General features: G+C 63.3%; 111 protein-coding genes and 3 tRNA genes (1 of these 114 only partly in view). 57 read left to right on the top strand and 57 right to left on the bottom strand.

What is annotated here, in order from left to right:
- A protein-coding gene (locus tag EN869_RS13150) for an RNB domain-containing ribonuclease (protein ID WP_127226102.1) crosses the window boundary here: on the top strand, positions 1-1,244 show its 3' portion. Its footprint begins 142 nt before the window's first position; 1,244 of the gene's 1,386 nt are visible here — the last part of the coding sequence; the start codon falls outside the window, past its left edge; it ends in the stop codon at positions 1,242-1,244.
- On the opposite strand, the gene murI is transcribed toward EN869_RS13150, so the two are convergent.
- The 3 genes from murI to EN869_RS13135 all read right to left on the bottom strand — a co-directional run bounded on the left by murI (position 1,241) and on the right by EN869_RS13135 (position 3,762).
- Positions 1,241-2,041, bottom strand: coding sequence for a glutamate racemase (gene murI / locus EN869_RS13145; RefSeq protein WP_127226101.1), 801 nt, complete (start codon positions 2,039-2,041; stop codon positions 1,241-1,243). The genes EN869_RS13150 and murI overlap by 4 nt on opposite strands.
- 179 nt (positions 2,042-2,220) lie before the next feature.
- Positions 2,221-2,775, bottom strand: a complete 555-nt coding sequence (locus EN869_RS13140; RefSeq protein WP_135884166.1) for a hypothetical protein — start codon at positions 2,773-2,775, stop codon at positions 2,221-2,223.
- Between the two features lie 138 nt (positions 2,776-2,913).
- Positions 2,914-3,762: an RNA methyltransferase gene (locus tag EN869_RS13135; RefSeq protein ID WP_127226099.1), complete on the bottom strand. Its 849-nt coding sequence runs from the start codon at positions 3,760-3,762 to the stop codon at positions 2,914-2,916.
- 209 nt (positions 3,763-3,971) lie between these two features.
- Here EN869_RS13135 and EN869_RS13130 point away from each other — a divergent pair, with 209 nt between their 5' ends.
- The 3 genes from EN869_RS13130 (at position 3,972) to EN869_RS13120 (ending at position 6,659) form a co-directional block, all read left to right on the top strand.
- A complete protein-coding gene (locus tag EN869_RS13130) occupies positions 3,972-5,183 on the top strand; it encodes an NADP-dependent isocitrate dehydrogenase (protein ID WP_127226098.1) in 1,212 nt (403 codons plus the stop codon).
- Positions 5,184-5,247: 64 nt separating this feature from the next.
- A complete protein-coding gene (locus tag EN869_RS13125) occupies positions 5,248-5,874 on the top strand; it encodes a glutathione S-transferase family protein (RefSeq protein WP_127226097.1) in 627 nt (208 codons plus the stop codon).
- Complete coding sequence (locus EN869_RS13120; protein WP_127226096.1) at positions 5,874-6,659, top strand: hypothetical protein; 786 nt, start codon at positions 5,874-5,876, stop codon at positions 6,657-6,659. The genes EN869_RS13125 and EN869_RS13120 overlap by 1 nt, the downstream gene beginning before the upstream one ends.
- Positions 6,660-6,826: 167 nt before the next feature.
- Here EN869_RS13120 and alaS read toward each other — a convergent pair whose 3' ends face one another.
- Together alaS and recA are read right to left on the bottom strand one after the other, a co-directional pair.
- On the bottom strand, positions 6,827-9,496 hold the full coding sequence (gene alaS, locus EN869_RS13110; RefSeq protein ID WP_127226095.1) for an alanine--tRNA ligase: 2,670 nt from the start codon (positions 9,494-9,496) through the stop codon (positions 6,827-6,829).
- Positions 9,497-9,935: 439 nt separating this feature from the next.
- On the bottom strand, positions 9,936-11,033 hold the full coding sequence (gene recA, locus EN869_RS13105) for a recombinase RecA (RefSeq protein WP_127226094.1): 1,098 nt from the start codon (positions 11,031-11,033) through the stop codon (positions 9,936-9,938).
- A 282-nt stretch (positions 11,034-11,315) separates the two neighbouring features.
- Between recA and EN869_RS13100 the strand changes: the two genes are divergently transcribed.
- Both EN869_RS13100 and EN869_RS13095 read left to right on the top strand, forming a co-directional pair.
- The gene (locus EN869_RS13100) at positions 11,316-12,254 is read left to right on the top strand and encodes a carbohydrate kinase family protein (RefSeq protein ID WP_127226093.1); all 939 of its coding nucleotides are present in this window, start codon (positions 11,316-11,318) and stop codon (positions 12,252-12,254) included.
- A 39-nt stretch (positions 12,255-12,293) separates the two neighbouring features.
- Positions 12,294-13,211 (top strand): pseudouridine-5'-phosphate glycosidase, encoded by a 918-nt coding sequence (locus EN869_RS13095; protein ID WP_127226092.1) that lies wholly within the window; start codon positions 12,294-12,296, stop codon positions 13,209-13,211.
- Between the two features lie 222 nt (positions 13,212-13,433).
- Here EN869_RS13095 and EN869_RS13090 read toward each other — a convergent pair whose 3' ends face one another.
- Complete coding sequence (locus EN869_RS13090) at positions 13,434-13,757, bottom strand: TfoX/Sxy family protein (RefSeq protein WP_127226091.1); 324 nt, start codon at positions 13,755-13,757, stop codon at positions 13,434-13,436.
- Positions 13,758-13,846: 89 nt separating this feature from the next.
- On the opposite strand from EN869_RS13090, the gene EN869_RS13085 reads away from it, so the two are divergent.
- Together EN869_RS13085 and EN869_RS13080 are read left to right on the top strand one after the other, a co-directional pair.
- Positions 13,847-14,344, top strand: a complete 498-nt coding sequence (locus EN869_RS13085; protein WP_127226090.1) for a GFA family protein — start codon at positions 13,847-13,849, stop codon at positions 14,342-14,344.
- Positions 14,345-14,420: 76 nt separating this feature from the next.
- Positions 14,421-14,879, top strand: coding sequence for a RidA family protein (locus tag EN869_RS13080; RefSeq protein WP_127226089.1), 459 nt, complete (start codon positions 14,421-14,423; stop codon positions 14,877-14,879).
- A gap of 20 nt (positions 14,880-14,899) precedes the next feature.
- Here EN869_RS13080 and sufA read toward each other — a convergent pair whose 3' ends face one another.
- The 7 genes from sufA to EN869_RS13045 form a co-directional block, all read right to left on the bottom strand.
- Entirely contained in the window at positions 14,900-15,280 is a 381-nt protein-coding gene (gene sufA, locus EN869_RS13075) for a Fe-S cluster assembly scaffold SufA (protein WP_127226088.1), read from the bottom strand.
- Between the two features lie 94 nt (positions 15,281-15,374).
- Positions 15,375-15,767, bottom strand: a complete 393-nt coding sequence (locus EN869_RS13070; protein WP_127226087.1) for an SUF system Fe-S cluster assembly protein — start codon at positions 15,765-15,767, stop codon at positions 15,375-15,377.
- 5 nt (positions 15,768-15,772) lie between these two features.
- The gene (locus EN869_RS13065; RefSeq protein ID WP_127226086.1) at positions 15,773-17,014 is read right to left on the bottom strand and encodes a cysteine desulfurase; all 1,242 of its coding nucleotides are present in this window, start codon (positions 17,012-17,014) and stop codon (positions 15,773-15,775) included.
- A 166-nt stretch (positions 17,015-17,180) separates the two neighbouring features.
- Positions 17,181-18,452, bottom strand: a complete 1,272-nt coding sequence (sufD, locus tag EN869_RS13060; protein WP_127226085.1) for a Fe-S cluster assembly protein SufD — start codon at positions 18,450-18,452, stop codon at positions 17,181-17,183.
- 25 nt (positions 18,453-18,477) lie between these two features.
- Entirely contained in the window at positions 18,478-19,233 is a 756-nt protein-coding gene (gene sufC / locus EN869_RS13055; RefSeq protein WP_127226084.1) for a Fe-S cluster assembly ATPase SufC, read from the bottom strand.
- A gap of 27 nt (positions 19,234-19,260) precedes the next feature.
- Positions 19,261-20,781 (bottom strand): Fe-S cluster assembly protein SufB, encoded by a 1,521-nt coding sequence (sufB, locus tag EN869_RS13050; RefSeq protein ID WP_127226083.1) that lies wholly within the window; start codon positions 20,779-20,781, stop codon positions 19,261-19,263.
- A 190-nt stretch (positions 20,782-20,971) separates the two neighbouring features.
- Positions 20,972-22,132 (bottom strand): cysteine desulfurase family protein, encoded by a 1,161-nt coding sequence (locus tag EN869_RS13045; RefSeq protein ID WP_127226082.1) that lies wholly within the window; start codon positions 22,130-22,132, stop codon positions 20,972-20,974.
- 264 nt (positions 22,133-22,396) lie between these two features.
- On the opposite strand from EN869_RS13045, the gene EN869_RS13040 reads away from it, so the two are divergent.
- Positions 22,397-23,071 carry an alpha/beta hydrolase gene (locus tag EN869_RS13040; RefSeq protein WP_095818525.1) on the top strand — a complete coding sequence of 225 codons (675 nt, stop codon included), beginning with the start codon at positions 22,397-22,399 and terminating at the stop codon, positions 23,069-23,071.
- 27 nt (positions 23,072-23,098) lie between these two features.
- Here the strand turns inward: EN869_RS13040 and EN869_RS13035 are convergent, their stop codons facing one another.
- Together EN869_RS13035 and EN869_RS13030 are read right to left on the bottom strand one after the other, a co-directional pair.
- Positions 23,099-23,968, bottom strand: a complete 870-nt coding sequence (locus EN869_RS13035; RefSeq protein ID WP_189341234.1) for a phosphatase PAP2 family protein — start codon at positions 23,966-23,968, stop codon at positions 23,099-23,101.
- A gap of 48 nt (positions 23,969-24,016) precedes the next feature.
- On the bottom strand, positions 24,017-25,660 hold the full coding sequence (locus EN869_RS13030; protein WP_127226081.1) for a glycosyltransferase family 39 protein: 1,644 nt from the start codon (positions 25,658-25,660) through the stop codon (positions 24,017-24,019).
- Between the two features lie 290 nt (positions 25,661-25,950).
- Between EN869_RS13030 and tyrS the strand changes: the two genes are divergently transcribed.
- Positions 25,951-27,204 (top strand): tyrosine--tRNA ligase, encoded by a 1,254-nt coding sequence (gene tyrS / locus EN869_RS13025; RefSeq protein ID WP_127226080.1) that lies wholly within the window; start codon positions 25,951-25,953, stop codon positions 27,202-27,204.
- Positions 27,205-27,236: 32 nt separating this feature from the next.
- Here the strand turns inward: tyrS and EN869_RS13020 are convergent, their stop codons facing one another.
- Positions 27,237-30,638 carry a DUF3971 domain-containing protein gene (locus EN869_RS13020; protein WP_127226079.1) on the bottom strand — a complete coding sequence of 1,134 codons (3,402 nt, stop codon included), beginning with the start codon at positions 30,636-30,638 and terminating at the stop codon, positions 27,237-27,239.
- Positions 30,639-30,733: 95 nt separating this feature from the next.
- Between EN869_RS13020 and EN869_RS13015 the strand changes: the two genes are divergently transcribed.
- Together EN869_RS13015 and EN869_RS13010 are read left to right on the top strand one after the other, a co-directional pair.
- Positions 30,734-31,201 (top strand): peroxiredoxin, encoded by a 468-nt coding sequence (locus EN869_RS13015; protein ID WP_127226078.1) that lies wholly within the window; start codon positions 30,734-30,736, stop codon positions 31,199-31,201.
- A gap of 131 nt (positions 31,202-31,332) precedes the next feature.
- Positions 31,333-32,613 (top strand): M23 family metallopeptidase, encoded by a 1,281-nt coding sequence (locus EN869_RS13010; RefSeq protein WP_127226077.1) that lies wholly within the window; start codon positions 31,333-31,335, stop codon positions 32,611-32,613.
- A gap of 128 nt (positions 32,614-32,741) precedes the next feature.
- Here the strand turns inward: EN869_RS13010 and EN869_RS13005 are convergent, their stop codons facing one another.
- The gene (locus tag EN869_RS13005; protein WP_127226076.1) at positions 32,742-33,920 is read right to left on the bottom strand and encodes a M24 family metallopeptidase; all 1,179 of its coding nucleotides are present in this window, start codon (positions 33,918-33,920) and stop codon (positions 32,742-32,744) included.
- Positions 33,921-34,170: 250 nt separating this feature from the next.
- On the opposite strand from EN869_RS13005, the gene EN869_RS13000 reads away from it, so the two are divergent.
- The 12 genes from EN869_RS13000 to EN869_RS12945 all read left to right on the top strand — a co-directional run bounded on the left by EN869_RS13000 (position 34,171) and on the right by EN869_RS12945 (position 45,252).
- Positions 34,171-35,607, top strand: a complete 1,437-nt coding sequence (locus EN869_RS13000) for an FAD-binding oxidoreductase (RefSeq protein ID WP_127226075.1) — start codon at positions 34,171-34,173, stop codon at positions 35,605-35,607.
- Positions 35,604-36,338 (top strand): FadR/GntR family transcriptional regulator, encoded by a 735-nt coding sequence (locus EN869_RS12995; RefSeq protein ID WP_127226074.1) that lies wholly within the window; start codon positions 35,604-35,606, stop codon positions 36,336-36,338. The genes EN869_RS13000 and EN869_RS12995 overlap by 4 nt, the downstream gene beginning before the upstream one ends.
- A gap of 2 nt (positions 36,339-36,340) precedes the next feature.
- The gene (locus tag EN869_RS12990) at positions 36,341-36,775 is read left to right on the top strand and encodes a VOC family protein (RefSeq protein ID WP_189341235.1); all 435 of its coding nucleotides are present in this window, start codon (positions 36,341-36,343) and stop codon (positions 36,773-36,775) included.
- 66 nt (positions 36,776-36,841) lie between these two features.
- Complete coding sequence (locus EN869_RS12985; protein ID WP_189341236.1) at positions 36,842-37,894, top strand: ABC transporter substrate-binding protein; 1,053 nt, start codon at positions 36,842-36,844, stop codon at positions 37,892-37,894.
- On the top strand, positions 37,894-38,667 hold the full coding sequence (locus EN869_RS12980) for an ABC transporter ATP-binding protein (RefSeq protein WP_127226072.1): 774 nt from the start codon (positions 37,894-37,896) through the stop codon (positions 38,665-38,667). Before EN869_RS12985 ends, EN869_RS12980 begins: the two co-directional genes overlap by 1 nt.
- Positions 38,664-39,419: an ABC transporter permease gene (locus tag EN869_RS12975; protein ID WP_127226071.1), complete on the top strand. Its 756-nt coding sequence runs from the start codon at positions 38,664-38,666 to the stop codon at positions 39,417-39,419. The genes EN869_RS12980 and EN869_RS12975 overlap by 4 nt, the downstream gene beginning before the upstream one ends.
- Positions 39,420-39,657: 238 nt before the next feature.
- Positions 39,658-40,824, top strand: coding sequence for an ROK family transcriptional regulator (locus EN869_RS12970; protein ID WP_127226070.1), 1,167 nt, complete (start codon positions 39,658-39,660; stop codon positions 40,822-40,824).
- The gene (locus EN869_RS12965) at positions 40,821-41,594 is read left to right on the top strand and encodes an ATP-binding cassette domain-containing protein (protein WP_127226069.1); all 774 of its coding nucleotides are present in this window, start codon (positions 40,821-40,823) and stop codon (positions 41,592-41,594) included. The genes EN869_RS12970 and EN869_RS12965 overlap by 4 nt, the downstream gene beginning before the upstream one ends.
- Positions 41,595-41,623: 29 nt before the next feature.
- Positions 41,624-42,664, top strand: coding sequence for a sugar ABC transporter substrate-binding protein (locus tag EN869_RS12960; RefSeq protein WP_127226068.1), 1,041 nt, complete (start codon positions 41,624-41,626; stop codon positions 42,662-42,664).
- 110 nt (positions 42,665-42,774) lie between these two features.
- The gene (locus EN869_RS12955) at positions 42,775-43,770 is read left to right on the top strand and encodes an ABC transporter permease (protein WP_127226067.1); all 996 of its coding nucleotides are present in this window, start codon (positions 42,775-42,777) and stop codon (positions 43,768-43,770) included.
- A gap of 12 nt (positions 43,771-43,782) precedes the next feature.
- Positions 43,783-44,553 (top strand): SDR family oxidoreductase, encoded by a 771-nt coding sequence (locus EN869_RS12950; protein WP_127226066.1) that lies wholly within the window; start codon positions 43,783-43,785, stop codon positions 44,551-44,553.
- A gap of 126 nt (positions 44,554-44,679) precedes the next feature.
- Positions 44,680-45,252, top strand: coding sequence for a hypothetical protein (locus tag EN869_RS12945; protein ID WP_348630816.1), 573 nt, complete (start codon positions 44,680-44,682; stop codon positions 45,250-45,252).
- Between the two features lie 75 nt (positions 45,253-45,327).
- Here EN869_RS12945 and EN869_RS12940 read toward each other — a convergent pair.
- Positions 45,328-45,403: transfer RNA gene (locus tag EN869_RS12940), tRNA-Val, on the bottom strand.
- A 217-nt stretch (positions 45,404-45,620) separates the two neighbouring features.
- Between EN869_RS12940 and EN869_RS12935 the strand changes: the two genes are divergently transcribed.
- Positions 45,621-45,697 (top strand) — tRNA-Asp (locus tag EN869_RS12935).
- A 209-nt stretch (positions 45,698-45,906) separates the two neighbouring features.
- Complete coding sequence (locus tag EN869_RS12930; protein ID WP_127226065.1) at positions 45,907-46,587, top strand: outer membrane protein; 681 nt, start codon at positions 45,907-45,909, stop codon at positions 46,585-46,587.
- A 150-nt stretch (positions 46,588-46,737) separates the two neighbouring features.
- Here EN869_RS12930 and EN869_RS35480 read toward each other — a convergent pair whose 3' ends face one another.
- Positions 46,738-46,869, bottom strand: a complete 132-nt coding sequence (locus EN869_RS35480; RefSeq protein ID WP_281015802.1) for a hypothetical protein — start codon at positions 46,867-46,869, stop codon at positions 46,738-46,740.
- 544 nt (positions 46,870-47,413) lie between these two features.
- Between EN869_RS35480 and EN869_RS12925 the strand changes: the two genes are divergently transcribed.
- Positions 47,414-47,617, top strand: coding sequence for a hypothetical protein (locus EN869_RS12925; protein ID WP_127226064.1), 204 nt, complete (start codon positions 47,414-47,416; stop codon positions 47,615-47,617).
- A 228-nt stretch (positions 47,618-47,845) separates the two neighbouring features.
- Here EN869_RS12925 and rbsK read toward each other — a convergent pair whose 3' ends face one another.
- The 3 genes from rbsK to ugpC form a co-directional block, all read right to left on the bottom strand.
- Positions 47,846-48,775: a ribokinase gene (gene rbsK / locus EN869_RS12920; RefSeq protein ID WP_127226063.1), complete on the bottom strand. Its 930-nt coding sequence runs from the start codon at positions 48,773-48,775 to the stop codon at positions 47,846-47,848.
- A gap of 4 nt (positions 48,776-48,779) precedes the next feature.
- Positions 48,780-49,232 (bottom strand): RbsD/FucU family protein, encoded by a 453-nt coding sequence (locus tag EN869_RS12915; RefSeq protein WP_127226062.1) that lies wholly within the window; start codon positions 49,230-49,232, stop codon positions 48,780-48,782.
- Positions 49,233-49,316: 84 nt separating this feature from the next.
- Positions 49,317-50,375, bottom strand: a complete 1,059-nt coding sequence (ugpC, locus tag EN869_RS12910) for a sn-glycerol-3-phosphate ABC transporter ATP-binding protein UgpC (protein WP_127226061.1) — start codon at positions 50,373-50,375, stop codon at positions 49,317-49,319.
- 280 nt (positions 50,376-50,655) lie between these two features.
- Between ugpC and EN869_RS12905 the strand changes: the two genes are divergently transcribed.
- The 3 genes from EN869_RS12905 (at position 50,656) to EN869_RS12895 (ending at position 54,473) form a co-directional block, all read left to right on the top strand.
- Positions 50,656-52,332: a sugar ABC transporter substrate-binding protein gene (locus EN869_RS12905; RefSeq protein ID WP_127226060.1), complete on the top strand. Its 1,677-nt coding sequence runs from the start codon at positions 50,656-50,658 to the stop codon at positions 52,330-52,332.
- 93 nt (positions 52,333-52,425) lie between these two features.
- Complete coding sequence (locus tag EN869_RS12900; protein WP_127226059.1) at positions 52,426-53,547, top strand: sugar ABC transporter permease; 1,122 nt, start codon at positions 52,426-52,428, stop codon at positions 53,545-53,547.
- 8 nt (positions 53,548-53,555) lie between these two features.
- Complete coding sequence (locus EN869_RS12895; RefSeq protein ID WP_127226058.1) at positions 53,556-54,473, top strand: carbohydrate ABC transporter permease; 918 nt, start codon at positions 53,556-53,558, stop codon at positions 54,471-54,473.
- A 165-nt stretch (positions 54,474-54,638) separates the two neighbouring features.
- Here the strand turns inward: EN869_RS12895 and EN869_RS12890 are convergent, their stop codons facing one another.
- Positions 54,639-55,382, bottom strand: a complete 744-nt coding sequence (locus EN869_RS12890; protein ID WP_127226057.1) for a creatininase family protein — start codon at positions 55,380-55,382, stop codon at positions 54,639-54,641.
- A 3-nt stretch (positions 55,383-55,385) separates the two neighbouring features.
- Complete coding sequence (gene hxlB / locus EN869_RS12885; protein ID WP_127226056.1) at positions 55,386-55,952, bottom strand: 6-phospho-3-hexuloisomerase; 567 nt, start codon at positions 55,950-55,952, stop codon at positions 55,386-55,388.
- Between the two features lie 185 nt (positions 55,953-56,137).
- On the opposite strand from hxlB, the gene EN869_RS12880 reads away from it, so the two are divergent.
- On the top strand, positions 56,138-57,160 hold the full coding sequence (locus EN869_RS12880) for an aldo/keto reductase (RefSeq protein ID WP_127226055.1): 1,023 nt from the start codon (positions 56,138-56,140) through the stop codon (positions 57,158-57,160).
- Positions 57,161-57,233: 73 nt separating this feature from the next.
- On the opposite strand, the gene hupB is transcribed toward EN869_RS12880, so the two are convergent.
- The 4 genes from hupB to clpP all read right to left on the bottom strand — a co-directional run bounded on the left by hupB (position 57,234) and on the right by clpP (position 62,590).
- Positions 57,234-57,506, bottom strand: coding sequence for a DNA-binding protein HupB (gene hupB / locus EN869_RS12875; protein ID WP_027166452.1), 273 nt, complete (start codon positions 57,504-57,506; stop codon positions 57,234-57,236).
- A 197-nt stretch (positions 57,507-57,703) separates the two neighbouring features.
- Positions 57,704-60,115 carry an endopeptidase La gene (gene lon, locus EN869_RS12870; protein WP_127226054.1) on the bottom strand — a complete coding sequence of 804 codons (2,412 nt, stop codon included), beginning with the start codon at positions 60,113-60,115 and terminating at the stop codon, positions 57,704-57,706.
- Positions 60,116-60,389: 274 nt separating this feature from the next.
- Positions 60,390-61,664, bottom strand: coding sequence for an ATP-dependent Clp protease ATP-binding subunit ClpX (clpX, locus tag EN869_RS12865; protein ID WP_127226053.1), 1,275 nt, complete (start codon positions 61,662-61,664; stop codon positions 60,390-60,392).
- A gap of 290 nt (positions 61,665-61,954) precedes the next feature.
- Entirely contained in the window at positions 61,955-62,590 is a 636-nt protein-coding gene (gene clpP / locus EN869_RS12860) for an ATP-dependent Clp endopeptidase proteolytic subunit ClpP (protein ID WP_127226052.1), read from the bottom strand.
- Positions 62,591-62,934: 344 nt separating this feature from the next.
- Here clpP and EN869_RS35655 point away from each other — a divergent pair, with 344 nt between their 5' ends.
- Positions 62,935-63,243, top strand: coding sequence for a hypothetical protein (locus tag EN869_RS35655; protein ID WP_348632219.1), 309 nt, complete (start codon positions 62,935-62,937; stop codon positions 63,241-63,243).
- 354 nt (positions 63,244-63,597) lie between these two features.
- Here the strand turns inward: EN869_RS35655 and EN869_RS12850 are convergent, their stop codons facing one another.
- From EN869_RS12850 to EN869_RS12840, 3 genes are all read right to left on the bottom strand, one after another.
- Positions 63,598-63,801, bottom strand: a complete 204-nt coding sequence (locus EN869_RS12850) for a DUF3126 family protein (protein WP_027166457.1) — start codon at positions 63,799-63,801, stop codon at positions 63,598-63,600.
- Positions 63,802-63,951: 150 nt separating this feature from the next.
- On the bottom strand, positions 63,952-64,800 hold the full coding sequence (cysE, locus tag EN869_RS12845; RefSeq protein ID WP_127226051.1) for a serine O-acetyltransferase: 849 nt from the start codon (positions 64,798-64,800) through the stop codon (positions 63,952-63,954).
- A 202-nt stretch (positions 64,801-65,002) separates the two neighbouring features.
- Complete coding sequence (locus EN869_RS12840) at positions 65,003-65,638, bottom strand: VOC family protein (RefSeq protein WP_167498551.1); 636 nt, start codon at positions 65,636-65,638, stop codon at positions 65,003-65,005.
- Positions 65,639-65,787: 149 nt separating this feature from the next.
- On the opposite strand from EN869_RS12840, the gene EN869_RS12835 reads away from it, so the two are divergent.
- Entirely contained in the window at positions 65,788-66,393 is a 606-nt protein-coding gene (locus EN869_RS12835; RefSeq protein ID WP_127226050.1) for a hypothetical protein, read from the top strand.
- On the opposite strand, the gene EN869_RS35650 is transcribed toward EN869_RS12835, so the two are convergent.
- Positions 66,390-66,521: a hypothetical protein gene (locus EN869_RS35650; protein ID WP_348630817.1), complete on the bottom strand. Its 132-nt coding sequence runs from the start codon at positions 66,519-66,521 to the stop codon at positions 66,390-66,392. The genes EN869_RS12835 and EN869_RS35650 overlap by 4 nt on opposite strands.
- A gap of 86 nt (positions 66,522-66,607) precedes the next feature.
- On the opposite strand from EN869_RS35650, the gene EN869_RS34380 reads away from it, so the two are divergent.
- Positions 66,608-66,826, top strand: coding sequence for a hypothetical protein (locus EN869_RS34380; RefSeq protein ID WP_167498550.1), 219 nt, complete (start codon positions 66,608-66,610; stop codon positions 66,824-66,826).
- 89 nt (positions 66,827-66,915) lie between these two features.
- Here the strand turns inward: EN869_RS34380 and EN869_RS12825 are convergent, their stop codons facing one another.
- The 3 genes from EN869_RS12825 to EN869_RS12815 all read right to left on the bottom strand — a co-directional run bounded on the left by EN869_RS12825 (position 66,916) and on the right by EN869_RS12815 (position 68,895).
- Positions 66,916-67,683 (bottom strand): alpha/beta hydrolase, encoded by a 768-nt coding sequence (locus tag EN869_RS12825; protein ID WP_127226049.1) that lies wholly within the window; start codon positions 67,681-67,683, stop codon positions 66,916-66,918.
- Positions 67,684-67,698: 15 nt separating this feature from the next.
- On the bottom strand, positions 67,699-68,187 hold the full coding sequence (locus EN869_RS12820) for a DUF192 domain-containing protein (protein ID WP_127226048.1): 489 nt from the start codon (positions 68,185-68,187) through the stop codon (positions 67,699-67,701).
- 114 nt (positions 68,188-68,301) lie between these two features.
- Positions 68,302-68,895 carry a cold-shock protein gene (locus EN869_RS12815; protein ID WP_127226047.1) on the bottom strand — a complete coding sequence of 198 codons (594 nt, stop codon included), beginning with the start codon at positions 68,893-68,895 and terminating at the stop codon, positions 68,302-68,304.
- Between the two features lie 259 nt (positions 68,896-69,154).
- Between EN869_RS12815 and gloA the strand changes: the two genes are divergently transcribed.
- Positions 69,155-69,595, top strand: a complete 441-nt coding sequence (gloA, locus tag EN869_RS12810) for a lactoylglutathione lyase (protein ID WP_127226046.1) — start codon at positions 69,155-69,157, stop codon at positions 69,593-69,595.
- Between the two features lie 122 nt (positions 69,596-69,717).
- Positions 69,718-70,005 (top strand): DUF2218 domain-containing protein, encoded by a 288-nt coding sequence (locus tag EN869_RS12805; protein WP_127226045.1) that lies wholly within the window; start codon positions 69,718-69,720, stop codon positions 70,003-70,005.
- Between the two features lie 11 nt (positions 70,006-70,016).
- Here the strand turns inward: EN869_RS12805 and EN869_RS12800 are convergent, their stop codons facing one another.
- Entirely contained in the window at positions 70,017-70,574 is a 558-nt protein-coding gene (locus EN869_RS12800; RefSeq protein WP_127226044.1) for a DUF1697 domain-containing protein, read from the bottom strand.
- The gene (gene ilvA / locus EN869_RS12795) at positions 70,571-71,827 is read right to left on the bottom strand and encodes a threonine ammonia-lyase IlvA (RefSeq protein ID WP_127226542.1); all 1,257 of its coding nucleotides are present in this window, start codon (positions 71,825-71,827) and stop codon (positions 70,571-70,573) included. Before ilvA ends, EN869_RS12800 begins: the two co-directional genes overlap by 4 nt.
- A gap of 279 nt (positions 71,828-72,106) precedes the next feature.
- On the opposite strand from ilvA, the gene EN869_RS12790 reads away from it, so the two are divergent.
- Positions 72,107-73,141, top strand: a complete 1,035-nt coding sequence (locus EN869_RS12790) for an alpha/beta hydrolase (RefSeq protein ID WP_245489430.1) — start codon at positions 72,107-72,109, stop codon at positions 73,139-73,141.
- 96 nt (positions 73,142-73,237) lie between these two features.
- A complete protein-coding gene (locus tag EN869_RS12785) occupies positions 73,238-74,407 on the top strand; it encodes an alpha/beta hydrolase (protein ID WP_127226042.1) in 1,170 nt (389 codons plus the stop codon).
- 19 nt (positions 74,408-74,426) lie between these two features.
- Here the strand turns inward: EN869_RS12785 and ade are convergent, their stop codons facing one another.
- Positions 74,427-76,244, bottom strand: coding sequence for an adenine deaminase (ade, locus tag EN869_RS12780; RefSeq protein WP_127226041.1), 1,818 nt, complete (start codon positions 76,242-76,244; stop codon positions 74,427-74,429).
- A gap of 147 nt (positions 76,245-76,391) precedes the next feature.
- On the opposite strand from ade, the gene EN869_RS12775 reads away from it, so the two are divergent.
- From EN869_RS12775 to EN869_RS12765, 3 genes are all read left to right on the top strand, one after another.
- Entirely contained in the window at positions 76,392-77,243 is an 852-nt protein-coding gene (locus EN869_RS12775; protein ID WP_127226040.1) for an alpha/beta hydrolase, read from the top strand.
- Positions 77,244-77,301: 58 nt separating this feature from the next.
- Positions 77,302-77,514 carry a hypothetical protein gene (locus EN869_RS12770; protein ID WP_127226039.1) on the top strand — a complete coding sequence of 71 codons (213 nt, stop codon included), beginning with the start codon at positions 77,302-77,304 and terminating at the stop codon, positions 77,512-77,514.
- A gap of 92 nt (positions 77,515-77,606) precedes the next feature.
- Entirely contained in the window at positions 77,607-78,263 is a 657-nt protein-coding gene (locus tag EN869_RS12765; protein WP_127394970.1) for an outer membrane protein, read from the top strand.
- Between the two features lie 255 nt (positions 78,264-78,518).
- Here EN869_RS12765 and EN869_RS12760 read toward each other — a convergent pair whose 3' ends face one another.
- Entirely contained in the window at positions 78,519-78,746 is a 228-nt protein-coding gene (locus EN869_RS12760; protein WP_127226038.1) for a hypothetical protein, read from the bottom strand.
- 445 nt (positions 78,747-79,191) lie between these two features.
- Entirely contained in the window at positions 79,192-79,413 is a 222-nt protein-coding gene (locus EN869_RS12755) for a hypothetical protein (protein ID WP_127226037.1), read from the bottom strand.
- Between the two features lie 26 nt (positions 79,414-79,439).
- Between EN869_RS12755 and EN869_RS34375 the strand changes: the two genes are divergently transcribed.
- Positions 79,440-79,595, top strand: coding sequence for a hypothetical protein (locus tag EN869_RS34375; RefSeq protein WP_167507030.1), 156 nt, complete (start codon positions 79,440-79,442; stop codon positions 79,593-79,595).
- Between the two features lie 1,093 nt (positions 79,596-80,688).
- Positions 80,689-80,774: transfer RNA gene (locus tag EN869_RS12750), tRNA-Leu, on the top strand.
- Positions 80,775-80,868: 94 nt separating this feature from the next.
- Here EN869_RS12750 and EN869_RS12745 read toward each other — a convergent pair.
- Positions 80,869-81,447 carry an NUDIX domain-containing protein gene (locus tag EN869_RS12745; protein WP_127226036.1) on the bottom strand — a complete coding sequence of 193 codons (579 nt, stop codon included), beginning with the start codon at positions 81,445-81,447 and terminating at the stop codon, positions 80,869-80,871.
- A 153-nt stretch (positions 81,448-81,600) separates the two neighbouring features.
- On the opposite strand from EN869_RS12745, the gene EN869_RS12740 reads away from it, so the two are divergent.
- The 3 genes from EN869_RS12740 (at position 81,601) to EN869_RS12730 (ending at position 83,508) form a co-directional block, all read left to right on the top strand.
- Positions 81,601-82,704 (top strand): NADH:flavin oxidoreductase/NADH oxidase, encoded by a 1,104-nt coding sequence (locus tag EN869_RS12740; RefSeq protein ID WP_127226035.1) that lies wholly within the window; start codon positions 81,601-81,603, stop codon positions 82,702-82,704.
- Between the two features lie 163 nt (positions 82,705-82,867).
- Positions 82,868-83,146: a DUF982 domain-containing protein gene (locus tag EN869_RS12735; protein ID WP_127226034.1), complete on the top strand. Its 279-nt coding sequence runs from the start codon at positions 82,868-82,870 to the stop codon at positions 83,144-83,146.
- Positions 83,147-83,268: 122 nt separating this feature from the next.
- Positions 83,269-83,508, top strand: coding sequence for a DUF2188 domain-containing protein (locus tag EN869_RS12730; protein ID WP_127226033.1), 240 nt, complete (start codon positions 83,269-83,271; stop codon positions 83,506-83,508).
- A 317-nt stretch (positions 83,509-83,825) separates the two neighbouring features.
- Here EN869_RS12730 and EN869_RS12725 read toward each other — a convergent pair whose 3' ends face one another.
- Together EN869_RS12725 and EN869_RS12720 are read right to left on the bottom strand one after the other, a co-directional pair.
- The gene (locus EN869_RS12725) at positions 83,826-84,104 is read right to left on the bottom strand and encodes a hypothetical protein (RefSeq protein ID WP_127226032.1); all 279 of its coding nucleotides are present in this window, start codon (positions 84,102-84,104) and stop codon (positions 83,826-83,828) included.
- 185 nt (positions 84,105-84,289) lie between these two features.
- Positions 84,290-85,258, bottom strand: a complete 969-nt coding sequence (locus EN869_RS12720) for an alpha/beta fold hydrolase (protein ID WP_127226031.1) — start codon at positions 85,256-85,258, stop codon at positions 84,290-84,292.
- Between the two features lie 131 nt (positions 85,259-85,389).
- Here EN869_RS12720 and EN869_RS12715 point away from each other — a divergent pair, with 131 nt between their 5' ends.
- The 4 genes from EN869_RS12715 to EN869_RS12700 all read left to right on the top strand — a co-directional run bounded on the left by EN869_RS12715 (position 85,390) and on the right by EN869_RS12700 (position 88,381).
- Positions 85,390-86,130 (top strand): competence/damage-inducible protein A, encoded by a 741-nt coding sequence (locus EN869_RS12715; RefSeq protein WP_127226030.1) that lies wholly within the window; start codon positions 85,390-85,392, stop codon positions 86,128-86,130.
- Positions 86,131-86,214: 84 nt separating this feature from the next.
- Entirely contained in the window at positions 86,215-87,048 is an 834-nt protein-coding gene (locus EN869_RS12710; RefSeq protein ID WP_127226029.1) for a universal stress protein, read from the top strand.
- A gap of 148 nt (positions 87,049-87,196) precedes the next feature.
- Positions 87,197-87,697, top strand: coding sequence for a xanthine phosphoribosyltransferase (gpt, locus tag EN869_RS12705; RefSeq protein WP_127226028.1), 501 nt, complete (start codon positions 87,197-87,199; stop codon positions 87,695-87,697).
- 195 nt (positions 87,698-87,892) lie between these two features.
- On the top strand, positions 87,893-88,381 hold the full coding sequence (locus EN869_RS12700) for an NUDIX hydrolase (protein ID WP_127226027.1): 489 nt from the start codon (positions 87,893-87,895) through the stop codon (positions 88,379-88,381).
- 44 nt (positions 88,382-88,425) lie between these two features.
- Here EN869_RS12700 and EN869_RS12695 read toward each other — a convergent pair whose 3' ends face one another.
- The 6 genes from EN869_RS12695 to EN869_RS12670 form a co-directional block, all read right to left on the bottom strand.
- Positions 88,426-89,598: a hypothetical protein gene (locus EN869_RS12695; RefSeq protein ID WP_245512350.1), complete on the bottom strand. Its 1,173-nt coding sequence runs from the start codon at positions 89,596-89,598 to the stop codon at positions 88,426-88,428.
- Positions 89,599-89,604: 6 nt separating this feature from the next.
- Positions 89,605-89,865, bottom strand: coding sequence for a hypothetical protein (locus tag EN869_RS12690; RefSeq protein WP_127226026.1), 261 nt, complete (start codon positions 89,863-89,865; stop codon positions 89,605-89,607).
- A 104-nt stretch (positions 89,866-89,969) separates the two neighbouring features.
- Entirely contained in the window at positions 89,970-91,775 is a 1,806-nt protein-coding gene (locus EN869_RS12685) for an ABC transporter ATP-binding protein (RefSeq protein WP_127226025.1), read from the bottom strand.
- 535 nt (positions 91,776-92,310) lie between these two features.
- A complete protein-coding gene (locus EN869_RS12680; RefSeq protein ID WP_127226024.1) occupies positions 92,311-92,667 on the bottom strand; it encodes a GNAT family N-acetyltransferase in 357 nt (118 codons plus the stop codon).
- Between the two features lie 78 nt (positions 92,668-92,745).
- A complete protein-coding gene (locus EN869_RS12675) occupies positions 92,746-94,425 on the bottom strand; it encodes an NAD+ synthase (RefSeq protein ID WP_127226023.1) in 1,680 nt (559 codons plus the stop codon).
- Positions 94,426-94,547: 122 nt separating this feature from the next.
- Positions 94,548-95,261, bottom strand: coding sequence for a DNA-3-methyladenine glycosylase I (locus tag EN869_RS12670; protein WP_127226022.1), 714 nt, complete (start codon positions 95,259-95,261; stop codon positions 94,548-94,550).
- A 91-nt stretch (positions 95,262-95,352) separates the two neighbouring features.
- On the opposite strand from EN869_RS12670, the gene EN869_RS12665 reads away from it, so the two are divergent.
- Both EN869_RS12665 and EN869_RS12660 read left to right on the top strand, forming a co-directional pair.
- Positions 95,353-95,916 (top strand): DUF1003 domain-containing protein, encoded by a 564-nt coding sequence (locus EN869_RS12665; RefSeq protein ID WP_127226021.1) that lies wholly within the window; start codon positions 95,353-95,355, stop codon positions 95,914-95,916.
- Positions 95,913-96,512, top strand: coding sequence for a DedA family protein (locus tag EN869_RS12660; RefSeq protein ID WP_127226020.1), 600 nt, complete (start codon positions 95,913-95,915; stop codon positions 96,510-96,512). Before EN869_RS12665 ends, EN869_RS12660 begins: the two co-directional genes overlap by 4 nt.
- A gap of 22 nt (positions 96,513-96,534) precedes the next feature.
- Here the strand turns inward: EN869_RS12660 and EN869_RS12655 are convergent, their stop codons facing one another.
- Both EN869_RS12655 and EN869_RS12650 read right to left on the bottom strand, forming a co-directional pair.
- Positions 96,535-96,894 carry a diacylglycerol kinase gene (locus EN869_RS12655; RefSeq protein ID WP_127226019.1) on the bottom strand — a complete coding sequence of 120 codons (360 nt, stop codon included), beginning with the start codon at positions 96,892-96,894 and terminating at the stop codon, positions 96,535-96,537.
- A gap of 78 nt (positions 96,895-96,972) precedes the next feature.
- Positions 96,973-97,392, bottom strand: a complete 420-nt coding sequence (locus EN869_RS12650) for a GFA family protein (protein WP_127226018.1) — start codon at positions 97,390-97,392, stop codon at positions 96,973-96,975.
- Positions 97,393-97,707: 315 nt separating this feature from the next.
- On the opposite strand from EN869_RS12650, the gene EN869_RS12645 reads away from it, so the two are divergent.
- The 3 genes from EN869_RS12645 to EN869_RS12635 all read left to right on the top strand — a co-directional run bounded on the left by EN869_RS12645 (position 97,708) and on the right by EN869_RS12635 (position 99,946).
- On the top strand, positions 97,708-98,778 hold the full coding sequence (locus EN869_RS12645) for a diguanylate cyclase (protein WP_127226017.1): 1,071 nt from the start codon (positions 97,708-97,710) through the stop codon (positions 98,776-98,778).
- Between the two features lie 63 nt (positions 98,779-98,841).
- On the top strand, positions 98,842-99,219 hold the full coding sequence (locus EN869_RS12640) for an antitoxin Xre/MbcA/ParS toxin-binding domain-containing protein (RefSeq protein WP_127226016.1): 378 nt from the start codon (positions 98,842-98,844) through the stop codon (positions 99,217-99,219).
- Positions 99,179-99,946 carry an RES family NAD+ phosphorylase gene (locus EN869_RS12635; protein WP_127226015.1) on the top strand — a complete coding sequence of 256 codons (768 nt, stop codon included), beginning with the start codon at positions 99,179-99,181 and terminating at the stop codon, positions 99,944-99,946. The genes EN869_RS12640 and EN869_RS12635 overlap by 41 nt, the downstream gene beginning before the upstream one ends.
- Before the next feature lie 49 nt (positions 99,947-99,995).
- Here EN869_RS12635 and EN869_RS12630 read toward each other — a convergent pair whose 3' ends face one another.
- Positions 99,996-100,700 carry a hypothetical protein gene (locus EN869_RS12630; RefSeq protein WP_127226014.1) on the bottom strand — a complete coding sequence of 235 codons (705 nt, stop codon included), beginning with the start codon at positions 100,698-100,700 and terminating at the stop codon, positions 99,996-99,998.
- Positions 100,701-101,038: 338 nt separating this feature from the next.
- Between EN869_RS12630 and EN869_RS12625 the strand changes: the two genes are divergently transcribed.
- Positions 101,039-102,472: a glycosyltransferase family 39 protein gene (locus EN869_RS12625; RefSeq protein WP_245489427.1), complete on the top strand. Its 1,434-nt coding sequence runs from the start codon at positions 101,039-101,041 to the stop codon at positions 102,470-102,472.
- Positions 102,473-102,560: 88 nt separating this feature from the next.
- Here the strand turns inward: EN869_RS12625 and EN869_RS12620 are convergent, their stop codons facing one another.
- From EN869_RS12620 to EN869_RS12610, 3 genes are all read right to left on the bottom strand, one after another.
- On the bottom strand, positions 102,561-103,934 hold the full coding sequence (locus EN869_RS12620; RefSeq protein WP_127226012.1) for a 3-deoxy-7-phosphoheptulonate synthase class II: 1,374 nt from the start codon (positions 103,932-103,934) through the stop codon (positions 102,561-102,563).
- A 212-nt stretch (positions 103,935-104,146) separates the two neighbouring features.
- Positions 104,147-107,644 (bottom strand): transcription-repair coupling factor, encoded by a 3,498-nt coding sequence (gene mfd, locus EN869_RS12615; protein WP_127226011.1) that lies wholly within the window; start codon positions 107,642-107,644, stop codon positions 104,147-104,149.
- A gap of 13 nt (positions 107,645-107,657) precedes the next feature.
- Entirely contained in the window at positions 107,658-107,945 is a 288-nt protein-coding gene (locus tag EN869_RS12610; RefSeq protein ID WP_127226010.1) for a succinate dehydrogenase assembly factor 2, read from the bottom strand.
- 92 nt (positions 107,946-108,037) lie between these two features.
- Between EN869_RS12610 and recG the strand changes: the two genes are divergently transcribed.
- Positions 108,038-110,146, top strand: a complete 2,109-nt coding sequence (gene recG / locus EN869_RS12605) for an ATP-dependent DNA helicase RecG (protein WP_127226009.1) — start codon at positions 108,038-108,040, stop codon at positions 110,144-110,146.
- Here recG and EN869_RS12600 read toward each other — a convergent pair.
- Together EN869_RS12600 and EN869_RS12595 are read right to left on the bottom strand one after the other, a co-directional pair.
- Positions 110,098-110,850, bottom strand: coding sequence for a DUF502 domain-containing protein (locus tag EN869_RS12600; protein ID WP_127226008.1), 753 nt, complete (start codon positions 110,848-110,850; stop codon positions 110,098-110,100). The genes recG and EN869_RS12600 overlap by 49 nt on opposite strands.
- 106 nt (positions 110,851-110,956) lie before the next feature.
- A partial coding sequence (locus EN869_RS12595) for an SIS domain-containing protein (RefSeq protein WP_135857432.1) occupies positions 110,957-111,342 on the bottom strand: 386 nt, incomplete at its 5' end.

The following is a 111,342-nucleotide window of genomic DNA, read 5'->3' as shown; positions in this document are numbered from 1 at the left end:
CCGATCGCACGGCGATGCCCTTCGTCACGCTCGATCCGGCGAGTTCGACCGATCTCGACCAGGCGTTCTCGATCGAGACGAGCGGCGGCGATCTTCTCCTGCACTACGCCATTGCCGACGTGACCTGGTTCGTCGATGACGGCGACGCGGTCGATCTCGAAGCCTGGAACCGGGGCCAGACGCTCTACCTGCCGGACGGCAAGGCCGGGCTCTACCCGCCGGTGCTTGCCGAGGCCGCGGCGAGCCTGTTGCCTGCCGGCCCGCGTCCCGCGGTCGTTTTCGCGGTTCGGGTCGCCGGGGACGGAGCGGTGAAATTGGATGGCGCGGAGCGGGCCATCATCCAAAGCCGAGCGAAGCTTGCCTATGACAGCGTGCAGGCCTCGGATGTTCCCGCTGGCTTCGCCGAATTGGCGCGACGCATGGCGGCAAACGAAGAGCGCCGCGGCGCTTCGCGCGTCGATCCGCCAGAGCAGGAGGTGGAAGAGCTCGCCGACGGCACGTTCCGGCTTTCGTTCAGGCCGCTGCTGCAATCCGAGCAGGACAATGCAGCACTTTCACTGGCCGCCAATATGGCGATTGCCGACGCCATGCTGGCGCATAAGACCGGGCTGTTCCGAGTGATGTCCGGGCCGGACGCTTCCAAGGTGCAGAGACTGCGCAACGCGGCTCAGGCGCTCGGCCTGTCCTGGCCGGACTCCACCAGCTTGCGAGATTATCAGCGCACGCTCGATCCGACCGATCCGAAACAGGCGGCGCTGATGCTGGAAATCCGCCGTGCAGGCAATGGCGCGTCCTACCAGCCCTATCAAGAGGGCGTGATCCCCTGGCACGAGGCGATGGCCGCCACCTATGCCCACGCAACCGCGCCGCTCAGGCGGCTGGCCGACCGCTACGTCGTGCGCTGCGCGCTGGCAATCGCCAACGGCCAGCCCGTGCCGCAGGCAGTCAGCGACGCATTCGCCAGATTGCCGAAGGTGATGGGGCGCTCGGACGCCCGCGCTTCGCAGATCAACCACGCGGCTATCGACCTTGCCGAGGCGGTGATGCTCAGGGGACATGAGGGGGAGACGTTCAAGGCCGTCGTCACCGACTTCGTCGATCATGGCGTGCGCGTGCAGCTTGCCGACATGGCTGTCGTCGCCAACGTCAAGGCTTCCGGCCTCAGGCAGGGCGACGCGCTCAAGCTGAAGCTGGTCTCGGCCGATCCGGATCAGCGCAGCATCGTCTTCGAACCCGCGCGTTAGCGCGCGGTAAGACCAAACCCTTGGATCAGCCGCCTCGTTGCGAAATCCACCTTGCCGGAAGTGAAGACGGCAAGATCGGGCTCGCTTTCGCCCGACGTCTCCCCGACAGGCTCGAGCAGCGACATCGCGCGCCGCGCGATCGCCTCGGCGGGATCAATCCAGTCGACCGGCCAGGGGGCGGTCTTGCGCATGCGGTTGACCAGAAACGGATAGTGCGTGCAGGCGAGCACGACGATGTCGGTGCGATTGCCCTCGCGCTCGATGAAGCAGGGCGCGATTTCGGCGCGCACGGCTTCTTCGTCGACGAAACCCTGGCGCATATAGATCTCGGCGAGCCCCGCCAGCCGATCGCTACCGACCAGGCGCACATGGCATTTCTGTGCCCATTTGCTGATCAGGTCGCGCGTATACTGACGCTTCACCGTGCCCGGCGTCGCCAGCACGGAGACGAGGCCGGATCGCGTGCGCTCGGCGGCCGGCTTGATCGCCGGCACCGTGCCGACAAACGGATGTCCAGGGAATTTTTCGCGCAGCACCTCGATCACCAGGGTCGATGCAGTGTTGCAGGCAATCACCGAGATCGCCGGCCGCAGCCGGTCGAGCAGCTTGCCGAACAGCGTGAGGATGTGGTCCTTGAGCGCCGGTTCCTCCCAGGCGCCGTAAGGAAATGCCGCATCGTCGGCGACGTAGACAAAGCGGCGGTCGGGCATCAGCACGCGCGCCTCGCGCAGCACGGTCAGCCCGCCAACGCCGGAATCGAACATCAGGATCGGGCGCTGGCTTGATCGATCGCTCATTGTCATCCGGTCATAGAGCAATTCCAGGAAAAGTGTGAAACGGTTTCCGTCCGGAATTGCGTCAAAACAAAGAGAGGCGGCAGGTCCGTGATTGGACCGCAGGCGCTTCTATCGCGAATGATCGTGGTCTTGAAGAGGCGAATGCGAGCAGCTTTTGCGCAGCTATCTCTTGGACTCGCTCATACGCCGCGCTTGCCGAAGCCGGCCGGGCGCGGCCTGCCGAAAGGCTGCGGCGCCGGCGGGACGCGAGCGGTTGAAGCGGCGGGAACGGCGGCTCGTGACGAAGTGGCCGGCGCCGCGGCGCGTCCGGGGCGTGTCGATGCCGGCAGCGGGCCATCGAACTCGAAGACATCCGTCAGTTCGTCGATGTTGCTGCCCGCGACAGGCTTCGCCCACAGGATCGTGCACCAGAGGCCGAATATTGAAAGCCCAAGCAGGTTCAGCCCGCCGGGAATGCTCTCGGGATCGCCGAATTTGACGACCAGCAGCACGCCCGCCTGCAGAAGCGCGTAGACGGCGGAAAGGGCGATGTAGGCCCACAGGATCCAGCGGCGCCCGTTGGCGTCGCGGGTGCGGCAAGCGGCGAGGTTGCCGCGCACCGCGACAAAGATGAGGGAAGCGATGAGGACCGCGCCCGCCATGCCTTGACGTGACGGACCGGGCGCCGAATTGAGCAGCCCCTCAAAGCCGATCGTGCTGACAATGCAGATAACGATCACCACCGTTTCGGCCACGGTGAGACCAACAGAGTAAAGGAAAAAGCGCAGTCGACCAATATTGGACGTAAACATGTGCCACCCCCACTATTGCAGCAAGGATGACGCACAACCGAATAAAATTCGGTTACTTCAAACGCTCACAGCTTATCGATTTTAACTTTCTTCGTCTTTGACACGACTACGCACGCCGGCCGGCAATCGTCTCGGGTCGTCCCCGGGCGAGCCGTCGCCGCGCGGCATGGCCGGCGAGAACCGGTCGAGCGAGGAGATGATGCCGCGCAGCACCTTGAGCTCGGGCTCGGCAAAACCCGCGCGCGTCAGCACGGCGCGCAGATTGTCGACCATCTTCGGTTTCTTTTCTTCCGGGCGGAAGTAACCGCGCGCTTCCAGCGCGTTTTCCAGATAGGCGAACAGGCTGTGCAGTTGCTCCTTGGTCGCCGGCACCAGCTCCGGCCCGGAGAAATTGGTCTGGGTTTCCTCGGCAAGGCCGGACTTCATCCACTCATAGGACATCAGCAGCACCGCTTGGGCGATGTTGAGCGAGGAAAAGCCGGGGTCGACCGGGAAGGTGACAATCTCGTCGGCGAGCCCGACCTCGTCATTATAGAGGCCGAAGCGTTCGCGGCCGAACAGGATGCCAGTGCGCAGCCCGGCCTCAGTGCGCGCCCTGAGTGCCCTGCCCGCTTCGACCGGCCCGCGCACGGGCTTGAAGCCGTCGCGCTCGCGCGCCGTCGTGGCGAAGACAAAGTTGAGATCGGCGACGGCCGAGGCCAGATCGTCGAAAACCCTGGTGCCGTCGATGACATGATCGGCGCGGCTGGCGGCCGCGCGCGCCTTCTCGCTCGGCCAGCCGTCGCGCGGGTTAACGAGCCTGAGCTCGGACAGGCCGAAATTAGCCATCGCCCGTGCGACCATGCCGATATTCTCGCCGAGCTGCGGCTCGACCAGGATGATCGCCGGTCCGGCGGAGGCGGTGTTGGTGGTATCTTCGATGGCTGGCATGGGCAGTGGGTAACCGGTGTTTGCGGCGTTTCGGCGTCCCCTGCCACATCCGGTCCGGAAAATGAAGCATTCACAACAGCGGTGCTGCGTCCGCCAAGGCGCGTATCGCGGTTTGCGCGCTGAAAAAGCCTTTGATATACGCTCGGCATCCCCGGCCGAAACCATGCGGGCAAGGCCGTTCAGTTCCCCAGCAACGAGGCATTCTTTCCATGGCGAAGATCAAGGTGGCGAACCCGGTCGTCGAACTCGACGGCGACGAGATGACCCGCATCATCTGGCAGTTCATCAAGGACAAGCTGATCCACCCCTATCTCGACCTGAAGCTTGAATATTACGACCTCGGCATCGAGCACCGCGACGCCACCAACGACCAGGTGACGATCGACTCGGCCAACGCCATCAAGAGATGGGGCGTCGGCGTGAAATGCGCGACGATCACCCCCGACGAAGCGCGGGTCGAGGAATTCAAGCTGAAGAAGATGTGGAAGTCGCCCAACGGCACCATCCGCAACATCCTCGGCGGCACCATCTTCCGCGAGCCGATCATCATGAAGAACGTGCCGCGCCTGGTGCCGGGCTGGACCAAGCCGATCGTCGTCGGCCGTCATGCGTTCGGCGACCAGTACCGCGCCACCGACTTCCGCTTCCCGGGCAAGGGCAAGCTGACGATCAAGTTCGTCGGTGAGGACGGCCAGGTGATCGAGCATGAGGTCTATGATGCGCCGGGCGCCGGCGTGGCCATGGCCATGTACAATGTCGACGAGTCGATCCGTGAGTTCGCCCGCGCCTCGCTGAACTACGGCCTGCTGCGCAATTTCCCGGTCTATCTGTCGACCAAGAACACCATCCTCAAAGCCTATGACGGTCGCTTCAAGGACATCTTCCAGGAGGTGTACGAGAAGGAGTTCGAGGCCGAGTTCAAGGCGCGGAAGCTCTGGTACGAACACCGCCTGATCGACGACATGGTCGCTTCCAGCCTGAAATGGTCGGGCGGCTATGTCTGGGCCTGCAAGAACTATGACGGCGACGTGCAGTCGGACACGGTGGCGCAAGGCTTCGGCTCGCTCGGCCTGATGACTTCGGTGCTGATGACGCCAGACGGCAAGACGGTGGAAGCGGAAGCCGCGCACGGCACCGTCACCCGCCACTATCGCCAGCACCAGAAGGGCGAGGAAACCTCGACCAATTCGATCGCTTCGATCTTCGCCTGGACGCGCGGCCTCGCCCACCGCGCCAAGCTCGACGACAATGCCGATTTGAAGCGCTTCGCCGAGACGCTGGAGAAGGTCTGCATCCAGACCGTCGAGGCCGGCTTCATGACCAAGGACCTGTCGCTGCTGATCGGCCCCGACCAGCCCTGGCTCTCGACCACCGGCTTCCTCGACAAGATCGACGAGAATCTGCAGAAGGCCATGGGGTAAAGCCTAATCCCGGTAATGTCGAAGGCTCTGAAAGGAGCCTTCGTCTTTTCTAGGGGTAAGTAAAATGGCCCAGCCAACCCTCTACGGCGCCGACTACAGCGTCTATGTGCGCATCGCGCGGATGGCGTTGCAGGAAAAAGGCGTCGACTACGAGCTCGTGCCGCTCGATATCTTCGCCGCCGAAGGCATACCGGCCTGGTATCTGGAGCTTCACCCGTTCGGCCGCATCCCGGCCTTCGAGCATGACGGTTTCCGCCTGTTCGAGACAGGTGCAATTGCACGCTATGTCGACGAAGCCTTCCCCGGTCCGGCCCTGCAGCCGGCCGACGCCCGCGGCCGTGCCAGGATGGGCCAGATCACCGGCATGCTCGACGCCTATGGCTATCGCGCCATGGTCTGGGACGTGGCTGTAGAGCGGCTGGAGAAGGCTGAGCCGGATTGGGCGTTGATTGCCGGCGGCCTCAATCAGGCTGAGACGGTGCTCAAGGTGCTGACCTCGCTGAAGGCAAAGGGCCCTTGGCTGCTCGGCGACCAGCTGACGCTGGCGGACCTGCACGCGGCGCCGATCGTCGCCTATTTCGTCAAGGTCGCACAAGGGCGCGATCTTCTGGCACGGTTTACGGATATCCAGGATTGGCATGCGCGGATAGCCGGACGGCCGAGCTTTGCCAAGACCGAAAAGGCGGGCTGATGCGCGCCGTCCATGTCAGCTATGCGACGCCGAACCTCTCGCAAGCCGGCAAGTTGCTGCTGAAGAGCGCGCGCCGCTTCGGCCTCGACAGCCATCTCTATACGCCGCACCACCCGGTGCTGGTCGACCTCGCGCAAAGATATCCGTCGATCATGGCGCAGCCCCGCGGCGCCGGCTACTGGCTGTGGAAGCCTTTCATCACCCTGGACATGATGAACCGCGTGCCGGACGGCACGCCGGTCCTCTACAGCGATGCGGCGCTAACTTTCATCGCCGACCCCGCGCCGATGATCGCGCTTTCCAGGCAGCATCCGGTGTGCCTGTTCAGGATGAGCGGGCCGCTTCTGCAGAGCATCTGGACCAAGCGCGACTGCTTTGTCGAAATGGATGCCGACCGGGAAGAATTCTGGTCGCTGCCGCAGCTATGGGCGGGCATGCAGCTTTACCGCGCAGGGCCAGAGGCGAGGGCTTTCCTGACGCTCCTGGCGACGGCCATGGCGAGCGAGGTTCGCCTGACCGATATGCCGAACATTCATGGACATCCCAACCTGCCCGGCTTTGTCGAGCATCGGCACGATCAATCGGTGCTGACGATCCTTGCCCGACAGCGGGGCGCCGCCATTTTTCGCAACCCTTCGCAGAAGTGGCACGATCCATCGGCGCCGACGAGCGAGACGCCTTTCGGCCAAACCGTCTTTCTGCACCGCAGGCGAAACCACCCCTACTTCAGCTGGCTTTACCGGCGCCTGCGCCAGAAATACACGGGCGGCCAAGGCTTCCTTTGATCACTCGCGAACAGCCCGCGGAGGCACGACCGGCTGAAGGTTTCGTTCAGTCGGGAAGGTAGATTTTCGCCTTCATGAAGGTCTTTGCCCGCCCGGTGATGCGCACACGCTCTCCGCCAAGCTCGCATAGCAGAATGGCATGCCTGACGGGGCCAATCTATTCAGCTTCAGGCTGCCTCCAGCGCCGCCTTCACCGCAGCGATCGCGTCGTTGGCCTTGGAAGCGTCCGGGCCGCCGGCCTGCGCCATGTCGGGCCGGCCGCCGCCGCCCTGCCCGCCAAGCGCGGCGGAGGCGACGCGGACCAGATCCACGGCGCTGAAGCGGCCGGTCAGATCGTCGGTGACGCCGACGACCACGCTTGCCTTGTTGTCCTCGCCGGCGCCGACAAAGACCACCACGCCGGAGCCAAGCGTCTTCTTACCGGCATCGGCGAGCGGCTTCAGGTCCTTCGGCGCCACGCCGCTGACCGCCTTGCCGAGGAAGCCGACGCCGGCAACGGTCTCGTTCGCGGCCGGGGCATCGGCCACGGCCGAGCCGCCGCCCAGCGCCAGTTTCTTACGCGCCTCGGTCAGCTCCTTTTCGAGCTTCTTGCGCTCCTCGAGCAGCGTCTCGACGCGAGCCGGGACATCCGCCGGCGCAATTTTCAGGGTCGCCGCGGCCGCCTTCAGGCGCTTGTCCTGTTCGTCGAGATGCTTGCGCGCCGCTTCGCCGGTCAACGCCTCGATGCGCCGCACGCCGGCCGCCACCGCGCTGTCCGACAGGATGCGCACCAGGCCGATATCGCCTGTCGATTTCACATGCGTGCCGCCGCAGAGCTCGACCGAATAAGGACGGTTAGCCTTGGCGCCATGCAGGCCGGTGCCCATCGACACGACACGAACCTCATCGCCGTACTTTTCGCCGAACAGCGCCATCGCGCCCTCGGCGATCGCATCGTCGACCGACATCAGCCGCGTCGTCACCGGGCTGTTCTGCACGACGATCTCATTCGCCATGCGCTCGACCTCTTCAAGGTCTTCCGCGGAGATCGGCTTGTTGTGCGAAATGTCGAAGCGCAGACGGTCTGGGGCGACCAGCGAGCCCTTCTGCGCGACATGGGTGCCCAGCACCTCGCGCAGCGCCTCGTGGATGAGATGCGTCGCGGAGTGGTTGGCGCGCAGCTTCGAGCGGCGCGCGTGGTCGACCTTGAGCTCGACAGCCGCGCCAGTCTTCACCGTGCCGCTCGCGACCTTGCCGAGATGCACGAAGAGGCCGTCCGCCTTCTTCTGCGTGTCGGAAATCTCGATCGAGAAGCCGTCGCCGGAAATCACGCCGGTGTCGCCCATCTGGCCGCCGGACTCGCCATAGAACGGCGTCTGGTTGACGACCACGGCGACCGCGTCGCCCTGAGAGGCGGTGTCGATCGTCTTGCCGTCCTTGACCAGCGCCTGGACGATGCCTTCCGCAGCTTCAGTCTCGTAGCCGAGGAATTCGGTTGCGCCGGTCTCTTCGCGCACCGAAAACCACACCGTCTCGGTCGCGGCTTCGCCCGAGCCCGCCCAATGCGCGCGCGCCTCGGCCTTCTGCCTCTCCATCGCGTTGGTGAAGCCGGCGATATCGACCGAGATGCTGCGCTGGCGCAGCGCATCCTGCGTCAGGTCGAGCGGGAAGCCATAGGTATCGTAGAGCTTGAACGCCGTCTCGCCGTCCAGCATGTCGCCGGCATGCAGGGTCGCCGTCGCGTCCGAAAGCAGGCCGAGGCCGCGCACCAGCGTCTTACGGAAACGAGTCTCCTCCAGCTTCAGCGTTTCGGTGATCAGCGCCTCGCCGCGCACCAGCTCGGGATAGGCCTGGCCCATCTCGCGCACCAACGCCGGCACCAGCTGCCACATCAAGGGCTCCTTGGCGCCGAGCAACTGCGCGTGGCGCATGGCGCGGCGCATGATGCGGCGCAGCACATAGCCGCGGCCTTCATTGGAGGGCAGCACGCCGTCGGCCACCAGGAAGGAGGACGAGCGCAGATGATCCGCGATGACGCGATACGAAGCCACGTTCTCCTGGCTCGGCCCTTGGCCGAGCGCCGAGGACGCGGCGTCGATCAGATGCTTGAACAGGTCGGTCTCGAAGACGCTGTCGACACCCTGCAGGATCGACGCCATGCGCTCCAGGCCCATGCCGGTGTCGATCGAGGGACGCGGCAGGTCGATGCGCTCTTCCTTCGTCACCTGCTCATACTGCATGAACACCAGGTTCCAGAATTCGAGGAACCGGTCGCCGTTTTCCTCCGGGCTGCCGGGTGGGCCGCCCCAGATATGCTCGCCGCGATCGATGAAGATTTCCGAACACGGGCCGCACGGGCCGGTGTCGCCCATCGCCCAGAAATTGTCCGAGGTAGGAATCCGGATGATGCGGTCGTCGGAGAAGCCGGCGATCTTTTTCCAATAGCCCGCGGCCTCGTCGTCGGTGTGATAGACGGTGACCAGCAACTTGTCCTTGTTCAGGCCGAAACCCTTGGTGATCAGGTTCCAGGCCAGCTCGATCGCGCGCTCCTTGAAATAGTCGCCGAACGAGAAATTGCCGAGCATCTCGAAGAAGGTGAGATGGCGCGCCGTGTAGCCGACATTGTCGAGGTCGTTATGCTTGCCGCCGGCGCGCACGCTTTTCTGCGCTGTCGAGGCCCGCGAATAGGGGCGCTTCTCGAGGCCGGTGAAGACATTCTTGAACTGCACCATGCCGGCGTTTGTGAACATCAGCGTCGGATCGTTGCGCGGCACCAGCGGGCTGGAGGCGACGATCTCGTGACCCTCCTTGCGGAAGTAGTCGAGGAATGTCGACCGGATGTCGTTCACGCCACTCATTGCATACTGCCTTTTTCGCAAGAACCGCCGGCGCTGCCGGCGGCAAATGGGCTTTTGGTGTTTCAGAAGATAGACGGGCCTTTTAGCGATAGCTCTTGAGCCTGTCCAGAAACACGGAAACAGGCATGTTGCCCAAAAGTGCGTGGCGGTTTTGGGAAAACGACATGCCCAAACAAAGACTCAAGGCGCATCGCCCGAAATCATTGCGGCGCGATGCGCTTTGGGCCAATCGGCCCGCGACCGGCAACTGAGCGCAGCCCGCAAAACGCAAAACCGCCGGCACGAAGGCCGGCGGTTCGGGTACGCAGTACTCAAGAACTCGATTACATAAGCATATACCGATAAACCAGGATTGTGGCCGAACTCCGGCTAAGCCGACTAATTTCCTTGCCCCAATCCCAAACAGGAAACCGTGCGATCTTCCTGGAACGAACCGGCCCTACACGGCGCCGGCTTCGTCCTCGAAACCGTCGTCGCCGCCTTCGGAGCCGCCATTCTCGAGGAATTTCTCGGCGATCAGGCCGGCATTCTGGCGCAGCGCCAGCTCGACTTCGCGCGCCGTGTCCGGATTGTCGCGCAGGAACAGTTTCGCATTCTCGCGACCCTGACCGAGGCGTTGCGAATTATAGGAGAACCAGGCGCCCGACTTCTCGATGACGCCGGCCTTGACGCCGAGATCGATCAGTTCGCCGGTCTTCGACACGCCTTCGCCATACATGATGTCGAACTCGACCACCTTGAAGGGCGGGGCCAGCTTGTTCTTGACCACCTTAACGCGGGTCTGGTTGCCGACGACCTCGTCGCGGTCCTTGACCGAGCCGATGCGGCGGATGTCGAGGCGCACCGAGGCGTAGAATTTCAGCGCGTTGCCGCCGGTGGTCGTCTCGGGCGAACCGAACATGACGCCGATCTTCATGCGGATCTGGTTGATGAAGATGACCATGGTGTTGGAACGCGAGATCGAGGCGGTCAGCTTGCGGAGCGCCTGGCTCATCAAACGAGCTTGAAGACCAGGCAGCGCATCGCCCATCTCGCCTTCGATTTCGGCGCGCGGCGTCAGTGCCGCGACCGAATCGACCACCAGCACGTCGATGGCGCCGGAGCGCACCAGCGTGTCGCAGATTTCCAGCGCCTGCTCGCCGGTGTCGGGCTGCGAGATCAAAAGGTTTTCGAGGTCGACGCCGAGCTTGCGGGCATAGACCGGATCGAGCGCGTGCTCGGCATCGACGAAGGCGCAGATACCGCCCTTCTTCTGCGCTTCCGCCACCGTGTGCAGCGCAAGCGTCGTCTTGCCCGAGCTTTCCGGCCCATAGATCTCGATGATGCGGCCCCGCGGCAGGCCGCCGACGCCGAGGGCGATGTCGAGGCCGAGCGAGCCCGTCGGCACGGTTTCGATCTCGACCACCTGCTCATTGGCGCCGAGCCGCATGATCGAGCCCTTGCCGAAAGCGCGCTCGATTTGCGACAGCGCCGCATCCAGAGCCTTTGATTTGTCCACTGCCTTATCCTCTACAAGCCGCAAAGTATTCTGAGCCATGATACATCACCCCTTGGTCGTCAATGAAGGCCGGACAATCCGTGATCCCTGCCGTTTTGTACCTTTTTTGTTCTCATTTGGCAAGGGGCAACAAATATCTGAAAATCAACCAATATCTGGATTTGTTCTACTTTTGTCTCACCAGGGCTAGTGCAAACCAGAACCACTGGTCCAGAAGAGATTTCGATATCCGCCTGTCCCGAATCGCGGCCCCGATTGCGGGGCGATGCCAGGAAACCTAGTGTGCGCAGCCGCACGATCAACGAAAGTCACCGACCCATAATGCCGACATCCCCAAAAATCCTGGCGCTGGGCGGCGCTCATATCGACCGGCGCGGCCAGGTCTCGGGAACCTATGTGCCCGCCGCCTCCAATCCCGGCATGATGCGCGAGGACGTCGGCGGCGTTGTCTTCAACGCGTTGCGCAGCGTGGTGAAGCGCGGCGTGTCGGCCTCGCTGATTTCGGTGCGCGGCGGCGACGCGGCAGCCGACACCGTCGCCACAGCGATCGACAACGCCGGAATAGTTGACCTCTCCGTGGTGTTCCTCGACCGCGTGACGCCAAGCTACACGGCCATGATCGACGCCGACGGCGAATTGATCGTCGGGCTGGCCGATATGGCGCTTTATGACCTCGCCTTTCCCAAGCAGATAAGGCGCGCCAAGGTGCGAGAGGCAATCGCTGCCGCCGACGCGATCCTGTGCGACGCCAACCTGCCGACGGTCGCGCTGGAACGTCTGGTGGCGCTCGCCGGCGGCCGGCCGGTCTTCGCCATCGCCGTCTCGCCGGCCAAGGTGGTTCGTCTGGCGCCGTTGCTCGCCGATCTGTCGCTGCTTTTCATGAACCGCCGCGAAGCCGCCGCGCTGGTTGGCGCCGAGCCGTCCGGGCAAACCCTTGTCCGCCAGCTCAGGCAGGCCGGCCTGAATGCCGGCGTGGTAACCGCCGGCAGCGCTCCGGTGCTGGGCTTCGACGACACCGGCGCCTTTGAAATCGACCCGCCCACGCCACGCCGGATCGCCGATGTCACCGGGGCCGGCGACGCGCTGACCGGCGCGACCGTCGCCGCAATGCTGCGTGGCCTGCCGCTGCGCGTCGCGCTGCGCGAAGGCCTCGCGGCGGCCATGCTCGCCATCGAAAGCGCCGAGGCCGTGCCGTCCTTCACGACCGCCAATTTCACGCAGGCGCTTGCCCTTGTGCGGGAGGCACAGGAGGTGGCATAGGGCCACCAACCATCCAGTTCCTCCTTGCCGGAGACAGCCATGACGCCCGAGACCGCTCGCCCTTTCATCGACATCCATCCGCCCGTGGCTAAGGCGCTTGCCGCCGGCCGGCCCGTGGTGGCGCTGGAATCGACCATCATCACCCACGGGATGCCCTACCCCGACAATGGCGCGATGGCGGCCAAGGTCGAGCAGATCATCATCGATGGCGGCGCGGTGCCGGCGACGATCGCGGTCGTCGACGGCCGCATCAAGATCGGGCTCTCCGACGGCGAACGCGAATCGCTCGCCATGACCGGCGACGCCATGAAGCTGTCGCGCGCCGATATCGGCTTTGCCGTGGCGCAGGCGCGCACCGGCGGCACCACGGTGGCCGCCACCATGATCGCCGCCCATATGGCCGGCATAAAAGTGTTTGCCACCGGCGGCATCGGCGGCGTCCACAAGGGCGCGGAGAAAAGCTTCGACATCTCGGCCGATCTCGACGAGCTGGCGCGCACGCCGGTCATCGTCGTCTCGGCCGGCGCCAAGGCGATCCTCGACATCGAAAAGACGCTGGAAGTGCTGGAAACGCGCGGTGTGCCGGTCATCGGCCATGGCTGCGAGACGATGCCCGCCTTCTGGTCCAGGCAATCGCCCTTCCGCGCGCCGCTGACGCTCAATGCACCTGAGGACATCGCCCATTTCTACCGCACGCGCCAAGCGCTGGGCTTGGGCGGCGGCATCCTGGTCGCCAATCCGGTGCCGCAGAATGACGAGATACCGGCGGCCGAGATGGATGGCTACATCCAGGCCGCGCAGAAAGCGGCGGAGGCGCAGAATGTCACCGGCAAGGCGGTGACGCCGTTCCTTCTGTCGAAGATCCTTGAGCTGACCGGCGGCCGCAGCCTCAAGACCAACATCGCGCTGGTCGAGAACAATGCCCGGCTGGCGGCGGAGATCGCGAAGGCGCTGTAGGGACGGCAGCCCCCGCCAACCGCAACGGCCGAGTTCCTTCACACCCCCCTCTGGCCTGCCGGCCATCTCCCCCGCAAGGGGGGAGATTGGACGTCGCCGCCGCTTTCGCCAATCGCAAGCGTTGAAGGCGAGAGCCGGCGGCAGAGCTACTAATCTCCCCCCTTGCGGTGGAGATGGCCGGCAGGCCAGAGGGGGGTGCTGTCCCTCCAGCATTTCTAAGTGTCACTTCCCCGCCCTTCGTCCCGCCTCATAAGCGCGCCGCGCCCATATCGCCATCTCGTCGGGATCGTCGAAGGCCTCGTCCGGCACGCTCCAATAAGGCATCGCCACTGCCTTGCCGTGGCGCGAGCCCGTATACGTCCACTGCCTGCAGCCCGCTGCCTCGAAGTCCGGCGCACTCTCCTCATCCGCCTTCAGCATCAACTCGCCGCGCACGACGACCGCGACGATGACGCCGTCGCAATAGATGCCCTTGCCGCCGAACAGCTTGCGGATGCTGATCGGCCCCAGGCTTTCGAACAGTTCCTCAAGGCGTTCATTGTCCATGCCGTGATCATCTCATCCGTCATCGGCCTTGTCATCGCCGCAACCAAAAGCATGCTGACAGGTTGAGACCTGGAAACGGAGTTCCCACCATGCCTGTCCTGCTCAAAGGCTCCTGCCGCTGCGGCGCCGTCCACTTCGAGGTGCAAAGCCACACGCCGGTGCCGTTCATGCTCTGCTACTGTTCCATCTGCCGCAAGCAGCAGGGCGGCGGCGGTTTCGCCATCAATCTCGGCGCCGACTACGAGACTTTGAAAATCAGGGGCAAGCGCAGCCTCGGCGTCTACCGCGCCGAGATCGAGGATGACGAGCATCCGCATTGCGAGGTCTCGACCGGCGAGCGCAATTTCTGCCGAAAATGCGGCGCGGCCCTCTGGCTCTACGACCCGACCTGGCCGGAGCTCGTGCATCCCTTCGCCTCGGCGATCGACACTGACCTGCCGACGCCGCCGGAAAAGGTGCATCTGATGCTGAAATACAAGGCGAACTGGGTCGAGCCGGTGATTGGAAAGAAGGACAAAGTCTTCGAGGTCTATCCAGAAGAATCGATCGCCGATTGGCATAAGCGGACTGGGATGTGGGTCGATTAGAGCAATTTCAGGAAAAGTGTGAGCGGTTTTCCGTCCGGAATTGCGTCAAATAATAAGCTTGCTTCAGGAGGCCGAAGTGAACCTCACGACACACAAGAAATTCAAAGGTGACCGCCTGATGCCCTGGGGCAAAGGCACGGTAGTCAGCGACGCAAAAGGTTATGTTTTTCTCTGCGGCAACACCGCCACCGTCGACGATTACGACCCGTCGAAACACCAGGGCGGCGCGATCGGCGATCCGGCCACGCAATGGCGCGCTATCCTTGCCAATATCAAAGCGGATCTGGAGGAGCTTGGCAGCTCGCTCGACCATCTGGTCAAGGTGACGTTCTACGTCAAAGGACCCTTTCCGTCGGGCGGCGTCCTCAGCTCACCCAATTTCCGTCTGGACGTATTAGATGAATTCTTTGCCGAACATTGCCCGAAGCACTGCAGCTACAACAACCCACCACCATCGGAGGTGATCGGCGTCGCCGCCCTGGCGCAACCAGACCTTGTGGTGGAGCTTGTCGTAATCGCCGCACTGCCGGACTAAGGCAGCGTGCCAGGAATTCCTCAGGCCGAAGCCCGCGCCTCGGCCAGCGCCTTGAGGTCGGCGGGCTTCAATTCAACGGATTCGCCGCAGCCGCAGGCCGAGCTCTGGTTCGGATTCTTGAAGGTGAAACCGGTGCGCAGCGTCGTCTGCTCGAAATCCATCTCGGTGCCGAACAGGAAAAGCGCGGCTTCGGGCGCGACATAGACATGCGCGCCGTCACGTTCGATATGGTCGTCCTTGGGGTTCGGCTCGGTCACCAGGTCGACCGTGTACTCCATGCCGGCGCAGCCGCCCTTCTTGATGCCGAGGCGGATGCCATGCGCGTTGTCGCGCGCAGCCACGATCTCGCGCACGCGATCAGCGGCCTTGTCGGTCATCGTGATGACGGCGAAACGTCCCATGTTTTTCCTTCTCCATTCCCTGCAGGTTCAAGGCCTGCCGAATGACTCTCACCTAAAATGGTGAAGTTTTACCACTGGCGCAAGGGTATCGGCCTCAATACCACCCGACCGCCACCTGCGCCTCTTCCGACATGCGGTCCGGCGTCCACGGCGGATCGAACACCATTGAGACCTCGACGCCGGAAACGCCCTCGACGGCGCCGACGGCGTTCTCGACCCATCCAGGCATTTCGCCGGCCACCGGGCAGCCAGGCGCGGTCAAAGTCATGTCGATCTTGACCGAGCGGTCGTCCTCGATGTCGATCTTGTAGACGAGGCCGAGCTCATAGATATCGGCCGGGATTTCCGGATCGTAGACCGTCTTCAGCGCCGAGACGATATCGTCGGTCAGCCGCGCCAGCTCGTCGGCGGGGATCGCCGAAGCCGAGACGATGCCGTTCGCGGCCGTCTCGGGCGCGGTCTCTGCGGTTGTGCTCACATCGTCCATCATCGTCACCCGAAGAACTTTCGCGCCTTTTCCAGCGCCTCGGCCAAAGCGTCGACTTCGGCCCTGGTATTATACATGCCGAACGATGCCCTGCATGTGGAGGTGACGCCGAAGCGTTTCAACAGCGGCTGGGCGCAATGGGTGCCGGCGCGGACAGCAACACCCTGCCGGTCGATCACCATCGACACGTCATGCGCGTGGATACCTTGCAATTCGAACGAGATGATGGCGCCCTTGCCGGGCGCGTCGCCGAAGATGCGCAGCGAATTGATGGCGCGCAGCCGCTCATGCGCGTAAGTCTTGAGATCCGCCTCATGCGCCGCGATGCGTTCGCGGCCGATTTTTTCCATATAGTCGAGCGCGGCACCTAGCCCGATTGCCTGCACGATCGGCGGCGTGCCGGCCTCGAAGCGGTGCGGCGGCTCGTTGTAGGTCACGATGTCTTCCGTCACCTCCTCGATCATCTCGCCGCCGCCCATGAAGGGCCGCATCTCTTCCAGCCTGTCCTTCTTGCCGTAGAGCACGCCGATGCCCGACGGGCCGTAGACCTTGTGGCCGGTGAAGACGAAGAAATCGCAATCGAGGTCCTGCACGTCGATCGGCATGTGCACCGCGCTCTGGCTGCCGTCGACCAGGACAGGAATTCCACGCGCATGCGCGATGCGCACGATCTCCTTGATCGGCGTCACCGTGCCCAGCGCGTTGGACATCTGCGTGATGGCGACGAGTTTTGTGCGGTCGGTCAGCCGCTTCTCGAATTCCTCGATGTGAAACACGCCGAGATCGTCGACCGGCACCCAGACAAGCTTGGCGCCCTGCCGCTCGCGGATAAAATGCCACGGCACGATGTTGGAATGGTGCTCCATGATCGAGAGCACGATCTCGTCGCCCTCGCCGATCCGCGGCATGCCCCAGCCATAGGCGACCGTGTTGATCGCCGAGGTGGTGTTGGAGGTGAAGACGATATTGTCGGTGCTCGGCGCATTGAGGAAGCGGCGCACCGACTCCCGCGCCTTCTCATAGGCGTCGGTCGCGGCGTTCGACAGGAAATGCAGGCCGCGATGCACGTTGGCGTATTCCTGGGAATAGGCATGCTGGATCGTGTCGAGCACCACCTGCGGCTTCTGCGCCGAAGCGCCGTTGTCGAGATAGATCAGCGGCTTGCCGTAAACCTGGCGCGACAGGATCGGGAAGTCGCGGCGGATCGCCTCGACGTCGTAGGGAGTGGTTTCGATCTTCTGGTCCACAGCAATCAACCTTCCAAAGTGGCTCCCCCTCACCCGACCTCCGCTTCGCTCCGGCCACCCTCTCCCCGGTGGGGAGAGGAGGTCACCAACGTCGCACCTGCCTCTTCTCCCCTCGGGGAGAAGGTGGCCGCGAAGCGGCCGGATGAGGGGCCTGCGCCCTACGCCGCTACCCGTGCGTCGAAAACCAGCCGTCGAGCCGCACTTCCAGCGCCTCAACCAGCGCTTCGTCGTCCAGTTCTTCGATCACCTCAGCGACGAACGCCTTCACCAGGAGACCCCGAGCACTCTTCTCGTCGATGCCGCGCGCCATCAGGTAGAACAGGTGGTTGTGGTCGATCTCGGTGACCGTCGCGCCATGGCCGCAGACGACGTCGTCGGCGAAGATCTCCAGCTCCGGCTTGGTCGAGAACTCGCCATCGTCCGACAGCAATAGCGTGTTGCAGGCCATCTTCGCGTTGGTCTTCTGCGCATATTGATGCACGTTGATGCGGCCCTGGAAGACGCCGCGCGCCTTGCCGGTCACCACGTTGCGCATCACTTCCGTCGAGGTCGTATGCGGCACGGCGTGGTCGAGCACCATGGTGGTGTCGGTGTGCGTGTCGCCGGCCAGAAGGTTAATGCCGCGCAATTTGAAGTCGGCGCCCTCGCCCGTCGTCCTGACGACGACCTCCTGCCGAACCAGCTTGCCGCCTGCATTCATCACGAACAGCGTCAGCTTGGCGTCCTTGCCGATATGCGCCTTGAACTGGGCGAGATGCGTTGCCGTGTCCGGCTGCTCCTGCACGATCAGCCAGGTCACCTCCGCGCCGTCACCGACCACGAGTTGGCTGACCGAGCTGACAAGTGCCTCGTCGCCCTCGCCCGTCTGGCGCTCGACTACAATCGCTTTGGCGCCGCCACCGACCCGCGTCAGCAGCCGCACATGCGACTGGCCGCCGGCCTGCAGGTTCTGCAATTCGATCGGCTTTTCCAGCTCGGTGCCGTCGGCAATGTCGACAAAATAACCGTCGGCGACGAAGGCCGTATTCAGCGCGCCGATCGCATCGTCGTCGCCATAGCGGTCGAGCCCCGGCGCGATGCTGCCGTCGGTCAGCTTCTCCGAAAGGCGTTGCACGGTGACGCCTTCGATCTCCGGCAGCTTGGCGTTCGAGACGCCGTTCAGCACCGGTAGCACGGCCGAGCCTTCAAGAACCGGCGCAAGCGCCTTCCCGACCGCGCCGGCCTCGAAAGCCGGCACCTTGGTCAGCAGCCGGCGCAGGTCCGTATAGTGCCAGGATTCGATGCGGCGCGTCGGCAGGCCGTGCTTGATCGCCTCGATCGCGTCGTCGCGCTTGGTCATCACCGCGCCGTCGCCGGGCAGCAGCGAGAGCCGCTCGCCGAAGGCATCGATCAGCGCCGTCTCGGCCAAGGTCCGCTGGGGCTGTGCGTGCATGTTCATGACTTTCGCCTCGACTGCTCCCATCTCACGCGGCTTCGCCGATCACGCCGGCATAGCCATTGGCCTCGAGATCGAGCGCCAGCGACTTGTCGCCAGACTTGATAACCTGGCCCTTGTAGAGCACGTGCACCGTATCAGGCACGATGTGCTCGAGCAGGCGCTGGTAGTGGGTGATGACGACGATGGCGCGGTCCGGCGAACGCAGCGCGTTGACGCCGTCGGAGACGATCTTCAGCGCATCGATGTCGAGGCCGGAATCGGTCTCGTCGAGCACGCAGAGCTTCGGCTCCAAGAGCTTCATCTGCAGGATCTCGGCGCGCTTCTTCTCGCCGCCGGAGAAGCCGACATTGAGCGGGCGCTTCAGCATGTTGATGTCCATGTTGAGCGTGGCTGCGGCTTCCTTCACGCGCTTCAGGAACTCCGGCACTTTCAGCGGTTCCTCGCCGCGCGCCTTGCGCTGCTCGTTCATCGCCACTTTCAGGAATTCCATCGTCGCCACGCCCGGTATCTCCATCGGATACTGGAAGGCGAGGAAGATGCCAGCGGTGGCGCGCTCGGCCGGGTCCATTTCGAGGATTGACTGGCCGTTATAGAGGATGTCGCCCTCGGTCACCTCATAGTCCTCGCGGCCAGCCAGGATATAGGACAGCGTCGACTTGCCCGAGCCGTTCGGCCCCATGATAGCGGCGACCTCGCCGGCTTTCACCGTCAGGTTCAGGCCGCGGATGATCTCGGTGCCGTCATCGACGATGCGGGCGTGAAGGTTTCTGATTTCAAGCATATTTTCTTTCCTGAATATCTTGTCCGGTCAGCCGACCGAGCCCTCGAGGCTGATGCCGATCAGCTTCTGCGCCTCGACGGCGAACTCCATCGGCAGCTGCTGGATGACGTCCTTGACGAAGCCGTTGACGATCAGCGCGATCGCCTCTTCCTCGGGGATGCCGCGCTGCATGACGTAGAACTTCTGGTCCTCGGAGATCTTGGACGTCGTCGCCTCGTGCTCGAATTTCGCCGTCGCGTTCTTGGCTTCCATGTAGGGCACGGTGTGCGCGCCGCACTGGTCGCCGATCAGTAGTGAATCGCAATTGGTGAAGTTGCGCGCGTTGGCCGCCTTGCGGTGCGCCGAGACCTGGCCGCGATAGGTGTTCTGTGAGAACCCGGCGGCGATGCCCTTGGAGATGATGCGGCTCGACGTGTTCTTGCCGAGATGGATCATCTTGGTGCCGCTATCGACCTGCTGGTAGCCGTTCGAGACCGCGATCGAATAGAACTCGCCGCTGGAATCGTCGCCGCGCAGGATGCAGCTCGGATATTTCCAGGTGATCGCCGAGCCGGTCTCGACCTGCGTCCACGAAATCTTCGAGCGGTCGCCGCGGCAATCGCCGCGCTTGGTGACGAAATTGTAGATGCCGCCCTTGCCCTCGGCGTCGCCGGGGTACCAGTTCTGCACCGTCGAATATTTGATCTCGGCGTCGTCGAGCGCGATCAGCTCGACCACCGCGGCATGCAGCTGGTTCTCGTCGCGCTGCGGCGCCGTGCAGCCTTCGAGATAGGAGACGTAAGCCCCCTCCTCGGCGATGATCAGCGTGCGTTCGAACTGGCCGGTGTTCTTCTCGTTGATGCGGAAATAGGTCGACAGCTCCATCGGGCAGCGCACGCCCTTCGGCACGAAGACGAACGAGCCGTCGGTGAACACGGCCGAATTCATTGTCGCGTAGAAATTGTCCGAGGTCGGCACGACCGAGCCCAGATACTTCTTCACCAGCTCCGGATGCTCGCGGATCGCCTCTGAGATCGAGCAGAAGATGACGCCCGCCTTAGCGAGCTCTTCCTTGAAGGTGGTGACCACCGAAACGGAATCGAACACGGCGTCGACCGCGACGCGGCCGGACTTGTAGACGTTGTCGCCTATCTCTGCTTCCTCGTCCGCCGTCACGGTCTTCTGCACGCCGGCCAGGATCTCCTGCTCCTTGAGCGGAATGCCGAGCTTTTCGTAGACCTTGAGCAGTTCAGGGTCGACTTCGCTCAGCGACTTCGGCCCCGGCGTGCTCTTTGGCGCGGCGTAGTAGTGGATGTCCTGGAAGTTGATCTTCGGATAGTGGACGCGCGCCCAGGTCGGCTCTTCCAGCGTCACCCAGCGCCGATAGGCCTCCAGACGCCATTCCAGCATCCAGTCAGGCTCATCCTTCTTGGACGAGATGAAGCGAATAATGTCTTCGCTCAGGCCCTTGGGGGCCTTGTCCATCTCGATCTCTGTCTGGAATCCGTATTTATACTGGTCGACGTCGATCTTTCGAACCCGATCGATCGTCTCCTGCACAGCAGGCATAAGCGTTCTCCATCCACGCCGGGGTCAAGGCCCGACAGTTTTCAAACTATGGCACCGCTGTGATCACATCCCGGCAGGGATGCGCAGCGGAGTAAGTTCCATATAGTGCGTGTCCACCGGAAATTCACCCGGCCAGGACAAAACGCACGGCTCTACCAGGCCACGAGGCCTGAATTCGTCTTTGCCACCGTCAGGCGGCTTGTTCCTTACCCGCGCGGCGGGCGACGATGCCGGCCAGCGCCGCCCGGAAGGCCGCGATGTCCTCGGCGCCGGTCGCAGGGCCGATCGAGACCCGCAAGGCGCCCAGGCTGTCGCCATGGCCCATCGCCTTCAGCACATGGCTTGGCCCGACTTTTCCCGACGAGCAGGCCGAGCCCGCCGACAGCGCGACGCCGGCAAGATCGAAAGCGATCTGCGCCGTCTCGGCCTTGACGCCGGGAATAGCGAAGAATGTCGTGTTGGCAAGCCTCTGAGCGCCATTTCCGAATATTTCCGCGTCCGGCGCCAATTCCGTCACGATCGCCTCGATCTCGTCGCGGCGTCGCGCAATGGCATCGATGTCGTCCAGGCCCGCGAGCGCTGCCCGCGCGGCGGCGCCGAAACCGGGGACCCCGGCGACGTTTTCCGTACCGGCGCGATGACCCTTCTCCTGGCCGCCGCCACTGACCAGCGGCCGCGGCATCATCAGGTCGGACGCGGCGACGATCGCGCCGACGCCCTTGGGGCCGCCGATCTTGTGCGACGACAGGATCAGATAATCGGCATAAGGAGCTGACATATCGAGCGGAATCCGGCCGGCAGCCTGCACGGCGTCGACGACCAGAACCCCGCCGGCGGCCTTGACGATTTCGGCGATACGCTTGACCGGCTGGACAACGCCGGTCTCGTTGTTGGCGGCATGGATCGCCACCAGCGGCAGGCCGGCGCCCTTGTCATGCGCGGCGAGCGCGGTGGCAAGGGCCTCGAGATCGGCAATGCCGTTCCGGTCGACGCCTATCTTCGTTACCTGTGTCGCGGCAAACCGCCCGCCATTCAGGATGCAGGGATGGTCGGCCTCGGAAACATAGAGGTGGCTCATGCGGATCGCGCCGCGCCCCATCTGCCAGTCAGGCGTAAGCAGCGTTGAAGCGGCTTCGGTGGCGCCGGAGGTGAAGACGACGTGCTCCGGCCTGGCGTTGACCAGCCGCGCCACGTCGCGGCGCGCATCCTCGACCAGCCGGCGCGAAGCGCGGCCCTCGGTGTGGACCGACGACGGGTTGGCGGCATCGAGCGCGGCAACCATCGCCGCCCGCGCTTCCGCAATGAGCGGCGCGCTGGCGTTGTAGTCGAGATAGGCGCGGGTTGCGGCCATTTTCGCTCAGTTCGTCCTTCCGCCAACTATCCCGCGAGGATAGCGCGTTATTTCCTTGAAATTGCAAGGCAAGCCGTCCTATTTACCCGGCTTGCGGCGCGGGCGACCGAACCATGCGGTTTCGGCCTCCCAGTTTTGAACAATTCTAAACTAGCTTCTAGGAAGACGCTCGCCCTGCGTCAAGGCCACAGAGGGCATGGCCGTAGGAGAGCTGGGCCAGAAGAGTTCCAGGCAAGCGCCTTCGTATACCACGTGGAGTATTTTATGCCTGAGGTCATTTTCGCCGGTCCGGCTGGTCGCCTGGAGGGACGCTATCAGCCCTCGAAGGAAAAGAGCGCCCCGATCGCCATCGTGCTGCACCCGCACCCGCAATTTGGCGGCACGATGAACAACAAGATCGTCTACGACCTCTTCTATATGTTCCAGAAGCGCGATTTCACCGTGCTGCGCTTCAACTTCCGCGGCATCGGCCGCAGCCAGGGCGAGTTCGACCACGGCACCGGCGAATTGTCGGACGCGGCCGCGGCACTCGACTGGGTGCAGTCGCTGCATCCGGATTCGAAGAGCTGCTGGGTTGCTGGCTATTCCTTCGGCTCGTGGATCGGCATGCAGCTTCTCATGCGCCGGCCCGAGATCGAAGGCTTCATCTCGGTCGCGCCGCAGCCCAACACCTATGATTTCTCGTTCCTGGCGCCCTGCCCGTCATCCGGCCTGATCATCCATGGCGATGCCGACAAGGTGGCGCCGCCCAAGGACGTGCAAGGGCTGGTCGACAAGCTGCACACGCAAAAGGGCATCACCATCACCCAGAAGACGCTGCCCGGCGCCAACCATTTCTTCGCCAATGACGCCGAGTTGCTGATCCATGAATGCGCCGACTATCTCGACCGGCGCCTGGCGGGCGAGCTCGCAGATCCGCGGCCAAAGCGCCTGCGCTAAGCGCGGAAAGCTGCCCGGCCAAGAGCTTTAACGGGTCGGCGTCCCATCGGCGCCGACTTCGCCACCCTCGATCCGGTCGGCCATCGAAGCCCTGCCCCTCGCCGCGCGGGATGGTATCAGCCGGAATGTCCGCTTGCGCACCGGCAGCTTCGCGCTTGTCTGACCGAAGATGAAACCCAGCCTGGCAAACACCAGACCCGAGACCACCGCGAATGCCAGCCCCAGGCCGAAGCCCGCAACCGTGTCGCTTGGATAGTGCGCGCCGACGAAGACGCGGGTCGAGGCAATGCAGGCGGTGACCGCCAGAGCGACATACCAGCACCGCGGGAACATCAGCAGCAGGATGCCGAAAACCGCGCCCATCGTCGTGGCATGGCCGGAGGGAAAGCCGGCGAAGCGCGCATCCATGGCGAATGGATGCAGCGACAGCACACCGAAATCGTTGAAATAAAGCGGCCGGGCGCGGCCGATGCCGTATTTAAGCACATTGACCGCCAGACCGGACAGGCCGACGGCGCAAAGCACCAGGAAGGCGAAACACGTCCAGTTGTAGACGAGCATCCGGCCTTGCCGGGACAGGCCGCGCCAATCCGTCAGATTGGCGGCGACAAGGCAGATCGCCGCCGGAATAAGATACCAGCCGCCCAGACCAAACTGCGTGAAGAAATCGGTGAAGCGCACGAAGCCGGCTGACCACTCGCCGCGCATCTCGCCAGCGGCGGCGTCGAGACGCAGGAAGATCGCCACGGTGAGCAGCGCCCAGGCTATGAGCCAGACGCTCCATAGAATTCGCGGATAGCGCGCCGGGCGCACGGCAAAGCGCCGCTTCACGATCGACATCGTGTCGCGGAAATTGCCGAGCGAGCGGCGGTAGAGGGCAAGGGGCGCGGCGGACATGGCTTTGGCGCAAAGTCTATAAGGGCATTCGATGCCCGAGGCTATTCATCACGGCGCCACCCGGTAAAGCCCGAGCGCGAGCTTGTCTCCTGACGAATAGTTGATGCCATCGATCTCTGTCAGCCGCTTGGCCGACTTGCCTTGGGCAGCCAGCACATCGGTCAACTTCTGCTCGTCCTTGATCGGCGCGAGGCCGAGGGCACAGGACGGATCGGAGAGCAGATGCCGCGCCACGCCTTCCACATCGGTAAGCACGGTTTTGGTGCCGACCAGGAAGACGAGGCTCGGCTCCTCGAACCGCGCCGAGGCAAGCACCGTGGTATCGCAGGGACGGTTGGCCTCGACCGCGGCCTTGACGGCCGGGCTCAGCCAGATTGGCTTCAGCGACGGCGCGATGACGCCGAACAGCAGGCTGAAGGTGATGCCTGCGCCGACCGCAATTGCGGCGATGCGGCCAAGCGGCACCTGCAATTGCCGGGGAAAGGCAAGATAGCCGGTGACCAGCGCGGCGATCGCCGCAGGCACGCTCCACCAGGAGAAGGTCCTGGTGAGATAAAGCGGCGCGCCCACGCAGACGACGGCAAGGCCGACCGACACGACGACGACGCCGAAAGCTGTCGCCCACCACAGCCATGTCTGCCAGCGCTTCAGCGGCGCGTTGGCCTGGTCCGCCGGCAAGGTCAGCAGCCAGCCGATCAGCAGCGCCATGCCCGGATAGGCCGGCATCACGTAATGCGGCAGCTTGGTCGGGATCGCCTCGAAGACCAGCCAGAACGGGATGTACCAGGCCAGGCAGAAGCGCAGGCGCGGATCGTCCCAAAAACGATTGATCGCCTGCAGTCCGGCGCCGACCGCGATCAGCCCGAACGGCCACATGAACAGCGAATAGGTCAGCATATAGAAACCGGGCGGCAGGCCGTGCGATTCCTCGCCCTGCGCCACCTTGTTCAGCATGTCCTTGCCGACCGCCTCCTGGAAGAAGGCGCCGCCGCTCTTCCAGGTGATGAGGATCAGCCACGGCAGGACGATGACGAGCACGATCGCCACGCCACGCACGAGCTTGAGCTTCAAGAGCCAGCGCCAATCGCGGTCGAAGGCAAAGAGCGCCGCGGCCGTCAACAGAGACAAGAGCGGCGCAACCGGTCCCTTGATGAGGATGCCCAACCCTTGCGCGATCCAGAAGATCCACGACAGGTGCCCGGGAACCGGTTCGTTGCGCTTTGCCGCCAGATAGACCTGCGCCAGCGCGCCTTGCGCCAGCACGCAGCAGGCCAGAAGCATGGCGTCGGTCTTGGCGTCGCGCCCCTCGAAGGCAGTGGCGAAGATCGCCGCCATCATCAGGCCGGCGGCGAGCCCGGCATTGGCGCCGAAGAGTTTTGTCCCGGTCCAGCCGATGCCGGCCACGGCGATCGCGATGCCCAGCATCGAGACCAGGCGATAGACCCAGATCGGCGCCGCCCGCCCCTCGCCGCTCAGCGCGACGGCCGCCGACTGCAGCCAGTAGATGCCGATCGGCTTCTTGTAGCGCGTGACGTCCTGCAGGCGGATGTCGACATAGTCGCCCGTCTCGACCATCTGCTTGGTCGACTGGACGAAGCGGGATTCGTCGCGGTCGACCGGCGGCAGGCTGGCCAGCCCGCTGACGGTCATGACGATGCTGAACAGAAAGAGGAGAATGTAGTTCCTGTTCATCGCGGGAGCTCGTCCGATCTAAACTGCGGGATGGCCCCGGGCGGCGCTTGGGCGCCTTGTCTAGAGCATGATGCCGAAAAGTGCGAAGCGGTTTTCGGACGACATGATGCTCCATGTCTTTGATGCGCGGCGCCTCATTACGCCAGCAAGATGGGCGAAGCAAGGATGCGCCGCGTCCCGCGCAATTGGACGCGGACGGGAAACCACTTTTGCTAACGGCGGTTGAATGCTAAACGCGCGCCTTCATATCCAGCTTGGCCTTCGCGCCCGGCGACCTCCAGGAAGAGAAAATGTACGCCTTCAAATCCGATTTCCTGCGCATCATGAACGAGCGCGGTTTCATCCACCAGATTTCGGATGAATCCGCCCTCGACCAGCTTTTCGCCAAGGAAACGGTAAGCGCCTATATCGGCTTCGACGCCACGGCCCGGAGTCTGCATGCCGGATCGCTGATCCAGATCATGATGCTGCACTGGCTGCAGCAGACCGGCCATCGGCCGATCGCGCTGATGGGCGGCGGCACCTCGATGATCGGCGACCCGTCCTTCAAGGACGAAGCCCGTAAGCTGCTCACCCCACAGGACATCGAGGACAATCTCGTCGGCATCCGCCGCAATTTCGCGCCTTACCTGAAGTTCGGCAGCGGCCCCGGCGACGCGGTCATGGTCAACAATGCCGACTGGCTGATGCAGATCAACTACGTCAACTTCCTGCGCGATGTCGGCCGGCATTTCTCCGTCAATCGCATGCTCGCCTTCGACAGCGTGAAGCTGAGGCTCGACCGCGAGCAGTCGCTGTCCTTCCTCGAATTCAACTACATGATCCTGCAGGCCTATGACTTCGTCGAGCTCTATAAGCGCGTCGGCTGCCGGCTGCAGATGGGCGGCTCGGACCAGTGGGGCAACATCGTCAACGGCATCGACCTCGGCCACCGCATGGAGGGCGTGCAGCTCTTCGCCATGACCACGCCGCTGCTCACCACCTCGTCCGGCGCCAAGATGGGCAAGTCCGCCTCGGGCGCGGTCTGGCTCGACGGCGACATGCTCTCGCCTTACGAGTTCTGGCAATACTGGCGCAACACCGAGGACGCCGATGTCGGCCGCTTCCTGAAGCTCTACACGACGCTGCCGCTGGACGAAGTGGCGCGGCTGGAAAAGCTCGGCGGCTCGGAGATCAACGAAGCGAAAAAGATCCTCGCCACCGAGATCACCGCCATGCTGCACGGCCGTGAGGCGGCCGAGACGGCGAGCGAAACCGCGCGCAAGACCTTCGAGGAAGGCGCGCTCGCCGACACGCTGCCCAGCGTCGAAGTCGCCAAATCGGACCTCGAAGCCGGAATCGGCATCCTGGCGCTGTTCGTCACAGCCGGGCTGGCCGGCTCGAACGGCGAAGCGCGCCGCCACATCCAGGGCGGCGCCGTGCGCGTCAACGACCAGCCCCTGACCGACGACCGGCGCGTCGTCACGCTTCAGGACCTCGGTCCGGAAGGCGTCGTGAAGCTCTCGCTCGGCAAGAAAAAGCACGTGCTGGTGCGGCCGGTCTGATCGATCGCGGCCTTCTTGGCCGCCTTTCCAGATTATCTGTACTCGAAGATCGAGCGGAATATTCCGGGCGCCACGACCGATAGCGGATTGATGTTGAGCGTCGGCTTGTTGGCGTTGCCGCGCAGGCGGTAGGTGACGCCGATCAGGCCGCGGTCGCGCCCGTTGCCGAGCAACGGCCCGAACAGCGGCAATTCGCCGAAGATGCGGTTCAGCCCATAGACCGGCATGAAGGTGCCGGTCATGTCCATATTGTTGTTCGGATCGTAGAGCGTGCCCTGGAAGGTCGTGCCGATGCGCGGGCCTCTCAGCAGGCCGTTTGCCAGTTTCAGGTAGCCGGACCCCTTTTCGATTTCGGCGAAGCCGCGCTCGAACTGCACCCTGGACGTGTCGATCTTGCCTTTGACGGCCTCGTTCAGGCTGCGCGTATCGCCGGCCGGCGTCGTCGACACGATCGAGGCCAGCTTGGGCTCGTTGACCACATAGAAATTGCTGGCATCCACCTGTCCCTTCATCGGCCCGTCGGCGGCGCCGGAAAGCGACAGCGTGATCGCGCCGCCCTCCATATGTTCGTAGACGTTGAGGAAACGCAGGATCGCGCCGGCATCGGCCGACTTCACCCTGAGCACGCGGCCGCCTTCGCTGGTCGTGTTGTTGATCGCGATCGCGGCACCCGAGCTGGCCGCGGCGGTGACGTTGAGACCGTTCACGCGCGATCCGGCGGCGCTGTATTCGAGCTTCAGGTTGGAAATCACCTCGTCATGGAACCCGGTCAGCGACCCCACATCGGCGCTCACCGAAATCGCATCGCTGCCGGCGCCCTTGGTTGCAGTGTCGACATCGGAGGTGAACTGCTTGATCAGCGAGCGGGCGTCGAGCGATGCACCGCTGACATCGACGGCGTAGCTTTTGCCGGCGCGCTTGACCGAAATGGCAATGTCGTCGCCTCGGTTCAACGCAACCTTGCTGAAGCGGGCCGCGGACAACCCGCCGTTGACCAGCGTCACGTTGCCGTCGATCGAAAAGCTTTTTCCGTCGAGAGCGAAATCCGACAGCGTGGTGGTGCTGCCGGACTTCGCCATGTTGAAAGCGACCTTGGCAGGAATGCCGGCACCCTTGCTCCAGCCCGCCCAGGGAATGTCGAGCCTGGCGCTGGTCAGGTCGGCCGAAACCTGCTGTGCGCCCTCGCCGCTCTTGTCGATCGCCACCTTGATGGTTCCCGAAAGCAGGCCCGACAGGCCGGGCATGCTGGCGTTACGCGACTTGTCGTCGAGTATCAGCGTGACCTTGCGGCTGCGCGCCGGCCCGTCATCGGCGAGCGGCTCGACCAGATCGAGCTCGGCCGGAATGCCGTTGAGCTTCGCATCGGCCGAAATCACCGCCTGCTTCGGCCCAACCGTGATGGAGCCGTCGGCCTCGGTCACCGTCTGGTCTTCAAACGGCTTGGCGAGAGACAAATCCTTGTAGTCGAGCGACACCAGCCAATCGAGTGTGGAGGTGTCCATGCCTTTTGTCAGCGGGATGTCCGCCCTGACGTGGCCGGTGACAGTGCCGGACAGATCTTCCGGCGCCAGTCCGACATGGCGCATGGCATTGATCGGCTCGTAGGAGGCGAGCTCGGCGATGGCCGCGGCCTCACCCGCGACGTCGATGTCGAGCCCGCCGACCACGATCGGGCGGTTGGCGTTCTTGATCGTCAGTGTCCCGGCACTCGCCGCCACGGTGCGGCCGCTCGGCATATAGACACTGCCCGAGGAGAGCGTGATGTCGACATCGTTGCCGTGAAACGCAACGACGCCGACGGCGTCGCGGACCGGCGGGATGCGTCCGGCGGTATCGAAACGCGAGCCGTTGATCTGGAAACGGCCGAACACTTCGTCGCCGGAAAGCGGCACGCCGTTGCCCAGGCGTCCCGGCGCGACCTGGAACTGCAGGTTGGCGTCGGTCACCGTGCCGCCGAACAGATTGCCCAGCACCCAGAGCCGGGCGTTGCGGGCCGAGAACCATGGCCACAATTGCTTGACATGCGAGACCGGCATGTCGTGGACGTTGAGCGACAGCGACACGCCTGGAGGGCCGTTGTCGGTGAAGGCGACCGTGGCCGCGCCCAGCACCTCGCCCGATCCGCCAGACCGGACGCCGATCTGCTCGGCGACGAGCTTGCGGCTCTTCGGCTGGTAGACGCCCGCGAGACGCGCCACGAACTGAAGCGCCGGTTCCGGCGAGTCCGAAGGCGCCAGCGTCGAGCCGTCGCTGGTAAGGTCATAGCGGTAGGCGGATTCCTCCCCAGCGACTGCCGGCTTTGGGCCGATTGATCCGGCGAAGTCGAAGCTGGAGCGGCCGGTCTTTATCGCCAGCCGGTCGATCGAGATCTTGTTCGAACCGGCCACGAGCGTGGCATCGGCATCGACGTCGGCCGGCATCAGGCCGCGTTCGTCAAGGTCGAGCACCGAACCGGTCAGCGACAGCGAAACCGCCAGGCGGGACGGGTTGTCGCCGGACGCTTCCGAGCCCGAGAGCTTCAACGCGATCGAACCCAGCTTCGCGCCGTCGGCCGCGGGAGCAGCACCGGTCGAACTCCCCTCACCGGGGGCGCCGGCAATCGCGAGATTGGCGTCCAGCGACGCGATCCGCCTTGCCGTCGCATCGCGGGTCGCGGTGGCAGTCAAAGTCGCATGCCGGCCGTCGACATCGGCATCGTAGGAGAACTGCATGCGTCCCATGCCGGTCTGCGCGACACTCGCCGAGGTGACGGTCACGAGCTTGACCGGCCCGGTGTCCGGCAGTTCGAACGCGACATTGCGCAGATCGATTTGGCGTATCGAGTCCTCGCGCACCGCATCGAGTGCGTCATTGACGCCTCCGAACATCGCCGCCGAGATTTTCTCCGGATCGACGAGGCCATCCCCGTTGCGCAGCGCCGCCGTCCAGTCGCCGCCGCCGGAAGGCATGGCGGCCACCACGATATGCGCGTCTGAAAATCTAGCGCTGGTCAGCCGGACGTCGCCAGAAAGCAGCGGCAGCAGGCGCATGCCGAAACGGACGCGGCCGACATCGGCCATCGGCTTGCCGTCGGCCGTTTTCAGGCTGACATCGCTGACCTGAAGGGCGACGAAGCTCGATCCGTCGAGCGTCAGCCGCGCCGCGCCGACTGTGACGTTGACATCGACGCCGGCCAGCTTCTCGATGGCTGTCTCAGCCTCGGCCCGAAGCCGTTCCGTACCGATGCCCGAAGCACCGAGGACATAGACGCCGGCCGCCGCCAGGAGCAGCAGCGCGCAAAGCCCGGCAAATACGCGCCCGAGGAGACGGAAGCGGCGACGCACCGTCGCCCGGCCGAGCGGCGGCGCACCGCACGCGGACGGAAGCCTCGCCAGGTCGGTGATCTCGTCACGCCTGAACCTGATCTTCTCGTGCTGCGGTTCTTCCTGATCCAAGCAATATTCCGTTGTGACGAACTCGTCGTGGACGAATCCTCGCTTCACGTTATATCGATGACTTCCCGCGCGTAACCGCAAACAAGGGCATCGACATGGCTGATCTCGAAGTGGGCGACGCAGCACCCCAATTCGATCTTCCGCGTGACGGCGGCCGCTCTCTCAGCCTGGCCGCGCTCCGGGGCAAGCCCGTTGTACTGTACTTCTATCCGCAGGACGACACCACGAGTTGCACCCATGAGGCGATCGACTTCTCGCAGTTGAAACCGGAGTTCGAGAAGGCCGGCGCCGTGGTGATCGGGCTGTCACCGGATAGCGTAAAGAAACACGACAAATTCAAGGCAAAACACGCTCTCACCGTCGATCTGGTCGCCGACGAGGAGCGAAAAGTCATCGAGGCCTACCATCTGTGGGTCGAGAAGACGATGTACGGACGCAAATATATGGGTGTCGAGCGCGCTACCTTCCTGATCGGCAAGGACGGCCGCATCGCCCGCATCTGGCATCAGGTTCGCGTCAAGGGCCATGCCGAAGAGGTGCTCGAGGCCGTGCGGGCGCTTTGAGGCGGCAGACAACCCATCACCCGCAATGCGCGAATTGGTTACGCGCAAACATTGCGGCCTGCAAAACTTTATTAACCCTAATAATGTGTAATTCCGAGCAGTCGTTGGTGTCGTAACGAAAGCTCGGTCCCGTGAAATCAACCGGTCAGTCAGCGGTTTTCGGCAGGCGCAAGGAGCCCCACACGGTCATTATCGCCCGGGGCAACGAAATAAGGCACTTCACGATCCGACCCTGGCTTGCCGCCTTCATCGGCTCGGCTCTGGCCGCGATCGCCATCGGCTACCTGCTCGCCACCTCCTACCTTGTGCTGCGCGACGATTTGATCGGCGCCACCACGGCCAGGCAGGCGCGCATGCAGCAAGCCTATGAGGACCGGATCTCGGCGCTGCGCGCTCAGGTCGACCGCATCACCAGCCGCCAGCTTCTCGACCAGCAATTGATGGAAACCAAGGTCAGCGAGCTGCTGGCCAGGCAGACCCAGCTCAGCGAGCGCCACGGGCGGCTCGGTCCGATTCTCGAGCGCGCCGAAAACGAAGTCGGCGACGCGCCGGCAACGAGCGCGGCAACGCCCAAGCCCGACGAACACGCAGAGGTCACCGGCAGCCTTTCGCAGGCACCGACCTATTGCGTCGCATCCTTGAGCGCCGGCGACACCAGACCCTTCTCGCTCTGGTCGACAAGGTCCGATCCGCTTGACGGCGAAACGGCAGCCGATCGCGCCGACAAGCTGTTCGTCTCGATCAATGCGTCGCTGAAATCCATCGAGAACCAGCAGCTTTCGCGCATCACCACGCTTGCCGACAGCGCCTACAAGAATGCCGACGCCATCACGCAGGCGCTGGAAGCGGCGGGCTTGCCGGTCGACAGCGAGCTCAACAAGAGCGATGTCGGCGGCCCACTGGTTCCGCTTGATCCCGCGATGGTTTTCGATAGCAAGGTCAAGGAGTTGGACGAAGCGCTCGACGCGCTGGACGAGGTTAAGAAAGAGGCGCGCAAGCTGCCGCTCACCAACCCCGCCCCCGGTCGTACGGTGACGAGCCCGTTCGGTGTGCGCACCGACCCCATCCTTGGCACCGCCGCGCTGCACACCGGAATGGACTTCAGGGCGCCGATCGGCATGCCGGCCAAGGTCACCGCGGCCGGCGTCGTCACCAGGGCCGGCTGGGCCGGCGGCTACGGCCGCATGGTCGAGGTCGACCACGGCAACGGTTTCGCGACACGCTACGGCCATTTGAGCGAAATCGATGTCGCCGTCGGTCAGAAGCTTGCCGCCGGCGACATTATCGGCAAGACAGGCAGCAGCGGCCGCTCCACGGGCCCGCACCTTCACTACGAGGTGCGCCACGATGGCGAGGCGGTCGACCCGCTGCGTTTCCTGACCGTCGGCAAGAAAGTCGCGCAATATCTTTAACCGGCTGATCCGACACCGGCGACACGGAACCTGGCGTGATGTAGCGGATAGACTGATCCAACCTCTTCGTTGCGGATACCGAGCCGGCATCGATGTCGGGAGCGGTATCCAGCGCTCCAGTCGGTCGGTCAGGCTTTGACATGGATGTCCCGCGGGAACTTCGTCAGCGTCTCGTTGCCGGTTTCGGTCACCAGAATGGTCTCGCTGATCTCGATGCCCCAGCCGTCCATCCACATGCCCAGGATGGAATGAAGGACATTGCCGGGTTGCAGCACCGTCTTGTCGCCAGGCCGCAGGCTGATCGTGTGCTCGCCCCAATCCGGCGGATAGGCAACGCCGATCGAATAGCCAATCCGCGATTCCTTCTTCAGCCCGTGGCGCGCGATGACCTTGCGCCAGGCGGCTTCGACCGCTTCGGCGCTCGTGCCCGGACGAACCGTGTCGAGAACCGCATCCATGCCTTCGATCACCGCCTTTGCGGTGTCCGCGACGCGAGCCGGCGTCTTGCCGAGCTGCATGGTCCTGGCAAGCCCGGCGGCATAGCGGCGGCAGACGCCGGCCAGTTCCAGTGCGATCGTTTCGTCCTTCCCGAACCGCCTGTCGCTCCACATGATGTGCGGCGCCGAAGCGTTCTCACCGCCCAGGATCGTTGGCGGCAGCGCTGTGATGTCGCCGGCGAAATCCGGACTGCCTCCGATCTGCGCCGCCTGGATTTCGGCGATCGCGTCGCATTCGCGCACACCCGGCGCGATGACGTCGTAGGCGCGCGCGACCGCCGCTTGCGCCAGCATCGACGCCTTGCGCAGATAGTCAATTTCCGGCGCCGACTTCACCGCGCGGATCCAGTTCACGAGCAGATCGGCATCGTGCCATTTCGCGTTGGGCAGTCCGGCGACGAGCCGCGCATGCGCCTTCGGCGAAAAATAATAGGCTTCGAGCTCGATGCCGACGGAACGGTTACCCCAGCCCTTGGCGACGATCCAGGCCGCGATCCAGTCCATCGGATGCCGGTCGGCGTGCTGGACGTGATCTTCCGGGAAGCCAACCACGTTTTCCGGCTTCATCCACGCCGTCAGCAGCCCGCCTGCCGCATCCATGGCGCGTCCGATCCAGACCGGCTCGGCATCCTCGATGGGAACAAGCACAACCTGCGGCGTGTAGAACGACCAGCCATCATAGCCGGTGATGTAATGCTGATTGGCGACGTCGTTGACGATCAGGAGTTCGATGCCGCGCGTGGCCATCTCGGCGCGGATTTTTCCGAGCCGCTGCCGGTATTCTTCGCGGGCAAAAGGCAGTTCAATCATCTTTTCTCCTTGCCGGATCGATCTGGTCGAGGACGGGCCGCCCTACCTTGCGGCACCATTGCCGTCGTTTGATAGGCCGGCAATCGGCCAGGATGGCGCAGAGGCAGGGCCTACCCATTGAGGCCCGATCTTTCTTGACCGCAACGTCGCCATCCCCTCGATCCGGGCGGCGCAATGTTTCATCACAACAGTTGACTCGAGCTAAGTTGTAGGATGATATGTATCACCCGATATCCAGACATGATTTTCAATGACCGTTCACCGCCTCTCACCGGCAATCCTCAGCGCCCTCGAAGGCGCGGTCGGACAGAACGGCATTGCCATCGAGCCGGCCGGCATGGCGAAATATCTGGGCGACTGGGCGGGCGACTATCAGGGCGATGCCCTTGCTGTGCTGCGGCCCGGCTCGGTCGGCGCGGTCCAGGCCCTGATGCGCCTGTGCAGCGAGCTTGGACTCGGCGTCATTCCGCAGGGCGGGAATACCGGTCTGGTCTCGGGGGCGATCGACGGCGCAGGTGCCGGTCTGGTCGTCCTCAGCCTGGAGCGGCTGAACTCCATCCGGCAAATCGACATTGAGAACTTTGCATTGAAGGCCGATGCCGGCTGCGTGCTGCAGGCGATCAAGGACGCATGCCAGGCGCAAGATTGCCTGTTCCCGCTGGCGCTTGGCGCGCAAGGCAGCTGCCAGATCGGCGGCAATGCGGCGAGCAATGCCGGCGGCGTCAACGTGCTGCGCTATGGCATGGCCCGCGACCTGATCCTCGGGCTGGAAGTCGTGCTTGCGGATGGCGAACTGTGGAACGGCTTCTCCGGCCTGCGCAAGAACAACAGCGGCTACGACCTGAAGCAGCTTTTCATCGGCTCGGAAGGCACGCTGGGCATCATCACGGGTGTCGAGGTGAAGCTCTTTCCAAAGCCGGCTCAGACAGAAACAGCCTATCTCGGCCTCGCTTCCTTCGAAGCTGCCATCCAGTTGTTCAACCGCACGCGCCGGGCCTGCTCCGACCTGATCTCGGCCTTCGAGATCATCGGCGGCGAATGCATCGAGCTTGCCCGGCTGATCGATCCCGGTATGGCCGCACCAGTCTCGGCGCCCGTGCAGGTGCTGATCGAACTGTCCTCCGGGCCGGGCATCGATCTCAATGGCCTGTTGGCCGGCTTCCTCGCCGATGCCATGGAAAAAGGGCTGGTGACCGACGCGGTTCTTGCGGCCAGCAGCGCGCAGGCAAGGAGTTTCTGGGCGATCCGCGAAGGCCTGGTCGAAGGCCAGGCCAAGCGCGGCTACCATGTGCGCACCGACCTGTCGGTAAAGATTTCCGACATCCCTGCCCTGATCGAGCAAGCCCGCCGCTTCGTCGCGAATGACCATCCGGGCTGGATTCCACTCGCCTACGGCCATGCCGGTGACGGCAACATCCATTTCAACGTGCTGCCGCCGCTGGAGCTTGCCATGCATGAAGCCCGCATACAGGGCGCTTCGATAACTGCTGGACTCTACGACATAGCCGTCGGCCTCGGCGGCTCGATCAGCGCCGAGCATGGTATCGGCCGCAGCCGCGTCCGGGAATTCTGGGCCGGGCTCTCGCCGACGCATCGCGGCCTGGTCATGGCACTGAAGAACGCCCTCGACCCCAAGAGCTTGATGAATCCTGGCTGCCTGTTGCCCGTGACGGAGACTTTTCCATGAAGCAAAGACTGGCCGCCATCGGCACCGTCGAGACCTTGCCGCACCGGGTCGCAGCCTTCCTCAGCCGCGAGATCGAATCCGGTGAGCTGAATACCGGCGCCCGCCTGCCCACGGAGCAGGAGCTTTCGGAAAAATTCGGCGTCAGCCGCAATGTGGTGCGCGAAGCGATCGCGCAACTTAGGGCCGACGGCATGATCGAGGCGCGGCAAGGGATCGGCGCCTTCGTGCTGGCTCCGGAGCAGCGGGCCGCGATCCGCATCGACCGCGAGGCGCTGAAAGATACGCACAATATGGAGCGGCTGTTCGAGTTGCGCTGCATCCTCGAAGCTGAATCGGCGTCGCTTGCCGCGGCGCGGCGCGGGCAGGAACATCTCGATTCGATCAAGGCGGCGCTCGACCGCATGGGCGGCGAGGAGCGCTGGGAGGAAGGCAGCATCGACGCCGACCTTTTGTTCCATCGCGAAATCGCGCGCGCCACCGGCAACAGCTACATCCACACCTTCATTTCCTTCGTCTGCGAGCAGATCCGCCAGTCGATCCACTACGCGCGCATGACCAACCCGCTGCACGATCTCGTCGAGATCAATGTCGGCGAGCATGTGCGCATCTATGACGCGCTGGTGGCGGGCGATCCGGAGGCTGCGGAAGCGGCGATGCGCGCGCACATAATCGGCGCCGCCAACCGCGTCGGCGTCAAACTGCCGCTCCAGAAAACCAGCGGAGCGAAATAGCCATGCCGGCAGAAATCACCCGCATCTCCGACGTCTGCCTGCTGGTGGAAAACATCGAAAGGACGGTCGATTTCTACGTCGGAAAACTCGGTTTTCGCCTGCGCCGGCGCGCCGAAGGCTTTGCCGACTTCCATGGTCAGGGCGTGACGCTCGCCGCCTGGGAACTCGATCACATCAACCGTCATACCGGCGTCTCCAACCTGAAGTCGCCGCGCCACGCGCACAAGGTCTGCGTCGCCGTCCAACTCGACACGCCGGCCGACATCGACCGGCTGCATGGCGAATTGAGCGCCAGGGGCGTGCCCTTCTACGGCCCGCCCGAAGACTACGTCTGGAATGCGCGCTGCGCCTATTTCACCGATCCGGACGACACACTTTGGGAGCTTTACGCCTGGCTCGACGGCGGCCCTGGCGACTATCACGACGAACAGCCGTAAACGACGCCGTGCCGGAAGGGGCGGCGCCTGAAGAAGAGACGAGAAAGTCTGCAACAGGAGCGAAAAATGAGTGGGAACAGGGACTTCGAATTGAATCGTCGCGCTTTCGTGAAAGGCGGCATGGTGGCCGTGGCCGCTGTGTCCGCCGGCATGCAGCTATTGCTGACGCCGGGCGCTAGAGCCGCCGGCAAGGTCGTCATCCAGTATGACTGGCTGATGTCCAACGGACAGATCGGCGACATCGCGGCCGTCGCCAACGGCTATTTCAAGGATGCCGGGCTGGAGGTCGAGTTCAGCCCCGGCGGCCCGAACGCCTCGACCGTGCCGCCGGTCGTCTCCGGCTCGGCGCAGCTCGGCCAGTTTTCCGAAACGCCGCAACTCTACGCCGCGCGCGCCAGCGGCGTGCCGGTGAAGATCATTGCCTGCGGGTTCCGTACCGGTCCCTACGCGCTGACCTCCAAGCCGGCCAAGCCGATCCGCGGTGTTGCCGACCTCAAGGGCAAGAAGATCGGCATCCAGCCGACGGCGCGCTTCGTCATCGACGAAATACTGGCCAAGAACGGCATCGACCCGTCGGAGGTCACCATCGTCAATGTCGGCTTCGACAAGGCGCCCCTGGTGCGCGGCGATGTCGACGCCATCGGCGGCTGGATCACCAACACGCAGGCGCTGAGCGTCGTCGGCGACGACCGCATCGACCTGCTGACGCGCGATCTTGGGCTGAGCTCCTATGCGGACGTCTATTTTGCCACCGACAAGGCAATCGATGAGAATGCCGACACGCTGGCAAAATTCATCGGCGCCGTCGGCAAGGGCTGGGGCTGGGTGCATGCCAACCCGCAGGAAGCCGTGAAAAAGATGGTCGCTGCCTATCCCGAAATGGATCTCGGCTGGGAGGAAAAGACCATCAATCTGGTGCTGAAGCTTTCCTTCGACGGCGCGACCGCCAAGGACGGCTGGGGCACGTTCGATCCGGCCTCGATCGAGGACCAACTGACGCTGCTCGACAAGGTCGGCCAGTATCCGAACGGGCGCCCAGCCGCCAAAGATGTCTATACCACCAACATCCTGGAGCTCTCGGCCGCCGACCGGCCCAAGCTCGACGCGCCCGCAGCGTGATGCCAGACGCGATTGAAGCGCGACAGCTGGATGTCGGCTATGGCGGCCGGCAGGCGGCCGTCAAAGTGCTCTCCGGCCTCGACCTGACCGTCGCGGCCGGCTCCCTCCTGTCGATCCTTGGCCCGTCCGGTTGCGGCAAGTCGACCTTGCTCAGGGTGGTTGCCGACCTGCTCGACCCGCTGGGCGGCTCAATCAGCGTGCTTGGCGAAACGCCGCATACGGTGCGCTCGCGCCGCGATGTCGGCTTCGTCTTCCAGGATTCGACCCTCCTGCCCTGGCGCACGGTGCTCGACAATGTGCGCCTGCCGCTCGGCGTCGGTCAGCGCAGCCTGACCCGCAAGATCGAGGACCGCAGCACGGAGTTGCTGGAGCTCATGGGCCTCGGCGGCCTCAGGGAGCGCCTGCCACACCAGCTCTCCGGCGGCCAGCGCCAGCGCGTGGCGATTGCGCGCGCCCTGATCGGCGAACCGAAACTGCTTTTGATGGACGAACCCTTCGGCGCGCTGGACGAGATCACGCGCGACCGATTGAACGACGAGCTTCTGGCGCTCTGGCGACGCACCGGCACGACCATCCTCTTCGTCACGCATTCGATCGCCGAAGCCGCCTATCTCGGTGAGCGCGTCATCGTGCTGGCCGCCAATCCCGGACGCGTCGTCAAGGACCTCGACATGCGGCCCTTCAAGCAGGAAGGCAATCGCTGCAAGCGCGAGGATCCTTCAATTGTCGCCGCCATGGCCGATCTGCGCACGGCGCTGGAGCGCGCGTCGTGAGACAGGCGCCGCTCTCCCCGCAAATGGCGATTGCGCTGCCGGCTCTCGGCGCGGCTTCGATCCTGATTGCCTGGCAATACCTTCTGCCGCTGCTCGGCGTGCCGGCCTATATCGTGCCGACCCCGACGGCGATCTTCGGCGTGTTCCAAAGGAATTTTGCCCTTCTCATCGACAATCTGAGGCCGACCTTGATCGAGGCGCTGGCCGGCTTCGTCATCGGCAATCTGGCCGCCGTGCTGCTCGCCGTGCTCTTCGTGCACAGCCGCATCCTGCAGGCCGCCTATTTTCCGATCGTGCTGTTCTTCAACACCATTCCGATCCTGGCGCTGTCGCCGATCATCATCCTGATCTTCGGTATCGGCATGACGCCGAAGATCGTCATCGCCGCGGTGATCTGCTTCTTCCCGACGCTGGTGAACATGATCCGCGGTCTCGATTCGGCCGGCGACAACGAGCACGAGCTGTTCCGCGTGCTGTCAGCGACGCGCTCGGAGATTTTCTGGGGCCTGCGGCTGCCGCGCGCGCTGCCGATGCTGTTCTCCTCGCTCAGGATTGCCTCGGCTACCGCCATCATCGGCGCCATCGTCGGCGAATGGATCGGCTCGGACAAGGGACTTGGCGCGCTGATCATCCAGGCGACATTCAACTACCAGTCCGACCGCCTCTATGCGGCGATCGTACTGTCGTCGTCGCTGTCGATCGCGTTGTTCTGCATCGTCGTGCTGATCGAGCGGCGGGTGATCCGTTATTAGGAAAAGTGCGCAGCGCACCCAATCGGCATTCTGCAAAAACAAAGGCTTGGAGCGGTTAGCGACTCCATGAGTCGCAGACCGCTTCCATCTTCCCCGCTGATTCCATGTGCTGAAGGCTTGCCGCTGCGAAAAGGCGCTCGCGACCGGCATCTGTTGCAGCGCATCCAAAAATTTTTGAATTCCATTTGACTGAATAAATCTTCTCTGCAAGTCTTCCGCTGATCTGGGAGCGCAAGGCATGGCATTGCGGGGCACCAATCAGGAGTTCGGGCGGCCGTACAACCGGCGCATCGTGCTCGAATCCATCCGCCGCTTCGGCCCCATCGCTCGCGGCGATATTGCCCAGCATGTTGGCCTCACCGTCCAGACCGTGTCGACCATCGTGCGGGAACTGGAGGAGCAGGGTTACATCCTGTCGGTTCGCGAGGAGCCGAAGGGGCGTGGGCTGCCGCCGGCGACGCTGCGCATCAATCCGGAAGGCGGTTATGCCATCGGCATCCACCTCACTCCGCTCGGCATCGACGCGGCGCTGATCAACCTCAGCGGCGATGTGGTCGACAGCACCCATCGCGAGGCGTCCAACGCCGCCCCTGACGACGCTTTCGAGGCGATCGGCACCATGGTTGCCGAAATGACGGCACGCCGCACGGGCGGCCGTGTCATCGGCATCGGCATGGCGCTTCCGGGACCGTTCGGCGTTGAGCCCATGAGCTTCGTCGGCCCCACCACCATGGCCGGGTGGCAGGACGTTCCGCTGCGCGAGCGGCTGACGGCGGCCACCGGCCTGCCGGCCTTCTTCGAAAACGACATGGCCGCCGCCGCGATGGGCGAGCGCCTCTATGGACTCGGCACAAAACATTCCGAATATTATTATCTCTATTTCGGCGTCGGACTTGGCGGCGCCATGCTGCACGACGGCGCCGTACTGCGGGGCGCCTGGGGCAACGCCGGTGAGATCGGCCATATCCCGGTTGTTCCTGGCGGCGAGCCATGCCCGTGCGGCAATCGCGGTTGCCTCGAGCGCTACATCTCGCTGGACGCGCGCAGCCGCTGGAGCGGCGACGATGCCGGCTGGGTGGCCGAAGTCGCACCGGTCTTCCGCAACGCGATCGCCATCATCGAGAACCTCTTCGATCCTGAAACGATCGTGCTCGGCGGGCTGGCCTGGACTGCCCTGCTCGAACGATTGGCGGCATCGGCCGAGCCGCTCCTGAACTCGGTCTCCGCCCGCAAGGATCGCACCACGTCACGCATTCTGGTGGCGCAAGGCGGCCAGCACGCCGTGCTGCGTGGGGCGGCGGCGCTTGCCGTTTCGGGTGTGCTTTCCCCGCGCTTCGGCCAGATCTTCACCGCCAAGCGGCAGCGCGAGGGCGATTTTCTGAAAGGCGGAGACGTCGCTGCATGAGCGAACCCCTGCTGGTCCTCGACAACGTCACCAAGAACTACGGCGCCATACAGGCGTTGCGCGGCATCAGCTTTTCGATCGGGCGCGGCGAGGTCGTGGCGCTGCTCGGCGACAACGGCGCCGGCAAGTCGACGCTGGTCAAGATCATCGCCGGCGGGCTCGAACCGACGTCCGGCCGCATGCTGTTCGAAGGCAAGGAATTCCTCGCCAGATCTCCGGCCGAGGCCAAGGCCGCCGGCATCGAGACCGTCTACCAGGACCTCTCGCTCTGCACCAATGTCGATGTGGTCGCCAACTTCTTCATGGGCCGCGAGATCACACGCAAGGTGCTGGGCGTTCCGGTCCTCGACGAGCGCGCCATGGAGGCGGTGGTCGGCAAGGCGCTGGCCAATGCCGGCACGCGCATTCCCTCGCTACGCACCAAGGTCGAGCATCTCTCGGGCGGCCAGCGGCAGGCGATCGAGCTCAACCGCTTCGTCCACTGGGGCGGCAAGCTGGTGCTGCTCGACGAGCCCTTCGCCGCGCTCGGCGTCGAACAGACCCGCCGCGGCCTCGACATGATCCGCCAGGTGGCAAGCCAGGGCATCGGCGTCGTCATCATCACCCACATCATGCAGCAGGCCTTCCAGGTCGCCGACCGGATCGTGGTGATCCGCCAGGGCGTCGTGGCGGGCGACGTTGCCCGCAACAAGACAAGTCCCGACGCGGTGATCAACATGATCACCGGGGAGACGCTCGCCGGTGCCGGACCGGCGGGCCGAGAACAATGAGGGGTCCGGCGAGAAGAGGAGCGAACGACATGAAGCGACTGCTACTTTCTGTCTTCGGTATCCTGGCACTGGCCATTGCCTCGCTGACGCCGGCATTCGCCCAGTCCAAGGGTACCGTCTACTACCTTGTCCCGACATTACTCGATGAATTCCAGACCGGCTCGGTGAGCGCGCTGGAGCTGTTCCTGAAGCAGGTCGGCTACGAACTGAAAACGCTGAACGCCGACAACAAGACCGACGCCCAGCAATCGCAGATGAATGACGTGATCGCGCTGAAGCCCAAGGCGATCATCCTCGCGGCGGTCGATTTCAACGCCTTGAAGCCATCTGTTGAAGCCGCCCGCGCGGCCGGCATCCCGGTGGTCGAGTTCGACCGCCAGATCACCGCGACGCCTTCCGATTTCACCTCGGTCGCCGGCACGGTCGAGATCGGCCACATCGCGGCCGACCAGGCCGAGGCGCTGTTGAAGGCCAAGAACGGCGCGGTCAAAGGCAAGGTCCTGCAGGTGCTCGGCGATCCGGGCGACCCTTATACGCTCGATATCCAGAAGGGTTTCGAGGAGAAGATGAAGGCGTTTCCGGACGTCAAGATCATCTCGCTGCCGGCCATGCAGTGGGAAGCGAGCAATGCCGGCACCATCGTCGCCGACCAGATGCTGGCCAATCCCGACATCGACCTGATCTTCAGCCATGCCGCCCATCTTTCCGTCGCCGCGGTCGCCTCGCTCGAAGCCGCCGGCAAGAAGCCGGGCGACGTGATGCTGATGAGCTCGAACGGCGCGCCGGTCGGCCTCGACCTGATCCGCAAGGGCTGGCTGAATGTCGAGGTCGAGCAGCCGCTTTACGCGCAAGCCGCCGCCGTCGCCATGTTCATGGACAAGGTCGCCAACAAGCAGGAGATCAAGCCCGGCGACTATGACGTGCTCGGCCTGAAGTCGGTGGTGACCAAGGAAGCCTGGGGCCCGAACATCAAGATCCCGGGCGCCGCGATCACCAAGGCAAACGTCGACAATCCCGCCTTCTGGGGCAACCAGAAGCCGCCGACGGATACGGTGAAGGCCGTCGAATAGGCTTTCCGACGGAGCTCCGGGCCATCGCGGCCCGGAGCCTCCCGGCGCGTCCGCAGTGCCCGCGAATCCTGTCCTAATGCCAATCTGATCGGCCCCAACCGGATCATCCGATGAGCCCACGCACCCGCCATAGTCTCGAGCTCGTGCTCGACAATCTCGTCTGGTTCATGCTGGTCTTCGTGCTGGCGGTGTTTTCGATCTTCATTCCCAATTTCGCCCAGCTCGGCATCTTCGCCAACATCATCGAGGCGTCCAGCGTGCTGGGCGTCATGTCGATCGGCCTGGCGCTGGTCATCATCGCCGGCCACATGGACCTGTCGGTCGAATCGGTCGCCGCGCTCAGCGCCATGGCGGTCGGCATCATGTTCTGCTCGTCCGGCATCGGCCTTGGCCTGCAATTGCATCCCGACTGGCTGATGGTGCCGGTGTCGCTCGCCATCGCGCTTGCCGTTGGCGCCGTCATCGGCGTCATCAACGGCTTCCTCATCGTCAGATTGAAGATGAGCGCCTTCATCATCACGCTCGCCTCCTACATCTGGGTGCGCGGCCTGGTGCTCGTCGTTTCCGGCGGACGCTCGGCGCAGGACCTGGCGCCGGCCATCCGCTGGTTCGGCATCCAGCGACTCACCGGTCTGCCGCTCACCGCATGGATCGCCATCGGCTGCTTCGGGGCCTTCTCGCTGATTCTGGCCAAGACGCCGTTCGGCCGGCATCTGGTGATGATCGGCGGCAACGAGACCGCGACCTTCCGCGCCGGCATCCGCGTCAACCGCAACCTGATCATCGCCTTCGTGCTCGCCGGCGCCATCGCCGGGCTTGCCGGATGGCTGCTTGCCATCCGCACATCCGGCGCCACCGCCAATCTGGGCGTCGGCCTCCTCTTCAACGCGTTTGCCGCCGTCGTCATCGGCGGCGTCAGCCTGAAGGGCGGCGTCGGCACGCTGCCTGGGGTCTATGCCGGCGTGCTGCTTCTGTCGGCCATCAACACCGCCATCAATCTCATGGGCCTGCCGGCCAATTTCACCCAGGTCATCCACGGCCTCTTGGTGCTGGCGGCCGTGCTGCTCGACGCTTTCAAGCAAACCATTCGCCAAAAACTGGCATGAAAGGCGGCTCGCATGACCGGACGCATTGAAGGCAAGGTGGCGGCGATCGTCGGCGCCGCGCGCGGTATCGGCAAGGGCATTGCTGAGCGCTTTGCCGAGGAAGGCGCAAGGCTGGTGCTTGCCGACAGCGAAGCCGAGGCAGGCAAGGCGAGCGCCGACGAGCTTGGCGCCGCCTTCATTCACACTGACATTTCGAAAATGGCTGATGCTGAAGCCGTCGTGGCATTGGCGCTGGAGCGGCACGGCCGCCTCGACATCATCGTCCAGAACGCCGGCATCTATCCTTGGCAGTTGATCGAGAACACCAGCCCAGAGGACTGGGACCGCGTCATGGCGGTCAACCTGCGCGGCAGCTTCAACACCGCGCGTGCCGCGCTGCCGCCAATGAAGGCACAGCAGAGCGGCCGCATGCTCTTCACATCCTCGATCACCGGCCCGCAGGTGAGCAGCCCCGGCCACGGCCACTACTCCGCCAGCAAAGCCGGCATCAACGGCTTCATCCGCGCCGCGGCGCTGGAGTTTTCCGGCTATGGCATCACCGTCAACGGCGTCGAGCCCGGCAACATCCTGACCGAAGGCATGAAGCTGCATCGCGACGCCGCCTTCATCAAGAGCATGGAGGATGCCGTGCCGCTCGGGCGGCTCGGCACGCCGCGCGACGTCGCCAACGCCTTCCTGTTCCTGGCCTCTGACGACGCCGGCTACATCACCGGCACGACGATTGTCGTCGATGGCGGCCAACTCCTGCCGGAAGGCCAGGATTTCCGCCTGACGCCGCCTTGATTCGTTACCTCTTCGGCGACGCCCTTTCCCTCGCGACGAGGTTGGCGACGGCCGCTCTTGCAACGACCGGCTCGTTCATCGCCTATTCAACCGGGCTGCGGTAGGATGCGGTTTGCTTGAAATCGCATGGAGGACAAAATCGTGTCGAGAACCCCAACTGCCTTGATCCGAATGGCGTTTGCAGTCATTTGCCTCATTGGCCTGGCTGCGGCCGCCACAGCCCTTTTCCCCGCCACCGCCTCGGCTCAACAGCTGCGGCGATGCGCGAGTGAGGGCGGCATCTGCCGCTTGCCCTACCCCACGCAAGTGGTCTTTGGCGCCCGCGGTCGAGTGACCTCCCGGTTTTTCGACCGTCGGGCCGTGCCTTGCTCAAATCGCGTTTTCGGTGACCCTGCCCCCGGCCGAGAAAAGGCCTGCTATTACGTTGCGCGCGGTCGCGGCGGTTATGGCGGCGACAACGACTACGGCGACGACAATTACGGCGACAACGATTACGGCTCACGCCCGGACCGCGGCGAATGGGTCGCCTGCGCCAGGGAGGGCGACTTCTGCGATTTCAGCGGCCGTGCGGTGGTCAGATACGGCGCACGCGGCCGGTACACGCAGGACGTCTTCAGGAACGGCGTCGACTGCAGCAACGACTCCTTTGGCGACGATCCCGCTCCGGGCGCCCAAAAACGCTGCTACGTCAGGCAGTAGTAGCCCGCCTCTCGATAAGGTGGCGGCCCTGGCAAGGGCCGCTGCCGCGTTCCGTTTCAGCTTTGTTCGGCAGGCTGGTGGGCGATGACGGGCTCGAACCGCCGACATCTTCGGTGTAAACGAAGCGCTCTACCAACTGAGCTAATCGCCCGCTTGAGCGCGGACCTTTAAGCAGTTAGGGCCGCATTCGCAAGGCCAAATGAACGGACGGCGCGCCCCTGACGGTGCGGTTTTCCCCAGCCTGGGCGCCGCTGTCAAAAAACCTTCTCCTGATTGCTGTTATGCTTCGATGCCGCGCTTGACACCCGCAAACGAACCCCTTATCCAGCGCCCCAACGACGAACACGCCTGACAGTGCTCGTCAGTGCGCGGGTGTAGCTCAGTCGGTTAGAGTGCCGGCCTGTCACGCCGGAGGTCGCGGGTTCGAGCCCCGTCACTCGCGCCATTCCCTTACGGGATCAACCGGAAAATTCGACTTGCGGAGCTTGCTTTGACGCGGGTTTCCGGCTCTTGCGCTGAGCGCCGCGCGCCAGTCGAGCGATGTGTTGCCGAAGTGCAACTTCGCAGGAAAACATGCAACCTAGCGTTTCGACGAGAACCCCTTTGGCAACTCTTCTGCTATCTTCTGGCCAATTTGGATAGCGGGGACTCGCAATGAGATACATTCTGGCAGCGGCGATGCTGGGCGCCACTCTTACCTCCGCCATGGCGGCGGATGTCGTGAACGAACTCCCGGTCGCCTCAACCTATGACTGGAGCGGTGGGTATATTGGCGGACAGATCGGCTATGCCTGGGGACGCGACCACATCCATGATGAACTGCTAACCGGCGGCGGAACGGACTATTCCGATAGCTTCAAGGTTCGCGGCGTGACCGGCGGCCTATTTGCCGGCTATAACATGCAGTGGGGCAACATCGTTGGCGGCGTCGAAGGCGACATTGAGGCCTCCGGGATCGTGGGCCACAACCCCAACTGGCCGTTCGGAACGGACGACAACACCCATGTCGACGCTCAAGGCTCTCTGCGCGGCCGCTTGGGCTACGCCATAGACAATTGGATGCCATACGTGACCGGCGGCTTGGCCCTCGGGGATATTCACACCAAATTCGAAGATGGCCCCGCTACGGACTCAAAGTCTCAAGTTAAGGCTGGCTGGACCCTCGGTGCTGGTGTCGCGTACGCCATCAACAAAAACTGGTTTGCTCAAGTCGACTATCGATACACCGATTTCGGCAAGGTGACGACCGCCACCACCACTACAGACTCTGCGTTTGTTGAGCACGAACACGTCAAGACCAATGAGGTCAGGATCGGCATCGCCTATAAATTCTGACAGCTGCCTGCGGCGGGCCTGACGGACCACATGGCCGGCGACGCTTGAAAAAGCAGCGCCGGCCGAACTACGAGGCGGCAGCTGGGGTGCGTCCCGCTGACGTTGCCAGGGCCGGCAGACGTTCGTGTTCCTGAAACAGAAGCGGCACCGTCAATCCTCTGTCACCACGATCGACCGGCCGGCTGCCTCGTCGCCCCAGCCGCTGGGGTCGGTGCCGGCCGGATCGAAATCCGGAAGCTCTCCGTCGGTGAAGAAATGACCGCGACCAGGATATGTATACACTTGGGCGTCGGCACCGACATCTTACGGGATCACCGGAAAAATTCGACTTGCGGAGCTTGCTTTGACGCGGGTTTCTGGCTGTTGCACTGAGCGCGGCGCGTCAGCGCATCGGAGACTCGACTGCCGGTCGCCCTTCGCTGTCTATCGCCTCAACGATGATTGTTCCCGTCTACATCGCTGCAATCGGCGCCATGATGGGCTGTTACCCTGGCTATTTTGGTAACCGAAAGAGTTTTTCAGCCGTTTGCATGATATAATTTTAGCAATAGCTGATATAAGTGGTGATTAGCTGGCTGGCTCACAACGGCCGGCTAGGCCCGACAGTCACAGCCGCACACCCAAACGGCGACTGTCGGGCCCCCTTAGAGGCAAAGACGGATGCACATTCCGGCAGTATTGCCTTGAGCACCGCGTGCCAGATGCCGCGCTTCTTCTCCCAACCGCGCGGATCACCGGCAAAGCCGGCGCGTTGCGGCGCCTTTGTCCGGGAACCATTCCAATCTTGTCTCGTTCAGCCCACGGGCAAAAATGACGGGAGATCAAGATGGCTGTGAGATGCCGCATTTCGATTGATGACGCCAGGGATGTCGACGAACTTGCCTTCCAGGAATTGCCACGGGTCGGTGAAAGCGTGTCGATTCCGGTGGATGGATCGAGCAAGGACCTTCGCGTCCTGCGCGTGGTGCATATGCCGGGCAGCGAGCAAGGCGCAACCACGATGCTGGAGCTGACCAGCAGGATTTTATAGCGCTATCCAACTGATTCAGGGAATCATTCGCCCAGAACGACGCCGGAAGCGACAATCTGGGCCGTCCGTTCGGTGAGCTTCTGCCGCTTCGTGAGCCTGGGCTTCTTGTAAGGCTTTTTCATCCTATCGTTCCAAATCGGCCTCGCCGACAGGACAATGAACGCGCTCGCCTCCGTTGCGTTCCAGATTGAGGAGCCGCTAACAAAGCCGCGAAAGCGGTGCCAGGCGTCAGGCCTTGGCGAGAAGCGCCTCGACCTCGCCAAGCGTAGGCATTGACGGCGCAGTGCCGGGACGTGTCACCGAAATGCCCGCGACCGCGCAGGCAAAGCGCACGGCCTCCAGCGGCTCGACGCCTTTTGCGAGAGCCGCGGCAAGGCCGCCATTGAACGCATCGCCCGCACCCGTCGTCTCGACCACCTGGCCTGCATTGACCGCGCCGACATGGTCGGAACGGCTCTTGGTGTGGAGCAACGCGCCCTTCTCGCCAAGCGTCACGATGACGGCTCCGACGCCCTTGGCCAGCAGAGCGTCGGCGGCGCGGCGGGCGTCGTCGACCGACGACACCTTGATGCCGGTCAGCCCTTCGGCTTCCGTCTCATTGGGCGTGACATAGTCGCAGAGCGTGTAGATGCGGTCCGGCAGGCTTGCGGCGGGCGCCGGGTTGAGGATGGTCGTCACCCCTGCCCCGCGCGCGATTTGCAGCGCCTTCAATGCCGCGTCGATCGGCTGCTCGAGCTGGGTGACGAAGACGCCGGCGGAGCGGATCAGGCCGGCATGGGCCTCGATGTCGTCGGGCGAGATGAGCATCGCCGCACCCGGGCTGACGATGATGGCGTTGTTGCCGGTCCCTTCCTCGATGAAGATATAGGCAGCACCCGTATAGCTGTCGGGCGTGTCGATGACCGCGCTCTTCACGCCGGCAGCCTTCCAGGTCTGCTTGGCCATGTCGGCGAAGGCATCGACGCCGAGCCTCGTCAGGAAGGTGATGTCGGCGCCGAGCTTGCCGGCCGCGACCGCCTGGTTCGAGCCCTTGCCGCCGGGGCCGAGCTTGAAGGAGTTGCCGAGAATCGTCTCGCCCATGCGCGGCTGGCGATCGGCGCGATAGGCGGTGTCGGCGACGAACACACCCAGGATCACGACAGGCTTGCCGGTGGCCATGGTCCTACTCCGCATCCGGCGGCACGACACCCTTGCGGAAGGCGAAGCAGCCGTAGAAACGGCGCTCGCCTGTCTGGATCACGCAATAGGCCTTCTTCGAGCGCTCGTAAAAGGCATAGCGCTCGATCGAGATCATCGGCCAGGGCTTGCCCTCGGCCGCGTCGATCTCCTTCTGGACCTCCTTTTGCACCGGGGGGATTTCGTTCGGCTTGCCCACGATCTCCATGCGCGCGGCCGCGTCGTTGACGAACGTGTCCAGCGGATAGAGCGACAGCACCGCCTTCACCACGTCCGCCGCCGGCGCATCGATGCGCAGCAGCTTGCCGAGCACGGTCTGCCGCGCCACGGAATCAGACGGGAAGTTGGTGTCGGCGATGATCAGGTCGTCGCCATGACCCATTGCCCGCAGCGCGTGGAGCACATCGGCATTGAGCAGCGGATTGATTCCTTTGAGCATGGTTCCCTCTTGGAAGTCTGTGTGCGGTCTGGAGCAATTCCAGGAAGAGTGTGAGCGGTTTTCCGTCCGGAATCGCGTAAAGCTCTAAAGACGCTTGCCGGTTCCAGCGTCGAAGAGGTGGACCTGGTCGAGACGGGGCCTGAGCTTCAGCGTGTCGCCCGGTTTGAAGTCGTGGCGCTCGCGAAACAGCGCCACCATCTCCCCCTCGCCGAAGCGCACGAACACCAGAGTCTCCGAGCCGGTCGGCTCGACAACGGAGATGTTGGCGGCGACGCCATCAGGATGGATCTCCAGGTGCTCCGGGCGTACGCCGTAGACGACGGCCTGACCGTCCTCGCCGGCACTGTTGGCGGGCATCGGAAACGCCGTGCCGGCAATGTCGACGACCGGCCTTTCGCCCTTCCTCACGGTGCCCTTGAGCAGGTTCATCGAAGGCGAGCCTATGAAACCGGCGACGAAAAGGTTTGCCGGCCGGTCGAACAGTTCCAGCGGCGCGCCGACCTGCTCGATGCGGCCGTCGCGCATCACCACAATCTTGTCGGCCATGGTCATGGCCTCGATCTGGTCATGGGTGACGTAGATGGTGGTCGTCTTCAGCCGCTGGTGCAGCTCCTTGATCTCGGTGCGCATCTGCACGCGCAGCTTGGCGTCGAGGTTGGACAGCGGCTCGTCGAACAGGAACACCTGCGGATTGCGCACGATGGCGCGGCCCATGGCGACGCGCTGGCGCTGGCCGCCGGAAAGCTGGCGCGGATAGCGCTTGAGATAGGGCGCGAGGTCGAGGATGTCGGCGGCGCGCTTGACCCGCTCGGCGACGATGGCCGGGTCGGTGCCGCGCAGCTTCAGCGCGAAAGCCATGTTCTGCTCCACCGTCTTGTGCGGATAGAGCGCGTAGTTCTGGAACACCATCGCGATGTCGCGCTTCGCCGGCGGCAGATTGTTGACGACGCGGTCGCCGATCGAGATCGTGCCGCCGGAGACGGTCTCCAACCCGGCCACCATCCTGAGCAGCGTGGACTTGCCGCACCCCGACGGACCGACCAGCACGACGAACTGGCCGTCGGCAATGTCGACGCTGACCTCATGCAGCACCTTGACCATTCCGAATGCCTTGGCCACACTGCTGATTGCGACTTGAGCCATCGTCTCCCCTTCGTCGTTTTTGGTGAAGCTAGCCATTGCCCACGGCGAGGGCAAGTCGGTATCTTATAGGTAAAAAGTCATTGTTGTTGACAAGGTAATCGATTACGCGAATAGTGACCAGTGCCAATCCGACAGCCGGTCCTTGTCCGGGAATCGGAGCTCCAGGCGACGCAGGGTGGGGTCCCACGTCCACCTATGGTATAGGAGAACCGCAGACGTCTCGGCGTCCGAGAGATTGGCAAAATCAATTCACGACTGAAGTTCTGGGAGGAACCTTGCTATGAGAGTCGATCTTTACGAAAAACTGGTACGCGCCGGGGCGACCCGCCGCGATGTGCTGAAAGGTGCGGCCAGCATGGCCGCGCTCGCCGCGGCGTCAGGCGCCGGACTCGGTGCGCTGACGAAGCCGGCTGCTGCCGCAGATGATCTGCGCGCGAAAATCCTGCAGATCCCGGGCGTCGGCAAAGGCCAGCCGACGGATGCCGATTTCCAGAAAGTCGGCGAACTTTGCCTGGAAGCAACCAAGGCCAACGTCAAGCAAGGCGAGTTCGCCGGTGTCGAGCTCACCTTCATGGGTCTCAACAACCAGAACCTGCACAACGTGCTGTTCCGTGGCTTCCTGAAGCCATGGGAAGCCTATACGGGCGCCAAGATCAACTGGATCGACCTAGCCCAGGCCGACTACAATCCGCGCCTGCAGCAGGCGATAGCCACCAATACAATCGACTTCGATATCGTCGAGATGGGTGCGCCCTTCGAAGGCGACGTCTGCGGCAAGGGGCTGACTTCCGAGATGCCGGACTGGGTCAGGAAGCAGATCGATATGGATGACCTGGTGGCCTATCTGAAGCCTCCGGTCGGCACATGGAACGGCAAGCAGTATCGCGTGACCATCGACGGCGACACGCACAACTTCAACTACCGCACCGACGTGTTCGCCGACTCTGAGTTGGCGTCAGCCTGGAAGGCCGACAGCGGCGACAAGGCGGGCCTGACGGAATGGGGCGTGCCGAAGACATGGCAGCAGGTGCAGGCCGTGACCAAGTTCCTCAAGGGCAAGAAGTTCAAGGGCCAGGACGTCTATGGCTATCTCGACGCGCCCAAGCCCTGGGGCGGTTTCGGCTTCTACTTCCTCGGCAGCCGCGCCTCGGCCTATGCCAAGCATCCAGATGACAAGGCCTGGCTGTTCGACGCCGACACGATGAAGCCGCGCATCAACAATCCCGCCTGGGTGCGCGCCATCCAGGACGTGATCGATGCGCTGCCTTCCGAGCCGAAAGATCAAATCAACGCCGACCCGAACACGACTGCCTTCCAGCAGTTCCTGGCAGGCACCGGCTCGATGATCCCGTGGTGGGGTGACGTCGGCTCGAACGTCAAGACCAATGACTCCTCGGTCGTCGGCGACGTCACCGGCTTCTCGATCCTGCCTGGCTCCGACGACGTCTACAATTCCAAGACCGGCAAGTGGGACAAGCTTGCCAGCGGCCCGAATTATGCGCCGAACTGCGCCTATCTGGGCTGGGGTGTCTATGTCATGGCCCGCGTTGACAGCGATGAGAAGAAGAAGAAAGCCGCGTGGTCGGCGGCGGCTCATCTCGGCGGCAAGGATTTGTCGCTGTGGTGCGCGGCCTATCCATCGGGCTTCCAGCCCTACCGCAACTCCCATTTCAACATTCCGGAATGGGTGGCGGCAGGCTATGACGAGGGATTCATCAGCTCATATCTGAAGTCGGAGGGCGACTCTTACAACCATCCGAACGCCGCGATCGAGCCGCGCATTCCTGGCATCTTCCAGTACTACAGCGCCGCCGAGGACATCCTGGCCAACACTTTCGCCGGCAAGATGAAGGCGCAAGAAGGTGCGGATGCCATCGCTGCCGCCTGGGAGAAACTGACCGACCAGATCGGCCGCGAAAAGCAGATCAAGCTCTACAAAGCCGCGCTCGGCATGTAGGCTGTCTCAAGAGAAGTCGCGGCCCGGCGACAGTCGTCGCCGGGCCGTATGTTGACCGGCTCTGGCCGGTGGGTTGAGCAAGAGGCGACAGGCGTGGCTGACCAGACTTCGACCGCCAATGCGTGGCCGGCAAATTCCACAGCGGCCGATTTGATCCCGCCCGGCCGCAAGCGCCTCGGCTGGGCACTGTTGGCTGCCGCGACGCTCGTGCTGCTGGCGGCGATCGTGATGCAGATCCTCTACAAGACCGAAGTCGACACGGTCGGTTTCGACACCTGGCGCCCGGTCGTCTATGCTTATGTCCTGTGGGGCGTTGCGCTTGGCGCCTGGCAGGTGCTGACGCGCGGCGAGGACGGGCAGCGCGCGCTGTTCCTCCTGCCGGCGCTGCTCTTCACCATCGCCATGGTGATCTTCCCGACGCTGTTCGGTTTCTACATCGCGCTGACCGACTGGAACCTCAGTTCCTTTGCCGGACGCAGGTTCAACGGCCTCGACAATTTCTGGCAGATGCTGGCCGATCCATACTACCGCAACGCGCTGGTCAACATGGTTCTCTATGTGCTTGCGGTGCTGGTCGAATATGTCATCGCCTTCGGCCTGGCGCTGCTGCTCAACGCGCAGATCAAGGCGCGAAAGTTCTTCCGCGTCGTCTTCCTGCTGCCGCTGATGCTGTCCCCGGTCGCGGTGTCCTGGATGGTCGGCAAATCGCTGATGGAATACCGGTTCGGACCGGCGGCAACGCTGGCGCGTCATCTCGGCTGGGACAATCCCGCCTTCTTCTCCGATCCGATCACGGCGCGCATCTCGATCATGATGCTCGACGCCTGGACCTTCATCCCGTTCATGATGATCATGCTGCTTGCCGGCCTGCAGGCGATGTCGCGCGAGGTGCTTGAAGCCGCCCGCGTCGACGGCGCGACAGCGTGGCAGACATTCTGGCAGGTTACCTTTCCGCTGATGCTGCCGGTGTCGGTGACGGCGGTGATCCTGCGCATCATCTTCAAGCTGAAGCTTGCCGACATCATCATCACCTTGACTTCGGGCGGGCCTGGCGGCGCGACGGATTCCGTGTCGAGCTTCATCTATCGCGAATATCGCGACCGCTCGAATGTCGGCTACGGCACCATGCTCGCCATGGCCTATCTCGTCATCATCGTCGTGTTCGTGACCTGGCTGTTGAAATTCGCCAGTCGCTTCGTGCGCAACGTCAACTGAGCGGCATCATGAGCGTCCAAACCACCGACTATACCGTCTCCGAAATCCGCTCGCCGGCGGCTTTCCTCGCCAACCGCGTCTTCATCTATGGCGCGCTGGTGTTCTGGTCCTTCGTCTGCCTGTTCCCGATCTATTGGACGATCACCACCTCGTTCAAATCGGCGGTCGATGTCACGCAAGGCCATCTCATTCCCTTCGTCGACTTTACACCTGACTGGAAGGGCTGGCGCTCGCTCGGCCTGTCGCCGGATTCGATCTCCCAGACGTCGACCGTGCGCGACGAGTTCCTCAAGCGCTTCATGAACTCGGTCATCACCTCGGTCGGCGCATCGGGCCTCGCCATCATCATCGGCAGCCTCGCTGCCTATGGCCTGACCCGCTACCGCTATCACTTCGCCTGGTTCAAGAACGAGGACATCTCCTTCTTCTTCCTGTCGCAGTTGATCCTGCCGCCGGTCGTGCTGGCGTTGCCCTTCCTGGTGCTCTACCGGGAGGTGGCGCTCCTCGACACCCGCATCGGCCTGGTGCTGCTCTACACGCTGATGGTGCTGCCGATCGTCATCTGGATCATGCGCGACCAGTTCAATTCGATCCCGGTCGAGCTGGAGGAAGCGGCCTTGGTCGACGGGCTGTCGATCTGGGGCGCCTTCTTCCGCATCGTCATGCCGATCGCGCTGCCCGGCATGGTCGCCGCCTTCATCCTGGCGATGGTGCTGTGCTGGAACGAGTATTTCTTCGCCGCCCTTCTGACATCGACGGATGCAAAGACCATTCCGGTGATGGTGGCGAGCCAGACCGGCTCGCAAGGCATCAACTGGTGGTCGATGGCAGCCCTTGCCACCGCCGCTATCGCGCCGCTGGCGATCATCGGCATCGCGCTCGAGCGTTACCTGATCATGGGCATGACGGCCGGCTCGGTGAAATAGGATGGCCCTTTCCTTCTCCCCTTGTGGGAGAAGGTGTCGCCGAAGGCGACGGATGAGGGGTGCTCCAGAGAACGCCGACGTCTCACTCCGCTGGAACACCCCTCATCCGTCTCGGCTCTACGCGCCGATCCACCTTCTCCCACAAGGGGAGAAGGAAGAGCCGCGCTATCGCACCAGGATCGATCGCAAATGGCCGAGGATCATGGCGACGCCGATCTTGCCGAGACCCGCCGAGGCTTCCGAAGCACTTTTCGTGTACCAGCCGGTGTTGTCGGCGTAATGCGTCTCGTCAACGGCCTCGGGGCATAGCGCCAGCATCAGCGAGGTCTCGCCGATCCCCGCATGGTCGAACGGGTATTTGCCATTCATCGTCGGCGGCATCAGGGGATGCACCTGCACCCAGTTGAAGACATTTTCGCCCTGCGCATGGCCGGTATAATAGTCCGCCATGGTATTCGAACCCCACCAGCCCTCGCCGCGCTCCTTCTCCAGGAAGCGGAAGATCGCCTGCCGTCCGGCAGTCTTGAAGGCGAGATCGGTCGGCATGCCGGCGGCGAAATTCTCGGTCTGGTGGTGGATGATGGCATGGATGTTGCGGAAGCCGACGCGCAGCAGCCCGTAGAACAATTCCTCCGCGAAAGGCGAAAGCGCAGGGCCGCCGACCTGCACCGAGCCGCTGCCCTCCGGAGCCGCCACCGCGTAGCTTGCCGCGCCGTAATAGAAAGGCGGCAGGATGACGATATCCCTCTCCCTCTCGATCAGCTCCACCGTCTTGATGACGGCCAGCGTGTCCATGCCGACCGCCATGTGCTCGCCATGGTATTCGAGCACGCCAAGCGGCAGCACGACCGGCCAGTTCTCCTCGATCGCCCGGCGGATCTGGTGCGGCAGCATCAGCTCGTAGCGCATCCCCTACTCCATATTGGTATGCCTGGCGCGCATCGCCTCCGGCGTGGCATTGGTCAACGCCTTGAGCTTGAGCACCATGATTTCGAACAAAAGGAACAGCGCGCCTTCGAACAGCGAGCCCATCGGTAGCACCGAGGTTCTTGCCGCGCCCTGATCGCTGGCCATCGTCTGCGCCGGGATGAGCAGGGTGAAGTCGGCGAGCTTTGCCGCGCTGCCTGCCGGTTCGGCCGTCAACAGCAGCACCTTCGCGCCGGCCGCGCGGGCGACCCGCATCAAGGTCAGCACCGTGGTGGTCTCGCCGGGTCCTGAACTCGCCAGGAACACATCACCCTTTCCCAGCGGCGGCGTGGTCATGTCGCCGACGACCGACACCGGCAGGCCGAGATGGTAGAGCCGCATGGCAAAACCCTTCACCTGCAGCGCCTCGCGGCCGCAGCCATAGACGGCGATCTTGCCGGCGCCGGCAAGCATTTCGCAGGCGGCGTCGATCCGGGTTTCATCCGTGCGCGCCAGCACCGCGCCAAGCTCGTCCAGCGCCGTCGCGAACATTCCGGATCCGGCCTTGGTCATGACGGCTCACCCTGTCTGCCGAGGACTGGCTACGCGCTACGAATTCGCGGCTCGCCACAGCGAAAGGCTTGTTTTTGTTCATGCTACCACCGCGAAAATCGCTGTCCAACGAGCCTCGGCACTTTTGCTGGGCCACCAGCGTGATAGTGTCATGTCAGACAAATCACTCCGGGACATCGTCAGACATGAAGACACGGCATTTCGACCGCATCGGCAATGGCGGCATCACCTTCACCGAGCTCGGCTTCGGCAGCGCGCCGCTCGGCAATCTCTACCGCGCCATCTCCGACGAGGACGCCAATGCTACGCTAGAGGCGGCGTGGAAGGCGGGCTGCCGTTACTACGATACGGCCCCGCTCTACGGGCTCGGCCTGTCGGAAACCCGCCTGAATCCATTCTTGCGCGGCAGGAAGCGCGACGACTATGTCCTGTCGAGCAAAGTCGGCCGCATCATGCGCGTCGCCCCGCCGGACCAGCGCACCGGCATCGGCAAGTTCTTCGACACGCCGTCGCGCCGCGAAGTTTACGACTATTCCTATGACGGCGTCATGCGCTCCTTCGAGGCCTCACTGGAGCGCCTCGGCGTCGACCGCATCGACATTCTCTTCGTCCACGACGTCGACATCTTCACCCATGGCAGCAAGGAAGCCTCCGATGCCCGCATCGAGGAGTTCATGTCGTCGGGCTATTACGGGCTGCTTTCGCTGCGCGACCAGGGCGTGATCAAGGCCTTCGGCGGCGGCATCAACGAGTGGCAGGTCGCCCAGACGCTCGCCCAGCGCGGCGACTTCGACCTGTTCCTGCTTGCCGGCCGCTACACGCTGCTCGAACAGGAGGCGCTTGAGAGCTTCCTGCCGCTTTGCCAGAAACGCGGCATCGGCATCGTGCTGGGCGGCCCCTACAATTCCGGCGTGCTTGCGACCGGGCCGAAGCCCGGCGCGTTCTACAATTACAGCGAGGCGCCGAAAGAGATCCTGGATCGCGTGGCGCGCATCGAGGCCGTCTGCAAGCGGCATGGCGTACGCCTGATCGAGGCGGCGCTGCAGTTCCCGCTTCAGCATCCTTCGGTGATGTCGGTGATCCCCGGCGGCCAGCGGCCGGCCGAAGTCGAAAGCAACCGAGCGCTGCTCGACACCAATATACCGCCGGCGCTGTGGGCGGATCTGAAGCAGGAACGCCTGATGCGCGCCGACGCGCCGACGGCCTGAGCTGCCCTGCTGTCAACCGCAAAAAAGAAAAGCCGGGCAAGCCCGGCTTTTCTGCTCTTAAAGAAAAAAGGTCTTAGTTGACCGCGTCCTTGAGGCCCTTGCCGGCCGAGAACTTCGGCACGGTACGCGCCGGAATCTTCACTTCCGCGCCGGTCTGCGGGTTGCGGCCGGTCGAAGCAGCGCGTTTTGACACGGTGAAATTTCCGAAGCCGACAAGCCGGACATCGCCGCCCTTCTTGAGTTCGCCAGTGATCACGGAGAACACCGCATCGACGGCGGACTGAGCATCAGCCTTCGAAATGCTTGCGGAGTCAGCGACAGCGGACACCAGTTCGTTCTTGTTCATAAAAATTCCCTTCCATGAGAAAACCGGAACTTACGACTCATCCGGCAGGAAACGGACTTTAGAAAGAAGCGTTCCGGAACCCAAGCCGAAAACCGCGGAATTCCGGGCTTTTTTGCATTTTTTCGTGACTTTTTTCACATGAAAAAGCCGGGCTCGAAGCCCGGCTCTCTCTTTGTGCACTGCACTGTTAACTTTTGTTAGTGCGCGAGCGACTTTCCGGCATCGTCGCCGCTGTCGACCGGAGCCGGCGCATTGACCGGCTCGACCCACTCGATCGGCTCAGGCATCCTGGTGAGCGCATGTGCAAGCACCTCGCCCACCCGCGAGACCGGGACGATCTCCATGCCGTTCTTCACATTGTCCGGAATCTCCGCCAGATCCTTGACGTTCTCTTCCGGGATCAGGACCTTCTTGATGCCGCCGCGCAGTGCCGCGAGCAGCTTCTCCTTCAGGCCGCCGATCGGCAGGATACGGCCACGCAGCGTGATCTCGCCGGTCATCGCCACATCGGCCCGGACCGGGATGCCCGTCAGCACCGACACGATGGCCGTGGCCATGGCAGCACCTGCGGACGGGCCGTCCTTCGGGGTCGCGCCTTCCGGCAAGTGGACGTGGATGTCACGCTTGTCGAACAGCGGCGGCTCGATGCCGAAATCGAGTGCCCGCGAGCGGACGTAGGACGCCGCCGCCGAGATCGATTCCTTCATCACGTCGCGCAGATTGCCGGTCACCGTCATGCGGCCCTTGCCGGGCATCATGACGCCTTCGACCGTCAGCAGCTCGCCGCCGACTTCCGTCCAGGCAAGACCCGTCACCACGCCGACCTGATCATCGGCCTCGACCTGGCCGAAGCGGAAGCGCGGCACGCCGAGATAATCCGGGAGGTTATCCGCCGTGATCTTCACCGTCTTCTTCTTCGTCCGCAGGATTTCGGTCACCGCCTTGCGGCCGAGCTTCATCAGCTCGCGCTCAAGGCTGCGCACACCGGCTTCCCGCGTATAGGTCTGGATGATGCCGCGGATCGCGTCCTCGCCGACCGAGAATTCGTTCGGCTGAAGCGCATGGTCGCGGATCACCTTGGGCATCAGGTGACGCTTGGCGATCTCGATCTTCTCGTCCTCGGTGTAGCCGGCGATGCGGATGATCTCCATGCGGTCCATCAAGGGCGCAGGGATGTTCAGCGTGTTCGCCGTCGTCACGAACATCACGCTCGACAGGTCGTATTCGACCTCGAGGTAATGGTCCATGAACGTCGAGTTCTGCTCGGGATCGAGCACCTCGAGCAGGGCCGATGACGGATCGCCGCGGAAGTCCTGGCCCATCTTGTCGATCTCGTCGAGCAGGAAGAGCGGGTTGGACTTCTTGGCCTTCTTCATCGACTGGATGACCTTGCCGGGCATCGAGCCGATATAGGTGCGCCGGTGGCCGCGGATCTCGGCCTCGTCGCGCACGCCGCCGAGCGCCATGCGGATGAACTCGCGGCCGGTCGCCTTGGCGATCGACTTGCCGAGCGAGGTCTTGCCGACGCCGGGCGGGCCGACGAGGCACAGGATCGGCCCCTTCAGCTTCTTCTGGCGGCTTTGCACGGCGAGATACTCGACGATGCGCTCCTTGACCTTGTCGAGGCCGAAATGATCGGCGTCGAGCACGTCCTGCGCATAGTTGAGGTCCTGCTTGACCTTGGAGTTCTTGCCCCACGGAATCGACAGCAGCCAGTCGAGATAGTTGCGCACCACCGTCGATTCAGCCGACATCGGCGACATCGAACGCAGCTTCTTCAGTTCGGCCTCCGCCTTCTCGCGGGCCTCCTTGGAGAGCTTGGTCTTCTTGATGCGCGCTTCGATCTCGGCGGCCTCGTCGCGACCGTCCTCGCCCTCGCCGAGCTCCTTCTGGATCGCCTTCATCTGCTCGTTGAGGTAGTACTCGCGCTGCGTCTTCTCCATCTGGCGCTTGACGCGCGAGCGGATGCGCTTCTCCACCTGGAGCACGGAGATCTCGGCTTCCATGAAGCCCATCGCCTTCTCCAGACGCTCCTTGACGGAAAGCGTGGCGAGCATCTCCTGCTTCTCGGGGATCTTGATGGCGAGATGCGACGCAACCGTATCGGCGAGCTTGGAATAGTCGTCGATCTGGCTGGCGGCGCCCACCACTTCGGGCGAGATCTTCTTGTTCAGCTTGACGTAATTCTCGAAGTCGGTGACGACCGAGCGGGCAAGCGCCTCGATCTCGACCTCTTCCTCTTCCGGTTCAGCCAGCGCCGTGGCGCGAGCCTCATGGAAGTCGGCGCGATCGGTGAACGAAACGATCTTGGCGCGCGAGGCGCCCTCGACCAGCACCTTCACGGTGCCGTCGGGAAGCTTCAAGAGCTGCAGCACATTGGCGAGCGTGCCGATGTCGAAAATCGCATCAGGCTCAGGATCGTCGTCCGCTGCATTCATCTGGGTGGCAAGCAGGATCTGCTTTTCCTGACCCATAACCTCTTCCAGCGCCTTGATCGACTTTTCACGGCCCACGAAGAGCGGAACGATCATATGCGGGAACACGACGATATCGCGCAGTGGGAGGACTGCGAAAACGCCGTCGCCGGAAGCCTTGGATATCTTGGCCATTGTCCAACCTTTCATGTCGCGGCCGCTTATTTTAGCCAACCGCGAATCTCATATTAACGACCGAGTGTCGTTCCGCCTACCACCGTTTGTGACGGGAGTTTTACAGCACAGAATTCGGCGCCTCGGCCTTCTGCTGTTAGGTGGATGCAGCCGGGGCAAAGATCAAGGGTTAACACGGGCTCTCGATCCGTTCCATCGCGTAGCCTCACGCCTCTCACAGCAAAACGGCGCCGCGAAGGCGCCGTTCCACGAAAATTGTGGGCCAAACGCCATTTCAGGCGCTGACATTGCCCTTCTTTTCCTTCTGCTCGGAATAGATGTAGAGCGGTCTCGCATTGCCGGACACCACCTCTTCCGAAATCACCACTTCGCGCACGCCTTCCAGCGCGGGAAGCTCGAACATCGTGTCGAGCAGGATCGCTTCCATGATCGAGCGAAGGCCGCGCGCGCCGGTCTTGCGCTCGATCGCGCGCTTGGCGATCGCCGACAACGCGTTCTCATGGAACGTCAGGTCGACATTCTCCATCTCGAACAGCCGCTGATACTGCTTGACCAGCGCGTTCTTCGGCTCGGTCAGGATCTGGATCAGCGCCGGCTCGTCGAGGTCTTCAAGGGTCGCCAGAACCGGCAGACGGCCGACGAATTCCGGGATCAGGCCGAATTTCAGCAGATCTTCGGGCTCGACCTGGCGGAACAGGTCGCCGGTGCGCCGATCCTCGGGCGAGGCAACGGTCGCGCCGAAGCCGATCGAGGTCTTGCGGCCCCGGTCCGAGATGATCTTGTCGAGGCCCGCGAAGGCGCCGCCGCAGATGAACAGGATGTTGGCGGTGTCGACCTGCAGGAATTCCTGCTGCGGATGCTTGCGGCCGCCCTGTGGCGGCACGGAGGCAACCGTGCCTTCCATGATCTTGAGCAGCGCCTGCTGCACGCCCTCGCCCGACACGTCGCGGGTTATCGAGGGATTGTCCGACTTGCGCGAAATCTTATCGATTTCGTCGATATAGACGATGCCGCGCTGGGCGCGCTCGACATTGTAGTCGGCCGACTGCAGCAGCTTGAGGATAATGTTTTCGACGTCCTCGCCGACGTAACCGGCCTCCGTCAGCGTTGTGGCATCGGCCATGGTGAAGGGCACGTCGATGATGCGGGCGAGCGTCTGGGCAAGAAGCGTCTTGCCGCAGCCGGTCGGGCCGATCAAAAGGATGTTCGACTTCGCCAGCTCGACGTCGTTGTTCTTGCCGGCATGCGCAAGGCGCTTGTAGTGGTTGTGGACCGCCACCGACAGCACGCGCTTGGCATAGGGCTGACCGATGACATAGTCGTCGAGGACCTTGAGGATCTCCTGCGGGGTCGGCACGCCCTCGCGCGACTTCACCATCGAGGTCTTGTTCTCCTCGCGGATGATGTCCATGCAGAGCTCGACGCACTCGTCGCAGATGAAGACGGTCGGACCGGCGATCAGCTTGCGGACTTCGTGCTGGCTCTTGCCGCAAAACGAGCAGTAAAGCGTGTTCTTTGAGTCACCGCTATTATTGCCGACCTTGCTCATTTTTCTGTCCTTTCACCAACGCCCGCCGGTGGTCTGGCTCGAGTGACGTCTCACCAATCTATCGCGGGAATCCGCCACCGCCAGTGTCCCGGCTCACACAGCGCATTCCGTACGAAACACGAAATCAGAAAACGCGGCAATGATTCGCTGCAACCCCATGCAAAGCTAAGCCGTCGAAAATCAACATAGCCTTAACGTAGGCAATCCCAACGCCTGAGGGAACAGCCAAATGTGGCCGAAATGCCGCAAGGCGCGCCAAAACCGCGTTATGCTGTCATTTGCTGTCGATGTCAGGCCGAAACAGCGACTGCCTCGGCCGCTTCGCGGCTCGATATGACCTTGTCGATCAGACCAAAGTCCTTGGCCTCGTCCGCAGTCATGAAGTGGTCGCGGTCGAGCGTCCTTTCGATCTCGTCATAGCTCTTGCCGGTGTGCTTGACATAGACCTCGTTCAGGCGGCGCTTCAGCTTGATGATGTCCTGCGCATGACGTTCGATGTCCGAAGCCTGACCCTGGAAGCCGCCGGAGGGCTGGTGGACCATGATCCGGGCGTTCGGCGTGGCAAAACGCATGTCCTTGTGGCCGGCGGTCAGAAGCAGCGAACCCATCGAGGCGGCCTGGCCGATGCAAAGCGTCGACACCGCCGGCTTGATGAACTGCATGGTGTCGTAGATCGCCATGCCCGAGGTCACGACGCCGCCCGGCGAATTGATATAGAGGTTAATTTCCTTTTTGGGGTTCTCCGCCTCGAGGAACAAAAGCTGTGCACAAACCAGCGTCGCCATCCCATCCTCGACCGGGCCGGTGATGAAGATGATGCGTTCCTTCAACAGGCGCGAGAAGATGTCATAGGCGCGCTCGCCGCGATTGGTCTGCTCGACGACCATCGGAACGAGGTTCATGTAAGTTTCAACGGGGTTCTTCATGGACTACCCTTGTTGGAGAGAAATTCCGGCACGGTCATATGTCGGCAGCCGCGCGGAATCGTTCTGGATCGGTTACGATTTAAATAGGATGCCGGCTCACCCTAGCGCAAGGCCGCCTCTCCTAGCCACCTGGTTAAGTCGAGTAAAGCGCTGCGGCCCGTGAAACACGCACGATTTGATCCCGCGAGACGCGCTCGGCCCCTGTCGGCCCATCTCAGCGGTCCGCAAGGTAGCAATTCCTTAACCGCGCCGCTTAACGCAAAGCCTTGGAATCGCTGTCCGCCCGCGGACCTTCCGCTACAGTCCTGCGTTGAGAAGGCGTCCTTTTTCAACGGGGGAATGTCATGATCCGCAAAAGCTCTGCGTCGCTGGCAGCCGTCGCGATGCTTGCCACCGTCTCCGAAACCGCCGCCGGCGGCCGCGCGCTCGAATGCTACGAGCCGAGCCACCGGCCGGCGCTTTACGACACCGTCTATGAGGATGTGATGGTGAGCCCAGGCGGCCAGGTGGTCGACTATGACGCGCCGATTTACGGCACCTACCAGGGCGTGGAGCAGATTGCGCCGCCGCGCGTCACCTATGAGACCGTCCCGGCGGTCACCCGCACGCTCTACCACACAGTCAGGGTCGACGACGGCGGCGGCTATGCCTGAAAATGGCGCGTCATCCATGGCCGCAAGGTGCTGTGCAAGGTATGGCGCAAGGCTCGCTATGCCCGCGTCGCCGAAACCGTCGTGGTCAGCCCGGAACGCGTCCGGCGTGTCGTCCTGCCGGCGGAATATGAAGGCGTCGCCCACGAAGTGCTGGTTCGGCCAGAGCAAGTACGCGTGCGGGAAATCCCGCCTTCATATGGGACAGTGGCACGCCGGGTGGTGGTTCGGGAAGGCTCGACCAGCTGGCGGCGGGTGCAAATCCCGCGGCACTGCCAGGATTAGGCGGCTTTTCGCCCGGAGATCGTGGTCGGCCGGGTGGCGCTGTCGCGCGTCCCGGCCGGATGAATTGCTGGCTTAGGCCAGATCGATGTCGAGAATGGCCATCGAGAAATTATAGTCGCCGTCGTCCTCGTCCTTGAAGACGATGCCGAGGAACTCGTCGCCGACATAGACCTCGGCCGAGTCTTCCTTGCGCGGGCGCGCCTTGACCTGCAGCTTGGGATTCTGGAAAACGCGTTTGAAATAGGCGTCCAGCTTTCTGATTTCGTCAGGCTTCAAAAGTCTTCTCCGAAATGTCGGCCTTGTTCGTTGGAACGCGCTTCTGACACGCCAACAATGGCCATGTAAAGGCAAGCCGGCACAATTGCATAGGACAAGTCGGCAGAGACCGGTCAGCCGGATTTCGGCGATTCCCGACGACAGCTGAGCTCAGATGTCGAAGCTGACCACGTGGTCCATGCTTTGCGACGGCAGGAGCTGGTCCATCTGCCGCGAAGGCTGGTCGCAGCCCGTTTCGCCCACGACGCGCGCGGGCACGCCGGCGACCGTCTTGTTGTGCGGAACGGGCGAGAGCACCACCGAGCCGGCAGCGATCTTCGAGCAGTGACCAACCTCGATATTGCCGAGAATCTTGGCGCCGGCGCCGATCAGCACGCCGCGGCGGATCTTCGGATGGCGGTCGCCATTGGCCTTCCCGGTGCCGCCCAGCGTCACCCCGTGCAGGATCGACACGTCATCCTCGATGACCGCTGTCTCGCCGACGACGAGGCCGGTGGCGTGGTCGATGAAGATGCCCTTGCCGATGCGCGCGGCGGGATTGATGTCGGTCTGGAACACCGAGGACGACCGGCTCTGCAAGTAGAGCGCGAAGTCCCGACGGCCCTGGTTCCACAGCCAGTGCGCCAGGCGGTGCGTCTGAATGGCGTGAAATCCCTTGAAATAGAGCACCGGCATGATGAAACGGTCGCAGGCCGGGTCGCGGTCGTAATAGGCCTGGATGTCGACACGAACCGTCGTGCTCCACTCCGGATCGTCTGCCAGCATGGCCTTGAAGGTCTGGCGGATGAGGTCGGAGCCGATATCCTGGTGATCGAGGCGCTCAGCCAGCCGGTGAATGACCGTTTCCTCCAGGCTCTCCTGGTTGAGGACGGTCGCATAAAGGAACGCCGCGAGCAGCGGATCGCGGTTGACCGCTTCCATCGCCTCATCGCGGATCGATCGCCAGATCGGATCGACCGGCTGCACCATGCTGGGGCGGGCAATCGTAATGCTGTTCATCGACGCTCTCCGGCCTTGCTCATTCTCCGGCGGCACATATAGGCCAGATCATAGCACGGTTGAACTCAATTTTCCTTAGTGCTTTGTCAAATGGACCTGGTTCACGCAAATTCAAGCGACGATGGAAAACGAACCCTTGATCGGGATCGCGCTCGAAATCGCCGCATTTTCGCATTCTCAGCCCGGTAATTGGCGTCAGAGCCTATTCCGGCAGCGTCGTTCCAGCCTGCTCCGCCACCATGTAAGCGGCATACCAGTCGGGCCAGTTTGTGTCGTACTGGCCGCCCGTGCGCTTCTCATGCTCGCCATGCGCCGCTGCCGCCCGCCGCAGCGCTGAGGCAAGGCCGGTCACCGAGGTGAAGACCGTGTCCTTGGAATCGACACGGCCGGGCAGCCGCTGGGTGATCTCCTGCAGCAGCCAGCCATTGCCGTCCGGATCGCTGAAGGTGACGAACGAGGAATAGCTGCGCCCCTCCGGATGCCTGCCCTTGATCGCCGGCTGGCCGGGGCCGTTTCGATGAAACACCTCGCTTGCCTCGACGCCGCGCGCCACCAGTTCCGCCCGAGCCGCTTCGATGTCGGTTACAATCAGATAAAGCACTTTTGCCGAACCGGGCGCGGCCGATGTCAGGCCGGTGCCGAAGTGGATCGAACAAGGCGAACCCGGCGGGGTGAACTGCACGACACGGAACGTGTCGCCGACCACAAAGTCGGCATCGAGCCTCCAGCCCAAGCCAGCATAGAAATTCTTGGACCGATCGACATCCGAGACGGAGATGACGACTGCCTCCAGCTTCATGTCGATCGTGCCTGGTTTCGCTTTCTCGGTGCCGGTCATGCCAAACTCCTCCGGTTTGAGTGACGAGGCAGCTTCCAGCCGTAATGTCGTTTGGTCAACCGTTTGCCGATGCCGGCTGGCCTTTGAGGCGGCCCTGGGCGACATTCCCCCTGCGCCGCGCCACGCGGTGCTCCCTGGGAAGGTCAGCCATGCAAGAATCCTTGATCGACGAAGCGCTGAAAAAAGAGCTTTCCGTACTCTACCAAGCCGGGGATCGGCACTACCACAGCCTCGCCCACATCCAGGCGATGCTGGCGCTGGCAAGCGAATATCGGCACCTCCTCGATGATCCACAGGCCGTTGAAGCCGCGATCTGGTTCCACGATGCCATCTATGACAGCCGAGCCAAGGATAACGAGGCTAAAAGCGCCGAGCTGGCCGAAAAAAAGCTCGCCGGGCGCGCCAGTCCCCATCGCATCGCCCGCATCGCGGCCATGATCAACGCCACCGCCACGCACCAGCTGCCGCCTTTGCGCGACGAGGGTGCGCTCAACGATGCGGCCCTTTTGCTCGACATGGATCTTGCGATCCTCGGCGCCGAACCCGCGGTGTTCGACGCTTATGAGAAGGCGGTCCGGCTGGAATATGGCTGGGTGGAGGAGCCGATGTGGCGCGCCGGCCGCTCGGCCGTGCTGAAGAGTTTCCTCGCCCGCCCGCACATTTTCTACACAACCGAGTTCCGGCTGCGCTTCGAGGCGAAGGCGAGACAGAACATCGAACGATCGCTCGCGGCGCTGGAAAGCGGGACTGCTTAATCCGGAAAGGTCTCCATCCGTCGCGCATAGGCCTTGAAGCCGGCGCGTCCATAGACCGATTGGGCAGCCGGGTGGTCATGGGTATCGGTGTGAAGCCAAAGCCGTTGCGGCCGATGCGACCACGCCATGCGCACGGCCCGGGCGAGCAGGAACGGCCCCAGCCGCTTCCCCTGAAAAGCCGAACCAGGCCGAAATGCACAAGCTCGATTGACGGTTGGCCAACCTCGTTGAACTCGCAGAAGCCAGCGACTTCACCATCGACGCGCAGCACGTGGAGATGCGTCGAGGTGCTGGCAAGCAGCGTTTCGAGTTCGGCCTCGCGCATGCGCAGACGCTGATCCCATTGCACCGGTCCGCCGACCGCGCGGTAGAGATCGAGGTAGTCGGAAAGATCAAGCGTTTCACGCGCCACGCTGGCGCCGGGCAGAGGTGACGCACACGGCGCGCCTTGGGGCGGCGCGAGCATCTCCATATAGGTGACGAGAAGATCGACCATGACGGTACGGGGCGCCTGCCCCGCGCTTAGAGCGGGTTTTCGGCGTAGAACTCGAGCACGCGCTGCTTGAAGCTCTTGTCGCCGACGGCGAGCATGTGGTCGCGGCCCTCGATGTGGAATGCCCTGGCATTGGGCATCAAGGCGGCAAGCTCGTCCGGCGAGCCGCCGATGTCGTCCTTGGTGCCGACGGCGATCAGCGTCGGCTGGGCGATGCGCGCCATATCGTCCTCACTCAGCAGCTCGCGTGACTTTGCGATGCAGGCCGCGAGCGCGCGCCGGTCGCTGCGCGTCTGGTCGGCGAAAGCGCGGAAGGAACGGCCGCGCGGATGCGTGGTTTGAGAGGGATCCTCCGCCAGCAGCGCCTCCGCGATCGGATCCCAGTCGCCGACGCCGTCGGCCATGCCGATGCCCAAGCCGCCGAACACCAGCGTCGCCACCCTCTGCGGATCGGAGAGCGCCAGGAAAGCCGAGACCCGCGCGCCCATCGAATAGCCCATGACATGCGCCCGCTCGATGCTGAGATGATCGAGCAGCGCGGCCGCGTCGGAAGCCATCTTTTCCGGCGTGTAATCGGCCTCGTCATAGCTCTTGGTCGACGAGCCATGGCCGCGATGGTCAAAGGCGATCGCCCGGTAACCCGCGTCGTTCAGCGTCTTGAACCAGCCCGGCGAAACCCAGTTGACATAATGGCTGGAGGCAAAGCCGTGGATCATCAGGACGGGATCGCCCTGCCCCGATGCCGGCTGGCGATCGAGGAAGGCAAGTTCAAAACCGTCATGCGAAAAGAATTGCATCGGCAGAACTGCTTCTCAGTTGGAACCGATGGCCGGATGGCGCAAGAGGTCGCCTTCCTTGATGCCGTCCTTGGCCGCCGTGCCTGCCTTCAGCTCGAGCACGAAACGCACGGGCTGTCCGGGCGAGATGATCGCTTCGGATTCGGGCTCGCCACGCTTGATGGCCTTGATCCTGCCGTCCTGGCCGACAAAGAGAAGGTCGAGCGCTATCGGCGTGTTCTTCATCCAGAAATCCACCTCGCCGGTTTTCTCGAACACGAACAGCATGCCGTGATCGTCGGCCATGGTCCGGCGAAACATCAGCCCCGCCTCGCGCTCGGCGGATGTATCGGCGATCTCGATGGAGAAGGAACGCTCGCCCGAACCGGTCGCCACCACCAGCGGCGTGCGATCGGTCGCCAACAGCATGGCGTCCGCCAGGCCTGGTTTCAAGGCGCTGCAAAAGGCGGCGAAAACAATGGCGGCGCAGAGCGCGCCCGCGGTCAGCCAATTGCGATGAGCCATGAAGGGTACCTCGTTCGCGCCTGTCCTAAACCATGATCCGGACAAGTGGAACCGGTTTTCGGACAATAGGGCCGCGCCTCGGCAAAGGGACGGCCCGATCGCGTCGAGAGCCCTTTAATGCGAGACCGACAAGGTTCCCATATCGGGGTGGATTTCGGCGGCCATAAGGCCTTTGTCGCCGCGCCCGAAGCGGACGAGCACGACCTGGCCGGGCCTGAGCTCGGTTATGCCGTAGCGCCGCAGGGTCTCCATGTGGACGAAGATATCTTCGGTTCCCTCGCCTCGCGTCAGGAAGCCGAAACCCTTGGTGCGGTTGAACCACTTGACCAGCGCCCGCTCGAGGCCGCTCTCCGCGGTCACGGTGACGTGCGTGCGCTGTTCCTGCTCCGCCGGATGGACAGCCGTGGAGGCATCCATCGAAAGGACGCGGAAAGCCTGCAGGCCCCGGTCGCCCTGTTTCACCAGGCACACGACCCGAGCGCCTTCGAGCGCCGTCTGGAAGCCGTCCCTTCGAAGACAAGTCACATGGAGGAGGATATCACCCGAGACACCATCGTCCGGAAGAATGAAGCCGTAGCCCTTGGCCACGTCGAACCATTTGATAGCGCCGGCGATTTCGACAAACTCGGCGGCATCGCCGCCATTGTCCCGCTGCAAGGCGTCGTCAAGGCTTCCGTCCCGCCTCGTGAAAGAGGCTTTTTCCCCCATAAGAATGCCCCCTTTTTTCAACTGAACTGCAACTGATTCTTGATCTCAGCTTAACACTGCGGCTTCCGGGGTGTGCAAGGGCTGACGTGCCTTTTTTCACCGTTGAACACCGGAAAGGCCGAAATGTTGTTTGCCGGCATCGCCGAGTGAGCGGCAATCCAGCCTGAAATCGACCCGTTGCGCGGATATGTCCGACGATTGCCCTTTGATCGGACGGCTCCTATGGTGCGCCGCAACGCAACGCTCCGAGGAAACCGATATGCGCTATCTCCACACAATGGTCCGCGTCGCCGATATCGACCAGTCGCTCGATTTCTACTGCAACAAGCTCGGTCTGAAGGAAGTCCGCCGCTACGAAAACGAGCAGGGCCGCTACACGCTGATCTTCCTCGCTGCGCCGGAAGACGAGCAGAGCGGCATCAATGAGAAGGCGCCGCTGGTCGAACTGACCTACAATTGGGACCCGGAAGACTATAAGGGCGGCCGCAATTTCGGCCACCTCGCCTATGAGGTCGACGATATCTATGCCACCTGCCAGAAGCTGATGGACAATGGCGTGACCATCAATCGTCCGCCGCGCGACGGCAACATGGCCTTCATCCGTTCGCCGGACGGCATCTCGATCGAGCTGCTGCAGAAAGGCCCGGCAAAGGCGAAGGCCGAGCCCTGGGCCTCGATGCCCAACACGGGCGTCTGGTAACGACGGCGGTCCCATGCCGATTTGACCCGCGGCCGCTGGCGTTTCGCCAGGCCCTGCTTATCTATCTGCCATTGGCGCCAGCCTCATCCGGCTGGCGTTTCTTCATCCGCCAGGAGAATTCCATGCTGACCAGCCGCGCCGATGTCGCCACCGAACATGCCAGCCGCTACCTGCAGCAGCTCTGCAAACACTGGTCGCACAAATTCCCGGTCGAGTTCGACCCCCAGCACGGCGCGATCCAGCTTTCGCTCGGCCGCACGGTGATGGACGCCGACGATCATGCGCTGCACATCGCCCTCGCCGCCGATGATACCGCGTCGCTGGAGCGGCTCGAGTCGGTGGTGGCCGACCACATCAAGCGCTTCGCCTTCCGTGAGGAATTGAGCTTCGACTGGCAAAAGGCCGCCTGACAATCCTTCGATCAGCCGCCCGCCTTCCCGGCCATGTCGAGCAACGCCAGCACGCTGCGCCAGTTGCGTGCCGTGCCCGGCACCTTCAGCGTGCGCGGGATCAGGTTGGCGAACACCGACTTTCCGAGTCCGTCCGGCGCGTGCAGGTAAAGCACGTCGCCCTTGATCTTGAACTGCTCCGGACCGGTGCATTTATCCGCGAGCCGCTGCGTCTCCTCGGCGGTCGGCTCGCGCTCCAGCGCGTAGGCGTGCAGCTTGGTCGGTTCGCCTGCGACCTCTGGATAAGGATTGTCCTTCACCAGCCGCTCGAACCAGCCGGCATCGCGCACCATGATGCGCGAATGAAAACCCCATTTCTTTTCGAAGGCCGCTTCGAGCTCCTTGGTCAGCGCCGCCGCGTTCCCCTTCTTCGCGCTGAATACAACATTGCCGCTCTGCACATAGGTCGCGACATCGCTGAAGCCGAGGCTTTCGAAGAAGGCTTTCAGCTCCGCCATTTTGACGATGCGGTTGCGGCCGACATTGATGCCGGAAAACAGCGCGACGAAGACAGTCCCTTTTGTGCTCATATGATGAACCCCGCCAGCGTCTCGTTGTCGGTAATGTCCTGATATTGCACGCCCTCGGCGTCGAAATTGGCCTTCAGCAGGTCGAAATTGCGCCTGTCCTTGGTCTCGATGCCGATCAGCACCGAGCCGAAATTGCGCGCCGACTTTTTCAGGTATTCGAAGCGGGCGATGTCGTCGTCGGGACCGAGCATTTCGAGGAAATCGCGCAGCGCGCCAGGCCGCTGCGGGAAGCGGATGATGAAATACTTTTTCAGCCCCTCGAAGCGCAGCGCCCGCTCCTTCACGTCCGGCAGACGCTCGAAATCGAAATTGCCGCCTGAGACGACCGCGACGATCGTCTTGCCCCTGATTTCCTTACGCGAAAAATCCTTCAGCGCGTCGATCGCCAGCGCCCCGGCCGGCTCCAGCACGACGCCCTCGACATTCAGCATCTCGATCATGGTGGCGCAGAGCCGGTTTTCCGGAACCAGCCGCACCGCGTCGACGGTGAAATCCTTGAGATGGCGCAGCGGCTCGCGGCCGATTTCGGCCACCGCGGCGCCGTCGACGAAATTGTCGACCTTGGCGAGCCTGACCCGCTTGCCGCTGGCAAGGCTCTCGCTGAGGCTCGGCGCGCCGGCCGGCTCGCAAAACACGAAGCGCGGGTCGCGATGCTGGTCGGCGAAATAGTGAGTGACACCGGCGGCCAGACCGCCACCGCCGACCGGCAGCATGATGATGTCGGGCACGCGCCCGCCCGGCATCTGCGCCGCGATCTCGAAGGCCACTGTCGCCTGTCCCTCGATGATGTCCTTGTGGTCGAAGGGCGGCACCATATGCGCGCCGGCGCTTTCGGTGAATTCGAAGGCGGCGCGGTAGCAATCGTCGAAGAAGTCGCCGACCAGCCTGATCTCGACGAATTCGCCGCCGAACAGCCGCGTCTTGTCGATCTTCTGCTGCGGCGTCGTCACCGGCATGAACACGACGCCCTTTTTGCCGAAATGCCGGCAGACGAAGGCAAAACCCTGCGCATGGTTGCCGGCCGAGGCGCAGACGAACAGTTCGGCATTGTTGCCGGCGGCGAGCGCCTTGCGGAAGAAGTTGAAAGCGCCCCTAATCTTGTAGGAGCGCACCGGCGTCAGGTCCTCGCGCTTCAGAAGGATGTGGGCGCGTGTCTTCTTCGAGAGATAGTCGTTTTCCTGCAGCGGCGTTTCCGGAAAAATTCCGCGGATCGCTTCAGCAGCTACGGCAACGCGGGCGGAAAAGCTGTTCACCACAAGTCCCTCATTTTCGAGCCCGCCGGCGCGCTCCAGGATGGCCGCGGCCCGTGCCGGCAAACCTTCCTGCCGCCCTTTTGGCTTTCGCGCAACAGTAGGATCACCGTCGCCCCGTGCTGAACCAATTTCCGCTGGACACGACTTACTTTAGCCGCACTTCGGCTGTCCGGGAGATTTTCGCGAAGGTGGCCGGCCAATCGCGGCCGGAGTGGAATTGCCAGTGAAAGTGTCGAAGTGCGGTTGAAGACAATTGTGATCCTTGCCCTTGCCCTGCTTATGGCCGGCTGCGCGGGCCACCAGACGCAGGAAATCCTGGGCAGCGTCGTCGTACCGACGCAGGCAACCGAGATCGCCGGCAACCATTCGATCTTCATCGCCACCACACGCAAGCGCTCCGACGACCCGAACAAGGTCTTCGACGGCGAACGCTCGGCGACGCTCAACTATGCCCGGGTCAACGTCACCGTCCCGCCAGTTCACCAGACCGGCCAGATCGAGCGCCGCTCGCGCGGCAAATCGGACGACCCGACGAAGTATTTCATGGCCTCGGAAGTCGTCGGCTACGACGCGCAGCCGAAATTCGTCAGCGCGCTCAACACCGACATCGACGCCCGCGGCGGCCGTGTCATGGTCTTCGTACACGGCTACAACACCGGCTTCGACGACGCCGTCTACCGGCTGACCCAGATCGTCCACGATTCCGGCTATCCGGGCACGCCGGTGCTGTTCTCCTGGGCTTCCGGCGCCAAGACCACCGATTATGTCTACGATAAGGAAAGCGCCGCCGCCGCCCGCGACCAGCTGGAAGTGACGCTGCGGATGCTGGCGCAGACCGGCGCCCGGCGCATCGATATCGTCGCCCATTCGATGGGAACCTGGGTGACGATGGAGACGCTGCGCCAGCTCGCCATCACCGGCGACCGCGATCTCAGCGGCAAGCTCGGCGACGTGGTGCTCGCCTCGCCCGACATCGATGTCGACGTCTTCAAGAGCCAGATGCGCCGCTACGGCAAACCGGACAAGCCGTTCATCCTGCTCCTGTCGGATGACGACCGGGCGCTGCGGCTCTCCGGCCTGATCGCCGGCTCGCGGCCGCGCGTGGGCGACTACAGGGATGCCGCCGACCTCGCCTCCTATGGCGTCACGGTCGTCGACCTCTCCAAGATCAAGGGTGCCGACAGCTTCAATCACACCAAATTCGCCGACAATCCGATGATGGTGCAGATGATCGGGCAGCGACTGCGAGAGGACGACGGCTTTGCCAGCGACCGCGACGTGACCGACCGCATCCGCCAGTTGGCCACGCAGTAATCGTATCGGCGCGGTTTCTGACTTAGAACTGGACCCGGCCGCCCTCTGGCTTTATCGGAATAGTCGGAGAGGTTTGCCGCCCTTGGGGGATCCCGGGTGATCTTGCGTGTTAGGATCGTGCTTGGCATTGCACTTGCGCTTGCCGTCAGCGGCTGCGCCGGCCAAAGCGCGCATGACCTTCTCAACCGCAAGCCGGTTACGGCGCCGGCCTCCGACATCGCCGCCAAGCACGAGATCTTCGTCGCCACGACCCGCCAGAAGGCGACCAAGGACCCTCGCCAGGTGTTCGACGGTGATCGTTCGCTGACCACCAGTTATGCGCTGGTCGACGTCACTGTTCCGAAGATCCACCAGGTCGGAGCCATCGAGCGCGCCAAGGGCTCCGCCGACAGCAATCCAGCCAAGCAATTTACCGCCACCGATGTCGTCCAGTACGGCGACGCACAGCAGTTCGCCAAGGCGGTCGGCTCCAACATCGCCATAAACGGCGACCGCGCCCTGGTTTTCGTGCACGGCTTCAATAACGGTTTCGACGACGGCGTCTTCAGGCTGACGCAGATCGCGCATGATACGAAATATCCCGGAACGCCGGTGCTGTTCTCCTGGGCATCGAGCGGCAAGACGACGGGCTATATCTACGACAAGGACAGCGCCAACGCCGCGCGCGACGACCTTGAGGCGACGCTCAGGATGCTCGCCAAAACGCGCGTCAAGAGCATCGACATCATAGCCCATTCGATGGGCACCTGGCTGACGATGGAAGCGCTGCGTCAGCTTGCCATCACCGGCGACCGCGATCTCGGCGGCAAGCTCGGCTATGTCGTCCTCGCCTCGCCCGATATCGACGTCGACGTCTTCAAGAAGCAGATGATCCGTTACGGCAAGCCCGACAAGCCCTTCGCCATCCTGCTTTCGGGCGACGACCGGGCGCTCAAGCTGTCGAGCTTCATCTCCGGCGATAAGCCGCGCGTCGGCGACTACGGCAACGCCGCCGACCTCGCGAGCTATGGCGTGGTCGTGGTCGACCTTACCAAGACCAAGGGCGGCGACGGCGGCTTGAACCATGCCAAATTCGCCGATAACCCCATCCTGGTGCAATTGCTCGGCGACCGGCTGCGCACGCCGGCAGCCCTGCGAGCGGGCGAACCTCAGGGAGCCGGGTTGGACAATATCGGCCAGGGGCTCGGCAAAGCTGTGGGATCGGTCGCCGAAGTGGTCATCACCACGCCGTTCAAGGTGCTGACCATAGCCACCGGCGGCGAGTAAACAGGCGCCGGGCTACACCCTATACGAACAGATCGACCTTCTGGAACGTCGTCACGTCGACCAGGCCGACATCCGAGATTCTGAGCTCCGGAATGACGACCAGCGCAAGCAGCGAGTGCTGCATATAGGCGTTGTTGAGCGAGCAGCCGACCTTGCGCATCGCCTCGGTGAGTTGCTCCGCCTTGGCCGCGACGATCTCGGCGCGCTCGTCTGACATCAGGCCGGCGATCGGCATTTCGACCAGCGCCAGTTCCTTGCCCTTGGAGTAGAGCACCACGCCGCCGCCCACCTCGCCCAGGCGGTTGACCGCAAGCGCCATATCCTCCTTGTTGGTGCCGACGACGATGATGTGATGCGCGTCATGCGCGACGCTCGAGGCCATCGCGCAGTCCTCCACATAGCCGAAACCGGAGACCAAGGCGTTGGTGACACCGCCCGTGCCGCGATGCCGCTCCACCAGGGCGATCTGGCAGATGTCGTTGCGGCGATCCATGGCGACCAGCCCGTCCTCGACCGGCAGGTCGGCCTCCAGCGCCCGTGTCGGGGCCTGGTTCTCGATCACGCCGATCACCCGCGCCCGCACCTCATTGGCGCCCTGGGGAGCGGCGATATCGAAGTCCGACGCGGCGAGCGTCTTGCCAAGCTTGACGGTGTTCTTCGCGGATTTGGGATAGTCATAGACCGGAATTTCGATTTCGAGCTTGCCGGCCTTGGCCAGCCTCACACCCCGACCATAGACCTCGTCGATCCGCATCTCAGCAAGATCGGAAACGATCAGCAGGTCGGCCAGCCGTCCCGGCGCGATCGAGCCGATCTCGCGCTCCAGTTTAAAATGTTGGGCGGTGTTGAGCGTCGCCATCTGGATCGCCGTCACCGGCTTCAGGCCCTGTTGGACGGCATGCCGCACCACCCGGTCCATATGGCCTTCATGCACCAGCGTGCCGGAATGGCTGTCATCGGTGCACAGGATGAAGTTGCGCGGATCAACGCCGCTTTCGGTCACCGCCTTGATCTGTGCCGCGACGTCGTACCAGGCAGAACCCAGCCTCAGCATCGCCTTCATGCCCTGGCGCACGCGCGCGATCGCGTCCTCGGCGCGCGTGCCTTCGTGATCGTCCTCGGCGCCTCCCGCGACATAGCCGTGGAACGGCAGGCCGAGATCGGGTGACGCATAGTGCCCGCCCACCGTCTTGCCGGCTTTGACCGTCTCGGCGATCTCGCCCGACATCACCGGATTGTTGGCGACGACGCCCGGAAAATTCATCACCTCGCCAAGCCCGATGATGTTTTCCCAGCTCATCGCCTCGGCCACATCGGCCACCGTCAATTCGGCGCCGGCATGCTCCAGTCCCGGCGCCGACGGCACGCAGGACGGCATCTGCACATGCACGTTGATCGGCATCGCAACCGCCTCGTCATGCATCAGGCGCACGCCCAGCAATCCGAGCACATTAGCGATCTCGTGCGGATCGATGAACATCGAGGTGGTGCCATGCGGGACTACCGCCCGGCAGAACTCGGTCACCGTCACCATGCCGCTTTCGACATGCATGTGCGCGTCGCACAGGCCGGGCACCAGATAGCGTCCGCCGGCATCGACGACCTTGGTCCTCTCCCCAATGGCGTGGCTGGCGTTCGGCCCGCAATAGGCAAAGCGGCCGGCCGCGATCGCGATATCGGTGCCGGGGATGATCTCGCCCGAATGGACATTCACCCAGCGCCCGTTGCGGATGACCAGATCGGCGGGCTTTCGGCCCATCGCGACATCGACCAGATGTGTCGCCACCTCCGTCCAGGGCTTTGGCTTTGCGGCGCTTGTCGGCTTGGCGTTCGTCATGGGCGAGTCCTCTGCATAAGCCACTGTGGCAAATGTCGGCGCGCGGAGCCAGAGCCTCCGTTTGGCCTCAGACGCAAACCCACGCTTGTTGACTATTCCAGGCGAAAGGCGATGCTGGTTGCCGAAACGAACCGTCGGAGGGGAAGGATGACCCGTTTCTGGAAAGCGTTCGCCACCGTCCTTTTGTTCATCGCATCGACCGCGCTGGCCATGGCCGAGGAGCGCTGGCAGACCCTGCCGGAGCCGGCGGCGATGCCCAAACCCGACGAAAGCGGCTACGCGCCCGTCAACGGCATCCAGATGTACTACGCCGTGTTCGGCACGGGCGACCCGGTGCTGCTCATCCATGGCGGCCTCGGCCATGCTGATATCTGGGCGAGCCAGGTGGCGACCCTCTCCAAGACCCACAAGGTGATCGTTGCCGACAGCCGCGGCCACGGCCGTTCGACCCGCACCGACGAGCCCTATGGCTACGACCTCATGGCCTCGGATTATCTGGCGCTGCTGGATTTCCTCAAGGTCGACAAGACCGCCCTGGTCGGCTGGAGCGACGGCGGCATCATCGGCATCGACATCGCGCTTCATCATCCCGAGCGGCTGACGAGGCTCTTCGCGCAGGCCGCCAACGTCACCACCGACGGCGTCGACCCCGGCGTCCTGACCAACAAGACCTTCGCCGCCTACATCGAGCGTTCCGGGCGCGACTACAAGAAAATGTCGAAGACGCCTGACCAGTATGACGCCTTCGTCGCGCAGATCAGTCATATGTGGGAATCGCAGCCAGCCTGGACCAAGGAGCAGCTCGGCAAGATCACCACGCCGACCGCGATCGTCGCCGGCGACCATGACGAGGCGATCAAGCGCGAGCATACGGAATATATGGCCTCTGTCATACCGGGCGCGAAGCTGATCATTCTGCCCAACGCCAGCCATTTCGCCATGCTGCAGGCGCCGGACGAATACAGCCAGGCGGCGCTCGATTTCATCGATGCCAAATAAACAGTCCGGGCGGGCATGAAGAATAGCCCGCCCCTTTGATCATCCGGATCGGCAGTTGATGGCGCAGACGATCAGGTTCGCGATCCTCGTGGTGTCGGCAGCCTTGGCCGGCCTGGCCTTCTTCGCCTTGCATTCGTTCTGGGCATGGGTCGTTCCGATCGCGATCTTTATCGCGGGCTCTCTGCTCGCCGAATACGCTTTTGGCCGGCTGGCCTCGCCCGAGGAGAAGCGGCGCGACCTGCAAGACCGCGTCCGCAATCCACCGACGTAAACCACTGTTGCAGGCTTGCAATTCCGTTTCGCGGCGATTGGAGCTAGGTTGCGACGAAAGTGTCTTTCGGAACCGCCATTTCGGAGTGCTCGATGCGTCGGTTGACGCTCGCCAGTGCCGGCTTTCTTGCCCTGCTGTCCGGGTCTGCCTGGGCAGCGGACATGGGTGCCGATCTGCCGATGACGGCGCCCGGCTTCGACTGGACCGGTTACTACGCCGGCATGCAGGCCGGCTATGGTTGGGGCCGGTCCGACATCACGGTCGATGGCGGATCGGTCAAGCCCGACATCGACGGCGGTTTCGTCGGCGGCCATGTCGCGGGACTCTGGCAGTTCGATCAGGCCGTGCTCGGCGCCGAGGCCGATCTCAACCACGCCTCGATCGACGGCTCCGCCGAGGCCGGCCCGGCAAATACATTCGGCACCGACGTGAAATGGTTCGGATCGATCAATGCCAAGGCAGGCTACGCCATGGATCGCGTGCTGCTCTACGGCATTGGCGGCATCGCTTTTGCCGGCATCGAGACTTCACAGACGGCAGGCACGGTCTCTGCCCAAACCCGCACCAGCACCGGCTGGACGCTCGGCGCCGGCGTCGACTATGCGTTGACCAACAATGTCGTCGTCGGCGCGCAATACCGCTACTATGATTTCGGAAAGGAGCATTTCGATGCTCAAGACACTTTCACCGACCGCGACCAGGACGTGAAGCTGCAGACGCTCGGCGTGAATTTCAGTTACAAATTCTGAGGCTTGCCGCTGTCGCGGCGATGCCCTTTATCTCGGAGATCTTTTGGAAATCAGGTGGCCGGCGCCCGCAGGGGGCGGGGAAATGGGTAGGGGCCTGATAGACGCCGGCCTCGGCGGATCGAGCCGCCTTGTGGGTTAACCTAACGGCATCCTCGCAAACCGTAATTCCGCGATCGCGCCACTTTCCAATGCGCCCCTGCTCCGCAAGCGCGGGACCGGTAGTGGTTAAGCCTCGACGCAAGGCAATCGGGCCGATCAGGACCCGTCCGAAGCGATCTTTCCGGCCGGCATCGCGGCGAGGCATTCCTCCAATCGCTGGAGCCGGGCTTTCTGCCAGCGCAGCGTGTGGGCGACGTCGTGCAGGCTGTATTTGGCTTTCGAATTGGCGGCTTTGATCAGATCGCGCTCGAGCCGCTCGATCTCGCGGCGGAGCTGCCGCGCCTCCTCCTCCCGTAGCCCCCGGATCCAGCCTGGCCCACGCATGGTTCCACCATCAAAGCCGGCTCGATACTGGCAGCCAAAGGCTAATGAGACCGGTTTGCCGAGCTTTGCATTTTACACATCGCTAATATTAAATCCGCACGCGCGACGATGGTCTGGCCAGCCACTAACGATATGTCGGCGACGCTGCTCGGCTCGAACCAGGCATATCAATATATTAGCATTTACTTGTATTAGGGGGCTGACAGGATCATAATAGGTCGGCGAGTACGGGGACTTTGAGGGAGGTTCCGATGCGACCGATCCTTCTGATCGCTGCCGCGGTTGCCGCATTCTTTGTCTGGGACGGTTTGGCAAACAAGAGTGCTTATCGAATTGCGCTAATGAAAACGGCTGACCAAGTGGAGAACTTCCAAGGCCTTGTCAGGGTCTCGTGGAATTAGCCAAGCATCCCAACCCAAACAGGCATGCCAATGCTTTGCACTGATCAGTTGTAGAAATGATCGTCTACAACTGTAAGATACGTCACATTGGCAAAGGTGTCGGGCGACCACTTTAGGCCGAGAACCCCGCCGAAATGCGCGGTATTCCGATCAGTTTTTAGGCTCGTCGGGCTTTGAGGTGGCGGCGCCTCGCCCAGCGAGTTTTCTTTCAATGCGGCAACAGCCGCGGCCGATTGCCAAGCGCCGGCTTTGGATGCCACGATCATCCAGCGGCACGCTACGGACGCGCGAGATGAACTCCACGATCAAGGGCGCCTTGATAATTGCAGCGGCGATCGTGATCGCCGCCGCCATGTTCATCTATTTCGGGCCATATCAGTCGTGCGTCCGCGAACTGCGCGTCTCCAATCCTTCCCCCGCAGCCACCTGTGCCAACCTGATCAGGTAAGCGCAGCATGAGCGACGCGAATAACTGGCTATATTTTAGGGCCAGACCTTTAGCCCGTCATTCATGGCTTAACGTCCGCATATTCAGCTCAAAGTTAATTGGCAAAATTCTCCTTATGGTTCAGTGACCTATGCGCAGAGCGGCGTGATGGTTCCAAGCAAGTCACAGTTAACGAATTGCTAATTTTCCTTTGACTCCGAAACCCTACAGGCAAAGGATTGGTTCTAGGTACGGCGGGAAGGCCGGCCCACAATCTCGGTTGGCCTTCCCTATTGCGGATTGGAAAGGGAAGGTGATTAGATCATGGAAGCCGTTTGCTACGCCCCCGGTGGGATCTGCCTCGCCTCAGTCGCCGTAAGCATAGCGATGACGTTTATCGTTTTGGCTCCATTCGCAGCGACGCGGCTGCTGGTACTGCGGATGCGTGCGCACGGTGGCATCAAAGCCGCTCCGCTCGCCGCGTAGGTTCCGCAATGCGACCGGTTCTGCTGATCGTCGCCGCCGTTGCGGCGTTCTTCGTTTGGGACAGCATGGCAAACGGCGGGGTCTACTCTGCCAAGTTGAAGCACCGGTGGATCGAGACCGAGAACTTCCAAGGTCTCGTCAGGATCAATTAGCGCTTCAGCCTTCGGTCTGCTCGGCACCGCGATTGAGCCGTCAGCGTCAAGTTCTCGGTGACGTTGCTGAGCGTGGCAACGCTTGGGTAGTTGTTCGCGGCAACGACGATTGCCGCCCGGCCTGGTAGCGCCGTGTCGCGTCTCTGGCGCATGGCGCGATGCGATCGACCGGTACGGAAAGCCGGCAAGGATGGCCCCTGCCCCCGACATTCCCAAGGTCCGCTTTCACTATATGCGTCACACCCACGCCTCCGCCCTGATTGCTGGCGGCCTCGATGTTTGTTGCAATCAGCCGTCGGTTAGGGCATGCGTCGCCGTGGTCACGCTATCGGTCTACGCCCACGTCTTCAAGAAGTCGGACGAAGGCGCGGCAGCGGCGATCGAGGTTGCGATGAGAACGGGCGCGGAAGGGTCTCGGTGCCAATTTGACCTCAGGGGTAGATCGGAACCGCCTTAAGTGCTTGAAATCGCGGCGCGCGGACGTGGCGGAATTGGTAGACGCAAGGGACTTAAAATCCCTCGATCTCTGATCGTACGGGTTCGATTCCCGTCGTCCGCACCACCCTTCGCTCTTCGACAAGTCCTCCGAAGCCTTGGCGAAGGGGAGCTTCGGGTGGCAGGCCACCAACGCCGAAGCATTGTAGCCGAAGACAGGCTCAAACCTTGATCGGATTGAGCTTCAGATGCTGGATCAGGATGATCGTCTTGGCATCGACGATGCGGCCGTCGGCGATGCCGGCCAGCGCCTCGTCCAACGGCATTTCCAGAACCTCGATGTCCTCGCCTTCCTCTGGTGAGCCGCCGCCGTCGGAAATGCGGTCGGCCGGCGAATAGCGCGCGGTGAAGAACCACAGCCGCTCCGTCACGCTGCCCGGGCTCATGAACGGCGAAAACAGCCGCTCGACGTCCTTGAGGTGGTAACCCAGTTCCTCCTCCGCTTCCTTGCGGATAGCGGTTTCGGGATCGTTTTCGTCGAGCAGGCCGGCGCAGGCCTCGATCAGCGGCTCGCGATGGCCCACGGCGTAAGCCGGGAAGCGGAACTGCCGCACCAGGAGCACCGTCTGGCGCTCAGGGTCGAACGGCAGGATGACCGCGCCGTCGCCGCGATCGTAGGTCTGGCGAGTCTGCGTCTCCCATCGCCCGTCGCGGCGGCGATAATCGAGCACTGTCTTCTTCAGCACGGCCCAGTCGTCCGAAAGAACCTCTTCCGAACGGATGCGAACGCGATCTTCCATGACGACCTCCGTATTGGCCGCAAAGGGGTAACGGCGAACGATGACCCGCGCAATCCCGGAAACCGACTGGTCCAGAGGGAGTTTCACCGGCTCGTGTCTGGCGCGACGCGTAGCGGCTGACTAGATAGCGGTATCTCTCCCAGGAGCCCATTCATGACGTCATCGCTTTTCCAGCCGATCACCCTCGGCGGCCTCACCTTCCCCAACCGTATCGCGGTCGCCCCCATGTGCCAGTATTCGGCCGAGGACGGCTCGGCCAGCGACTGGCATCTGTATCACTGGATGAACCTGGCAATGTCGGGCGCTGGCATGGTGACCGTCGAGATGACCGACGTCGAGCGGCGCGGACGCATCTCGCATGGCTGCCTCGGCCTCTATTCGGACGACAATGAGGCGGCCGCCAAGCGCACGCTCGATGCCGCCAGGCGCGTCGCCGCGCCCGGTACGAAGTTCGGAGTCCAGCTTGCCCATGCCGGCCGCAAGGCCTCCAACCGCAGACCCTGGGAAGGCGGCGGTCCGCTGCAGCCGGGCGAAGATCCCTGGCAGACCGTTTCTGCCTCGGCCATAGCCTACGACACGGGCTGGAATGTGCCGCACGCGTTGGAGGAGGACGAGATCCTGGAGCTCATTGGGCGTTTTGCGCAAGCGGCCGTGCGCGCCGAACGCGCCGGCTTCGATTTTGCCGAACTGCACGCCGCGCATGGCTATCTGATCTTCCAGTTCCTCTCGCCGCTCTCCAACCAGCGGACCGACCGCTGGGGCGGGTCGCTCGAAAACCGCATGCGCTTTGCGGTCGAAATCGCCAGGGCAGTGAGGAAGGCCGCCCCGTCCATGATGCTGGGCGCGCGCCTCTCGGTGAAGGAATGGGTCGACGGCGGTTTCGACGTCGAGGGCGCGATCGAGGTGGCCAAGGCGCTGAAGGCCGATGGCATCGCCTATATCTGCTGTTCCAGCGGCGGTAACTCGCCCCTGCAGCAGGTGCCGCCCGGCCCCGGCTACCAGGTGCATCTGGCGGAAGCCGTGCGCAACGGCGCCGGCATTCCGACACGCGCCGTGGGGCTGATCGACGATCCGAGCCAGGCCGAGGCGATCGTCGCCGATGGCCGCGCCGACATGGTGGCGCTGGCGCGCGCATTCCTCGCCGACCCGCGCTGGGGCTGGCGCGCCGCGGCTGCCTTCGGCGAGGAAATCCATCCGGCGCCGCAACTGGCGCGTTCGGTGACGACGATGCGGCATTGGATGAAGGCTGCCAGCTAGAGCAATTCCAGAAAAAGCGCGACCCGGTTAGGCTCGGCGACTTCGCCGTAGCCTTCCGTCCGGAATTGCGTCAAAACAACCGGAAGATGAGCGGGTCCTGAGACGTTTGGGCGCAGGACCCGCGCCACAACTGCAACCAATTTGGCCGTTTTACGTTCCGGCCATGATGGACAACAAGCCCTTTGAAAAGCCGGTGGTGGTCGAGCTCGGCCATGTCGGCAAATATCGCCAGATAAGCAGCACCCGCGAGGCCGCCGAGTGCCTGATGACCGTTTGGCCGCTCAATCGCGGCGAGCGGCATCGTAATGCGCTCGACACTTGCCTCAAAGCGCTGGAAGGTTATCGTTCGACAGCGGACGCGCGTCGCGCCCTCGTCGAAGCAGCCAAGGAATCGGAAGTGCTGGTCCCCGAAGATAGGCTGCCCGACGGAAAGCTGCATTAAGCAATTCCAGGAAAAGTGTGAGCGGATTTCCGTCCGGAATTGCGTATAACAAGAAGATAGGGCGTTTCACCGTTTCCGTGAAACGTGAGACGCACTAGCGGACTTCTCAACCGGAGGATTTCATGGCGAAGCTGACTTACAAGATCGTCGAACATGATGGCGGCTGGGCCTACAAGGTCGGCTCGACATTTTCGGAGACTTTCCGCACGCACCAAGAGGCGCTGCGCGCGGCCGAAATCGCCTCGGCCGAGCAGCAGGTTGCCGGCGCCACGGATGGCATCCAGTATGAGGATGCCGAAGGCAAGTGGCACGATGAACTGGCCGACGGCCGCGACCGCCCGCAGACCGAAGTATCCGACTAGGGTGTGTTGAGATTCAGGTCAGTCACGCCGAGTCGAATGGCGGGTTCCGAGAACCGGAGCGGAGCGTACTTAAAATACGTGAGCACCGGAAGCGCAGGAAACCGTCATTTGCAGGCCGGCATCACCTGAATATCAACACACCCTAAAGCATGTCTCCCGAAAGTGATAATCGGTTTCGGGACGAAGGCATGCGCAAAATCAAAAAGCTAAAGCGCATGGAGCGAATCTGAAAGATCGCGACGCTCTTTGAGAGCGGGATCGCCCCCGCGACCGGCGAAGCCCGTAGGCTCACGCCGGCCGCCGGCGACTGTGCCTCGCTATTTTCCGCAGTACTGGTCGTTGACGTTCTGTCGCGAATTGGCGTCCGGGCCAGGCGTGCTGTCGGCGCATGGACCAATGGCACCGGTATTGCCGAGGGTGTTGAGGCCGGAGGAGTCACCGCCCGCAATGCTGCCCGTGGTGGTCCGATCGATCGGCCGCTCGCTCGACGTTGAGCGGTCGCTGTGCCACCACGACCAGTCGTTGGACGACTGCGCCATCGCCGCGCCACTCATGGCCAATACGAGCGCCGAAGCCGCTATGAATTTCCTAAGCATTGGAGTCTCCGTTGTGGTTCGTCGCCGCTTGGGTCGGCGACGTGAACGAAACCTCAGGTTCAAGGCAAAGGTTCCGGCCGGAAAATCACGATGGACCAAGGCATTGGACACGTTCGTGTGACGACTCCGTGAGCCAGCGAAGGCTCGATACCGGCAGAACCGCGCAACTCTCGCCAAAAGTCAGGTCACGCCGCGAAGGCGCGCATGGCAATGCGCTGGATAAAGGCGACGACCCGTTCGTGTTCGACGAATTGCGGCATATGGCCGAGACCTTCGATCCGCTCGAAATCGAGCCCTTGGATCTTGTCCAGCATCGGCTCGCCATGGACGGGCTCGCCAATGACACGGTCGGCGCTGCCGAACAGAATTCCAACCGGCATCGCCATCTCGCCATAGCGCCGTTCGATGCGGCCAAGATCCTGCTCCACCGCAACGACGTCGGTGGAGGTGGCAAAATAGTGAGACGGGCGCAACCCGAGCCACCCGCCGCCGGCGATCATGTAGTCCGCGGGAACCGTTTGCGGCGCGAAAATGAATTTCATTGTCGGCTGCGCGTAAAGAAGGCTCAGCGGTATCGCCAGCGTATGAGCCAGAGCGCGGCGCAGCAGCCGTGACGGAACATAGAGCAGGTCAAATCCCTGACGCGCCCTCGCTTCCTGATGCGTCAGCGGCGAGAGCAGCGCGATGCCGGAAATCGCTGCCGGATGCTCGGTCGCCAGCGCAAGCGCTATCGCTCCGCCAAGCGAATGGCCGACGATCAGGGGCCGCTCCAGGCGCAGTTCCTCGATGAATCGCAGCACGATTTCCGCCTGTTCGGGCAGCCGGCCGGTCGCGCTGCTTGCGCGAACCGAATAGCCGGAGCCCGGTCGGTCGAGCGCGATCAGTCGATAGCCGGCGCCGAAGCGCCCGAACAACGTGTGGCGGAAATGATGGAGCTGGGCGCCGAGCCCATGCAGAAAGACAATCGGCCGGCCCTCGCCTTCTTCCACATAGTGGATGCGATTGCCACCGATGTCGACGAATTTGCCGCAAGCCGGCACTAGTCTTTCGGCCTTTGCGGCGATCCGCCAAGTTGCAAGCATCAGGGCGAACAAGATAAGGGCCGCCGCAACGACCAGGCCGGCGAACAGCCACAAGACAATCGATATCAGCATATTTTGATCCGGAACTGACGGACCGCACCATATCCGCAACGAGCGCCGCCACAAGCACGAGCGTCAGGCTTTCGCATTGCGGCCGGCCGCGGCCCGCGTTATCTCAGGCGACCTCGATGCCGGAGCCCGCCATGCCTGAAATCGTCACCGCCGCCATGCTCGTCATCGGCGACGAAATCCTCTCCGGCCGCACCAAGGACAAGAATATCGGCCACCTCGCCGACATCATGACGGCGATCGGCATCGACTTGAAGGAAGTGCGCATCGTCCCCGACGAGGAGGATGAGATCGTTGCGGCGGTGAATGCCGTGCGCGCCCGCTATACCTACGTCTTCACGACCGGCGGCATCGGCCCCACGCATGACGACATCACCGCCGATTCCATGGCCAAGGCCTTCGGCGTGCCCTGCGAATACGACGCCAAGGCCTATGCCTTGCTGGAGGCGAGCTATGCCCAGCGCGGCATCGAATTCACCGAAGCGCGCAAGCGCATGGCGCGCATGCCGCGCGGCGCCGACCATATCGACAACCCCGTCTCCGTCGCGCCGGGCTTCCGCATCGGCAATGTCCATGTCATGGCCGGCGTGCCGTCGATCTTCCAGGCCATGCTCGACAATGTCGTGCCGACGCTCAAGGCCGGCACGAAGATGCTGTCGGCCACCGTGCACTGCCCCTTCGGCGAGGGCCTGGTCGGTGGGCCGCTGGCCGACATCCAGAAGGCGCATCCCGACACCATCATCGGCTCCTATCCCAAATATGGCGACGGCAAGTTCTGGACCGAGCTCGTGGTGCGCGCTCGCAGCGAGGAAGCGCTCGAGGCAGCGCGCAAGGACGTCGAGGCGATGGTGGCGGGCTTCGCCAAGGCGGGCTGACCGGCGTTCGGCTGGAACCAGTCAACGCGCTGAGGCGTTCCCTTGCTGCGCCCACGCGTAGCGCAAACAATTGAGGGACCGGTCATGCGTTTCAGGACAATCGTCGCCATTTTGCAGAACGAGCAGGATGCCGAGCGCGTTCTCGATTGCGCCATTCCGCTTGCCGAAAGGTTCGAGAGTCATCTCGTCGGCATCCATGCCGAGGCGTTGCCCGTTCCCTACACCTCGGCCACCGGCTTTCCGGACACCGAATTCCTGCAGGTCTCGGCCGAGATGAACAAGGAACGCGCCGACAAGCTGCAGGCGTATTTCCTGAGGCGGGTCGAGGAATCCGGCCTGTCCTTCGAATGGCGAAGCCTGGAAAGCTTCTCCGGCGACAGCGCGCTGACCGGCATAACGAGCGTGCGCGCCGCCGATCTGATCATCGCCGCGCAGCGCGATACCGGCGGCGACCCGAGCGCCGACGTCGACACACTGGTCTATGATGCCGGCCGGCCGGTGCTGGTCGTGCCCCATGCCGGGCCGCTGATCACGACCTTCAGACGTGTGCTGCTTGCCTGGAACGGCAGCAAGGAAGCGGCGCGCGCCGCTTTTGACGCCCTGCCCTTCATCGCCGAGGCCGACAAGACGGACATTCTCGTCATCGACCCGCCGGAGACGCTGGATGAATCGCCGGAAGCCGCCGGTGCCGAGATCGCCGCGGCGCTGTCGCGACACGGCGCCAATGTCAGCGTCTGCGTGCAGAAATCCGATGGATCCTCCGTCGACGATCTCATCCAGGCCCGCATAACGGAATGCGGCGCCGATCTTCTGGTGCTTGGCGCCTACAGCCATTCCTGGCTGCGGCAGCTTCTGTTCGGCGGCGTCACGCGCACGGTGCTGCGCACGACGAACGTGGCGGCTTTCCTGTCGCGGTAGCAACCGCGTCCCCTGATTTCGTCCGGCGCGCTTCAAGTTCACAGCCATCGCCAGACGCTGCCCTTGCCAAGCCTGGCGCTTTCCGGCTAATTCCGCGTGCATTCCATTGTTTTTGCGCGCCGCGGCGCGCTTGCGGAGTGCGCGAGCCATGTCCCTTCCCGAAAAAGCCTTTCCCGTCTCTTGGGACCAATTCCACCGCGACGCCCGCGCGCTGTCCTGGCGGCTTTCCGGCGCCAGCAAGGGACAGTGGAAAGCGATCGTCTGCATCACCCGCGGTGGCCTGGTGCCAGCGGCCATCATCGCGCGAGAGCTCGGCATCCGGGTCATCGAGACGGTATGCGTCGCTTCCTATCACGACTATACGAGCCAGGGGCAGTTGCAGGTTCTCAAGGAGATTTCGCCGCCGTTGCTCGCCGATGACGGGGCCGGTGTGCTCATCATCGACGACCTGACCGATACCGGCAAGACGGCCGGCATCGTGCGCGCCATGATGCCGAAGGCGCATTTCGCGACCGTCTATGCCAAGCCGAAGGGCCGGCCGCTGGTCGATACATTCGTCACCGAGGTCAGCCAGGATACCTGGATCTACTTTCCCTGGGACATGGGCTTCACCTACCAGAAGCCTATCGCGGACGATCACGCCGGCTGAGCGGCGCTCAAATCTTCCGGAGAACCTGCCTCAAAGGCGCGTCGTGTAACCGCGCCAATGGATGCAACTATTTGCGAACTGACTTTTTCTGGTGGGATTTTCCGACGGAGTGAAGTTTTTTACTTTTAAAGCTCAAAATCCGCCGTAGATTCGTAAGGTGGCAAACGATTCTGGAGGCTGGGGCAGCTTTCTTCAATGTTGACGAGGCCTACAACGCATAGTGCTATGACCGAAAGAGTCAGAAGACTTTTCGGCACGGCGCCATGCCGCCTGCAAGTTGCCGCCTTGCCTTGGCGCGAGGGCAAAGACGGCGTCGAGATCATGCTGATCACCAGCCGTGACACCGGACGCTGGGTGCTGCCCAAGGGGTGGCCGGAGGCCAGGGAGGCGCTTTGCCAGGCCGCGGCCCGTGAAGCAGGCGAGGAAGCCGGATTGCGCGGCACCGTCTCGCATCTTGAAGCCGGCCGCTATTTCTATGCCAAAGTCCTCGGCTCAGGCGAGGAAGTGCCTTGCGAAGTGCTGGTCTTTCCGCTGCATGTCGACCGCGTCGCGGATCGCTGGAAAGAGAAGCGCGCGCGAACGCGCAAATGGGTTGGCGCGACCGAGGCGGTCGAAATGATCAACGAGCCGGACCTTTGCCAGATCATTGCCGGCTTCTGTGCCGCACCGCACAAGTTCGCCTGATTCAACATTTCCGGAAAATGCGTAGCGGTCGGTCTCGGCGACCGTCAGATGCGGCCGAAATCGTCGGAGCTGAGCCGGGTCCAGCGGTCGCCCATCAACCCGCCGATGAAGATGTCGCCGGTGCGGACCGCTTCCGCGACTTCGGCGATGCGCGAGCGGACCATCGTGCCCCCGGCATAGCGGAAAAAGACATCCTTATGGTTGAAGAGCTGGGGCATGAACCGGCTCTGCGTCTGCCCGGTGATGCCCACGCAGCCCATCTCCCGCGCAGCCGCGATAAGGGCATCGAGTGTCGCGCCCCAATGGGATCCGGACCCCTGGATTTGCAACAGGTTCGCGATGCCGCCGGGTTGGCCGTAAAAGGCATAGCACCCAAGCGTCCTGCCGGCTTCGTCGTAAGTCCCGCCGAAATGAAGCGGCCCGTCGGCCTGCTTCTCGGCCGCCAGCGTAAGCAGTCGCGGCAACTCGCCGTCCTTCCAGCTCGGCCGAAGAGCATAGTCGGACATGAGCATTGGCAGCCGCTCCGCGAACCGCGCGGCGTCGATCGACTCGCGATGGACCCGATGTGAAGACGGATGCTGAGCCGAGAGCTCGGACCTTTTTCTTGTAAGCGCGTCGAACGCTCGCGCGCAGGGATCGAGCGCCAGGCGAGGCAGTGCAGGCCATTTACGGTGCAACATGGCGGCGGCCATGGCGCCCGGCCGGAAAACACAGGTCCATTCCAGACAATGCACCGGCAGCAGTTGATACTTCATCGGCCGGGCGAAGGCCAAGGACGTCCGATTGGCCGAATCCGTGAGGTATAGATCGAATTGGCCTTGATGCAGAGAACGCAGCAATTGCGGCCCGGCCCAGCCGTGATCGATGGCGGAGTCGGTCATGAAGGGACCGATGATAGCGGCGTTCAATGCCGTTGCGTTGAGCTCATAGCGGGCGTTCAGAACGCCCATGAACCCACCCAGGCGACCCTGCGGGTTGATCTGGACGAGAGCTTTGCTCTCACCGCCGCCGAGATAAAGTGCCCTCATATATTCCGCCGTGCGCGCGATCGCGCGGTATCGGTGGCGACGACGGTGGCGAAACTTCGTCAGGAAGAGTGCGGCGACCTGATCGAGATCTCCGACGGCAAGCGGGCGAACCGAGCCGTGTTGAGAGTCCACTACCGACGGGGCAGCGATCTTTTGCGGACCGGCATTTGCGGAATCAAGGTCCATCATGAGTGCCTATGCGAGGCCCACTGCACCGGCGAAATCCTGCGGCTCGCAAAGGAGATCTCCTGTGATCGGCATTGCTACGAAACAAATCTCCAGCAGAGCAGCATCTACCCCATCGGATTTGCTTTTCTGTAAATTCACGTAAGCCGTTGCTTTGACGAATTTATTTTTACCGATGCTGCGAATGAAAGACTCAAAACTCGACAAGTAGAAAGGAATTTGAATAGCGCCTTGCACGACGCCTGCCGCATAACGCGAGCGCGGTTGCAATTTCGGATTGCCTGGGCCGCATCCGAGGGTGCGCCTTGCGAACGCGGATCCACGCGGCACCGGACAGCTGACAGCGCCCGGCCGACGACGGGCGCTGTCCTTTCTCAGCCGACGAGCCCCTTGGTCAATTCGAGCGCCTGACGCTCGAACAGCCGGCGGTAGATGCCGCCATTGAGCCGGATCAGTTCGTCATGCGAACCTTCCTCGGCTATACGGCCGCGATCGAAAACCAGCAGACGGTCGAGCGCCCGCACCGTCGAGAGCCGGTGCGCGATGACCAGCGTCGTGCGCCCGACCATCAGCCGCTCCATCGCCTTCTGGATCAGCACCTCCGATTCAGAATCGAGGCTCGACGTCGCCTCGTCGAGGATCAGGATGCGCGCATCGGCCAGGAAGGCGCGCGCGATCGCCACGCGCTGACGCTCGCCGCCCGACAGCTTCACGCCGCGCTCGCCGACCAGGGTTCCGTAGCCCTTGGGCAGGTTGGCGATGAAGTCGTGCGCGCTGGCAAGCTTCGCCGCATGCTCGATTTCGGCCTGGCTGGCCCCCGGCCTCGCATAGGCGATGTTCTCGGCCAGCGAGCGGTGGAACAGGATCGGTTCCTGCTGGACGATGGCGATCTGGCTGCGCAGCGACGCCTGCGCGACCTGCGAGATGTCCTGCCCATCGATCAGTATCCGCCCCGCATTCACGTCATAGAGGCGTTGGATCAGCTTGACGAAGGTCGTCTTGCCCGAGCCCGAATGCCCGACCAGCCCGATGCGTTCACCGGCCGCGATCTCGACCGAGAAATCGCGGTAGAGCGGCAGCCTGTGATTGCCGTAGTGGAACGTCACCTTGTCGAAGGCGATGCGCCCATCGGTGATCCGGATCGGCCGCGCGCCGGGCCGGTCCTCGATGCCGAGTGGCTCGGACTGGAAGTCGACCAGTTCCTCCATGTCGTTGATCGAGCGTTGCAGGTTGCGGATATGCGTGCCGATGTCGCGCAAATAGCCATGCAGCACGAAGAACGAGGTCAGCACGAAGGCGACATCGCCGGCGCTCGCCTGGCCCCACGCCCACAAGATGAGGGCAAGGCCGATCACCGCGGCGCGCATGACAAGCAGCAGAACGCCTTGCGTGGAGCCGTTGGCGGTGCCGCGCATCCAGGTGCGGCCGGTGCGCAGCCGCCATTTGGCGACGACGCGTGCCAGCCGCGCTTCCTCGTTGGCTTCCGCGCCGAAACCCTTGACGACGGCATTGCAGCTCACTGCGTCGGCCAGCGAGCCGCCCAGCCGCGTGTCCCAGCTGTTGGCAAGCCGTGCGGCGGGCGCGACATAGCCGAGCGACAGCTTCGTCGTGACCGCAATGAACAGCACCGAACCGGCCGCCACCACGGCCCCCATCAGCGGCCAGAACCAGCCGAGCAGCAGCGTCGAGCCGACGAGCATCACGAGCGACGGCAACAGCGCGATCAGGATCGTGTCGTTGAGAAGGTCCAACGCCCACATGCCGCGCGTGATCTTGCGCACCGTCGACCCGGCGAAGCTGTTGGCATGCCAGTCCGTCGAGAAGCGCTGCACCCGATGGAAGGCATCGGCGGCAATGTCCGACATCATCTTCAGCGTCAGCTCGACGATCCACAGGAAAGCGACATTGCGCAGCATGACGCCTGCCAGGGCCAGCGCCATCAGGGTCGAGAACGCCGCTATCGCCGCATTCCATGCGAGCGCGTCGGTTCCAGCGCCGCTGGCGACCGCGTCGACCAGGCGGCCGGAATAGAAGGGTGTCAGCACGTCGGCCAGCGTCGAAAGCAGGAACGCGCCCATGATGAGCGAAAGCCGCCACGGCTGACGGCGCCAGTGGTTGAAGGCAAAGCCAAGCACGCTACGAAAGGCGCCGGCGCGCAGGTCGATCTTGAAACGAGCCATAATGTCATCCGGGCGCGAAAGAGCCCGGTCCCGGTAAAATCAAATTGGAAAACCCGCGTCCGGGCCTTGCGGCGCATAGGAAAACGGGAGGTTCAGCATGGCAGGCCGTCCGCCCAAAGGCAGCGACCGGCAGCGGCAAATGCCTGTCCTGCGTCCGGCTCCCCGAAAAGTCTTCGGACAGCCCGAGCGACCTAGGCTTTGCGGCCTCGCGTAACGGTGTCAAATCCTGCCATACGGTCCTCCCGGAAGGGAATCGCGGAGAAGCTCTTATAGGGAGGCGTCACCCGATCGCCAAGCCGGCCTATCGTCAAAACGCCATCTGGCCCAACCACTGCGACGGATTTGCAACAACGGCGGGTTGTGCGGGCATATGCGTGTTGCCCAGAGCCGCGCGGCGGTTCTGGGACGACGACATGCGTCAAAACAAAGACTTAAAGCGCGTCACCTGAATCCGTTTCAACGCGACGCTTTTAAGCCCTCAAGCTGCCGGGTTGCGATCCAGCCGCATGTAGCGTCCGTCGGTCGACGCCTTGAATCAGAGCTTCTCGTAGAGGCTGTGGGCGTCGTCGGTCGAAAGGCTCCAATGCGTCACCGTGCCGACTTCAGGGTGATTGATCAGCGCCTGGACGAGCCGCTTGCCGATCCCCCGCCCGCGATGCTCGGGCCAGATGATGACGTCGGCAACATAGGCAAAGACGGTGTAGTCGGTGATCGCTCGGGCGAACCCGACCTGCTTGCCGTCCAGATAGGCGGCGACGCAAAGCGAGTTGTCGAAGGCGCGGCGATGCGCCTCGTCGGTTCGGGACGCGCCCCAATAGCTTTGCATGAGCTGGTCGGAGGTCGCCCGGAAATCGATCCGCGACGGGTCGAAGCTGATTTCAATGTCTTGCATGCGCCGCTGCCGCGATCTGAACGTTGAGCATGGTGCCGAAAAGTGTGAAGCGGCTTTCGGACGACACCATGCTCAGGATTAGAGACGATCCCGGAACCGGTTGGTGATCGGGTAGCGGCGGTCGCGGCCGAAATTCTTGCGCGTGATCTTCACGCCGGGCGCTGCCTGCCGGCGTTTGTATTCGGCAATGTAGAGCAGGTGCTCGACACGCGTGACCGTCGCCCGGTCATGGCCGCGCGCGACGATGTCGTCGACGCTCATCTCGTTCTCCACCAGGCACTCGAGAATGTCGTCCAGCACCGGATAGGGCGGCAGCGAATCCTGGTCGGTCTGGTTTTCGCGCAGTTCCGCCGACGGTGCCTTGTCGATGATGTTCTTCGGGATGACCTCGCCCGAGGGCCCAAGCGCACCCGGCGGCACATGCGCGTTGCGCCAGCGCGAAAGCGCATAGACCTGCATCTTGTAGAGGTCCTTGATCGGATTGAAGCCGCCATTCATGTCGCCGTAAAGTGTAGCGTAGCCGACCGACATCTCGCTCTTGTTGCCGGTGGTGACGACCATCGAGCCGAACTTGTTCGAGATCGCCATCAGGATGGTGCCGCGGGCGCGGCTTTGCAGGTTTTCCTCGGTGATGCCTTCCTGGGTGCCTTCGAAGAGCTGCGTCAGCGCGTGCCTGAAGCCTTCGACCGGCTCGGAGATCGGCACGATGTCGTAGCGGCAGCCGAGCGCGCGCGCGCAGTCCTCGGCGTCCTTCAGCGAATCTTTCGACGTGTAGCGATAGGGCATCATCACGGTGCGCAACCGCTCTTCGCCGAGTGCATCGACGGCTAAAGCCGCGCAGATCGCCGAGTCGATGCCGCCGGAGAGACCGAGCACGACGTTCTTGAAACCGTTCTTGTTGACGTAGTCTCGCAGGCCGAGCATGCAGGCGCGGTAGTCGGCCTCCTCGCGGTCGGGGATCTTCGACATCGGGCCTTCCGAGCAGACCCAGGTGTCTCCCTTTCTTTTCCAGGTGGTGACGTCGACCGCGTCCTCGAACTGGCTCATCTGGAAGGCAAGCGTCTTGTCGGCGCCGATGGCGAAGGAAGCCCCGTCGAAGATCAACTCGTCCTGGCCGCCGAGCTGGTTGGCATAGATCATCGGCAGGCCGGTTTCGATGACCTGCCGGATGACGACCTGGTGGCGGACGTCGATCTTGGCGCGGTAATAGGGCGAGCCGTTCGGCACCAGAAGGATCTCGGCGCCGCTTTCGGCCAGCGTCTCGCAGACCGCGATATCGCCCCAGATGTCCTCGCAGATGGGGACGCCGATGCGTACGCCGCGGAAATTGATCGGCCCCTGCAACTCCGGCCCGGCTTGGAAGACGCGCTTCTCGTCGAACTCGCCGTAGTTCGGCAGATCGAGCTTGTAGCGTTCGGCGATGATCTTGCCGGCATCGGCGAAGACGATGGAATTATGCGTGCCGCTCTTGCGCTTGAGCGGCGTGCCGATGATGACGCCGGGCCCACCATCGGCGGTGTCCCTGGCGAAATCCTCGGCAGCTTTCTCGCAGGCCTTCAGGAAGGAAGGCTTCAGCACCAGGTCCTCCGGCGGATAACCGGCGAGGAAGAGCTCGGTATAGAGCACCAGATCGGCACCCTGCCGCGCCGCGTCCGCCCTCGCTTCGCGCGCCTTCGCCAGATTGCCGGCGACGTCGCCGACAGTCGGATTGAGCTGGGCAACGGCGATGCGCAGGATATCGGGAGCGGTCTTGGTCATGGAACGGATGTAGCGTGGCAGAAATCGCCCCGCAATGGCCATTGCTTGGGCCAAATAGGATCGATCGACGGATGTCGATCGTATCCCGATTGAGCTCGGTCCTGCTTGGCCGAGCGCTCGGCCTAGTCGCCCATATACTCGCGCAGCGCCTCGACCGACCGGTTCTCGCCGATCGACATCGCCAGGATCCGCGATATGTGGCGGCGCGGCAGGCCGGTCTCGGCCGACCACTGGTTGATCTGCGCCTGGATCTTGTCGAGATCCCGCTTCGAGGTCGGGTTCTCGGCGATATCGAGGCCGGCATCGCGCAAGGCTGCCGCCATGTCGGTGGAGGCGACGAACGTGTCCCATTCGAGCCAGCGCAGGAAATACTGTCCGGTGTTGCCGCCCAGCCGGCTGCCATGCTTGGCGAGATAGGCGGTCAGGCCGACCTGATCGTCCGCGGGCCACCCGGCAATGAACTTGCCGAAGCTGCCATGCTCCTTCGAGACGCGATCGACGAAAGCCGCATTGTCACGCACCGATTTGATCTTCTGGGGGTTGCGCACGATGCGGCTGTCGGAGGCCAGTTCGTGCCAGAAATCGTCCGGCTGGAACAGAAGCCGCTTCGGCTCGAAGCCGAGGAAGGCCTCCTCGAAACCCGGCCATTTCTGCTCGATGACGCGCCACACGAAGCCTGCGGCGAAGATGCGCTCGGCCATGGTGGAGAGAATGCGATCGTCGGGGACTTTCGCCACAGCCTTATTGTCGGGCGCAGGACCAAGCAGCGGCGCCAGCACCGCCTCGCCTCCCTTTCGCTTTGCCGCCCGTGCATGAATTTTCTGGAAATCGAGCATCTTTGTCCTCGCCTGTTCGCCGCAATCTAGCACTTCACGTCTGGCCCGGCAGCCTCTACGTCTAGTCGATGCCGGGCGAAGGAGAGGACCAATGAACAAGATCGTCGAGGACATGGCGAACCGTTTGCTCAAGCGAAAGCCGGAAGGTCTCGGCCCGCTTGAGAGCCGCGTGCTTCAGTCGACGCTCGAGCGCACCACCATCACGCGCGACACCAACAAGGCCGTCGCCTTCCACGAGACCTATGGCGACCGCGTCGCCGACACGATCGCCAGGATTGGCGGTTCCTGGTCCTTCATCCTCGGCTTCCTGGGCTTTCTTGTTCTTTGGACTGCCGGCAACGCCTGGCTGCTCACGCGCGACGCCTTCGACCCCTATCCCTTCATCTTCCTCAACCTCGTGCTGTCGATGCTTGCGGCGATCCAGGCGCCGGTGATCATGATGTCGCAGAATCGCCAGACCGAGCGCGACCGCATCGACGCGGCGCATGACTATGAAGTCAATCTGAAGGCCGAGATCGAGATCATGGCCCTGCATGAAAAGCTCGACGAACTGCGCCACAGCGAGATCATCGGCATGCGCGACGAAATCCTGCGCATGGCCGAACAGATCAAGCGTATCGACGAAAAACTGTCGGCGCGGCCCGCAACAGAATGAACGAGACCATCCATCACCTCATCGAGCAATATGGGCTGATCGCGGTCTTCCTGGGCTGTGTGGCCGAAGGCGAAAGTGCCGCGATCCTTGGCGGCTTCTTTGCCCATCAGCATGTCTTCGTGCTGTGGCAGACTTTCCTCGCCGCCTTCATCGGCGCGTTCGCCGGCGACACGTTCTTCTTCACCCTCGGCCGCAGCTTCGCCGAGCATCGCTATGTAAGAAGGCTGCGCAGGCGGCCAGGCTTCAGCCGCGCCTATCGCCTGCTCAATACTCATCCCAACATTTTTGTGCTGACCAACCGCTACATCTACGGCATGCGTCTGGTCGGCGGCATCGCAGCCGGCCTGTCGACGGTGCCAATGCCCCGTTTCGTTGTCCTGAACGCCATCTCTTCAGCGGTCTGGGCGGCCCTGTTCAGCGGCATCGGCTATGTCTTCGGTCTCGGCGCGGAGGAAATGGTGGGCCAGGCGTTTGCACGCCATGAGCGCCTGCTCATCGCCCTTGGCGTTGGCGTCGTAGTCGCAGTCATTGCCTGGCTGGTCGGCCATCACTTTGCCGGGCGCGAACGCGCCAGGGAAGATCAGGCTGGATCCTGATCGCCGAAGCGGTCCGCGGGGATCAGATCGGCGCGCCGGTAAGGCGTTCGATGACGGCGATGCCCCAGACGCCGCCGGCGATCACGATCGAAATCAGCACCGCCAGCGAACCGCAGTCCTTGGCAAGCTGGATATCGATGTGGAATTCGCGCGAGATCGCGTCGCAGGCCGCCTCGATGCCCGTGTTAAGCACTTCGACCATGATCAACAGCAGAACTGCGCCGATCAAAAGGGCATAGCCGCGCCAGGAGATCGAAATGAACCAGCCGGCCGGCAGGGCAAGCGCAAGCAACAGCAGTTCCTGCTGGAATGCCTTTTCGTGTGCGGCCAATTTGCGGAAGGCCCGAACTGAATTGACGAAAGCATCGATCAGCCGCTGCATGCCTCTGCCCCTTTGCGAGTCACCGGCAGGGGATATCGCAACGGCGGGATCAATGGAATAAGGCAGCCACCGCAAAATTCATCCGTCCGCGACCTTTATCGACGGTGCCGATTTTTCGAATTGCGGCAGCCCGTCCTCGATCGAATAGTAGTCGCCCTTGTCGCCGACGAAGATGTGGCTTTCCGCCGACAGGCCGCTCGGCCTTTCGAAGGCGCCGGCCATGATGGAGATTGTGTCCAACTCGTTGTGCTTCCAGAAGAGCAGCGAGCCGCAGGTGCGGCAGAAGCCGCGCTTCGCCACGTCGGAGGCGCCGTACCAGGTGAGCCCGTCTGCTCCCTCTATGACGACATCGGCATCCCTGGAGGCGGTGGCCGCGACGAAATGGCCGGTTTGCCGCCGGCATTGCGAGCAGTGGCAATAGACGACGCCGCGCAACGGGCCGCTCGTCTTGAAACGCACCGCCCCGCACAGACACGATCCACCGTGGTTGTCGCCCATTCCGGTCTCCCTCGGATTCATCTTCCCGATCGAAATAGAATTCCAGTTTTGCAGCGGCCGGGCACAGGCAAATGCGACACCGAAGCGACGTGTTTCAAAAGCTGCGTCTGCACCGGCCTACAGCCTGTGGTAGCAACGACAATGAGGAAATGCGGGCCATTAAGGAAACTTTAGCGCAACTGCATTTATGGTTCCCACAAGCGGAGGTCGTGAGGGGACGCGCCGTCGCATTCGCAATTCCGATTCAAATCCCCGCGTGAGCGACTCCCGGCGGTGGCAGGTCTCCGGTCGCACTGAAGGGACAGTGAAGACGATATGCAACCGGCAGCCATTCCAACTGACAGAAACGCCGACATTGCCAGCCAGGTCGTGGCGACGATGCGCCAGTTGGGCGTGCTCGGCATGCCGCGCAACTACGAGATTTTTTACGAGGCGCTCAGCGGCAGCAATCACGAGCTCAGCGTTGCCGTCGTCTCGTTGAGCAACCGGCCGACCCAGGATGATCTCGACCGTATCGGCCGCACCTTTTTCCCGCAGCACCACGGCCCCGCCATCGTCGAGCACGCTCGCGATATGATCGCCAAGGAATTGGAGGACATAGCCGCGCTGCTGCGCAACGAGCGCACCCATATCGAGAAATACGGCCGAATCCTCGACGAGACCTCGAGCGGCTTGAGCAATCGCAGCCTGCTTTCGCAGGAACTGCTGCAAAAGATTGCGGGGGCCATGTCAGCCGCCACCAATTCGACGCTCGATCACAACCGCCAGATCTCCAGCACGCTCAACGAAAAGACGGCGGAGCTTGAAAGCGTCAAGTCGAAGCTGGAAGAATACAAGCGGCTTGCCGACACGGATCCGCTGACGCAGTTGTGGAACCGCCGCGCCTTCGACAAGGAGATCACCCGGATCTACAACAGCAATCGTGGCATCCTGTTCAACGCCCTGATCCTGGCCGATATCGATCATTTCAAGGACATAAACGATCGCTACGGCCACCCAGTCGGCGACAGGATCCTGCAGATCATCGCCGAGATCTTCCAGTCCAGCGTCCGCCACGACATGTTCGTCGCGCGCACCGGCGGCGAAGAATTTGCGCTGATCGTCGAAGGCGCCAGTGAGGACGCCACCTGCGAGATCGCCGAGCGCATCCGCGCCCTGATCGAGCAGACCCCCTTCACCAGCAGCCAGACCGGCATCAACTACGGCACCGTCACCGTATCGCTAGGCGTGTGCATGGCATCGGAGGCGGAGAGCCCCGAAGACCTCTACACCAAGGCGGACCGGGCGCTTTACCGCTCCAAGGTCGGCGGCCGCAACCGCGTGACAAGGCACTCGGCCACGGCCAACCGGGCCGGCAAGGGCTGGCTGCTCTACAAGAAAGACTGACACGACCCTTTCCAGATGAATTTTTGTGGACTATATTTTCCACAGAAATGAAAGGGTGCGCTCATGCAACGTCCAGTCGCGGCCGCGGCGGCGGCCGAAAACGCCGTCATCACCAAGGCCACGCTGCGCGCGGCCGACCTGCTCGACATCACCGCCAGGACACTCGCTTTGGTCATCGGCGTGTCGGAAGCGACGGTCTCGCGCATGCGCAAGCAGGAATTCCTGCTTGAACGCGGTACCAAGCCGTTCGAGCTGGCGGTGCTGTTCGTCCGCCTGTTCCGCTCGCTTGACGCCATTGTTGGCGGCGACGAGACAGTTGCCCGGGCATGGCTGAAGAACCCCAACACCACGCTCGATGGCACGCCGCTCGAAAAAATCCTGACGATTTCCGGACTTGTCGATGTCATTGCCTACCTGGACTCCCGCCGCGCTCTCGTCTGAGGCCGCCAGGCTCGAAGGCAAATACTGGCGGATGGTCGAGGCGCAACACCGCGTTTCGACCCTCAAGCTCGTCGACACGCTCGACGAGCAGGCGCTGCTGGAAGACCTCATCGAGGACACCAAGCCGCGGATCCCGATGGAATGCCGCCATCTGCATTATCTTTTGGCGACGCCCTTTCGCTATGGCTCCGTCTACCCGCACGGCTCACGCTTCCGCCGCGCCGGCAAGACCAAAGGCGTCTACTATGCCGCCGAGACGGTGCTGACGGCGGTGGCCGAAATGGCCTTCTACCGCTTGCTGTTCTTCGCGGAATCGCCGGCGACGCAATGGCCGAACGACGCGGCCGAATACACCGCCTTTGCCGCGGCGATCAAATGCGACAGCGCGATCGATCTGACCCGGCCGCCGCTCGATCGCGACGAGAAGGCCTGGGCGCACGCGACAGACTACACCGCCTGTCAGGCGATCGCTGACGTCGCGCGCGAGGCCGAGCTGCAGGCGATCCGCTATCGCTCGGTGCGCGATCCCAAGGGCGCCAACATCGCGCTTTTGACATGCAAGGGCTTTGCCAAGGCAAAGCCGCTGGAGCCGCAGACCTGGCGCATCCGCATCGGCTCGTTCGGCCTGCAGGCGATTTGCGAATTCCCCGACAAGCGGCTCGAATTCTCACGCACCGCCTTTGCTGATCCTCGGCTGACCGGCATGCGCTGGGAGCGCGGCCACTGAACCCGGAAAACTCTAGCGAGGTTCATGACGGGCCGACCTCATCTGAAACCTACGCCAGAATGTTGACCGCACGCGCGGCCACCAGCGCGATCGTCAACAGCGAGATCATCGCTTCTGCCATCATCAGCAACTTGGCGCGCTGAGTGAGCGGCAAGGTGTCGGTCGGCGAGAACGCCGTAGCATTGGTGAAAGCCAGGAAGACATAGTCGACGAAACCCGGCAGCCAGCCCTGGGTCTCGCGGTCGGGCAGCGTCATTTGCGGGAACAGGAAGTCCGCCTGCGCCCGCTTGACCAGGCCGCAAGTCGGCGGGCCGCCCCGGTCGGTGCTCCAGAACCAAAGCGCAAAGACGATCACGTTGGTGACCCAGATGTTGAGCGCATCGATGAGGAGCGTCGTGCCGGCGCCGGCATGCCCCTCAAGCAGGGCCCGCACCAGCAAGACCAGCGATCCGCAATTCATGATGCTGATCACGCCGGTCATCACCAATGCCGTGCGGCGGATATAGAGGCGGAGTTGGCCGATCGCGTACCAATGCTCGTGGTCGACGGCCGTGCGCGTCTGCATTTGCGTCCAGGCCGTCGCGATCGATAGTGGCAAGAGCAGCGCCGCCTCGACCGCCGGGGCCAGCCAGCGCGGACCGAAAGACAGGTTGTTGATGACCAGAAGCTGCAGGCAGATGATGACGAGAACCGCCGCGCGCGCCGACCAGAAGTCGAGCCCACGGTGGTGGATGACGGCGTGCTGGTGGCGCATGGAGGAACCTGTATTGCTGGAACCGCGGCGCCGCAGGCCGGCTGCGGCAACGATCGAGTGACCGGTCCGCCCGAAGCGCCGGCGACCGGTTCCATCGCAATCTTGGTTTTACAATGTTGCGGAAGAATACATTTTCGTAAGCTTTTGCTATCGGACTGTTCAGCAATCCTCCGGTGTGATTTTAGGCCCGCATGTCGAGAAGCAGTGAATCCGTTCAACTTTGGCCCGCAACGGGCGCGGCGGAAGGCAACCTGCCTTCCGTGTGGAACGGCTTGGTCCGACACCCATGGCGATTGCTGGCGCTTTTATGCCTGACCCAGATCGCTTGCTGGACCCTCATGCCGGCGATCGTCAATGTCGGACCGCCTCGCGACGTCGTCGAGGGGTTCATGTGGGGCCGCGAATGGGTGCTGTTGACCTACAAGCACCCGCAACTGCCTTGCTGGCTGCTCGAGATCAGCCATCTTCTGACGGGCTCGTTTCGCTGGCCGCAATACACGCTGTCGCAATTGATGATCTCGACGACGTTCGTTCTGGTCTATCTGCTTGCGCGCGACATCATGGGCTCGACCCGCGCGCTCGCTGCTGTGCTGTTGATGCCCTCGATCTACTTCTTCGGCTGGCCTACCCCGCAATTCAACCATGACTACGCGCAGATGCCCTTCTGGGCCGCAATCTCATGGCTGCTGTGGCGCTCGGCGCGCGACGGGCGGCCGGGCTGGTGGCTCGCCCTCGGCCTCGTTTCCGGCCTGGGGCTCTATGCCAAGTTGTCGACAGCTTTGCTGCTCGTCTTCGGCGGCATCTGGATCTTGTACGACAGCCGTGCCCGAAGCCGGCTCGCCACCCCATGGCCATGGCTCGGCCTCGCGGTTTTTCTCGGCGTCGCGGCGCCGCTGGCGGTTGAGCTTGTCCGCCTCGACTTCATGCCGTTGACCTATGCCGAGCATCGCAACGCCTGGGTGCTCGCCAATCGCGCCCGGCTCTACTATATCGGCGTTCAGCTTGCCGGGCTCGCCGTTCTTCCTATCGTTCTTGCCCTTTCCGGCCTGCTGCGACGGCAGGCCGACCCCACGCGAGAACCCGTACAGGCCCACCCCGCCCCCGAGCGGCGCGCGGTTGTCTACCTGGCATGGATGGGTCTGGGGCCGGCGCTCCTGATCATGGTCGCCTCGCTGTTTACCGGCACCGGCGAGTCCTGGGGCGCGACGATGTACAATCTCGTCGGGGCCCTGGCGATCGGGCTTCTGGGCCAGCGACTGGGACCCGCGGAATTGCGCCGGCTGACACTGCTGGCGCTGCTTTGCGTGGTCGGCGTATCGAGCGCCTATGCGGTTACCCGCTGGACAGGCTGCAACGTCCTCGGCCGTCTGCAGCCGATGTGCTGGCCGGCGCGATCGATCTCGCAGACAGCCGAGGCGATCTGGCATGAGACGGTGCCCGGACCGCTTGGCATTGTCGGCGGCGAGGACGGCGCGGCCCAGCTTGCCGGGCTGGAAGCTGCGGACCAACCCTCCATCTTCACGAACCTCGATAGGCGCCTTGCCCCTTGGATCACGGACCAGCGCCTGCGGGACCAGGGCATGCTGCTGGTATGGCCAACAGGCTGGCAACTCACGCCGCTGCAGCAGGCGTGGATTGCCGGCCTGCCGGTTAAAACGGCGCTTTTCCAGTGGTCGCTCAAACGGCGGCCGATCGAGATCAGCTTCGCCGTCATCCCTCCCGGCAGAGCCAGTTTCCCAAGCGACCCGGCTGGACCGCCCGATCCGGAATGACAGCAGTCCCAATTGAACCCGCCCAGCTGAATTGAAAAGGCGCCGGCATCACCGCCAGCGCCCCCAATGACGGGCGTCCGGGCCTCGCTCAGGCGTTGGCGGCTTGCTTGTGCTGCACCGGATGGCTCTTCTTGAGCAGATCCGAGACCAGGAAGGCGAGCTCGATCGCCTGATCGGCGTTGAGCCGCGGGTCGCAATGGGTGTGATACCGGTCCTGCAGGTCTTCCGCGGTGATCGCACGGGCGCCGCCCGTGCATTCGGTGACGTTCTTGCCGGTCATCTCGACATGGATGCCGCCCGGATGCGTGCCCTCGGAGCGATGCACCTCGAAGAAGGTCTGCACTTCCTTGAGGATGCGGTCGAAAGGCCGCGTCTTGTAGCCGGCCGCCTCGATCGTGTTGCCGTGCATCGGGTCGGATGACCACACGACGCTGCGGCCTTCCTTCTTCACCGCCCGCACCAGCTTCGGCAGGTGCTCGGCGACCTTGTCGGAGCCGAAACGGGCGATCAGCGTCAGCCGTCCCGGCTCGTTCTCGGGATTGAGCAGGTCGATGAGCTCCAGCAGGCCGTCCGGGGTCAGCGACGGCCCGCATTTCAGGCCGAGCGGATTCTTGATGCCGCGGCAATATTCGACATGCGCATGGTCGGGCTGGCGGGTGCGGTCGCCGATCCAGATCATGTGGCCCGAGGTCGCGTACCAGTCGCCCGAGGTCGAGTCGACGCGCGTCAGCGCCTCCTCGTAGCCGAGCAGCAGCGCCTCGTGGCTGGTGTAGAAATCGGTCTCGCGCAACGCGAAATTGGTTTCCGACGTGATGCCCACCGCACGCATGAACTCCATCGTCTCGGTGATGCGGTTGGCCAGAGACTCGTATTTCTCACCCTGCGGGCTGTCGGCGACGAAGCCGAGCATCCAGCGATGCACATTCTCCAGGCTGGCATAGCCGCCCTGCGCGAAGGCGCGCAGAAGGTTGAGCGTCGCGGCCGACTGGCGATAAGCCATCTCCTGGCGCGCCGGGTCCGGAATGCGCGACTTGGCGTCGAACTCGATGCCGTTGATGATGTCGCCACGGTAGCTGGGCAGCGTCACGCCGGCCTTGGTCTCGTTGTCGGACGAACGCGGCTTGGCGAACTGGCCGGCGACGCGGCCGACCTTCACCACCGGCTGCGCGCCGGCGAAGGTGAGCACCACCGACATCTGCAGGAAGACACGGAAGAAGTCGCGGATGTTGTCGGCGCCATGCTCGGCAAAGCTTTCCGCGCAATCGCCACCCTGGAGCAGGAATGCCTCACCGGCGGCGACCGCCGCCAGTTGCTTCTTCAGCTTGCGCGCCTCACCGGCAAAAACCAGCGGCGGGAAGGTGGCAAGCTGGGCTTCCGTGGCCTTGAGCGCCGCAGGATCCGGATAGGCCGGAACCTGCTTGATCGGCTTTGCTCTCCACGAATTCGGCGACCATTTCGTCATCGCTGCACCCAAACGCCCTTTAGGAGCAACTCCGGGAAAGGTCTGAAATTTCCATCGGAATTGCGTCAAAACAAACCGGCGAGCGCGCTTGCACGCCGCTCCATCCTCATTACGAGGTCGCGGCTCCTTACACGAAGCCGATTGCCTATTCTAGCCGGGTTTTTCAGTGGTGGCGAATGGTCCTGTGCGATTGGAACTTCGTGACGATGCTGTTACGCCGCCTTGTCGACCAGCCGGGCCAGTTGCGTCATCACCACCGCCGACCCTGCCAGCCGCTTCTCCGCATTCGGCCAGTCGCGCATGAAGACGACGCTGTGGTCGGCTCTGATCTTGGCCAGCGAGCCCTGCTCGCCGATGAACTTGACCAGCCCGACCGGATTGGGGAATTCGCGCTTGCGGAAATGGATTACGACGCCCTTGGGGCCGGCGTCTAGCTTCTCGACATTGGCCTTGCGGCAGAGCGCCTTGATGAAGACGATCTTCAACAGATGCGTCACCTCCTCCGGCAGCGGTCCGAAGCGGTCGATCAGCTCTGCACCGAAACCGTCGATCTCCTCGGTGGTTTCGAGATCGCCGAGGCGGCGATAGAGCGCCATCCTGAGCTGCAGGTCCGGCACATAGCTTTCCGGTATCATCACGGCGGTGCCGACCGCGATCTGCGGCGACCAGCCGCCGTCCTGAACCTCGCCGGTGTCCTTCACCTCGGCGACGGCCTCCTCCAGCATCTGCTGGTAAAGCTCGAAACCGACCTCCTTGATGTGGCCCGACTGCTCTTCGCCCAGAAGATTGCCGGCCCCGCGAATGTCGAGGTCATGGCTGGCGAGTTGGAAGCCGGCACCGAGCGTGTCGAGCGACTGCAGCACCTTCAGCCGGCGCTCTGCCGTATCGGTGAGCTTGCGATTGGCCGGCAGCGTGAACAGCGCATAGGCGCGCACCTTCGAGCGGCCGACGCGGCCGCGCAGCTGGTAAAGCTGGGCGAGGCCGAACATGTCGGCGCGATGGATAATCAGCGTGTTGGCCGTCGGGATGTCGAGACCGGATTCGACGATGGTGGTCGACAGGAGCACGTCGTACTGGCCGTCATAGAAGGCGTTCATGATGTCGTCGAGTTCCCCCGGCGGCATCTGGCCATGCGCGACCGCCACCTTCAGCTCCGGCACGGATTCCTTCAGGAAATCATGGATTTCGGCCAGATCGCTGATGCGCGGCACGACATAGAAGGAGTGGCCGCCGCGATAGCGCTCGCGCAGCAGCGTCTCGCGGATGACCAGCGGATCGAAGGGCGAGATGAAGGTGCGCACCGCCATGCGGTCGACCGGCGGCGTGGCGATCAGCGACAGTTCGCGCACGCCGGTCAGCGCCAGCTGCAGCGTGCGCGGGATAGGCGTCGCCGACAGCGTGAGCACATGCACGTCGTTCTTCAGCTCCTTCAGCCGCTCCTTGTGCTTGACGCCGAAATGCTGCTCCTCGTCGATGATCAAGAGCCCGAGATTCTTGAACGAGATCGAGCTGCCGAGCAGCGCGTGCGTGCCGACGACGATGTCGATCGTGCCCTCGGCAATGCCCTTCTTGGTTTCGGCCAGTTCCTTGGCGCCGACCAGACGCGAGGCTTGAGCAATGCGGATCGGCAGGCCGGAAAAGCGCTGCGAGAAGGTCTTGAAATGCTGGCGCGACAGAAGCGTGGTCGGCACCACGACCGCGACCTGAAACCCTTCCATCGCCGCGATAAAAGCGGCGCGCAGCGCCACTTCGGTCTTGCCGAAGCCGACATCGCCGCAGATCAGCCGGTCCATCGGCTTACCGGCGCCGAGGTCGCCCATGACGGAATCGATCGCCGTCTGCTGGTCGTCGGTTTCCTCATAGGGGAAACGCGCGGCGAACTCGCCATAGAGTCCCTCGGCCGGGATCATGGCGGGCGCGGAACGCATCTGCCGCTCGGCGGCGATACGGATCAATTGCCCGGCCATGTCGAGCAGGCGCCGCTTCAGCCGCGCCTTGCGCGCCTGCCATGCGCCGCCGCCCAGCTTGTCGAGCGTCGCTTCGGTCGAATCCGAGCCGTAGCGCGACAGGAGCTCGATATTCTCGACCGGCAGGAAGAGCCGGTCGTCGCCTGCATAGTGGATTTCGAGACAGTCATGCGGCGCGCCGATCGCCTCGATGGTGCGCAAGCCGATGAAGCGGCCGATGCCGTGGTCGGCGTGGACGACGATATCGCCGGCAAACAGCGACGAGGCCTCGGCGATGAAATCGGAAGCCTTCTTCTTGCGCTTGGAACGCCGGATCAGCCTGTCGCCGAGGATATCCTGCTCGGCGACGATCACCATCTCGTCGGTCTCGAAACCGGATTCGAGCGGCAAAACGGCAAGAGCCGCCTGCTCCGGTTCGAGCTTTTCGACCTCGGCAAGCGTCGCGACCGGCTTCAGATTGCCGAGATGGTGTTCGGCCAGAATCTGGCCGAGCCGGTCGAGCGAGCCCTCCGTCCAGCCGGCGACGACGACGCGGCGACGCGCGGCGCGCTCATCGGCAATGTGCTTCGCCACCACGTCGAAGACATTGATGTTCGGGTCGGCGCGTTCCTCGGCGAAGCTCCGACCATGCCGCGAGCCGGCATGGAAGACCTTTTTGCCTCCGACATCGGGGGCATCGAAGACGGTGAAGTCGATATCTTCGCGCGGACCGAGCGAGGATTTGAGATTCTCCGGCGACAGATAAAGCAGGTCCGGCGCCACCGGCTTGTAGGGCACAGCGTCCTTCAGCGCGCTGTCCGCCTGCTTCCGCCTTGCCTCATAGTGATCGAGGATCAGTGTGTGCCGTTCGGCCAGCGCCTCATGCGCCAGATGGTCGAACACGACAGGCGCATCCGGCAGATAGTCGAACACCGTCTCCAGCCGCTCGTAGAAGAACGGCAGCCAGTGCTCCATGCCGGCAAAGCGCCTGCCTTCGCTGACGGCGGCATAGAGTGCGTCGTCACGCGACGGTGCGCCAAAAGCTTCGATGTAGGAGCGGCGGAAGCGGCTGATCGTTTCGGGCGTCAGCGCCACCTCGCTCATCGCCTGCAGCGACATCGATTTGCGCTGACCGGTGGTGCGCTGGGTGGCGACGTCGAAGACACGGATCGATTCCAGCGTGTCGCCGAAGAAGTCGAGCCTGAGCGCTTCGCTCCAGCCGGGCGCGAAAAGATCGAGGATGCCGCCGCGCACCGCGAATTCGCCGAGCCCGCGCACCGTCGGCACGCGCTCGAAGCCGGACGTCTCCAACCGCGCGATCAGCGCGTTCATGTCGATCTGGTTGCCGGGCCTGGCGTGGAAAGTCTGCGCCTCGATCAGCTCGGCCGGCGGAACGCGCTGCAGGAGCGCGTTGGCGGTGGTGAGGATCACCGCGCGATGCGGCTTTTTCGCCAGCGCGATCATCGCCGAAAGCGCGTCGAGCCGCCGCGCCGCGGCATCGGCGCCGGGCGACACCCGGTCGTAAGGCAGGCAGTCCCAGGCCGGCAGCTCCAGCACCGGCAGGCCGGGCGCCGCGAAGGCAAGCGCCTCGATGATTGCCGGCAGCCGCTGGCCGTCGCGCGCGACGAACAACACCGGCTTGTCAGGCGCGATCTCTTGCACCGCCTGCACCAGGGCAAAGGCTTCATAGCCGTCGGCGACGCCGTCGACGGTGAACTGGCCGACACGGCCCTTCGGCAGGCCGATTGTGGGGATGAGGCTCATGAATATGCGTTTTTCAAAATGTCATGGTTCGGCGCGACGCCAGGATCTTTTGCAGCACCGCGCAATCGATATCGGGCGGAACCGGGCGCTCGCCGGTGACCATCGGGAAAAAATCTGTGTCGGGAATTTCGAGAAGTCTCTCATATTGGTCGATTTCGTCGCCGGTCAAGGCGCCGATCTCGGCGTCGGCGAAGGAACCGAGGATCAGGTCCATCTCGCGCATGCCGCGATGCCAGGAGCGGAACAAAAGCTTGCGGCGACGGGGGTCAAGCCCCTCGCTTGGTCGCAGTGTTCCGGTCATGGCGCCGCATCCCTGTTGAAGCGGCGCATATAGCGTGGATAGAGAGCGGTGTCAGCCTTTGCGCTGCGGCGCTCGCGACATAAGCTGACACGATGCGTCCTTCCATCCTCGATCCCTTGTTCGTCCCGATCACCTCGCTCGCCGGCGTCGGCCCGAAGGTCGGCTTGCTGATCGAGCGCGTGGTGCCGGCCGACCTTGGCGATCGCGCCGCGCGCGCAGCCGACCTTTTGTTCGTGCTGCCCAACACAGTGATCGACCGCCGAAACCGGCCGGGCATCGCGCTGTCGGCCGAGGGCCAGATCGTCACGCTCGAGGTGCGCGTCGACCGCCACCAGCCACCGCCGCGCGGCAACAGGTCGGTGCCGTACCGGGTCTATGCCCATGACGACACCGGCGAGGTCGCGCTGACCTTCTTCCATGCCCATGCCGCCTATCTGCAGAAGATGCTTCCCGAGGGCGAGCGCGTCGTGATCTCCGGCCGTATGGAATGGTTCAACGGCCGTCCCACCATGGTCCATCCCGACCATATCGCGCCGATCGACGAGGCCGAGGGCCTGCCGCTGGTCGAGCCGGTGTATCCGCTCACCGCCGGCCTGTCGGCAAAGGTGCTGCGCCGCGCCATCGGCCAAGCGATCGGCCGCCTGCCGGAACTGCCGGAGTGGCAGGATGACGCCTTCATGCGCCGCCATACCTTCCCAGCCTTCGGCGACGCGCTCGCCCGCATCCATTATCCGAAGGACCCGATCGACGTTGCCGTCGAGGGTTCGGCCTGGCGCCGCCTTGCCTATGACGAGCTGCTGGCCGGCCAGGTGTCGCTGGCGCTGGTGCGAGCGAGAATCCGCCGCCTTTCGGGCCGGCCGCTCACCGGCGATGGCAACATCGTTGAGAAACTGCGCGCCGCCCTGCCCTACAAACTCACGCCCAGCCAGGAATTCGCGCTCGGCGAGATCAACGCCGATCTCGCCGACCCCGAACGCATGCTGCGCCTGCTGCAGGGCGACGTCGGTTCTGGCAAAACGGTGGTGGCACTGTTTGCCATGGCGCGCGCCGTAGAGGCCGGAGGCCAGGCGGCGCTGATGGCGCCGACCGAAATCCTGGCGCGCCAGCATATGGCGACAATCGCGCCGCTGGCGGAAAAAGCCGGCCTGCGCCTCGCCATCCTGACCGGTCGCGAAAAAGGGCGCGAGCGCGTCGAGACGCTGGAGGGTCTTGCCAGCGGTACGATCGACATCGTGGTCGGCACGCATGCGTTGTTCCAGGAAACGGTGACGTTCCACGATCTCGTGCTGGCCGTCGTCGACGAGCAGCACCGCTTTGGCGTCCACCAGCGCCTCGCCATCACCGCCAAGGGCGACGCGCCGGACATGCTGGTGATGACGGCCACCCCCATCCCCCGCACGCTGGTGCTGACCGCCTTCGGCGACATGGACGTGTCGAAGCTCACTGAAAAGCCTGCCGGCCGCCAGCCGATCCGCACCGTGACCTTGCCGATGGAACGGCTGGACGAGCTGGTTGGGCGTATGCGCGATGCTGTCACCGAAGGCCAGAAGATCTACTGGATCTGCCCGCTGGTCGAGGAATCCGAGGAAATAAAACTAATGTCGGCGGAGGATCGCTTTGCTTCGCTGAAACCGCTGTTCGGCGACCGGACAGGACTCGTGCACGGCCGCATGAAGGGCGCGGAGAAGGACGAGGCGATGCGTGCCTTCAAGCAAGGCGAGACGCGCATCCTCATCGCCACCACGGTCATCGAGGTCGGCGTCGACGTGCCGGACGCAACAATCATGGTCATCGAGCATGCCGAGCGCTTCGGCCTGGCTCAGTTGCACCAATTGCGCGGCCGCGTCGGGCGGGGCGACAAGCCTTCGTCATGCGTGCTCCTTTACAAGGAGCCGCTCGGCGAGACCGCGAAACGCCGGCTCTCGGTGATGCGCGAGACCGAGGATGGCTTCCGCATCGCCGAGGAAGACCTGAAACTGCGCGGCGAAGGCGAGTTGCTGGGCACCCGCCAATCAGGCACGCCCGGCTTCCAGGTGGCGCGGCTGGAATTCCACGCCGATCTGCTCGAAGCCGCGCGTGACGACGCCAGATTGATCCTGTCGCGCGATCCGGAACTGCAATCCGAACGCGGCGAGGCGCTGCGCTTGTTGCTTTACCTGTTCGGCCGCGACGAGGCGGTGCGGCTGCTGCGCGCCGGCTGAGCGCCGAGCGCCGGATTGGCGAGCGGCCCCTCAAGAGGCTCGCCATTCAGCGTCACCAGCTTGGCCTTGGCCTCCGGCGCCACCATGCCGGCCGACACGATCAGCTTGGCGCCGTCCTCGATCGACATGTCGAGCAACACGATCTCGGACTTATGCACATACATCAGGAAGCCGGTGGTCGGGTTCGGCGTGCAAGGCATGAACACCGCGATCAGCGGATCACCTTCCTGGTCGAGCTTCTGGTTGATCTCGGTTTCCTTCTCGCTGGCGACGAAGACCAGCGACCAGACGCCCTTGCGGGGATATTCGACCAGCCCGACCTGGCGGAACATGTCGCCCTTGTTCGACAGCACCGTCTCGAAGATCTGCTTCAGCGAGCCATAGATGCCGCGCACCAGCGGCATGCGGCCAAGCAGCCGCTCGCCGAAATTGACGATGGCGCGGCCGACAATGTTGGCCGTCAGGAAGCCGATCAGCGTGATCAGGATAAGCGCCACAATCAGCCCGAAGCCTGGAACCGGAAACGGCAGGTAGGTATCGGGATTGTAGCGGGCCGGGATATAAGGCTTCACCCAGGAATCGACCCAGCCGATCAGCGACCAGGCGATATAGGCCGTGATCGCCAGCGGCGCGCAGACGACGAAGCCGGTCAGGAAATAGTTCCTCAGCCGGGTCATGCCAGAGGTCTTCAGGGCGTCGGACATGGGGCTCACCGCGGCGCATGTTGCGTCGCAAGATTAATGAACCGCGAGCCGGTTTGGAACTGCGAAGTTTTTAAAGAATGCCCTGTTATGAACGCGGCATAGCCCGCTATTCCACCGTCACCGATTTCGCCAGATTGCGCGGCTGGTCGACGTCGGTGCCCATGAAGACGGCCGTGAAATAGGCCAGCATCTGGATCGGCAGCGCGTAGATGATCGGCGCGATGATCTCCGGCACCTCGGGCAGGATGATCGTCTCCATCGTCTTGATGCCGGCCTGCGCGGCGCCCCTGGCGTCGGTGATCAGGATGATCTTGCCGCCGCGCGCCGACACTTCCTGCATGTTCGACACGGTCTTTTCGAAAATGCGGTCATGCGGCGCAATCACGATCACCGGCATGTTCTCGTCGATCAGCGCGATCGGCCCGTGCTTGAGCTCGCCGCCGGCATAGCCCTCGGCGTGGATGTAGGAGATCTCCTTGAGCTTCAGCGCGC

Source organism: Mesorhizobium sp. M2D.F.Ca.ET.226.01.1.1, assembly GCF_004022705.2.
In the GTDB taxonomy this organism is placed as follows: domain Bacteria; phylum Pseudomonadota; class Alphaproteobacteria; order Rhizobiales; family Rhizobiaceae; genus Mesorhizobium.
The sequence above is the reverse complement of the archived record's forward strand: the minus strand, read 5'-3'. Positions and strand labels throughout refer to the sequence as shown.

Excerpts from the sequence above, each read along its gene's own strand:
- EN869_RS12685 (WP_127226025.1), bottom strand. The coding sequence starts at position 91,775 with ATGGCTCGTTTCAAGATCGACCTGCGCGCCGGCGCCTTTCGTAGCGTG.
- EN869_RS12790 (WP_245489430.1), top strand. The coding sequence starts at position 72,107 with ATGGCCGGCTGCGCGGGCCACCAGACGCAGGAAATCCTGGGCAGCGTC.
- sufC (WP_127226084.1), bottom strand. The coding sequence starts at position 19,233 with ATGCTTGAAATCAGAAACCTTCACGCCCGCATCGTCGATGACGGCACC.
- EN869_RS12655 (WP_127226019.1), bottom strand. The coding sequence starts at position 96,894 with ATGCAGCGGCTGATCGATGCTTTCGTCAATTCAGTTCGGGCCTTCCGC.
- EN869_RS12905 (WP_127226060.1), top strand. The coding sequence starts at position 50,656 with ATGAGAGTCGATCTTTACGAAAAACTGGTACGCGCCGGGGCGACCCGC.
- EN869_RS12755 (WP_127226037.1), bottom strand. The coding sequence starts at position 79,413 with ATGATCGTGGCATCCAAAGCCGGCGCTTGGCAATCGGCCGCGGCTGTT.
- EN869_RS12820 (WP_127226048.1), bottom strand. The coding sequence starts at position 68,187 with ATGGCTCATCGCAATTGGCTGACCGCGGGCGCGCTCTGCGCCGCCATT.
- EN869_RS13135 (WP_127226099.1), bottom strand. The coding sequence starts at position 3,762 with ATGCCAGCCATCGAAGATACCACCAACACCGCCTCCGCCGGACCGGCG.
- EN869_RS35650 (WP_348630817.1), bottom strand. The coding sequence starts at position 66,521 with ATGGCGTGGTCGCATCGGCCGCAACGGCTTTGGCTTCACACCGATACC.
- EN869_RS12670 (WP_127226022.1), bottom strand. The coding sequence starts at position 95,261 with ATGCTCGATTTCCAGAAAATTCATGCACGGGCGGCAAAGCGAAAGGGA.
- EN869_RS12735 (WP_127226034.1), top strand. The coding sequence starts at position 82,868 with ATGATGGACAACAAGCCCTTTGAAAAGCCGGTGGTGGTCGAGCTCGGC.
- EN869_RS12635 (WP_127226015.1), top strand. The coding sequence starts at position 99,179 with ATGTCATTGCCTACCTGGACTCCCGCCGCGCTCTCGTCTGAGGCCGCC.
- EN869_RS12990 (WP_189341235.1), top strand. The coding sequence starts at position 36,341 with ATGCCGGCAGAAATCACCCGCATCTCCGACGTCTGCCTGCTGGTGGAA.
- EN869_RS12665 (WP_127226021.1), top strand. The coding sequence starts at position 95,353 with ATGAACAAGATCGTCGAGGACATGGCGAACCGTTTGCTCAAGCGAAAG.
- EN869_RS12915 (WP_127226062.1), bottom strand. The coding sequence starts at position 49,232 with ATGCTCAAAGGAATCAATCCGCTGCTCAATGCCGATGTGCTCCACGCG.
- mfd (WP_127226011.1), bottom strand. The coding sequence starts at position 107,644 with ATGAGCCTCATCCCCACAATCGGCCTGCCGAAGGGCCGTGTCGGCCAG.
- EN869_RS12645 (WP_127226017.1), top strand. The coding sequence starts at position 97,708 with ATGCAACCGGCAGCCATTCCAACTGACAGAAACGCCGACATTGCCAGC.
- EN869_RS13040 (WP_095818525.1), top strand. The coding sequence starts at position 22,397 with ATGCCTGAGGTCATTTTCGCCGGTCCGGCTGGTCGCCTGGAGGGACGC.
- EN869_RS12770 (WP_127226039.1), top strand. The coding sequence starts at position 77,302 with ATGGCGCAGACGATCAGGTTCGCGATCCTCGTGGTGTCGGCAGCCTTG.
- EN869_RS13005 (WP_127226076.1), bottom strand. The coding sequence starts at position 33,920 with ATGATTGAACTGCCTTTTGCCCGCGAAGAATACCGGCAGCGGCTCGGA.
- EN869_RS35655 (WP_348632219.1), top strand. The coding sequence starts at position 62,935 with ATGATCCGCAAAAGCTCTGCGTCGCTGGCAGCCGTCGCGATGCTTGCC.
- EN869_RS12805 (WP_127226045.1), top strand. The coding sequence starts at position 69,718 with ATGCTGACCAGCCGCGCCGATGTCGCCACCGAACATGCCAGCCGCTAC.
- EN869_RS13120 (WP_127226096.1), top strand. The coding sequence starts at position 5,874 with ATGCGCGCCGTCCATGTCAGCTATGCGACGCCGAACCTCTCGCAAGCC.
- EN869_RS12700 (WP_127226027.1), top strand. The coding sequence starts at position 87,893 with ATGTTGACGAGGCCTACAACGCATAGTGCTATGACCGAAAGAGTCAGA.
- sufB (WP_127226083.1), bottom strand. The coding sequence starts at position 20,781 with ATGCCTGCTGTGCAGGAGACGATCGATCGGGTTCGAAAGATCGACGTC.
- EN869_RS12970 (WP_127226070.1), top strand. The coding sequence starts at position 39,658 with ATGGCATTGCGGGGCACCAATCAGGAGTTCGGGCGGCCGTACAACCGG.
- hxlB (WP_127226056.1), bottom strand. The coding sequence starts at position 55,952 with ATGACCAAGGCCGGATCCGGAATGTTCGCGACGGCGCTGGACGAGCTT.
- lon (WP_127226054.1), bottom strand. The coding sequence starts at position 60,115 with ATGGCCAAGATATCCAAGGCTTCCGGCGACGGCGTTTTCGCAGTCCTC.
- EN869_RS13015 (WP_127226078.1), top strand. The coding sequence starts at position 30,734 with ATGGCTGATCTCGAAGTGGGCGACGCAGCACCCCAATTCGATCTTCCG.
- EN869_RS13130 (WP_127226098.1), top strand. The coding sequence starts at position 3,972 with ATGGCGAAGATCAAGGTGGCGAACCCGGTCGTCGAACTCGACGGCGAC.
- EN869_RS12625 (WP_245489427.1), top strand. The coding sequence starts at position 101,039 with ATGCCGGCGATCGTCAATGTCGGACCGCCTCGCGACGTCGTCGAGGGG.
- tyrS (WP_127226080.1), top strand. The coding sequence starts at position 25,951 with ATGTACGCCTTCAAATCCGATTTCCTGCGCATCATGAACGAGCGCGGT.
- murI (WP_127226101.1), bottom strand. The coding sequence starts at position 2,041 with ATGAGCGATCGATCAAGCCAGCGCCCGATCCTGATGTTCGATTCCGGC.
- EN869_RS12960 (WP_127226068.1), top strand. The coding sequence starts at position 41,624 with ATGAAGCGACTGCTACTTTCTGTCTTCGGTATCCTGGCACTGGCCATT.
- EN869_RS12840 (WP_167498551.1), bottom strand. The coding sequence starts at position 65,638 with ATGACCGGCACCGAGAAAGCGAAACCAGGCACGATCGACATGAAGCTG.
- hupB (WP_027166452.1), bottom strand. The coding sequence starts at position 57,506 with ATGAACAAGAACGAACTGGTGTCCGCTGTCGCTGACTCCGCAAGCATT.
- clpP (WP_127226052.1), bottom strand. The coding sequence starts at position 62,590 with ATGAAGAACCCCGTTGAAACTTACATGAACCTCGTTCCGATGGTCGTC.
- EN869_RS12965 (WP_127226069.1), top strand. The coding sequence starts at position 40,821 with ATGAGCGAACCCCTGCTGGTCCTCGACAACGTCACCAAGAACTACGGC.
- EN869_RS12890 (WP_127226057.1), bottom strand. The coding sequence starts at position 55,382 with ATGCGCTACGAGCTGATGCTGCCGCACCAGATCCGCCGGGCGATCGAG.
- EN869_RS12720 (WP_127226031.1), bottom strand. The coding sequence starts at position 85,258 with ATGCTGATATCGATTGTCTTGTGGCTGTTCGCCGGCCTGGTCGTTGCG.
- EN869_RS13000 (WP_127226075.1), top strand. The coding sequence starts at position 34,171 with ATGACCGTTCACCGCCTCTCACCGGCAATCCTCAGCGCCCTCGAAGGC.
- recA (WP_127226094.1), bottom strand. The coding sequence starts at position 11,033 with ATGGCTCAGAATACTTTGCGGCTTGTAGAGGATAAGGCAGTGGACAAA.
- EN869_RS13125 (WP_127226097.1), top strand. The coding sequence starts at position 5,248 with ATGGCCCAGCCAACCCTCTACGGCGCCGACTACAGCGTCTATGTGCGC.
- EN869_RS12945 (WP_348630816.1), top strand. The coding sequence starts at position 44,680 with ATGGAGGACAAAATCGTGTCGAGAACCCCAACTGCCTTGATCCGAATG.
- EN869_RS12600 (WP_127226008.1), bottom strand. The coding sequence starts at position 110,850 with ATGTCCGACGCCCTGAAGACCTCTGGCATGACCCGGCTGAGGAACTAT.
- EN869_RS13085 (WP_127226090.1), top strand. The coding sequence starts at position 13,847 with ATGCCTGTCCTGCTCAAAGGCTCCTGCCGCTGCGGCGCCGTCCACTTC.
- EN869_RS12950 (WP_127226066.1), top strand. The coding sequence starts at position 43,783 with ATGACCGGACGCATTGAAGGCAAGGTGGCGGCGATCGTCGGCGCCGCG.
- EN869_RS34375 (WP_167507030.1), top strand. The coding sequence starts at position 79,440 with ATGAACTCCACGATCAAGGGCGCCTTGATAATTGCAGCGGCGATCGTG.
- clpX (WP_127226053.1), bottom strand. The coding sequence starts at position 61,664 with ATGAGCAAGGTCGGCAATAATAGCGGTGACTCAAAGAACACGCTTTAC.
- EN869_RS12610 (WP_127226010.1), bottom strand. The coding sequence starts at position 107,945 with ATGACCGGAACACTGCGACCAAGCGAGGGGCTTGACCCCCGTCGCCGC.
- alaS (WP_127226095.1), bottom strand. The coding sequence starts at position 9,496 with ATGAGTGGCGTGAACGACATCCGGTCGACATTCCTCGACTACTTCCGC.
- EN869_RS12730 (WP_127226033.1), top strand. The coding sequence starts at position 83,269 with ATGGCGAAGCTGACTTACAAGATCGTCGAACATGATGGCGGCTGGGCC.
- EN869_RS12630 (WP_127226014.1), bottom strand. The coding sequence starts at position 100,700 with ATGCGCCACCAGCACGCCGTCATCCACCACCGTGGGCTCGACTTCTGG.
- EN869_RS12725 (WP_127226032.1), bottom strand. The coding sequence starts at position 84,104 with ATGCTTAGGAAATTCATAGCGGCTTCGGCGCTCGTATTGGCCATGAGT.
- EN869_RS12985 (WP_189341236.1), top strand. The coding sequence starts at position 36,842 with ATGAGTGGGAACAGGGACTTCGAATTGAATCGTCGCGCTTTCGTGAAA.
- EN869_RS12660 (WP_127226020.1), top strand. The coding sequence starts at position 95,913 with ATGAACGAGACCATCCATCACCTCATCGAGCAATATGGGCTGATCGCG.
- EN869_RS12800 (WP_127226044.1), bottom strand. The coding sequence starts at position 70,574 with ATGAGCACAAAAGGGACTGTCTTCGTCGCGCTGTTTTCCGGCATCAAT.
- EN869_RS12925 (WP_127226064.1), top strand. The coding sequence starts at position 47,414 with ATGGCTGTGAGATGCCGCATTTCGATTGATGACGCCAGGGATGTCGAC.
- EN869_RS12815 (WP_127226047.1), bottom strand. The coding sequence starts at position 68,895 with ATGGGGGAAAAAGCCTCTTTCACGAGGCGGGACGGAAGCCTTGACGAC.
- sufA (WP_127226088.1), bottom strand. The coding sequence starts at position 15,280 with ATGGGACGTTTCGCCGTCATCACGATGACCGACAAGGCCGCTGATCGC.
- EN869_RS13045 (WP_127226082.1), bottom strand. The coding sequence starts at position 22,132 with ATGGCCGCAACCCGCGCCTATCTCGACTACAACGCCAGCGCGCCGCTC.
- EN869_RS13070 (WP_127226087.1), bottom strand. The coding sequence starts at position 15,767 with ATGGACGATGTGAGCACAACCGCAGAGACCGCGCCCGAGACGGCCGCG.
- EN869_RS12825 (WP_127226049.1), bottom strand. The coding sequence starts at position 67,683 with ATGCAATTCTTTTCGCATGACGGTTTTGAACTTGCCTTCCTCGATCGC.
- EN869_RS12955 (WP_127226067.1), top strand. The coding sequence starts at position 42,775 with ATGAGCCCACGCACCCGCCATAGTCTCGAGCTCGTGCTCGACAATCTC.
- gloA (WP_127226046.1), top strand. The coding sequence starts at position 69,155 with ATGCGCTATCTCCACACAATGGTCCGCGTCGCCGATATCGACCAGTCG.
- EN869_RS12640 (WP_127226016.1), top strand. The coding sequence starts at position 98,842 with ATGCAACGTCCAGTCGCGGCCGCGGCGGCGGCCGAAAACGCCGTCATC.
- EN869_RS12765 (WP_127394970.1), top strand. The coding sequence starts at position 77,607 with ATGCGTCGGTTGACGCTCGCCAGTGCCGGCTTTCTTGCCCTGCTGTCC.
- EN869_RS12680 (WP_127226024.1), bottom strand. The coding sequence starts at position 92,667 with ATGCAAGACATTGAAATCAGCTTCGACCCGTCGCGGATCGATTTCCGG.
- gpt (WP_127226028.1), top strand. The coding sequence starts at position 87,197 with ATGTCCCTTCCCGAAAAAGCCTTTCCCGTCTCTTGGGACCAATTCCAC.
- EN869_RS13035 (WP_189341234.1), bottom strand. The coding sequence starts at position 23,968 with ATGTCCGCCGCGCCCCTTGCCCTCTACCGCCGCTCGCTCGGCAATTTC.
- ade (WP_127226041.1), bottom strand. The coding sequence starts at position 76,244 with ATGACGAACGCCAAGCCGACAAGCGCCGCAAAGCCAAAGCCCTGGACG.
- EN869_RS12650 (WP_127226018.1), bottom strand. The coding sequence starts at position 97,392 with ATGGGCGACAACCACGGTGGATCGTGTCTGTGCGGGGCGGTGCGTTTC.
- EN869_RS12715 (WP_127226030.1), top strand. The coding sequence starts at position 85,390 with ATGCCTGAAATCGTCACCGCCGCCATGCTCGTCATCGGCGACGAAATC.
- ugpC (WP_127226061.1), bottom strand. The coding sequence starts at position 50,375 with ATGGCTCAAGTCGCAATCAGCAGTGTGGCCAAGGCATTCGGAATGGTC.
- EN869_RS13100 (WP_127226093.1), top strand. The coding sequence starts at position 11,316 with ATGCCGACATCCCCAAAAATCCTGGCGCTGGGCGGCGCTCATATCGAC.
- EN869_RS12775 (WP_127226040.1), top strand. The coding sequence starts at position 76,392 with ATGACCCGTTTCTGGAAAGCGTTCGCCACCGTCCTTTTGTTCATCGCA.
- EN869_RS13030 (WP_127226081.1), bottom strand. The coding sequence starts at position 25,660 with ATGAACAGGAACTACATTCTCCTCTTTCTGTTCAGCATCGTCATGACC.
- EN869_RS12995 (WP_127226074.1), top strand. The coding sequence starts at position 35,604 with ATGAAGCAAAGACTGGCCGCCATCGGCACCGTCGAGACCTTGCCGCAC.
- EN869_RS12675 (WP_127226023.1), bottom strand. The coding sequence starts at position 94,425 with ATGACCAAGACCGCTCCCGATATCCTGCGCATCGCCGTTGCCCAGCTC.
- EN869_RS12695 (WP_245512350.1), bottom strand. The coding sequence starts at position 89,598 with ATGATGGACCTTGATTCCGCAAATGCCGGTCCGCAAAAGATCGCTGCC.
- EN869_RS12760 (WP_127226038.1), bottom strand. The coding sequence starts at position 78,746 with ATGCGTGGGCCAGGCTGGATCCGGGGGCTACGGGAGGAGGAGGCGCGG.
- EN869_RS12930 (WP_127226065.1), top strand. The coding sequence starts at position 45,907 with ATGAGATACATTCTGGCAGCGGCGATGCTGGGCGCCACTCTTACCTCC.
- EN869_RS12835 (WP_127226050.1), top strand. The coding sequence starts at position 65,788 with ATGCAAGAATCCTTGATCGACGAAGCGCTGAAAAAAGAGCTTTCCGTA.
- recG (WP_127226009.1), top strand. The coding sequence starts at position 108,038 with ATGCGTCCTTCCATCCTCGATCCCTTGTTCGTCCCGATCACCTCGCTC.
- sufD (WP_127226085.1), bottom strand. The coding sequence starts at position 18,452 with ATGAACATGCACGCACAGCCCCAGCGGACCTTGGCCGAGACGGCGCTG.
- EN869_RS13095 (WP_127226092.1), top strand. The coding sequence starts at position 12,294 with ATGACGCCCGAGACCGCTCGCCCTTTCATCGACATCCATCCGCCCGTG.
- EN869_RS12980 (WP_127226072.1), top strand. The coding sequence starts at position 37,894 with ATGCCAGACGCGATTGAAGCGCGACAGCTGGATGTCGGCTATGGCGGC.
- EN869_RS12620 (WP_127226012.1), bottom strand. The coding sequence starts at position 103,934 with ATGACGAAATGGTCGCCGAATTCGTGGAGAGCAAAGCCGATCAAGCAG.
- EN869_RS12710 (WP_127226029.1), top strand. The coding sequence starts at position 86,215 with ATGCGTTTCAGGACAATCGTCGCCATTTTGCAGAACGAGCAGGATGCC.
- EN869_RS12745 (WP_127226036.1), bottom strand. The coding sequence starts at position 81,447 with ATGGAAGATCGCGTTCGCATCCGTTCGGAAGAGGTTCTTTCGGACGAC.
- EN869_RS12880 (WP_127226055.1), top strand. The coding sequence starts at position 56,138 with ATGAAGACACGGCATTTCGACCGCATCGGCAATGGCGGCATCACCTTC.
- EN869_RS12740 (WP_127226035.1), top strand. The coding sequence starts at position 81,601 with ATGACGTCATCGCTTTTCCAGCCGATCACCCTCGGCGGCCTCACCTTC.
- cysE (WP_127226051.1), bottom strand. The coding sequence starts at position 64,800 with ATGAACAGCATTACGATTGCCCGCCCCAGCATGGTGCAGCCGGTCGAT.
- EN869_RS12895 (WP_127226058.1), top strand. The coding sequence starts at position 53,556 with ATGAGCGTCCAAACCACCGACTATACCGTCTCCGAAATCCGCTCGCCG.
- EN869_RS13090 (WP_127226091.1), bottom strand. The coding sequence starts at position 13,757 with ATGGACAATGAACGCCTTGAGGAACTGTTCGAAAGCCTGGGGCCGATC.
- rbsK (WP_127226063.1), bottom strand. The coding sequence starts at position 48,775 with ATGGCCACCGGCAAGCCTGTCGTGATCCTGGGTGTGTTCGTCGCCGAC.